96 protein-coding genes, 2 tRNA genes, 2 pseudogenes and 2 riboswitches are annotated in these 112,537 nt (G+C 68.1%); of the genes and pseudogenes, 51 read left to right on the top strand and 49 right to left on the bottom strand.

From position 1 onward, the window contains the following. From FCU40_RS01930 to FCU40_RS01920, 3 genes are all read left to right on the top strand, one after another. On the top strand, nt 1-922 hold a 922-nt coding region (locus tag FCU40_RS01930; protein ID WP_275052036.1), incomplete at its 5' end, for a proton-conducting transporter membrane subunit. After that, complete coding sequence (locus FCU40_RS01925) at nt 919-3,357, top strand: DUF2309 domain-containing protein (protein WP_168072522.1); 2,439 nt, start codon at nt 919-921, stop codon at nt 3,355-3,357. The genes FCU40_RS01930 and FCU40_RS01925, both read left to right, overlap by 4 nt. Then, nucleotides 3,345-3,560 (top strand): hypothetical protein, encoded by a 216-nt coding sequence (locus tag FCU40_RS01920; RefSeq protein WP_168072520.1) that lies wholly within the window; start codon nt 3,345-3,347, stop codon nt 3,558-3,560. Before FCU40_RS01925 ends, FCU40_RS01920 begins: the two co-directional genes overlap by 13 nt. Before the next feature lie 19 nt (nt 3,561-3,579). On the opposite strand, the gene FCU40_RS01915 is transcribed toward FCU40_RS01920, so the two are convergent. The 6 genes from FCU40_RS01915 to FCU40_RS01890 all read right to left on the bottom strand — a co-directional run bounded on the left by FCU40_RS01915 (nt 3,580) and on the right by FCU40_RS01890 (nt 13,573). Continuing rightward, on the bottom strand, nt 3,580-4,722 hold the full coding sequence (locus FCU40_RS01915) for a serine hydrolase domain-containing protein (RefSeq protein WP_168072518.1): 1,143 nt from the start codon (nt 4,720-4,722) through the stop codon (nt 3,580-3,582). A 10-nt stretch (nt 4,723-4,732) separates the two neighbouring features. Further along, the gene (locus FCU40_RS01910) at nt 4,733-5,581 is read right to left on the bottom strand and encodes a bifunctional hydroxymethylpyrimidine kinase/phosphomethylpyrimidine kinase (RefSeq protein WP_004621813.1); all 849 of its coding nucleotides are present in this window, start codon (nt 5,579-5,581) and stop codon (nt 4,733-4,735) included. Nucleotides 5,582-5,699: 118 nt separating this feature from the next. Continuing rightward, the gene (gene ahcY / locus FCU40_RS01905; RefSeq protein WP_004621815.1) at nt 5,700-7,091 is read right to left on the bottom strand and encodes an adenosylhomocysteinase; all 1,392 of its coding nucleotides are present in this window, start codon (nt 7,089-7,091) and stop codon (nt 5,700-5,702) included. Between the two features lie 151 nt (nt 7,092-7,242). Further along, the gene (locus FCU40_RS01900) at nt 7,243-9,183 is read right to left on the bottom strand and encodes a prolyl oligopeptidase family serine peptidase (RefSeq protein ID WP_175582052.1); all 1,941 of its coding nucleotides are present in this window, start codon (nt 9,181-9,183) and stop codon (nt 7,243-7,245) included. Between the two features lie 83 nt (nt 9,184-9,266). Next, nucleotides 9,267-11,969: a TonB-dependent receptor gene (locus FCU40_RS01895; RefSeq protein ID WP_168072516.1), complete on the bottom strand. Its 2,703-nt coding sequence runs from the start codon at nt 11,967-11,969 to the stop codon at nt 9,267-9,269. A gap of 122 nt (nt 11,970-12,091) precedes the next feature. Beyond that, a riboswitch (glycine riboswitch) is annotated at nt 12,092-12,183 on the bottom strand. A 3-nt stretch (nt 12,184-12,186) separates the two neighbouring features. Next, a riboswitch (glycine riboswitch) is annotated at nt 12,187-12,276 on the bottom strand. 265 nt (nt 12,277-12,541) lie between these two features. Then, complete coding sequence (locus FCU40_RS01890) at nt 12,542-13,573, bottom strand: extracellular solute-binding protein (protein WP_168072514.1); 1,032 nt, start codon at nt 13,571-13,573, stop codon at nt 12,542-12,544. 88 nt (nt 13,574-13,661) lie between these two features. Between FCU40_RS01890 and FCU40_RS01885 the strand changes: the two genes are divergently transcribed. Both FCU40_RS01885 and FCU40_RS01880 read left to right on the top strand, forming a co-directional pair. Continuing rightward, entirely contained in the window at nt 13,662-14,330 is a 669-nt protein-coding gene (locus tag FCU40_RS01885; protein ID WP_168072512.1) for a response regulator transcription factor, read from the top strand. Beyond that, nucleotides 14,327-15,718, top strand: coding sequence for a sensor histidine kinase (locus tag FCU40_RS01880; RefSeq protein ID WP_168072510.1), 1,392 nt, complete (start codon nt 14,327-14,329; stop codon nt 15,716-15,718). The genes FCU40_RS01885 and FCU40_RS01880 overlap by 4 nt, the downstream gene beginning before the upstream one ends. A 51-nt stretch (nt 15,719-15,769) precedes the next feature. Here FCU40_RS01880 and rarD read toward each other — a convergent pair whose 3' ends face one another. Next, the gene (gene rarD / locus FCU40_RS01875; protein WP_168072508.1) at nt 15,770-16,684 is read right to left on the bottom strand and encodes an EamA family transporter RarD; all 915 of its coding nucleotides are present in this window, start codon (nt 16,682-16,684) and stop codon (nt 15,770-15,772) included. A gap of 243 nt (nt 16,685-16,927) precedes the next feature. Then, on the bottom strand, nt 16,928-17,956 hold the full coding sequence (locus tag FCU40_RS01870; RefSeq protein WP_168072506.1) for an aspartate-semialdehyde dehydrogenase: 1,029 nt from the start codon (nt 17,954-17,956) through the stop codon (nt 16,928-16,930). A gap of 167 nt (nt 17,957-18,123) precedes the next feature. Between FCU40_RS01870 and polA the strand changes: the two genes are divergently transcribed. Further along, nucleotides 18,124-21,012: a DNA polymerase I gene (polA, locus tag FCU40_RS01865; RefSeq protein ID WP_175582051.1), complete on the top strand. Its 2,889-nt coding sequence runs from the start codon at nt 18,124-18,126 to the stop codon at nt 21,010-21,012. Nucleotides 21,013-21,186: 174 nt separating this feature from the next. Continuing rightward, the gene (locus tag FCU40_RS01860) at nt 21,187-23,100 is read left to right on the top strand and encodes a methyl-accepting chemotaxis protein (RefSeq protein WP_168072501.1); all 1,914 of its coding nucleotides are present in this window, start codon (nt 21,187-21,189) and stop codon (nt 23,098-23,100) included. 28 nt (nt 23,101-23,128) lie between these two features. Here FCU40_RS01860 and FCU40_RS01855 read toward each other — a convergent pair whose 3' ends face one another. Both FCU40_RS01855 and FCU40_RS01850 read right to left on the bottom strand, forming a co-directional pair. Continuing rightward, nucleotides 23,129-23,266, bottom strand: a complete 138-nt coding sequence (locus FCU40_RS01855; protein WP_168072499.1) for a hypothetical protein — start codon at nt 23,264-23,266, stop codon at nt 23,129-23,131. 306 nt (nt 23,267-23,572) lie between these two features. Then, nucleotides 23,573-24,760: an acetyl-CoA C-acyltransferase gene (locus FCU40_RS01850; RefSeq protein ID WP_168072498.1), complete on the bottom strand. Its 1,188-nt coding sequence runs from the start codon at nt 24,758-24,760 to the stop codon at nt 23,573-23,575. A 194-nt stretch (nt 24,761-24,954) separates the two neighbouring features. On the opposite strand from FCU40_RS01850, the gene FCU40_RS01845 reads away from it, so the two are divergent. Continuing rightward, the gene (locus FCU40_RS01845) at nt 24,955-26,700 is read left to right on the top strand and encodes an amidohydrolase family protein (RefSeq protein ID WP_168072496.1); all 1,746 of its coding nucleotides are present in this window, start codon (nt 24,955-24,957) and stop codon (nt 26,698-26,700) included. 3 nt (nt 26,701-26,703) lie between these two features. Here the strand turns inward: FCU40_RS01845 and FCU40_RS01840 are convergent, their stop codons facing one another. From FCU40_RS01840 to FCU40_RS01820, 5 genes are all read right to left on the bottom strand, one after another. After that, nucleotides 26,704-27,135, bottom strand: a complete 432-nt coding sequence (locus FCU40_RS01840) for a DUF1330 domain-containing protein (RefSeq protein WP_168072494.1) — start codon at nt 27,133-27,135, stop codon at nt 26,704-26,706. A 51-nt stretch (nt 27,136-27,186) separates the two neighbouring features. Next, nucleotides 27,187-27,885, bottom strand: a complete 699-nt coding sequence (locus FCU40_RS01835; protein WP_168072492.1) for a TPM domain-containing protein — start codon at nt 27,883-27,885, stop codon at nt 27,187-27,189. Nucleotide 27,886: 1 nt separating this feature from the next. Then, the gene (locus FCU40_RS01830; RefSeq protein WP_241693528.1) at nt 27,887-28,684 is read right to left on the bottom strand and encodes a YgcG family protein; all 798 of its coding nucleotides are present in this window, start codon (nt 28,682-28,684) and stop codon (nt 27,887-27,889) included. Nucleotides 28,685-28,742: 58 nt separating this feature from the next. Continuing rightward, entirely contained in the window at nt 28,743-29,378 is a 636-nt protein-coding gene (locus tag FCU40_RS01825; protein WP_004621845.1) for a LemA family protein, read from the bottom strand. Between the two features lie 132 nt (nt 29,379-29,510). Continuing rightward, nucleotides 29,511-30,818: an acyl-CoA dehydrogenase family protein gene (locus tag FCU40_RS01820; protein WP_168072490.1), complete on the bottom strand. Its 1,308-nt coding sequence runs from the start codon at nt 30,816-30,818 to the stop codon at nt 29,511-29,513. A 127-nt stretch (nt 30,819-30,945) separates the two neighbouring features. Here FCU40_RS01820 and FCU40_RS01815 point away from each other — a divergent pair, with 127 nt between their 5' ends. From FCU40_RS01815 to FCU40_RS01775, 9 genes are all read left to right on the top strand, one after another. Further along, nucleotides 30,946-31,383: a hypothetical protein gene (locus FCU40_RS01815; protein WP_168072489.1), complete on the top strand. Its 438-nt coding sequence runs from the start codon at nt 30,946-30,948 to the stop codon at nt 31,381-31,383. A gap of 306 nt (nt 31,384-31,689) precedes the next feature. Further along, nucleotides 31,690-32,028: a hypothetical protein gene (locus FCU40_RS01810; RefSeq protein WP_004621851.1), complete on the top strand. Its 339-nt coding sequence runs from the start codon at nt 31,690-31,692 to the stop codon at nt 32,026-32,028. Between the two features lie 147 nt (nt 32,029-32,175). Next, nucleotides 32,176-32,421, top strand: coding sequence for an acyl-CoA thioesterase domain-containing protein (locus FCU40_RS01805; protein ID WP_004621853.1), 246 nt, complete (start codon nt 32,176-32,178; stop codon nt 32,419-32,421). Nucleotides 32,422-32,602: 181 nt separating this feature from the next. Continuing rightward, nucleotides 32,603-33,157, top strand: coding sequence for a F0F1 ATP synthase subunit delta (locus FCU40_RS01800; protein WP_168072487.1), 555 nt, complete (start codon nt 32,603-32,605; stop codon nt 33,155-33,157). A 49-nt stretch (nt 33,158-33,206) separates the two neighbouring features. After that, nucleotides 33,207-34,739, top strand: a complete 1,533-nt coding sequence (gene atpA, locus FCU40_RS01795; protein WP_168072485.1) for a F0F1 ATP synthase subunit alpha — start codon at nt 33,207-33,209, stop codon at nt 34,737-34,739. Between the two features lie 33 nt (nt 34,740-34,772). Beyond that, a complete protein-coding gene (locus tag FCU40_RS01790) occupies nt 34,773-35,648 on the top strand; it encodes a F0F1 ATP synthase subunit gamma (RefSeq protein ID WP_004621859.1) in 876 nt (291 codons plus the stop codon). A gap of 47 nt (nt 35,649-35,695) precedes the next feature. Beyond that, nucleotides 35,696-37,306, top strand: coding sequence for a F0F1 ATP synthase subunit beta (atpD, locus tag FCU40_RS01785; RefSeq protein WP_168072484.1), 1,611 nt, complete (start codon nt 35,696-35,698; stop codon nt 37,304-37,306). Then, entirely contained in the window at nt 37,306-37,557 is a 252-nt protein-coding gene (locus FCU40_RS01780; protein WP_004621863.1) for a hypothetical protein, read from the top strand. The genes atpD and FCU40_RS01780 overlap by 1 nt, the downstream gene beginning before the upstream one ends. Further along, nucleotides 37,557-37,817: an ATP synthase F1 subunit epsilon gene (locus FCU40_RS01775; protein ID WP_004621865.1), complete on the top strand. Its 261-nt coding sequence runs from the start codon at nt 37,557-37,559 to the stop codon at nt 37,815-37,817. The genes FCU40_RS01780 and FCU40_RS01775 overlap by 1 nt, the downstream gene beginning before the upstream one ends. Nucleotides 37,818-37,886: 69 nt before the next feature. On the opposite strand, the gene FCU40_RS01770 is transcribed toward FCU40_RS01775, so the two are convergent. Beyond that, entirely contained in the window at nt 37,887-38,747 is an 861-nt protein-coding gene (locus FCU40_RS01770) for an NAD-dependent epimerase/dehydratase family protein (RefSeq protein WP_035017532.1), read from the bottom strand. Between the two features lie 29 nt (nt 38,748-38,776). Between FCU40_RS01770 and FCU40_RS01765 the strand changes: the two genes are divergently transcribed. From FCU40_RS01765 to FCU40_RS01745, 5 genes are all read left to right on the top strand, one after another. Next, complete coding sequence (locus FCU40_RS01765; RefSeq protein WP_168072482.1) at nt 38,777-39,136, top strand: MmcQ/YjbR family DNA-binding protein; 360 nt, start codon at nt 38,777-38,779, stop codon at nt 39,134-39,136. After that, nucleotides 39,133-39,789: a Pr6Pr family membrane protein gene (locus FCU40_RS01760; RefSeq protein ID WP_168072481.1), complete on the top strand. Its 657-nt coding sequence runs from the start codon at nt 39,133-39,135 to the stop codon at nt 39,787-39,789. The genes FCU40_RS01765 and FCU40_RS01760 overlap by 4 nt, the downstream gene beginning before the upstream one ends. A gap of 20 nt (nt 39,790-39,809) precedes the next feature. Then, nucleotides 39,810-40,649: an aldo/keto reductase gene (locus FCU40_RS01755; RefSeq protein WP_168072479.1), complete on the top strand. Its 840-nt coding sequence runs from the start codon at nt 39,810-39,812 to the stop codon at nt 40,647-40,649. A 408-nt stretch (nt 40,650-41,057) separates the two neighbouring features. After that, the gene (purH, locus tag FCU40_RS01750) at nt 41,058-42,647 is read left to right on the top strand and encodes a bifunctional phosphoribosylaminoimidazolecarboxamide formyltransferase/IMP cyclohydrolase (protein WP_168072478.1); all 1,590 of its coding nucleotides are present in this window, start codon (nt 41,058-41,060) and stop codon (nt 42,645-42,647) included. A gap of 15 nt (nt 42,648-42,662) precedes the next feature. Next, the gene (locus tag FCU40_RS01745) at nt 42,663-43,415 is read left to right on the top strand and encodes a prolyl oligopeptidase family serine peptidase (RefSeq protein WP_168072477.1); all 753 of its coding nucleotides are present in this window, start codon (nt 42,663-42,665) and stop codon (nt 43,413-43,415) included. Here FCU40_RS01745 and FCU40_RS01740 read toward each other — a convergent pair. The 5 genes from FCU40_RS01740 to FCU40_RS01720 all read right to left on the bottom strand — a co-directional run bounded on the left by FCU40_RS01740 (nt 43,412) and on the right by FCU40_RS01720 (nt 54,870). Beyond that, a complete protein-coding gene (locus tag FCU40_RS01740; RefSeq protein WP_168072476.1) occupies nt 43,412-44,617 on the bottom strand; it encodes a DUF418 domain-containing protein in 1,206 nt (401 codons plus the stop codon). The two genes, FCU40_RS01745 and FCU40_RS01740, sit on opposite strands and share 4 nt — an antisense overlap. Nucleotides 44,618-44,654: 37 nt before the next feature. Beyond that, nucleotides 44,655-45,977, bottom strand: a complete 1,323-nt coding sequence (locus FCU40_RS01735; protein WP_168072475.1) for an MFS transporter — start codon at nt 45,975-45,977, stop codon at nt 44,655-44,657. Nucleotides 45,978-46,034: 57 nt separating this feature from the next. Beyond that, on the bottom strand, nt 46,035-50,858 hold the full coding sequence (locus tag FCU40_RS01730; protein ID WP_168072474.1) for an NAD-glutamate dehydrogenase: 4,824 nt from the start codon (nt 50,856-50,858) through the stop codon (nt 46,035-46,037). 335 nt (nt 50,859-51,193) lie between these two features. After that, nucleotides 51,194-52,288, bottom strand: a complete 1,095-nt coding sequence (locus FCU40_RS01725; RefSeq protein ID WP_168072473.1) for an AI-2E family transporter — start codon at nt 52,286-52,288, stop codon at nt 51,194-51,196. 140 nt (nt 52,289-52,428) lie between these two features. After that, nucleotides 52,429-54,870, bottom strand: a complete 2,442-nt coding sequence (locus tag FCU40_RS01720; protein WP_168072472.1) for an EAL domain-containing protein — start codon at nt 54,868-54,870, stop codon at nt 52,429-52,431. Between the two features lie 186 nt (nt 54,871-55,056). On the opposite strand from FCU40_RS01720, the gene FCU40_RS01715 reads away from it, so the two are divergent. Together FCU40_RS01715 and FCU40_RS01710 are read left to right on the top strand one after the other, a co-directional pair. Next, the gene (locus FCU40_RS01715; protein ID WP_168072471.1) at nt 55,057-56,364 is read left to right on the top strand and encodes a UDP-glucose/GDP-mannose dehydrogenase family protein; all 1,308 of its coding nucleotides are present in this window, start codon (nt 55,057-55,059) and stop codon (nt 56,362-56,364) included. Nucleotides 56,365-56,368: 4 nt separating this feature from the next. Further along, nucleotides 56,369-57,358: an NAD-dependent epimerase/dehydratase family protein gene (locus FCU40_RS01710; protein ID WP_168072469.1), complete on the top strand. Its 990-nt coding sequence runs from the start codon at nt 56,369-56,371 to the stop codon at nt 57,356-57,358. Here the strand turns inward: FCU40_RS01710 and FCU40_RS01705 are convergent. The 5 genes from FCU40_RS01705 to FCU40_RS01685 form a co-directional block, all read right to left on the bottom strand. Further along, nucleotides 57,346-58,245 carry a DMT family transporter gene (locus FCU40_RS01705; protein ID WP_168072467.1) on the bottom strand — a complete coding sequence of 300 codons (900 nt, stop codon included), beginning with the start codon at nt 58,243-58,245 and terminating at the stop codon, nt 57,346-57,348. The genes FCU40_RS01710 and FCU40_RS01705 overlap by 13 nt on opposite strands. Continuing rightward, nucleotides 58,242-59,132, bottom strand: coding sequence for an SDR family oxidoreductase (locus FCU40_RS01700; protein ID WP_004617067.1), 891 nt, complete (start codon nt 59,130-59,132; stop codon nt 58,242-58,244). The genes FCU40_RS01705 and FCU40_RS01700 overlap by 4 nt, the downstream gene beginning before the upstream one ends. A 76-nt stretch (nt 59,133-59,208) precedes the next feature. After that, entirely contained in the window at nt 59,209-59,427 is a 219-nt protein-coding gene (locus tag FCU40_RS01695; RefSeq protein WP_004617069.1) for a hypothetical protein, read from the bottom strand. A gap of 70 nt (nt 59,428-59,497) precedes the next feature. Beyond that, nucleotides 59,498-60,436, bottom strand: a complete 939-nt coding sequence (locus tag FCU40_RS01690) for a WecB/TagA/CpsF family glycosyltransferase (RefSeq protein ID WP_004617071.1) — start codon at nt 60,434-60,436, stop codon at nt 59,498-59,500. A 105-nt stretch (nt 60,437-60,541) separates the two neighbouring features. After that, nucleotides 60,542-61,540: an NADPH:quinone oxidoreductase family protein gene (locus FCU40_RS01685; protein WP_004617073.1), complete on the bottom strand. Its 999-nt coding sequence runs from the start codon at nt 61,538-61,540 to the stop codon at nt 60,542-60,544. Nucleotides 61,541-61,610: 70 nt separating this feature from the next. Between FCU40_RS01685 and FCU40_RS01680 the strand changes: the two genes are divergently transcribed. The 5 genes from FCU40_RS01680 (at nt 61,611) to FCU40_RS01660 (ending at nt 67,466) form a co-directional block, all read left to right on the top strand. Beyond that, nucleotides 61,611-62,489 (top strand): isoaspartyl peptidase/L-asparaginase, encoded by an 879-nt coding sequence (locus FCU40_RS01680; protein WP_168072465.1) that lies wholly within the window; start codon nt 61,611-61,613, stop codon nt 62,487-62,489. A gap of 78 nt (nt 62,490-62,567) precedes the next feature. Beyond that, the gene (locus FCU40_RS01675; protein ID WP_168072463.1) at nt 62,568-63,512 is read left to right on the top strand and encodes a cation diffusion facilitator family transporter; all 945 of its coding nucleotides are present in this window, start codon (nt 62,568-62,570) and stop codon (nt 63,510-63,512) included. An 87-nt stretch (nt 63,513-63,599) separates the two neighbouring features. Beyond that, complete coding sequence (pgm, locus tag FCU40_RS01670; RefSeq protein ID WP_168072461.1) at nt 63,600-65,237, top strand: phosphoglucomutase (alpha-D-glucose-1,6-bisphosphate-dependent); 1,638 nt, start codon at nt 63,600-63,602, stop codon at nt 65,235-65,237. Between the two features lie 46 nt (nt 65,238-65,283). Next, on the top strand, nt 65,284-66,942 hold the full coding sequence (locus tag FCU40_RS01665; RefSeq protein WP_168072459.1) for a lysine--tRNA ligase: 1,659 nt from the start codon (nt 65,284-65,286) through the stop codon (nt 66,940-66,942). A gap of 314 nt (nt 66,943-67,256) precedes the next feature. Continuing rightward, entirely contained in the window at nt 67,257-67,466 is a 210-nt protein-coding gene (locus tag FCU40_RS01660; RefSeq protein ID WP_168072457.1) for a hypothetical protein, read from the top strand. An 18-nt stretch (nt 67,467-67,484) separates the two neighbouring features. On the opposite strand, the gene FCU40_RS01655 is transcribed toward FCU40_RS01660, so the two are convergent. Then, nucleotides 67,485-68,123: a helix-turn-helix transcriptional regulator gene (locus tag FCU40_RS01655; protein ID WP_168072455.1), complete on the bottom strand. Its 639-nt coding sequence runs from the start codon at nt 68,121-68,123 to the stop codon at nt 67,485-67,487. Nucleotides 68,124-68,318: 195 nt separating this feature from the next. Between FCU40_RS01655 and FCU40_RS01650 the strand changes: the two genes are divergently transcribed. The 7 genes from FCU40_RS01650 to FCU40_RS01620 all read left to right on the top strand — a co-directional run bounded on the left by FCU40_RS01650 (nt 68,319) and on the right by FCU40_RS01620 (nt 76,481). Continuing rightward, the gene (locus FCU40_RS01650; RefSeq protein ID WP_004617085.1) at nt 68,319-68,798 is read left to right on the top strand and encodes a MerR family DNA-binding transcriptional regulator; all 480 of its coding nucleotides are present in this window, start codon (nt 68,319-68,321) and stop codon (nt 68,796-68,798) included. Between the two features lie 90 nt (nt 68,799-68,888). Further along, nucleotides 68,889-70,682 (top strand): acyl-CoA dehydrogenase C-terminal domain-containing protein, encoded by a 1,794-nt coding sequence (locus FCU40_RS01645; RefSeq protein WP_168072453.1) that lies wholly within the window; start codon nt 68,889-68,891, stop codon nt 70,680-70,682. Between the two features lie 2 nt (nt 70,683-70,684). Continuing rightward, nucleotides 70,685-71,848: an acyl-CoA dehydrogenase family protein gene (locus FCU40_RS01640; protein WP_004617090.1), complete on the top strand. Its 1,164-nt coding sequence runs from the start codon at nt 70,685-70,687 to the stop codon at nt 71,846-71,848. Then, nucleotides 71,845-72,228 carry a hypothetical protein gene (locus FCU40_RS01635; protein ID WP_168072451.1) on the top strand — a complete coding sequence of 128 codons (384 nt, stop codon included), beginning with the start codon at nt 71,845-71,847 and terminating at the stop codon, nt 72,226-72,228. Before FCU40_RS01640 ends, FCU40_RS01635 begins: the two co-directional genes overlap by 4 nt. Before the next feature lie 73 nt (nt 72,229-72,301). Continuing rightward, a complete protein-coding gene (locus FCU40_RS01630) occupies nt 72,302-73,507 on the top strand; it encodes an acetyl-CoA C-acetyltransferase (protein ID WP_004617093.1) in 1,206 nt (401 codons plus the stop codon). An 18-nt stretch (nt 73,508-73,525) separates the two neighbouring features. After that, complete coding sequence (locus FCU40_RS01625; RefSeq protein ID WP_168072449.1) at nt 73,526-75,724, top strand: 3-hydroxyacyl-CoA dehydrogenase NAD-binding domain-containing protein; 2,199 nt, start codon at nt 73,526-73,528, stop codon at nt 75,722-75,724. Nucleotides 75,725-75,854: 130 nt separating this feature from the next. Further along, nucleotides 75,855-76,481: a hypothetical protein gene (locus tag FCU40_RS01620; RefSeq protein WP_168072447.1), complete on the top strand. Its 627-nt coding sequence runs from the start codon at nt 75,855-75,857 to the stop codon at nt 76,479-76,481. A gap of 32 nt (nt 76,482-76,513) precedes the next feature. On the opposite strand, the gene FCU40_RS01615 is transcribed toward FCU40_RS01620, so the two are convergent. Continuing rightward, nucleotides 76,514-76,987, bottom strand: coding sequence for an Lrp/AsnC family transcriptional regulator (locus FCU40_RS01615; RefSeq protein ID WP_004617097.1), 474 nt, complete (start codon nt 76,985-76,987; stop codon nt 76,514-76,516). A gap of 120 nt (nt 76,988-77,107) precedes the next feature. On the opposite strand from FCU40_RS01615, the gene ald reads away from it, so the two are divergent. Then, nucleotides 77,108-78,220: an alanine dehydrogenase gene (gene ald / locus FCU40_RS01610; RefSeq protein WP_168072445.1), complete on the top strand. Its 1,113-nt coding sequence runs from the start codon at nt 77,108-77,110 to the stop codon at nt 78,218-78,220. Nucleotides 78,221-78,307: 87 nt separating this feature from the next. Here the strand turns inward: ald and FCU40_RS01605 are convergent, their stop codons facing one another. Both FCU40_RS01605 and FCU40_RS01600 read right to left on the bottom strand, forming a co-directional pair. Continuing rightward, nucleotides 78,308-79,012 (bottom strand): NTP transferase domain-containing protein, encoded by a 705-nt coding sequence (locus tag FCU40_RS01605; protein WP_168072443.1) that lies wholly within the window; start codon nt 79,010-79,012, stop codon nt 78,308-78,310. 163 nt (nt 79,013-79,175) lie between these two features. Beyond that, nucleotides 79,176-80,054, bottom strand: a complete 879-nt coding sequence (locus tag FCU40_RS01600; RefSeq protein ID WP_168072442.1) for a bifunctional regulator KidO — start codon at nt 80,052-80,054, stop codon at nt 79,176-79,178. On the opposite strand from FCU40_RS01600, the pseudogene FCU40_RS01595 reads away from it, so the two are divergent. Next, nucleotides 80,047-81,104: pseudogene (locus FCU40_RS01595) on the top strand (XdhC family protein). The gene FCU40_RS01600 and the pseudogene FCU40_RS01595 sit on opposite strands and share 8 nt — an antisense overlap. Before the next feature lie 27 nt (nt 81,105-81,131). Here the strand turns inward: FCU40_RS01595 and FCU40_RS01590 are convergent. After that, nucleotides 81,132-81,887 (bottom strand): creatininase family protein, encoded by a 756-nt coding sequence (locus FCU40_RS01590; RefSeq protein WP_168072438.1) that lies wholly within the window; start codon nt 81,885-81,887, stop codon nt 81,132-81,134. A gap of 137 nt (nt 81,888-82,024) precedes the next feature. Between FCU40_RS01590 and FCU40_RS01585 the strand changes: the two genes are divergently transcribed. The 5 genes from FCU40_RS01585 (at nt 82,025) to FCU40_RS01565 (ending at nt 87,657) form a co-directional block, all read left to right on the top strand. Next, nucleotides 82,025-82,969 (top strand): GAF domain-containing protein, encoded by a 945-nt coding sequence (locus FCU40_RS01585; protein ID WP_168072436.1) that lies wholly within the window; start codon nt 82,025-82,027, stop codon nt 82,967-82,969. Between the two features lie 121 nt (nt 82,970-83,090). Beyond that, the gene (gene adh, locus FCU40_RS01580) at nt 83,091-84,611 is read left to right on the top strand and encodes an aldehyde dehydrogenase (RefSeq protein ID WP_168072434.1); all 1,521 of its coding nucleotides are present in this window, start codon (nt 83,091-83,093) and stop codon (nt 84,609-84,611) included. A 125-nt stretch (nt 84,612-84,736) separates the two neighbouring features. After that, complete coding sequence (gene acs / locus FCU40_RS01575; RefSeq protein WP_004617112.1) at nt 84,737-86,665, top strand: acetate--CoA ligase; 1,929 nt, start codon at nt 84,737-84,739, stop codon at nt 86,663-86,665. 33 nt (nt 86,666-86,698) lie between these two features. Beyond that, entirely contained in the window at nt 86,699-87,256 is a 558-nt protein-coding gene (locus tag FCU40_RS01570; protein ID WP_168072432.1) for an SRPBCC family protein, read from the top strand. Beyond that, on the top strand, nt 87,253-87,657 hold the full coding sequence (locus FCU40_RS01565) for a thiol-disulfide oxidoreductase DCC family protein (protein WP_168072431.1): 405 nt from the start codon (nt 87,253-87,255) through the stop codon (nt 87,655-87,657). Before FCU40_RS01570 ends, FCU40_RS01565 begins: the two co-directional genes overlap by 4 nt. Here FCU40_RS01565 and FCU40_RS01560 read toward each other — a convergent pair. Both FCU40_RS01560 and FCU40_RS01555 read right to left on the bottom strand, forming a co-directional pair. Then, entirely contained in the window at nt 87,654-90,170 is a 2,517-nt protein-coding gene (locus FCU40_RS01560; RefSeq protein ID WP_241693527.1) for an HWE histidine kinase domain-containing protein, read from the bottom strand. The genes FCU40_RS01565 and FCU40_RS01560 overlap by 4 nt on opposite strands. Next, nucleotides 90,157-90,747, bottom strand: coding sequence for a biliverdin-producing heme oxygenase (locus FCU40_RS01555; protein ID WP_168072429.1), 591 nt, complete (start codon nt 90,745-90,747; stop codon nt 90,157-90,159). Before FCU40_RS01555 ends, FCU40_RS01560 begins: the two co-directional genes overlap by 14 nt. Nucleotides 90,748-90,912: 165 nt before the next feature. On the opposite strand from FCU40_RS01555, the gene FCU40_RS01550 reads away from it, so the two are divergent. Then, complete coding sequence (locus FCU40_RS01550; RefSeq protein ID WP_168072428.1) at nt 90,913-93,789, top strand: pitrilysin family protein; 2,877 nt, start codon at nt 90,913-90,915, stop codon at nt 93,787-93,789. A gap of 167 nt (nt 93,790-93,956) precedes the next feature. Here the strand turns inward: FCU40_RS01550 and mscL are convergent, their stop codons facing one another. The 6 genes from mscL to aroA form a co-directional block, all read right to left on the bottom strand. Next, nucleotides 93,957-94,376, bottom strand: coding sequence for a large-conductance mechanosensitive channel protein MscL (gene mscL, locus FCU40_RS01545; protein WP_168072427.1), 420 nt, complete (start codon nt 94,374-94,376; stop codon nt 93,957-93,959). A gap of 82 nt (nt 94,377-94,458) precedes the next feature. Then, the gene (locus FCU40_RS01540) at nt 94,459-94,749 is read right to left on the bottom strand and encodes an integration host factor subunit beta (RefSeq protein WP_004617135.1); all 291 of its coding nucleotides are present in this window, start codon (nt 94,747-94,749) and stop codon (nt 94,459-94,461) included. 117 nt (nt 94,750-94,866) lie between these two features. Continuing rightward, complete coding sequence (locus FCU40_RS01535; RefSeq protein ID WP_168072426.1) at nt 94,867-96,828, bottom strand: DUF3857 domain-containing protein; 1,962 nt, start codon at nt 96,826-96,828, stop codon at nt 94,867-94,869. A gap of 147 nt (nt 96,829-96,975) precedes the next feature. Continuing rightward, a complete protein-coding gene (rpsA, locus tag FCU40_RS01530; RefSeq protein WP_004617138.1) occupies nt 96,976-98,685 on the bottom strand; it encodes a 30S ribosomal protein S1 in 1,710 nt (569 codons plus the stop codon). Nucleotides 98,686-98,831: 146 nt separating this feature from the next. After that, complete coding sequence (gene cmk, locus FCU40_RS01525) at nt 98,832-99,473, bottom strand: (d)CMP kinase (RefSeq protein ID WP_004617139.1); 642 nt, start codon at nt 99,471-99,473, stop codon at nt 98,832-98,834. 2 nt (nt 99,474-99,475) lie between these two features. Further along, nucleotides 99,476-100,816 carry a 3-phosphoshikimate 1-carboxyvinyltransferase gene (gene aroA / locus FCU40_RS01520; RefSeq protein ID WP_168072425.1) on the bottom strand — a complete coding sequence of 447 codons (1,341 nt, stop codon included), beginning with the start codon at nt 100,814-100,816 and terminating at the stop codon, nt 99,476-99,478. A 118-nt stretch (nt 100,817-100,934) separates the two neighbouring features. Here aroA and FCU40_RS01515 point away from each other — a divergent pair, with 118 nt between their 5' ends. From FCU40_RS01515 to FCU40_RS01500, 4 genes are all read left to right on the top strand, one after another. Then, entirely contained in the window at nt 100,935-101,402 is a 468-nt protein-coding gene (locus FCU40_RS01515; RefSeq protein WP_004617142.1) for a TIGR02300 family protein, read from the top strand. 213 nt (nt 101,403-101,615) lie between these two features. Then, nucleotides 101,616-101,691 (top strand) — tRNA-Ala (locus FCU40_RS01510). A gap of 180 nt (nt 101,692-101,871) precedes the next feature. After that, a complete protein-coding gene (locus tag FCU40_RS01505) occupies nt 101,872-102,297 on the top strand; it encodes an Hsp20 family protein (RefSeq protein WP_004617144.1) in 426 nt (141 codons plus the stop codon). 84 nt (nt 102,298-102,381) lie between these two features. Beyond that, nucleotides 102,382-102,654, top strand: a complete 273-nt coding sequence (locus tag FCU40_RS01500; protein ID WP_004617146.1) for a DUF1150 family protein — start codon at nt 102,382-102,384, stop codon at nt 102,652-102,654. A 45-nt stretch (nt 102,655-102,699) separates the two neighbouring features. Here the strand turns inward: FCU40_RS01500 and ptsN are convergent, their stop codons facing one another. The 9 genes and pseudogenes from ptsN to FCU40_RS01455 form a co-directional block, all read right to left on the bottom strand. Next, the gene (ptsN, locus tag FCU40_RS01495; protein WP_035017040.1) at nt 102,700-103,164 is read right to left on the bottom strand and encodes a PTS IIA-like nitrogen regulatory protein PtsN; all 465 of its coding nucleotides are present in this window, start codon (nt 103,162-103,164) and stop codon (nt 102,700-102,702) included. 87 nt (nt 103,165-103,251) lie between these two features. After that, complete coding sequence (gene raiA, locus FCU40_RS01490; RefSeq protein WP_004617157.1) at nt 103,252-103,884, bottom strand: ribosome-associated translation inhibitor RaiA; 633 nt, start codon at nt 103,882-103,884, stop codon at nt 103,252-103,254. 61 nt (nt 103,885-103,945) lie between these two features. Next, nucleotides 103,946-104,557, bottom strand: a complete 612-nt coding sequence (locus FCU40_RS01485) for an exopolysaccharide biosynthesis protein (RefSeq protein ID WP_004617158.1) — start codon at nt 104,555-104,557, stop codon at nt 103,946-103,948. Nucleotides 104,558-104,611: 54 nt separating this feature from the next. Continuing rightward, nucleotides 104,612-106,114 (bottom strand): RNA polymerase factor sigma-54, encoded by a 1,503-nt coding sequence (gene rpoN, locus FCU40_RS01480; RefSeq protein WP_168072424.1) that lies wholly within the window; start codon nt 106,112-106,114, stop codon nt 104,612-104,614. Nucleotides 106,115-106,315: 201 nt separating this feature from the next. Continuing rightward, a complete protein-coding gene (gene lptB / locus FCU40_RS01475; protein ID WP_004617160.1) occupies nt 106,316-107,074 on the bottom strand; it encodes an LPS export ABC transporter ATP-binding protein in 759 nt (252 codons plus the stop codon). 7 nt (nt 107,075-107,081) lie between these two features. Next, on the bottom strand, nt 107,082-107,651 hold the full coding sequence (locus FCU40_RS01470) for an LptA/OstA family protein (RefSeq protein WP_168072422.1): 570 nt from the start codon (nt 107,649-107,651) through the stop codon (nt 107,082-107,084). A gap of 61 nt (nt 107,652-107,712) precedes the next feature. Continuing rightward, a pseudogene (gene lptC, locus FCU40_RS01465) lies at nt 107,713-108,350 on the bottom strand (LPS export ABC transporter periplasmic protein LptC). Further along, nucleotides 108,347-108,964: a ribonuclease D gene (locus FCU40_RS01460; protein ID WP_168072420.1), complete on the bottom strand. Its 618-nt coding sequence runs from the start codon at nt 108,962-108,964 to the stop codon at nt 108,347-108,349. Before FCU40_RS01460 ends, lptC begins: the two are co-directional and overlap by 4 nt. A 146-nt stretch (nt 108,965-109,110) precedes the next feature. Further along, nucleotides 109,111-109,197, bottom strand: a tRNA-Leu gene (locus tag FCU40_RS01455). A gap of 168 nt (nt 109,198-109,365) precedes the next feature. On the opposite strand from FCU40_RS01455, the gene FCU40_RS01450 reads away from it, so the two are divergent. Continuing rightward, complete coding sequence (locus FCU40_RS01450) at nt 109,366-110,331, top strand: complex I NDUFA9 subunit family protein (protein ID WP_004617165.1); 966 nt, start codon at nt 109,366-109,368, stop codon at nt 110,329-110,331. 7 nt (nt 110,332-110,338) lie between these two features. Here the strand turns inward: FCU40_RS01450 and FCU40_RS01445 are convergent, their stop codons facing one another. After that, nucleotides 110,339-110,719, bottom strand: a complete 381-nt coding sequence (locus FCU40_RS01445; protein ID WP_004617167.1) for a DUF2237 family protein — start codon at nt 110,717-110,719, stop codon at nt 110,339-110,341. A 120-nt stretch (nt 110,720-110,839) separates the two neighbouring features. Here FCU40_RS01445 and FCU40_RS01440 point away from each other — a divergent pair, with 120 nt between their 5' ends. Both FCU40_RS01440 and FCU40_RS01435 read left to right on the top strand, forming a co-directional pair. Beyond that, a complete protein-coding gene (locus tag FCU40_RS01440; protein WP_168072418.1) occupies nt 110,840-111,718 on the top strand; it encodes a CoA ester lyase in 879 nt (292 codons plus the stop codon). A 200-nt stretch (nt 111,719-111,918) separates the two neighbouring features. Further along, nucleotides 111,919-112,537 (top strand): hypothetical protein (locus tag FCU40_RS01435; protein ID WP_168072416.1); only part of this gene is annotated, 619 nt, incomplete at its 3' end.

Genomic DNA, 112,537 nt, shown 5'->3' with positions numbered 1-112,537 from the left:
GGCGACCGCGGCGATCCTCAGCGCGGCGCAGATCCCGTTCCACGGCTGGATCCTCGAGGTGATGGAGACGCCCACGCCAGTCTCGGCCCTGCTGCACGCCGGCGTGGTCAACGCGGGCGGCTTCCTGGTGCTGCGGTTCGGCGGGCTCATCCTGGAGCATCCGGCCGCGCTGGGCCTGCTGGCGGCCGTCGGCGCGGCCAGCGCGGTGCTGGGATCGCTGATCATGCTGACCCAGACCTCGGTCAAGGTCACGCTGGCCTATTCGACGATCGCCCAGATGGGCTTCATGCTGCTGGAGTGCGGGCTGGGCGCCTATTCGGTGGCGCTGCTGCACATCGTCGCCCACGCGCTCTACAAGGCCCACGCCTTCCTTTCGGCGGGCGACGCCGCCTCGGGAGAGGCGCCCGCCCCGCCCCGCCCCGCCTCTCGTCTCGCCGCCCTGGCCGCCCCGGCCCTGGTCCTGATCCTGGCCGCGGGCATGACGGCGACGGGGGCTGGCCCCGGCCAGCGTCCCGGCGCCTTCCTGCTGGCCTCGGTGCTGCTGCTAGGCCTGTCGCGGGTCGTCCTCGGGCAGCGGCGGCCCGGCCCCGCCCTGGCGGGCCTTGTCGCGGCCAGCGCCGTGATGTTCGGCGCCCATCTGGGAGCCCAGGCCCTGTTCGCGCGGCTGCTGGGCGATCTCGCCGGACAGGCCCCGCCCCCAGGCGGCGGCTTCGTCGCCCTCGCGATCGGGGTCGTGGCGGCGATGACCGCGCTGGTCTGCCTGCAACTGCGCCTGCCCGCCGCCAGCCGCTCGCCGGCCTGGGCCCGGGCCTATGTCGTGGTCGCCCACGGCTTCTACCTGAACACGCTGGCCAATCGCTGGGTGCTGCGGCTCTGGCCCGCCCCGCCCTCACAATCCAAGACCACCGGAGCGACCGCATGAGCCTCGCCCTCGCCGAACCCGTCCTCGCCGCGCGGCCGCCGTCAGCGCCGCCCCCGCCCACGCCCAGGGACGCCCTGCTGCGGGCGGCGATCCAGACCGCCCGCGACCGCGTGGCCCCGCTCTGGCCGCTGTCCAGCTTCGTGGCCGTCAATCCGTTCCTGGGTTTCGCCACGACGCCCTTCGAGCGGGCGGCGCGCGAGCTGCATCGGCTGACGGGCGCGCCGCTGGTCATGCCCCGGGCCTTCTATCGCGCGGCCTTCCGCGAGGGCCGGATCTCCGAGGCCGATCTGGACGCGGTGCTGGCGGCTTCGCCGGCCCCGGCCCTGACTCGCGAGGATTGCCTGAAGGCCCTGACCGTGGACTCAGCCCCCCAACGGGGCGGGCGCGTGGCCACCGTCGCGGACGTTCTGGACGCCCTGTCCGACGGCGACCGCCAGGTCTCTCGCACCGCCTTCATGGTCGACGAGATCTCCAAGTGGTGCGCCGCCTATTTCGACGAGGGCCAGGCCGCCTGGCCCGCGCCATGGCGGGGCATGGGCCTGTTCGAGGCTTGGCGCTGGTCGGTCCGCTTCGATCACAACGCCCGGGTCATGGGGGTCAAGGGGCTGGCGGCGACGGTTTCCGCCCTGCCCGCCGATCCCATGGACGCCATCGCGGCGGTTCTGGACGGGCTCGAAATCCCTCAAGATCAGTGGACGGATTATCTCTACCGAGCGCTATTCGACGTGCGCGGCTGGGCCGCCTATGCGCGGCGGCTCGACTGGGAAGCCGGGCTGACCGGCCAGCCGGAAGGCCGCCTGACCGAGTTCCTCGCCATCAGGCTTGTGTGGGGCTACGCGCTGTTCCGCCAGCGGCGGGACGCGCCGTTCCTCGCGGCGTGGCGCCAGGCCCTGTCGAGCGCGCGGACCGGACCTCCCGCCAAGGATGACGACTTCGCGGTCGATCTGGTGCTGCAGCGCGCCTATGAGCGCCATTTCCAGCACGGCGTGATCGCGCGCCTGGCGCGGGGACAAGGCCGACCCGAGGTCCAGCGGCCCGATCTTCAGGCGGTGTTCTGCATCGATGTTCGCTCCGAGGTCTATCGGCGCGCGCTGGAGAGCGTTTGGCCGCGGGCCGAGACCCTGGGTTTCGCCGGCTTCTTCGGGATGCCGTTCGTCTATCACGAGCACGGCGGGGCGGGGCACGCGCACTGCCCCGTGTTGCTGACTCCGAGCTTCGAGGTGCGGGCCGAAAAGGCGCGCGGCGGCCCCCTCGCCCTGGCCAAGTCGTTGAAGCCGATCTGGACGGCCCTGAAGCAATCGGCGGTGTCGTGCTTTGGCTTTGTCGAGGCGTTTGGCCTGGCCTATGGCGTCAAGCTGGCCGCCTCCGCCTTAGGCGGCGGCGCGCCGAAGGCCGCGCCCGCCGGTCCGCCCCTCAGGCTGGACGGACTGGAGCAACGGGAGCGCGTCCGGCTGGCCGAGTCCGCCCTGCGCGGGATGTCGCTGCTCGACGGTCTGGCGCGTGTCGTCCTGCTGGTCGGACACGGCGCGACGAGCGTCAACAATCCGCACGCGGCGGGGCTGGATTGCGGGGCCTGCGGCGGTCATAGCGGCGCGCCCAACGCGCGGTTCGCGGCCGTGCTGCTCAACGATCCGGACGTCCGCCTCGGCCTGGCCGAAAAGGGCCTGCGGATCCCGGACGACACCGTGTTCGTCGCCGCGCTGCACGACACCACCACCGACGTCGTGACGATCCTGGACGAGGCGGCCGCGCCGGCCACCCACGCCGCCGACCTGGCCGAGGCCCGCCGCAAGCTCCAGCGGGCGTCGGAACTGGCGCGGGCCGAGCGGGCGCCGCTGCTGGGCCTCTCGCCCCTGGACGGCGAAAAAGTCTTCGCGCGGAGCCAGGACTGGTCGCAGATCCGGCCGGAATGGGGCCTGGCCCGCGCCGCGGCCTTCATCGCCGCGCCCCGCGCCCTGACGGCGGGCCGCGATCTCGAGGGCCGGGCCTTTCTGCACAGCTACGACCGGGCCGCCGATCCCGACCTCAAGGTGCTGGAGCTGATCCTGACCGCCCCCATGGTGGTCGCCAGCTGGATCAGCCTGCAGTACTACGGCTCGACCGTGGCGAACGCGGTCTTCGGCGCCGGCGACAAGACTTTGCACAATGTGTGCGGCCGCGTCGGCGTGCTCGAGGGCAACGGCGGCGACCTTCGGATCGGCCTGCCGCTGCAATCGATCCACGACGGCGGCGGCTTCGTGCACGAGCCGCTGCGGCTCAGCGTCTTTCTGGCGGCGGCGCCCGAAGACATCTCGGCGGTGCTGGCGCGTCAGCCCCAGGTCCGGGCGCTGCTCGACAATGGCTGGCTGCTGGCCTTCGCGATCGATGACACGGGGCGGGTCGCGCACCGGTACGCCGGCGACCTGCGTTGGGAGGCCCTCTGTTGGACCGAATGACGAGCAACTTCGCCGAACGCTACTGGGTGATCGGAGGCCGCTGGGTCGACGACGCCCGCCATCTGCCCTGGCCGCGCGTGCTCGGCCCCTATGGCGATTACCACGCCGCGCAAGCCAGCGCCGAAGACCTGAACGCCTCTGGCGAGCCTCAGGTGCGCTATCTCGTCGTGGCCGACGCGCCGGCACCGCCAGATCGTCCGTGAGCTGAACGAAGACAAAAATCTAGAGCGAGGCGTAAGCGGCCTGGATCAGGCGCACCGCGCGCGGGTCGCCGATCAGGGCGTTGCCTTGCTTGTTCATCACATAGGCGCCGGCGACACCGCGCGTCGGATCGGCGAAGGCGCAGGAGCCGCCCCAACCGGAGTGGCCGAACGCCTCGTCCGTCGGGCCGTAGAACAGGTTCGGCGCGTTGCGCATGAAGCCCGCGCCCCAGCTGATCTCGAAGGGCAGCACGAGATCCTGGCCGCGGATGCGCTCGGCCGTCGCGGCCCGGATGCCCGCTGGGGTCAGGATCGAACGCCCGTCCAGGGTCCCGCCGCTGGCCAAGGCGCCCATCAGGCGGGCCAGGGCGGCGGCCGTGGCGTGACCGTTGGCCGACGGAATCTCGACCCGCCGCCATTCGGCCGCCCCCTTTCCGCCCGGCGAGGACCAGGGTTTCAGGAAGGCGGCGGTCAGGGCGGGATTGATCTCGCCAAATCGCGGCAGGGCCGTCGGACGCATCAGGTCGGCGACGCGGCCGTGCTCGCTGTCGGGCAGGCCGATCCACAGGTCCAGGCCGCAGGGAACCGCGATGTCCTCGCGCAGCGCCGTTCCCATCGTCCGGCCGTCGACGCGACGGAAGATTTCGCCGGCGATGTAGCCGAAGGTCACCGGATGGTAGCCACTGGCCGAGCCGATCGGGAACAGCGGCGCCATGGCCGCCAGCTTGGCGCACGTGGCGTCCCAGTCGAACCACAGCGCCGGATCGGTCTCGTCCGGGAAGCCAGACAGGCCCGCCTGGTGCGACAGGGCCTGCTCGACGGTGACGTCCTGCTTGCCGTTCTGGGCGAACTCGGGCCAGACGTCGGCGACGCGCTGGTCGTAGGCCAGGCGCCCCTCGTCGACCAGGCGCGCCACCATCAGGGCCGCCACGGCCTTGGTCGTCGAGAACAGGGCCGTCAGCGTGTCGGGACCGAACTGAACCTCGCGCTTGCGGTCGGCGAAGCCCCCCATCAGGTCGACCACGATCTCGCCATCGATCGCCAGCGAGAAGCGCGCGCCCAGTTCTCCGGTCCCGCCGGCCGTCGTGTCGGCGAAGTTGGCCTCGAACGTCTCGCGGACGCGGGTGAAGCGGTCGGGGCAGAAGCCCGTGATCTCGACGGTCATGCCCAGGTCCTCAGGCCAGTCGCTCGATGCGGACCGTCGGCGAGGTCTGCTTGATCCGCGCGCCCATCATCACGATCGGCAGCTCGGGCGAGTTGTAGATATTGGCGGCGGTGACCGTCTCGGCCACGCCCCCGACGGCGCGGGCCAGACCGTAGGAGAAGGTCTGCCCCTCCAGGATCGAGGCCGCGTAGAGCGCGGTCAGCAGATCCCCGGTGCCGTTGGGCGAATGGTCGGACTTGGCGTGGGCGGCCAGCCAGGCCTCCTTGCGGTCGGCCAGGACCGCGCCGATCTCGGCGCCGCGATGCACCGACGAGACCAGCGTGGTCTTGCCCAGCAGGCGGGCCGCCTTCATCGCCGCGATCGGGTCGCGAGAATCCGCGCCGGTCAGCTTCTGCAGCTCCCAGGCGTTGCAGGCCACCACGTCGGCGCGGGGCACCAGGTCGGCGATGATCTCGTCGGCGGTCTCGGACGGGATGTACAGGCCCTTGCCCGCGTCGCCCATGGTGGGATCGACGACGATCACGGGCTTGCGGGTCGCCGCGCCCTGGCGAGGCGTCTCGCGCACGGCGTCGATGACCCGCGCGGCGGCGCGCACCTGGGCGGCGGAGGCGAAATAGCCGGTGATGACCAGGTCGACCTGACCGAACAGGCCATTGGCCTCGATGCCGTCCAGCATGCCCTCGAACACCTCGATCGGCACCGGCGCCCCGCCGGGGATGCCCCAGCCGGGATGACGGCCGTACAGGACCGTCGGGGTGACCATCGACTCGATGCGAAACTGCGCCAGCGCCGCGGCCTGGGCGGACGCGCCGACCTGGCTGCCGGCGACATGGCTGGAGATGATCAGGGCTAACGGCATGGAAAAAGCGATTAGCCGAGCAAGCGGGACTTGAACAGGGCGTGTTCAAGGCCCCGCGCAAAGAAAAGGCTCGCCGTCGCTGGCGAGCCTTTCCGAGAAATCGAAAATCGTCCGAAGACTAGTAGCGATAGTGATCCGGCTTGAACGGGCCCTTTTCAGGAACGCCGATGTAGTCGGCCTGATCCTTGCGCAGGGTGGTCAGCTTGGCGCCCAGCTTTTCCAGGTGCAGGAAGGCGACCTTCTCGTCCAGGTGCTTGGGCAGGGTGTAGACGTCGTTCTTGTAAGCGGCCTTGTTAGTCCACAGTTCGATCTGGGCCAGGGTCTGGTTGGTGAACGAGGCCGACATCACGAAGCTCGGGTGACCCGTGGCGTTGCCCAGGTTCACCAGGCGGCCTTCCGACAGCACGATCAGCTTCTTGCCGTCCGGGAATTCCACGTGGTGGACCTGCGGCTTGATCTCGTCCCACTTGTAGTTGCGCAGGGCGGCGATCTGAATTTCCGAGTCGAAGTGGCCGATGTTGCAGACGATGGCGTTGTTTTTCATCTTCCGCATGTCGTCCAGCGTGATGACGTCCTTGTTGCCGGTCGCCGTCACGAAGATGTCCGCCTTGTCGGCGACGTCATTGAGGGTCTGGACCTCGTAGCCTTCCATCGCCGCCTGCAGCGCGCAGATCGGGTCGACCTCGGTGACGATCACGCGGGCGCCGCCTTGGCGCAGCGAGGCGGCAGAGCCCTTGCCCACGTCGCCATAGCCGCAGACCACCGCGACCTTGCCCGACAGCATGACGTCGGTGCCGCGACGGATGGCGTCGACCAGGCTTTCACGGCAGCCATACAGGTTGTCGAACTTGCTCTTGGTGACGCTGTCATTGACGTTGATGGCCGGGAACGGAAGTTCGCCCTTCTGGGCCATCTGGTACAGACGGTGCACGCCCGTGGTGGTCTCTTCCGAGACGCCGCCGATAGCCGCGCGGATCGCCGAATAGAAGCCCGGCTTTTCGGCCAGGTACTTCTTCATCACGGCGTAGAGGGCTTCTTCCTCTTCGTTCTGCGGGTTGTCGAGGATCGAGGGATCCTTCTCGGCCTTCGGGCCCAGCACGCAGAGCAGGGTGGCGTCGCCGCCGTCGTCGAGGATCAGGTTCGGATAACCGCCGTCGCCCCACTCGAAGATCTTGTGGGCGTATTCCCAGTACTCGACCAGGTTCTCGCCCTTGAAGGCGAAGACCGGGATCCCTGCGGCGGCGATGGCGGCCGCGGCGTGGTCCTGGGTCGAGAAGATGTTGCACGAGGCCCAGCGAACCTCGGCGCCCAGGGCGACCAGGGTCTCGATCAGCACGGCGGTCTGGATGGTCATGTGCAGGCTGCCGGCGATGCGGGCGCCCTTCAGAACCTGCTTGGGGCCGTATTCGGCGCGCGTGGCCATCAGGCCCGGCATCTCGGTCTCGGCGATGGCGATTTCCTTGCGGCCGAAATCGGCGAGCGAGATGTCCTTGACGATGTAGTCGGCCACTTGGGGCTCCTGCGGTCGGATGGGATCTTGGCGCGCTTATACAGCGCCGACCCCTTCCGAGCAATTAACGCATAAAGATATCCTTATGTCCGGCGGCGCGAGACCCTTTAACGCGAAGGGCGCGGACCCGCCGGTCCGCGCCTCGCCAGGCCTATTGGCCCAATAGCGTCTTTCGCCAGAACATGATGCTGGTCCAGAAATAGTAGTCCTCGTTCTCCTTCTTGCGGAAGACGTGGCCCTCGTTCTTGGCCAGCACGTGCCAGACCGAGCCGCCGCGGGCGCGGACGGCCTTGATCATCTGCTCGGCTTCCGACGGCGGCACGCGGGGATCGGTTCCGCCGGTGGCCACCAGCAGCGGCGTGGTGATCTTGTCGACGCTGGTCAGCGGCGAGATCTTCATCAGCTGTTCGCGCTGCTTGGGGTCGCGCTCGTCGCCATACTCCACCCGGCGCAGGTCGCGGCGGTAGGCCTGGGTGTTCTCCAGGAAGGTGACGAAGTTCGAGATCGCGACGTAGCAGTTGGCGCCCTTCAGGCGCGGGCTGTAGTGCGTGGCCGAGGCGTAGCACATGTAGCCGCCATACGAGACGCCGTTGACCGCGAAGCGGCTGGCGTCAAGGGCCGGATTCTTTTCCAGCGTATCGAGGAAGACCCCGATGTCCTTGACCGAGTCCTCGCGCTTGAACGGACCGTTGTCGAGGTTGACGAACCGCGTCCCGTAGCCGGTCGAGCCGCGCACGTTCGGGAAGAACAGCGCGACGCCCATCTCGTTCAGCAGATAGTTGTTCCCGCCCAGGAAGTCCGGCCGCGTCTGCCCTTCCGGACCGCCGTGGATGTCGACGATCAGCGGGCGCTTGCCCGGGAACTTGGCCGGGTCGGGCTGGTAGAGGAAGCCCGAGATCTTCTCGCCGTCGAAGCTGGCGACTTCGACCAATTTCGGCTCGACATTGCGGCTGGGATCCAGACCGCCGGTCTCGCTGTGGGTCCACTGGGTGACGGCCAGGGTCTTCGGGTCGATCGAGAAGGCGTCGCCCGGCACCTTCGCCGAAGCCATGCTGAGGCCGATCTCGCCCCACGGCGCGATGCTGATGGCCGGACCGATGGCGTAGGGAATGACGCCCGCCGGCAGACCGTCCACGGTTCGAACCGCGCCGCTGGCCAAATCCAGGACCCGCACGCGCGACACGCCCGCCTCGTTGATCGCATAGACCGCGAAGGTCCCGTCCGGCGAGACGGCGAAGTCGCTGACGTCCCAGCGCGGCTCCTTCGACACCGGGATGAAGCCGCCCTTGCCGTCCAGCTTGCCCAGGCGCTGGAAGTCCGAGCCCTTGTCGGATGTCAGCCAGACCGAACCGTCCTGGGCGTATTTCGGATCGACATAGGAGGCCTTGGCCTTCGGATCGGTCAGCGCCTTCATCTTGCCGCTGGCCAGGTCGAGCTCATAGACCATGGCCTCGTTGACCGACATGCGATTCAAGACCAGGGCCTTGGCGCCGTCGGCCGAGAAATCGACGATGTTCCAGCCGCCGCCGGTTACCTGGGCGACCAGGCGGTCGATCTTGGGATCCTTGGGATCGACGACATAGAGGTCCATGTCGGCGCCGTTCCGGCGCGACGAGGCGTAGCCGACCAGCTTGCCGTCGCGCGACCAGGCGCCGAACCAGTTGCGGCTCTTGCCGTCGGTGATCAGGCGCGGGCGACCGGCCTCCAGGACGTAGAGCTGATAGAACTCGTCACCGCCCTTGTCCTTCTGGATCACCAGCGTATCGCCCTTGGGCGACAGGGCGGCGGTCAGGATCGGTTCGCTCTCGAAGCTGATCTGGCGACGGTCGCCGTCGGGCTTGGCCACGACGTGGATCTGGTTCGAGCCGCCGAACCGGGTCTTGATCAGCATCGAATGGTCGGCCGCGTTCCAGCCCAGGAAGTCGGCGTGGCGCGCCTGCAGATAGGGCGCCGTGGCCTCGACCAAGTCCCGGGGAATGGCGGGCGCGCCGTCGACGACGATGGCGGCGGGCGGCGCGACGGTCTGCGCCGCCAAGGGGGTCGCGACGGCGCCGGCCAACAGGGCCAACGCCAGGGCATGACGGGAAATCATCTGGGAATGCCTCGGGAAAGGGGGAGGCGCCGCCGGCCAGGACAGCGAGGGGAAGCAGGCCGGCGGCGCGATGTCGGGCGGGATTAGAAACGCATCCGCGCGCCGACGGTCACATAGCGGCCGATCACGTCGTAGTAGGGCGAGTACAGCGAGCTCACCGGCGGGTCCTTGTCGAACAGGTTGGTCGCGTTGGCGTAGAGCTCGATCTGGTGTCCCGCCAGGGGCGGCAGCTTGGCCTGAACGCCCAGGTCGACATAGGTGTAGGCCTTGATATGGCCATTCACGAGATCGACGGTGTTGTTGTAGTTGCCCGGCGAGATGTAGCGCGCCCGCAGATTGGCGCTGAACACCTTGCCCGACCAGTCCAGGCTGCCGGTCATCCGGCTCTTGGGCGTGCCCAGGCCGAACGAATAGCCCTGCGACTTCACGTACTCGATCTTGCTGACCCCGTCATTGGTCGTCAGGCTGTTGACCCAGGTCATCAGCCAGCGGGCGCGGATGCGACCCGGCGCGTTCGCGATCAGACGGTCGAGATCGGTCGCGTAGGAGATCTCGGCGTCGACGCCATCGGTCTTGTAGTTGGCTAGGTTCACATAGGTCGACACGATGCGCGTGATCGTGCCGCTGGCGTCGCGGGTCACCCGAGAGCACATGTCGGCGTTGCCGTTCGCGCAGCGGGTGACGATGTCCTGCGCGGCGACCGTGGTGATCACGTTATCGATGTTGATATTGAAGTAATCGACCGAGACATTGAGGCCCGGCAGGGCCGGCGGCGAATAGACGAAGCCGGTCGTGAAGGTCTTGGCCGTCTCGGGCGTCAGGTTCGGATTGCCGCCGCCGTTGGTCAGCACATAGACACTGGAGTTGGTCTTCGGATCGACGATCGTGTTGTAGCCGGTCGTGCTGGTCGTGAAGAGCTCGGTCAGGTTAGCCGAGCGGATGTCGCGCGACTCGGTGATCCGGCCGCGGAAGCCGGGGAAGAACTCGTTGGTGGCGCCCAGCTTCCACGACCAGATCGAGCCGGTGGTGTTGTAGTCGGAGACGCGGGCGGCGGCGTTGACTTCCAGCTTGTTGAAGACCGGGACGTCGCGGATGACCGGGACCAGCACCTCGGCGAAGGCTTCCTTGACATTGTAGCTGCCGGTCATGGCCGAGAAGCTGAAGGTGGTGAAGGCCTTGGCCGCGTCGAGCGCGCCGACCGTGCGGTTGATCGACTCCTTGCGGGCCTCGGCGCCGACGGCGATCGAGACCGGACCGGCGGGCAGGCTGAAGGGCTCGCCGCGCAGGCTGAAGCCGCCGACGTCCAGCTTGCTGGTCTCGCGCTGGCTGGGCGTGCCGGTCACATAGGCCAGCGCCGCCTTGGAAGGCGCGCCCTGGCCGAACAGGTTGATCGGCACGCAGTTGGTCGAGGCGTTGGTCAGGGCGACGCGGCAAATCGGCTGACCGGTCGTCGGGCTGATCACCGAGTCGACCGCGTTGGCGTAGTTCTGGGTCAGGAAGAACCCGGGCGTGTCGATATTGTTCTCGTTCTCGCCATGGCTGTAGTAGGCGCTCCAGCGCCAGCTGTCGCCGAACGAGCCGTCGAAGGCGATCGTGCCCTGGGTCGAGACACGCTCGAAGTCGATGGTCGGATAGGCCTCGGTATTGAAGCGGCCCATCGTGAAGCTTGTCTGGCCGGCCGCCGCCATCGCCGACTTCACCGCCGCCGGCAGGAAGGCGTTGTCCGACTTGATCGTCAGGTTGCCGCGATTGTGGTCGCCAAACCAGATGTAGTCGTTCCACATCCGCGAGCGACGCAGCTCGGCGGTCATCTTGACCTTGTCGGTCAGGTCATAGGTCAGGCTGGCCATGGCCGCGTAGTGCTTCTGCGGCGTGACCAGCGGCGAGAGGTCATCGTTCGAGGGCCCTTCGCCGCCGACCGTGTTGGTCCCGACCACCGTGCCGTAGTTGAAGTCGCGCAAGGTGCCGTCAGGATTGAAGGTCTTGCCCTTCAGAACGCCAGAAAGAATCAGGCCGCCGGGCGCGGCGTTGGCGAAGCCGACATTCGGCGCCAGGATGAAGCGGCCAGCGCCATTCGAGACCGTGGCCCAGCGACCGACATTGGGGCGGCTGTCTTTCGGGATCACGCCGTCGTTGTCGATATATTCGCCGCCGATCACGAAGTGGCCGCGGCCGTCGGCGAAGCTCTTGCCCGCCGCCGCCTCCAGACGGATCTGCTTGGCGTCATTGTACGAGGACTCGCCGCGCTCGACGCCCATCTTCAGGCCGGTGAAAGCGCGGTCGATGCTGATATTGACCACGCCGGCCACGGCGCCGGAGCCCCAGGCCGCCGAGGCGCCGCCGGTCACCACGTCGACGCCCTTGGTCAGGACGCTGGGGATCAGGTTCAGGTCGTTGTCGCCGGCGAAGCGGCGGCCGTCCAGCAGCACCAGGGTGCGGCTGATGCCCAGGCCGCGCAGGTCGACGGGCGCGTTACCGGCGCCGGTGTTGGTGCCGGTGGTCTGAGCCGAGGTCGTGGCGCGAAACTGCGGCAGGTCGTTCAGGGCCGCGGCGATGTTGGGCCGCGCGCCGACGCTCAGATCCTGGGCGGTGACGCGCACGGTCGGGGTCGGCGCCTGGAAGTCGGCGCGGTCGATGCGCGAGGCCGTGACGACGATTTCGCCGACGCTGTTGTCCTCGGGCTTGGCGACCTCCTGGGCCAGAGCGGCGCCTTGGAGAGCCAGGATGGCGGGAACCAGGCTGCAGCCCAGCAGCAGGCCCCGGCGGGTTTGGCGTGAAAGAGTCAAAGCAAGATCCCCTCTGTTTCAACGATCGACAGCCGCCTCCCCGCGCGACCGTCTATTCGGTCGCGTTCGGTCGCGTCGCGCGGGCCTCATCCCGCGTTTCCGCCAGGCGATTCCTCTGCCCCCGCTGTCCCTTGGCCTGAGAGATTCAGGCGCGGTCGCGCCCTTGCTCCTTCGGCGAGGCCGCCCGCTATCGGGGCGATCCTGCTTTCCAGCGTCCTCTTGCTCCGCGGTCCCTGTTGCCTGAGCGTTTCCGGGGCGGTTGCGCCTTCGGCGTCGGGTCGAACCCGATCTCTTCCGCGAGAGCCGAGCCAATACGAACGTTTCGACATCCGGCGTCAAAGTGCGGAAATGAGGCATGAAATACCGGGAAGCGCGACACGCGGAGAAAAGGCCACCCCGTGATCAACCAACGATGGCCGCGCCCGTTCTTCCGCTTTCGCCAGAGGCGTCGCGATGACAGGTCGGTGACAGCTTCGCGGCGTTCCACGCCGGCCGCCGAAATGCCGCCAAGTTTCTGATATTCGCCAATATTGCCTAAAATTTAATCGAAATTGCCCGCATATTATGCAATCCTATTGCTTGAGAGCCGCCCTCCAGGTGTCGAGCAGCTCGGCCCGACGGCCCTGGTCGAAATTGGCCAGCAAGGCGGGGCCGATCCGGATCGGCCTTGCCCCTAGGCCAAGGGCGGTCGCGCCGCCGACGGACCGGATGGGCGGAAGTCCACTTTGGGCCAGCCGCCGCTGCCCCTCGTCGGACATCAGATAGTCCAGGAACAGCCGCGCGGCCTTCGGATGCGGCGCCGAGCGGGTGATGAAAGCCACCCGCGAGATCAGAAGCTGATAGTCGTTGGGCACGACATAGCCGAGATCGGGATTGCGTCTGCGCGCCCACCATTCGGCAAAGGTTTGGGTCAGGCCGAAGACCATCACATGCTGATCCGTCAGACTGTTCAGCATCGCGGAGCCCACCACGAACAGACCAGGCTCCGACCCCGCCAGCGCATCGTACATCGCCTGGGCGTCCGGATAGACCTGCAGGTCGCCGGACATGTACATGAAGCCCAGCCCGCTCCTTTCCGGATCGTACATCGCGATCTTGCCGCGCCAGCGATCGGGGTCGGCGCGCAGGGCCGCCAGCAACGCCGCGTGGCTGCGCGGGACCTCCGCCTCGTTCAACAGCTTCTTGTTATAGGCAAAGACGATGGGCTCGGCGGTGACGCCGAAGCCCTGGTCGCGCCATACCGCCCAGGTCGGCAGGCCCTTGGCCTCCGGGCTGCGATAGGTCTGGGCGTAGCCGTCGTTGATCAGCTTGACCTGGATGTCCATCGTCGAACTCCAGGCGACGTCGGCGACCGGCTTGCCCGCCTGGGTTTCGGCGATCAGTCGCTCGCGGATCTTGACGGACGTCAGCGTCACCAGGCGCACCTTGATCTTCGGAAAGCGCCGCTGGAACCCGTCGGTGACGTCCTCGTGGCCGTCGCTGTTCATATAGATGACCAGTTCGCCCTCCCGCTGGGCGGCGTTCACGTCCCAGGCGCTGGTCGCCTGTCCGGCGGGCTTGGGCGCGCAGCCCACCAGCGTCGCCGCCAGGACCAGCGCGGCCATGACCCGACGCGTTCCGCGTCCCTTGACCTTATCTGGCAATCGGCGTCGGATGGCCCGTCCCCTTTCGTCTTCGGTCCCTACATCCCCGATGAAGATACTGGTTGTCGAGGATGATCCGCCCCTGCGTCGCTCGCTGATCGCGACGCTGGAGAGCGAGGGCAACGTGGCCGTCTGCGCCGAGACCGGGGCAGCCGCCCTGGCCATGGCCTCGGCGCATGGCGCCGGCTTCGACGCCATCGTGCTGGATATCGGCCTGCCCGACATCGACGGGTTCGAGATCCTGGGCCGGCTGCGGCGCAAGGGCGTCTCCACGCCGATCGTCATCCTGACCGCTCGCGACGCCGTCCGCGACCGCATCGCGGGCCTCGACATGGGCGCCGACGACTATGTGCCAAAGCCCTTCGACCCGTTCGAGCTGGTGGCCCGCGTGCGGGCCGTGGCGCGGCGCAAGGCCGGCTATGCCGCGCGGACCGTGCATGTCGGCGCCCTGGCCTGCGATTGGGACGCGGGCTGCGCCTGGGTCGGCGACCGGCGCCTGGACCTGCGCCCCAGGGAGTGGGCGGCGCTGAAGGCCCTGGCCGGGCGCGCTGGCCGCGTCGTCGAACGCGATCACCTGGCCGCCGAGGTATTTCCCGACGAGGAAACGCCGTCGCCCAACGCCCTGGATGTCCATGTCGGCCGGCTGCGGCGCAAGCTGGCGCCGGACGGGCCGCGCCTGAGTACGCTGCGCGGCCTTGGCTATCGGCTCGACCCGTGAGACGCGAAGCCTGGGGACGGGGTCGCTCCAGCCTGGTCGGCCGCCTGCTGCTGGCCCAGATCGCGCCGCTGGCCCTGCTGGCCGCCGCCCTGGCCCTGGCCGGCGCCCTGGCCGCCCAGGCAGTGGTCGAGAAGGACTCCGACCGCCTGCTGGCTGGGTCCGTCGCCTCGATCGTCGCCCAGATCGGGGTGAGGAACGGCGAGGCCAAGGTCGCTCTGCCGCCCTGGTCCCTGGGCCTGCTGGACAGCCCCGAACGCGACGCGGTGTTCTACGCGGTGCGTCAGGGCCCTCGCCTGATCACCGGCTACGAGGACCTGCCGCGCCCCCCCGCGCCGGCGCCCAACGAGACCAACTTCGCCTACGCCACCATGCGCGGCTATCCGGTGCGCATCGCGCAATCGACCGTGATGGCGCCGGGGATGGCCGAACCGGTCGTGGTCGCCGTGGCCCAGAGCCTGGACTCCCGCCAGGCCAGCGTGCGCGAACTGCTGTTCAACCTGATCGGCCTGCCGGTGCTGCTGGTCGCTGTCGCCGCCGCCCTGGTCATCCCAGCCCTCGGGTGGGGCCTGGCGCCGCTGCGCCGGCTGACCGCCGACCTGACCGCCCGCGCCCAGGCCTCGCGTCCGGACCTGACCCCGGTCAGCGCCGCCGACGCGCCCGCCGAACTGGCCCCGGTGGTCGGCGCCTTCAATCGCATGATGGATAGCCTGGACCGCTTCACGCGCGCCCTGGAACGCTTCTCGGCCGACGCCTCGCATCAGTTGCGGACCCCCCTCTCGGTGATCGTCGCCAATCTGGCGCTGCTGGAGCGCTCGGCGACGGCGCCACGCGACCAGGCGCTGTTGCGCGACTCGCGCGACGCCGCCGCCAACCTGCGCCAGCTGCTGTCGCAATTCCTGGCCCTGGCCCGCTCTGAGGCCGCCGCGGCCGAGGGCGAGGCCGACCTCGCCACCCTGCTGACCACGATCCAGGTCGAGGCCGCGCGCGGCTTTCCGGAGGTCGAGGTGCTGTCGCGCATTCGCCGCGACCTGCCTCCCGTCCGGGGCAATCCCCTTCTGATCGGCGAGGCGCTGCGCAACCTCGTTTTCAACGCCTGCGCCTATGGAGGCGGCAAGGTCCGCATCCTGGCGGGCGAGGAGGCCGGCGCGACGACGGTCGTGATCTGGGACCACGGTCCAGGCGCCGACCCGGCCGAGCTGGACCGCCTCCTCAAGCCCTTCGCGCGCGGCGCCGCCGGGCAGGCGCACGCCGGCGCGGGCCTGGGCCTGGCCATCGTGCGCTCGATCACCGGCCGCCTGAACATAAGATTGACGCTCCGCGCCCGTCGCCCGCGCCCCGGCCTGGTGGCGATCTGCGATTTTCCGCCGCCGCAGCCGAACCGACTCTAGCTTCGAGCGTGGTCGAGCGGCTCAACCGCCCACACCCAAGCCTGACACGTTCTAAGCCGGCGCCAGGACCCGCGCCTTCTTCCAGGCTCCGTAGGCGAACACGGCCACGCCCAGCCAGATGAACAGGAAGGACAGGGCGCGCAACGCCGTGAACGGCTCGCCGAACGCCACCCCCAGCAGGAACTGGATCGTCGGCGCGATGAACTGCAGGAAACCGACGGCGCTCAGCGGCAGGCGGCGCGCCGACCAGGCGAACAGGGCCAGCGGCGCGACCGTCGCCGGACCGGCCAGAGCCAGAAGCGCGGTCACCGGGCCGCCCTGACCAAAATGCCCGTGACCGCTGGCCGCGAGATGCAGCACGTAGGCCAGGCCCGGCAGGGCCAGATAGGCGCATTCGATGAACAGCCCGGTCTGGGCCTCGGCCTTCACCTGCTTGCGCAGGATGGCGTAGGCGCAGAAGGTCAGGGCCAGGCCCAGCGACACGATCGGCAGATGACCCAGCGCGATCGTCTGGATCGCCACGCCGACGGCCGCGAAACCGATGGCGACCTTGCCCTCGCCGCTCATCCGCTCGCGGAACAGCAGCGCGCCGGCGGCCATGTTCATCAGCGGGTTGATGTAATAGCCGAGGCTGGCCTCGATCACGTGGCCGGCGTTCACCGCGAAGACATAGATCGTCCAGTTGCCGAAGATCGCCAGGGTGGACAGGGCCAGCATTCCCAACGTGCGCGGCTGGCGCAGCACCTGGACCACCTGGCCGCCCTGCCTGGCGATCAGCACCAGCCCGCCCGCCCACAGCACCGACCACAGCGTCCGGTGGGCGATCATCTCCCACGAGCCGACGCCCAGGCTGGACAGCAGGTGGAAATAGAGCGGCAGGAAGCCCCAAAGGACATAGCAGCCGATGCCGGCGGCATAGGCGGGGCGATTGTCGAGTTCGGAAACGGCGTTGGCGCTCGGCGACATGTTGCGCACCCCTCGTAAAGCGCCTCGCACATGGGAAGCCCGCCGTCCGCCCGCATCTTGCGGCTCCGTCGGAAATTCTCGAACCGGCTCAGGAAATCCTGATCCACCGACCTTCCCGGCGAATGCCGGGATCCAGATCTCAGGACGATGGGGCGTGGGAAAGGCGCTGAATCCTTAGAAGCGATTCAGCGCCTTTCCATCTGGGCCCCGGCATTCGCCGGGGATATCGGTTGTCTCTAAACCTTAAGCCGGCGTCTTCGACTTGATCAGGCCCTTGTCGTGCAGCAGCTGGGCGATCTGAACGGCGTTCAGGGCCGCGCCCTTTCGCAGGTTGTCGGCGACGCACCAGAAGGCGAGGCCGTTCTCGACCGTCGGATCCTTGCGGATGCGCGAGACATAGACCGGGAACTCGCCCTGGGCTTCCTTCGGCGTGATGTAGCCGCCGTCCTCGCGCTTATCGACCACGACGATCCCTTCGGCGTCGCGCAGGATCTCGCGGGCCTCGTCCTCGTCCAGCGGGCTCTCGAACTCGACGTTCACGGCTTCGGAGTGGCCGACCATGACCGGCACGCGCACGCAGGTGGCGACCAGCTGGATGTTCGGATCCAGGATCTTCTGGGTCTCGGCGGTCATCTTCCACTCTTCCTTGGTGAAGCCGTCGTCCATGAAGACGTCGATGTGGGGGATGACGTTGAAGGCGATCTGCTTGGTGAACTTTTTGGGCGGCGGCGCGCCCAGGACATAGATGCCCTTGGTCTGGTCCCAGAGCTCGTCCATGCCTTCCTTGCCCGCGCCCGAGACCGACTGGTAGGTCGAGACGACCACCCGCTTGATCTTGGCCTCGTCGTGCAGCGGCTTCAGCGCCACGACCAGCTGCGCCGTCGAGCAGTTGGGGTTGGCGATGATGTTCTTCGGGATGCTGTTGACCGCCTCGGGGTTCACTTCCGGCACGACCAGCGGCACGTCCGGGTCCATCCGGAAGTGGCTGGAATTGTCGATGACGATCGGACCGGCCGCGCCGATCTTCTCGCCCCAGGCCTTGGAGATCGACCCACCAGCGCTCATCAGCACGATGTCGACCTTCGAGAAGTCGAACTGCTCGAGGTCCTCGCAGCGCAGAATCTCGTTGCCGAACGAGACCTCGACCCCGATGGATTTGCGGCTGGCGATGGCGTGCATCTTGTCCACGGGGAATTTGACTTCCTCGAGGATGTTGAACATCTCGCGGCCCACATTGCCCGTGGCGCCGACCACGGCGACCCGGTAACCCATCGCGCTCTCCTGAAGACTGTCCGTCCGCGTACCGCGCGGAGCGGCGTTCCGTTACGCCTCATGCCCCGCGGGCGCAAGGCGAGGGTTTCTGGCGCGGCGATGAGGGTAGGTGAACCCGGCCGTTCAGAGGGTTTCCGACGCACGTCCGCCCGCCTATGTTCGCCGCCATGACCGACGTCGTCTCCGAAGCCCCGCCCGCCACGCACCTCACCCAGGACGGTCCCGCCGTCCGGCTGTTTCTGGTCGACGGCTCGGCCTATCTGTTCCGCGCCTATCACGCCCTGCCGCCGCTGACCCGCAAGAGCGACGGCCTGCCCGTGGGCGCGGTCCAAGGCTTCTGCAACATGTTGTGGAAGCTGCTGCGCGACATGCAGGGCGATACGCCGACCCACCTGGCGGTGATCTGGGACCACTCGGAGAAGACGTTCCGCAACACCCTGTACGACCAGTACAAGGCCCACCGCCCGCCGCCGCCGGAAGACCTGATCCCGCAGTTCCCGCTGGTGCGCGAGGCGACGCGGGCGTTCGGGGTGCCAGCCATCGAGCTGCCCGGCTACGAGGCCGACGACCTCATCGCCGCCTATGCCTGCAAGGCCCGCGAGGTCGGCGGTGAGGCGATCATCGTCTCGTCCGACAAGGACCTGATGCAGCTCGTCGGCGACGGTGTGTCGATGTACGACCCGATGAAGGGCGTCCGCATCGACCGCGAGCAGGTGTTCGAGAAATTCGGCGTCTATCCGGAAAAGGTGGTCGACGTTCAGGCCCTGTGCGGCGACAGCGTCGACAATGTGCCGGGCGCGCCGGGGATCGGGATCAAGACCGCCGCCCAACTGATCACGGAATACGGCGACCTCGACACGCTGCTGGAACGGGCCGGCGAGATCAAGCAGCCCAAGCGCCGCGAGACTCTGATCAATTTCGCCGACCAGATCCGCCTGTCGCGAGCGCTGGTGAAGCTGGATTGCGACACGCCCCTGCCCGAGCCGCTGGACGATCTGAAGGTGCGCGAGCCCGACAAGGTGGCGCTGGCCGCGTTCCTGGACCAGATGGAGTTTCGCACCCTGGCCCGGCGGGTCGGCGACGGCTCGGCCGCCGCCGCGCCCGGCACGCTGGACCGCCCGTCGGCCCCGCCGAAGGCGCCGGTCACCTCGGTCTCCTACATGGGCGCCGCCGCCCGCGCGGCCGCCCAGCCCGTCGCCGAGCCGATCACCATCGACCATGCGACCTATGTCTGCGTCCGCGATCTGGAGACGCTGAAGGCCTGGGTCGCCAAGGCGACGGCCAAGGGCGTCGTGGCCTTCGACACCGAGACCGACGCCCTGGGTTCGGCGACGGCCGGCCTGTGCGGAATCTCCCTGGCCGTGGCGGCCGGCGAGGCCTGCTACATTCCCGTCGGCCATTGCGAAAAGGAAGGCCTGGCGCTGGAAGCCGCCGCCGACCTCGTGCAGATCCCGCTGGCCGACGTGATCGCGACGCTGAAGCCGCTGCTGGAGGATCCGGCGGTGCTGAAGGTGGCGCAGAACGCCAAGTACGACATCGCGGTGCTGTCGCGCCACGGGATCCAGGTCTCGCCGATCGACGACACCATGCTGATCTCCTACGTGCTGGAGGCGGGCTTGCACGGCCACGGCATGGACGAGCTGTCGGAGCTGTGGCTGGGCCACAAGCCGATCCCGTTCAAGCAGGTGGCCGGGACCGGCAAGGCCCAGATCAGCTTCAAGCACGTGGCCCTGTCCGAGGCGACCGCCTACGCCGCCGAGGACGCCGACGTCACCCTTCGCCTGTGGGAGCGGCTGAAGCCGCGCCTGGCGCGCGAGGGTCTGTCGACCGTCTACGAGACGCTGGAACGCCCCTTGCCCGCCGTGCTGGCGATGATGGAGAACGACGGCGTCAAGGTCGATCCCGAGGCGCTGCGCCTGCTGTCCAACGAGTTCTCCCTGCGCATGGCCCAGTACGAGGCGCGCGCCCAGGAGATCGTCGGCCGGCCGTTCAACCTGGGCAGCCCCAAGCAGATCGGCGACGTGCTGTTTGGCGAGATGAACATGAAGGGCGGCAAGAAGACCGCCACCGGCCAGTGGTCGACCGACAGCGACGTCCTCGAAAGCCTGGCCCTCGAGCACGAGCTGCCGCGCGTACTGCTGGACTGGCGTCAGCTCTCGAAGCTGAAGGGCACCTATACCGAGAACCTGATCGCGGCGATCGCCGAGCGCACGGGCCGGGTGCACACCTCCTACGCCCTGGCCGCGACGACGACGGGACGCCTGTCCTCGTCCGATCCGAACCTGCAGAATATCCCGGTCCGCACCGAGGAAGGCCGGAAGATCCGCAAGGCCTTTATCGCGCCGCCCGGCAAGGTGTTGATCAGCGCCGACTACAGCCAGATCGAGCTGCGCCTGCTGGCCCATATCGGCGACATCCCCCAGCTGAAGCGGGCCTTCCAGGAAGGCCTCGACATCCACGCCATGACGGCCTCGGAGATGTTCGACACGCCGATCGAGGGCATGGACCCGATGATCCGGCGGCGAGCCAAGGCGATCAACTTCGGCATCGTCTACGGCATCAGCGCGTTCGGTCTCGCCAACCAGCTGGGCATCGGCCAGGGCGAGGCGGGGGCCTATATCAAGACCTATTTCGAGCGCTTCCCGGGCATCCAGGCCTATATGGACGCAACCAAGGCCTTCGTGCGCGAGCACGGCCATGTCACCACCATCTTCGGCCGCAAGATCAATATTCCCGAAATTCAGTCGAAGTCCGTCGGCCAGCGACAATTCGCCGAACGGGCGGCGATCAACGCCCCGATCCAGGGCGCGGCCGCCGATGTGATGCGCCGGGCCATGATCCGGATGCCGGCCGCCCTGGAGGCCGCCGGCCTGGAAGCGCGCATGTTGCTGCAGGTGCACGACGAACTGGTCTTCGAGGCGCCGGAGGCCGAGGCCGAGCGGGCTTGCGCGGTGATCCGGGGCGTGATGGAGACGGCGGCAGAACCGGCCGTGGCGCTGACCGTGCCGCTGACGGTGGAGGCTCGGGCGGCCCCGAACTGGGACGAAGCCCACTGATCGGCGGAGACCCATCGCTCGCGCCGCGACATTCCGCCACATCACGGTTAATCGCTCGGCAATCGTTCTGGACGACTCCTGCCGGTTGACGATCGCGATCCGTGGCCCGGCCTCAAGTAGCTGTGTTCTCTGAAATTTTCGCGGCCGCCATCGTTCAGATGAGGAGCCCGCTCGGTGTCTTTTAGCGACCTGAAAATTTCGGCGAAGCTGGGCTTGGCGTTCTGCGCGCTGATCCTGACCTCGGCCATCGCCTCGTCGATCGTGTTCGTCAGCCTCCAGCGCATCGACGAGGCAACCGTGGCGAGCGAGCGCAGCCTGGCCCTGGCCGCGACGGCCGAAGAGGCCCTGACTCTGATCCTGGAACAGCAGAACGCGCTGCGCGGCTACGTGTTGATGGGCGACAAGAAGTTCGCCAAGACCTACGAGGAAAGCTCGGCCAAGTTCGACCAGACGCTGGACGGCTTCGCGACCAAGACCACGATCCCCGAGCAGAAGGCGCGCATCCAGCGCCTGCGCGAAGCCATGGCGACCTGGCGCCATGACATCGGCGCCCCGGTCATGAGCCTGATGAACGATCCGGCCGCGGGCCGCGACCAGGCCATCCAGCTGACCGGGAAGAAAAGCCTGACCGCGCTGCGAGCGATCCAGAAGGAGCTGCTGACCGCGGCCAACGAGCGGGTGGCGATCCGGACGGCCGAAGCCAAGGCGGCCATGACCACCGCGGTGCTGTCTCTCCTGATCGGCGGCGGCGTGGCCCTAATCATCGCCGGCCTGATGGGCTGTTGGCTGTGGAACGCCATCGCCCGTCCCGTCGCCGCCATGACGGGCGCCATGCGTCGTCTGGCCTCGGGCGACAATAGCGTCGCCGTGCCCGCCCAGGGTCGCAAGGACGAGATCGGCGACATGGCCGCCGCCGTGGCCCATTTCAAGGACGCCGCCGTCGAGAAGATCCGTGTCGAGCGCGCCGCCGCCGAGCATCGCGAGGCCGCCGACAGCGAACGCGCCGCCAACGAGGCCGAGAAAGCCGCCATCGCTCGCGACGACGCCATCGCCGTCGCCGCGCTGAACGAAGCCCTCGACCATCTGGCGAGCGGCGATTTGACCCATCGGATCACCGTTCCGTTCGCGCCCAAGACCGAGAGCCTGCGGACCAATTTCAACGCCGCCGCCGAGCGGATGCAGGACGCCATCCAGGCGATCGGCGCGGCCACCGACGGGGTCAATAGCGGCTCCGACGAGATCGCACAGGCCTCGGACAACCTCTCGCGCCGCACCGAACAGCAGGCCGCCAGCCTGGAACAGACGGCCGCGGCGCTGGATCAGATCACCGCCACGGTGCGAAAGACCGCCTCCGGCGCGCAGGAGGTCTCACGCGTGGTGGCCGCGGCCCGCGCCGACGCCCAGCGTTCGGGTCAGATCGTCGGTCAGGCGGTCTCGGCCATGACCGAGATCGAGACCTCTTCCGACCAGGTCAGCCAGATCATCGGCGTCATCGACGAGATCGCCTTCCAGACCAATCTTCTGGCCCTGAACGCGGGCGTCGAAGCCGCTCGCGCCGGCGAGGCCGGTCGCGGGTTCGCGGTCGTGGCCCAGGAAGTCCGCGCCCTGGCCCAGCGCTCGGCCGACGCGGCCAAGGAGATCAAGACCCTGATCTCGACCTCGACAGCGCAGGTCGAGGCGGGCGTGGACCTCGTCGGGCAGACCGGGGCGGCCCTGAACCGCATCGTCGAACAGGTCGCCGCCATCGACACCCTGGTCACCGAGATCTCGGCCTCGGCCAGCGAGCAGTCCACCGGGCTGAACGAGGTCAATACCGCCGTCAATCAGATGGATCAGGTCGTCCAGCAGAACGCGGCCATGGTCGAGGAAGCCACCGCCGCCAGCCATTCGCTGAAAAACGAGGCCAAGGCCCTGGCCGAGATGGTTTCAAGGTTCCGCACGGCGCGGTCGGCGGTTCAGTCGGTGCCCGCGCCAACCAGCGCGCGTCCGGTCTCCCGGCCGGTTTCGCGCCCAGCGGCCATCGTCCGCCCGTCGCGCGGCGCCGCCGCCGCCGTGGCGGTCAAGGAAGATAGCTGGGAAGAGTTCTAAGGACGCGGCGAAGACCGCGCGTTCGCCATCAGCCCTTGTTGAGGGCGATCGTCTCGAACGACGACTTGGCCGGATGCGCCGCGTGGCTGGCGCCCGGGGTGGGCAGGACCAGGCCGATGGCGGCGGCCAGGATCAGGGCGGCGGCGAAGAAGGCCTTGGTGGCCATGGGTGTCTCTCGGGTCTGGCGTGTCTAAAGCGATGATCGCGACGCCGACGCAGGCCTAGATGGCCCCGCCCGCGCCGGGTTCAAGACAGCGCCGCGCCAGAGCTTCTGAAACGGCTTGCAGGCGTCCTGATCCGATAGAAAAGGCCGGAAACCGCCTCGACGGTTCCCGGCCTTTTTTGTCCCCGTGTTATCCGGCCTGGTCGAAATCAGAAGATTTCGAACAGGCCGGCGGCGCCGCGCCGAGATCGCGCGCAGCGATCTCGGGCCCCTCTTGATGATGGGCGCCGTTATCCGGCCTGGTCGAAATCAGAAGATTTCGAACAGGCCGGCGGCGCCCATGCCCCCGCCGATGCACATGGTCACCACGCCCAGCTTGGCCTTACGGCGCTTGCCTTCCAGCAAGAGGTGGCCGGCGCAGCGCGCGCCGGTCATGCCGAACGGGTGGCCGATGGCGATCGAGCCGCCATTGACGTTGTACTTCTCCGGATCGATGCCCAGGCGGTCGCGGCTGTAGAGGCACTGCGACGCGAAGGCTTCGTTCAGCTCCCAGATGTCGATGTCGTCGACCTTGAGACCGTGACGTTCCAAGAGGCGCGGCACGGCGAAGACCGGGCCGATGCCCATCTCGTCGGGCTCGCAGCCGGCGATCGCGAAGCCCTTGAACAGGCCCAGCGGCTCCAGGCCGCGCTTGGCCGCTTCCTTGGCTTCCATCACCACGACGGCGGCGGCGCCGTCCGACAGTTGCGACGCGTTGCCGGCGGTGACGAAGTTGCCCGGCCCCTTGACCGGCTCCAGCTTGGCCAGGCCTTCCAGCGTGGTGTCCGGGCGGTTGCACTCGTCCTTGGTGACCACGTAGTCGACCAGGCTCTCTTCCTTGGTCTCCTTGTTGACCACCTTCATCTTGGTGGCCATCGGGACGATCTCGTCGTCGAACAGGCCGGCGGCCTGGGCGGCGGCGATGCGCTGCTGGCTGCGCAGCGAGTATTCGTCCTGGTACTCGCGGCTGATGTTGTAGCGCTTGGCCACGATGTCGGCGGTGTCGATCATCGCCATCCACAGCGCCGGCTTTTCCTTCATCAGCTTGTCTTCGGTGATGTGGAAGCGGTTCATGTGGCCGCCGCCCTGGACCAGCGAGATCGACTCCACGCCGCCGCCGATGGCGACGTCGGCGCCGTCGTTGCGGACATAGTTGGCCGCCGTGGCGATGGCTTGCAGACCCGACGAGCAGAACCGGTTGACGGTCTGGCCCGAGGTGGTGACCGGCAGGCCAGCCCAGATGGCGGCGTTGCGGGCCACGTTCATGCCGGTGGCGCCTTCGGGACCGCCGCAGCCCAGGACGACGTCCTCGACCTCGGGGCCTTCCAGCTTGGCGCGCGCGACGGCGTGCTGGATGGCGTGGCCAGCCATGGCCGCGCCATGGGTGTTGTTGAAGCCGCCCCGGTTGGACTTGGCCAGGCCCGTGCGGGCGTAAGAGACGATGACCGCTTCGCGCATAAGGGCGCACTCCCTATTAAACGTTAGTTTGAATTGGCGGCTACCCTAGACCGGCCCTCCGCGCCCCGTAAAGATCACGCGCACGTCAACGTAAACTCAAGTCGACATCCTGGCCTCGATTCTCGCCTTCCGCTTGACGCCCCTCGGGCGCGGGCACACGCTCATGATCAACGATAAGACGAGGGAGGACGGCCATGGCTGACCACGCCTACGATCTCGTGCTGCGCGGCGGGACGGTGTTCGACGGGACGGGCTCGCCGGGCGTCCTCGCCGATGTCGGGATCAAGGACGGCCTGATCGCCGCGATCGGACCGCGCCTGGCCGCCGCCGGCGACGAGATCGACGCGCGCGGCCGGATCGTCACCCCCGGCTTCGTCGACATCCACACCCATTATGACGGCCAGGCGACCTGGGGCAGCCAGATGAGCCCCAGCTCCGGCCATGGCGTGACAACGGTGGTGATGGGCAATTGCGGCGTCGGCTTCGCCCCGTGCCGACCCCAGGACCACGATCGACTGATCCGGCTGATGGAGGGCGTCGAGGACATCCCGTTCCCGGTGCTGACCGAGGGCCTGCCCTGGGCCTGGGAGAGCTTTCCCGACTATCTCGACTTCCTGGCCGGCCGGTCGTTCGACGTCGATGTCGCCGCCCAGCTGCCGCACGCGGCGCTGCGGGTCTATGTGATGGGCGAGCGCGGGGCCAATCGCGAGCCGGCGACGCCGGCCGACATCGCCGACATGGCCGCGATCGCACGGCAGGCGGTCGAGGCCGGGGCCCTGGGCTTTTCGACCTCGCGCACCCTCAACCACCGCACCAGCGACGGCCAGCCCACCCCGACCCTAACCGCCGGCGAGGACGAGCTGACGGGCATCGCCCTGGGCCTGGCCGCCGCCGGCAAGGGCGTGCTGCAACTGGTCTCGGACTTCTTCCCCGACGGCGCGGCCGAGCTGGCCATGGTCCGCCGCATCGTCGAGCGCTCCGGCCGGCCGCTGTCGTTCTCCCTGGTGCAGAGTCCCAAGTCGCCGGGCGGCTGGAAGGCGATGCTGGCCGGACTGTCGGCCGCCGTCGACGCCGGCCTGCCGATGAAGGCCCAGGTCTGCGGCCGGCCGGTGGGCGTATTGTTCGGGCTGGAGCTGACGCTCAATCCGTTCAGCCAGAACCCGGTCTTCGCGGAGATCAAGGACAAGGCCTTGCGAGACAAAGTCGCCGCCCTGTCGGCCCCCGACTTCCGCGCCCGCCTTCTCGCGCATGACCTGGACGCCACAGGGCCCTTCGCGGGCAGCGCCTTGCGGGCCTGGGACAACCTTTTCCCTATGGGCGCCGACCCCGACTACGAGCCGACGGCCGACGCCACCGTCGCGGCCATCGCCGCCGCGACCGGACGCCCGCCGGGCGAGGTCGCGCTCGACGCCATGCTGGAAAACGACGGGCGCGGGATGCTGTATCACCCGTTCCTGAACTATGCCGACGGCTCGCTGGACCCCAGTTTCCGGATGCTGACCCACCGCGACACCGTGCCGGGCCTGTCGGACGGCGGCGCGCATGTCGGCATGATCTGCGACGGCAGCTTTCCGACCAGCAACCTGACCCACTGGACCCGCGACCGCGCGCGGGGGCCGCGCATCCCGCTGGAGACGATGATCGCCCGCCAGACCCGCGACACCGCCGCCGCGGTCGGCCTGCTGGATCGCGGCCTGATCGCGCCGGGCTATCGCGCGGACCTCAATGTCATCGACTACGAGGGCCTGCGCCTGGAAGCGCCCCGCGTCGCCTACGACCTGCCGGCGGGCGGGCGGCGGCTGACGCAGAAAGCCCATGGCTATGTCGCGACCCTCGTCGCCGGTGTCGTCACCCAGCGCGACGGCGAGCCAACCGGCGCCCTGCCTGGACGCCTGGTGCGCGGGGCGCGCTCGGCCCCTCTCGCCCTGGCGGCGGCGTAGCCGCTACTCGCCGAAGCCCTCGCCCGGCGTCAGCGGCGCCAGCCGGATCAGCCGCGAATCCTCGACCGCCGCCGTGCGATGCTGGACGAAGCCGCGATAGTCCGGGTTGGTGACCATGGCCAGGAACGCGCCGGCGTTGGGATATTCGGCGATGAAGGCTAGGTCCCAGCGCTCGTCCGCCGGCCCGGTGACCACGCCCTCGGGCCGTCCGGCCCACACTTGGCGACCGCCCAGGCTCTGGAACAGCGCCGCCGTGGTCCGGCCGTATTCGCGATAGGCCTCCAGCCCGCTCATCCCCCTGCCGTGGTTCGGATGGCCCTCGGGATAGTCCGCCAGCGCCTTCAGCCGAACGAGGTTCAGCATCTGGATCGGCGTATCGCGCGGCAAGGCCTTGAACGCGTCGAACTGCGCGCGACTCGGGTCGATACTGTTCATGGGGTTCCTCCTCCTGGCGCCGGTCCTTTGCCGTCACGCCTTAGCCTTGCATCACCGCCCCGGAAGGATGGTCAGCCCGTCGGATAGTTCGTTGCGGTCGTCGGGGCGCGGCGGGACGTGGGCGGCCAGGATGTGGCCGGCGCGGGCGACGGCGGCGATGAAGCCGTCGGCGATGGCGTCGCGCTTCAGGCCGGCGACCAGATCGGCGACGACCTCGTCCCAGACGGTGTTCGGCGCGGCCTGATAGACGCCCTCGTCCGCGATCACCTCGACCCGACGTTCGGCCAGGGCCGCGAAGATCAGGACTCCGGTGCGGCCTCTGGTCAGGTGCAGGCCGCGCGCCAGGAACTGCTCCATGGCCGCGCGGCGCACGCGGGCGGCCTTCAGCGCGCCGGGCGTCAGGGCGCGGCGGACGGGCGGGATCGACACGACTAGGGCCGCCAGCACGAAGACCACGGCCTGGACCGCGATATAGGTCGACAGCGCCGACAGGATCGCCGCGTCGAGGGCCGCGTGGTGGCCGATGGTCCATCCGCCGAACAGGCGGGCCGGCAGCTCGGGCCGCAAGCCGGCGAACAGCGCGCCGGCCGGCAGCACCAGGGCCGCGATCGCCGCCCAGGCCAGCGGGGTCTCGCGATAGTCCGAGACCTCCGGCGCCAGCACGCAGACGATCTCGCCGGCGGTGGTCTTCTCGGCCGAGGCCACGGCCTCCGCGATGCGGTCGAGGTCGGACGGCGTCATGGTCTTCATCCTACCAGCTCCCCGAACTGCCGCCGCCGCCGAACGATCCGCCGCCGCCGGAGAAGCCTCCGCCACCGCCGCCACCGCCCCAGCCATCGTCGCGTCCGCCCCGACCGCCGCTGCTCAGCGCGCTCAGGATGATCCACGGCAAGGCCGAGCCGAAGCCGCCGCCGCGCCCGCCCCGGAACAGGCTGGACAGCACGAAGACGATGACCAGGAAAACCAGAAAGCCGGCGATCGGCGAGCCGCGCGCCTTGTGTTGCTCGGGCTGGGCGGCCTGCTGGACGCGGGCCTTGGCCTGGTCCTCGGGCAAGCTCAGCTGCTCGACCAGCGCGTTGGTCCCGTCGACGACGCCGCCCGAGAGGTCTCCGTCGCGGAACTTCGGCAGGATCTGGCTCTGGATGATCACGCTGGACAGCGCGTCGGTCAGGATCGGCTCCAGGCCGTAGCCGACCTCGATCCGCACCTTCCGCTCGGTCGGCGCCACCAGCAGGATGACGCCGTCGTTCTTGCCCTTCTGGCCGATACCCCAGGTCCGGCCCAGCTGATAGCCGTAGTCCTCGATCGGGTAGCCCTGCAGGCTGGACACGGTGGCCACCACCAGCTGACGGCCGGTCGAGGCCTCCAGCGTCTCCAGCTTGTCGGTCAGCTGCCGCTGGACCTGCGGCGACAGCACGTGGGCGTCATCGACCACCCGGCCCGTCAGCGGCGGGAAGGTCGGGGCGGCCAGGGCCGGCAAGGCGACGAAGAGGGCGACGAGCGCCAACAGCCAGGCTCGCGCCCGCGATGCGAAGGGGCGCCCCTCCACCGCCGTTCGGCGGTCCCCCTCCCCCGTGAGGGGGAGGAGAGCACGACTGAACCTCACGCTACTGAACCTTCGGCGGGGTCGCCGTCGGCGGGCTGGAGAAGTCCACGGTCGGCGCGCTCTGCGCCGCGGCGGTAGCCTGGAACAGCTGGGCGGGCTTTTGGCCGCTATAGAGCGTCTTGGCCCACAGCACGCTGGGGAAGGTGCGCAGGGTGGTGTTGTAGGTCTGGGCGGTCAGGTTGTAGTCGCGGCGCGCGATGGCGATGCGGTTCTCGGTGCCTTCCAGCTGGCTCTGCAGGGCCAGGAAGTTCTGGTTCGACTTCAGTTCCGGATAGCGCTCCTGCGCGACCATCAGCCGGCTCAGCGTGCCGCCGAGCTTGTCCTGCGCGGCCGCGAACTTCTGGAACTGGGCCGGGTCGGTGATCGTCGAGGCGTCGACCTTGATGGAGGTGGCGCTGGCGCGCGCCTCGGTGACGGCGGTCAGCACCTCTTTTTCCTGCGCCGCGTAGCCCTTCACCGTCGCCACCAGGTTGGGGATCAGGTCGTTACGACGCTGGTACTGGTTCTGCACCTCGGCCCAGGCGGTCTTGGTCGCCTCGTCCTGGGTCGGAATGGTGTTGATCCCGCAACCGGCCAGCGTCGCCGGGACGGCGACGATCAGGGCGACACGCGCGGCGTTACGGACGAGACGGTTCATGAGCCCTCCAAGGAGCCCGCCCCGCTCCGGACGGAACGGACCAGCGGGCTCGTCAACCTAGATCGCGAACATGTATGCTCGCGTATCGCCGTTAGATAGCGCGTCCCTTGATACACGTCAGAGGGGGGCGGATTAAACCTTGTCCATCTCGGCGAAGGCCTTTTTTCGCGGCCCCATATAGCCGAACAGCCAGGCGGCCACCTTGCGCATCTGGATCTCCTCCGATCCCTCGGTGATCCGGTAACGGCGGTGATGGCGGTAGATGTGCTCGAACGGCTTGTGGCGGGAATAGCCGATGCCGCCGTGGATCTGCATGGCCCGGTCGGCGGCCTCGCAGCACAGGCGGTTGGCCCAGTAGTTACACATCGAGACCTTATCGGAGAGCCGCTTCTCGACCTCCGGCTTGGTCATCTGGTCCATCTCCCAGGCGGTCTTGCGGATCAGCAGGCGCAGCATCTCGGCCTGGGTCGACAGCTCGACGATCGGGAACTGGATGGCCTGGTTCTCGGCCAGGGCCTTGCCGAACGGCTTGCGCGCGCGGGCGTACTTGATGGACTCCTCGATGCAGTAGACCGCCGCGCCCAGGCTGGAGGCCGCCTGGCGGATGCGGTTTTCGTGCACGAAATGCTGGGCCAGGGCCAGGCCGCCGCCTTCTGGGCCGAACATCGCCGACTCCGGAACCCAGACGTCGGTGAAGCTGACCCGGGGGTGGTCGGTCGGCATGTTGAAGGTCCAGAGATACTCCTCGATCTTGACGCCGGGCGCGTGGGCCGGAACCAGGAAGGCGGTGATCCCCCGGGCGTCGCCGTCCTCGCCGGAGGTCCGAGCGAACAGGCAACAGTGCGTGGCCGCGTGCATACCCGTGGTCCACATCTTCTCGCCGTTGATCCGCCAGCCGGCCTCGCCGTGGTGTTCCTCGCGGACGGCGCGGGTCTCCATGTGGGTGGCGTCCGAGCCGTGATCGGGCTCGGTCAGGCCGAAGGTCGGTCGAAAGGCGCCCCGGTCCAGCATGTCGCCGATTAGATGCTGCTGGTCGGGCCGGCCGAAGTCGCGGATCATCAGCACGAACGGGTTGTTGCCGACGATCGAGTGCTCGTTCTGCAGATCGTTGAACAGGCCCAGGCCCTTGCTGGCCAAATGCTCGCGGATCACCGCCATGCCGAGGTTCGTGCCGCCCTGGCCGCCATAGTCCTTGGGCAGGGCGTAGCGATAATGGCCCGCCTGATCGGCCAGCTTGCGGGCCTTGCCCAGCAATTCCTCCCATTCATGGCGAGGCAGGCCGCCCATGTCCCAGTCGGTCCTCGCCCATTCGCGGCGGTGGTCGAAGAAGCGGTCGTTGTCGTCGCGCGCCTGCAGGGGCGCGATCTCCCTCTCGATGAAGGCGTCGAGCTCGGCCAGATAGGCCGAAAGCTCCGGCGGCAGGTGGAAGTCCATGGTCAAGCCTCCCTAACGCTCATCTTTATGTCTCTGGGGGCAGTAAAACGCGGCGAAAGGACGCGGCCAATCGTGCCCCTTGGGAACACGGCGCGGACCTTGACCTTAACCCCTCCTTGACGCCCGGGGGTCTATGGTTCTCGTCATGATCACCATGGCGGCCTTCGCGATCATTGGCGCCGCGCTCGGATTGCTCGTCCGGCCGCGCGCCATGGGCGTGCTCTGGCCCGTCCTGCTGGCCATCGCCGTGGAAGGCGCGGTCCAGTGGGCTATCGGCGTCATGACCCACCAGCCCAACCGTGAGGTGCTGGTGCTGCGCCTGCGCCAGATCTTCGGCGACGATATCATCGGCATGATCGGCCCCGTCGCCGCGGCGACGATCGGCGCCGTGGTCGCGGCCATGCTGGGCGCGCTCACCGACCCCAAGAAGGCCGAGATGATGCTGACCGCCGACGGCATCCAGCGCCGCGTCGGCAAGAATGGGCGCTATGTCCGGGCCGAGGGCATGGTCGAGGAACGCGCCATCCACGCCAAGGCCGAGAGCCGGATCGACCAGATCCTGGGGCTTTAGACGGAGCGCCCGTCGCGCTCGCCAGCCGAAACGCTCGCCATTTCCGCGCGAACCTCGTCGCGCCTGGCGCGCGAACTCCGTTTCCCGAAAAAACGATGCGCATGCGAAATTGAGCTTGCGCAATTTCTGATCACTGATATCTAAGCGATGCTTAGTTCGGATCCGAAGCACCGGTGGGGATACCGGGGCCGACCGTCCAGATGGGATGCTCCCGATGGGTTGTCGAGGTCCGGGCGGCCAGTACCGCGTTTCACCGATCAACGATCTGACCGCAACTTCCCCAACCCAACGCTGGAGGGCTTTAAGATGAAGCTCCGTTCCCTGGCGGCCGTCGCCGCCCTGTCCACCGCGCTGTTCGCCGGCGCCGCCCTGGCCGATGGCCGTATCGCCGCCGCCCTGGACCAACCCCTCGCCGCCAAGACCAAGGTCGTCGCCGGCGGCGCCGTTTTCGTCTGCGAGGGCGCCGAGTGCGTCTCGACCCAAGCCCCCTCGCGGGCTCTCACCGCGGTCGCCTGCAAGGCGCTCGCCAAGGAAGTGGGCCACATCTCGGCCTTCGGCGGCGAAACCAAGTCGCTCGACGCCGACGATCTGACCCGCTGCAACGCCTCGGCCAAGGGCGCCTCCGCCGTGGCCTCGGCTAAGTAGGAACACGTATCGCTTTACCTGAGTTACCAGACGCGTTTGGGATCGCCGCTTTCGGGGTCCCGTCTGGCTGTTTCCTCGAGCATTCGCCTCAACGGGGCGGCGGATTCGTCCGTCGCCCCTTTTCTTTTCCGCGTCAGGGACTAGGTCATGGCCATGGACTCAAGCCTTTCCGCCCAATTGGAATCCGTGCTGCGCAAGGCCGCGGGCGACGGAACGGCCCTGGCGTCGATGACAATCGACTATGCCGGCGAGGCCGAAAGCCAGACGCTTTCGTCCAAGGCGTGGGTCGAGCGGGCCACCCGAAGCCTCGTCTTCGCCCAGGGCGAGCTGCGCCGCGCGGACGGCGCGCTGGCCGCTTCGGCCTCCGCGGTGTTCCGTCGGTCCGGAGACTGAACACGGTCCGCTTGGTTGCGACCGCGAAAGGCCCGTGTTATCAGGCGCGCGGCTTCGGACGGGGCGGCGCTGTCGCGCCCGCCGTCCATGTGCTTTTTCCAAGCGCGCTCAAGCCTTTAAGCCGCGATGAGGGTTAAACTTCTTGTTCGCGGCGATTTGCAACGCACCGGGCGGATACCAAGTGGCGGACGAAACCAAGGCGACGGATGCGGGTCAGCGCTATGCGCAGTCCCTCTTCGAACTGACGATCGAGAACGGCAATCTGGCCAAGGTCGAGGCCGACCTTAAGAGCCTGAAGGCGATGATCGCCGACAGCGCCGACCTGCGCCGCCTGATCGACTCGCCGGCTTTCTCCGCCGAGGACAAGGGCAAGGGCCTGGTCGCGGTGGCCGTGAAGGCCGGCTTCGACATGCTGACCACCAAGTTCCTGGGCCTCGTCGCCGCCAACGGCCGCACGGCCGACCTGCTGGGCGCGATCTCGGCCTTCGTCGAGCTCTCGGCCAAGCACCGCGGCGTCGTGACGGCCGAGGTCGTCTCGGCCGCCCCGCTGTCGTCCGTCCAGCTTAAGGGCGTGCAAGCCGCCCTGGCCCAGGCCCTGGGCAAGACCCCGGAAGTTTCCACGCGCGTCGATCCGTCCCTTCTGGGCGGCCTGAAGGTGCGCGTCGGTTCGCGTCTCTTCGACGCTTCGCTCCGTTCGAAGCTCGATTCCCTGAAATTCGCCCTGAAGCGCGCCTGAGCGTATAAGCGCGCCTTAAAAAATTAGATCGCAGAGAGCCCAGACAACCATGGACATCCGCGCCGCCGAAATTTCGGCCATCCTCAAGTCGCAGATCGCCAACTTCGGCGAAGAGGCCGCCGTCTCGGACGTCGGCCAGGTGCTGTCCGTCGGTGACGGCATCGCCCGCATCTACGGCCTGGACAACGTCCAAGCCGGCGAAATGCTGGAGTTCCCGAAGGCCGGCGTGAAGGGCATGGCCCTGAACCTCGAGCGCGACAACGTCGGCGCCGTGATCTTCGGCCAGGACCAGGAAATCAAGGAAGGCGACGAAGTCCGTCGCCTCGGCGAGATCGTGGACGTGCCGGTCGGCCGCGGCCTGCTGGGCCGCGTCGTCAACCCGCTGGGCGAGCCGATCGACGGCAAGGGCCCGATCCAATACACCGAGCGTCGCCGCGTCGACGTGAAGGCTCCGGGCATCATTCCGCGGAAGTCGGTGCACGAGCCTGTGCAAACCGGCCTGAAGTCGATCGACACCCTGATCCCGGTCGGCCGCGGCCAGCGCGAGCTGATCATCGGTGACCGTCAGACCGGCAAGACCGCCGTCGCCATCGACACCATCCTGAACCAGAAGGCCGTGAACGCCGGCAAGGACGAGAGCGCCAAGCTCTACTGCGTCTACGTCGCCATCGGCCAGAAGCGCTCGACCGTCGCCCAGATCGTCAAGACCCTGGAAGAGCACGGCGCCCTGGAATACACGACCGTCGTCGTGGCCTCGGCCTCGGAGCCGGCCCCGCTGCAATACCTGGCCCCGTTCTCGGGCTGCGCCATGGGCGAGTGGTTCCGCGACAACGGCCTGCACGGCCTGATCATCTATGACGATCTGTCGAAGCAAGCCGTCGCCTACCGTCAAATGTCGCTGCTGCTGCGCCGCCCGCCGGGCCGCGAAGCCTATCCGGGCGACGTGTTCTACCTGCACTCGCGTCTGCTGGAACGCGCCGCGAAGCTGAACGAGGACAACGGTTCGGGCTCGCTGACGGCTCTGCCGATCATCGAAACCCAGGCCAACGACGTGTCGGCCTACATCCCGACCAACGTGATCTCGATCACCGACGGCCAGATCTTCCTGGAAACCGACCTGTTCTACCAAGGCATCCGCCCGGCCGTGAACGTCGGCATCTCGGTGTCGCGCGTCGGCTCGTCGGCCCAGATCAAGGCCATGAAGCAGGTCGCCGGCCCGATTAAGGGCGAGCTGGCCCAGTATCGTGAAATGGCCGCCTTCGCGAAGTTCGGCTCGGACCTGGACGCCTCGACCCAGAAGATGCTGGCCCGCGGCGAACGCCTGACCGAGCTCCTGAAGCAACCGCAATACGCGCCGCAGTCGGTCGAAGAGCAGGTCTGCGTGATCTACGCCGGCACCCGCGGCTATCTGGACAAGATCCCGACCTCGGCGGTGCGCCGCTTCGAGAGCGAGTTCCTGGCCCGCCTGCACAGCCAGCACGCCGACCTGCTGGAAGGCATCCGCACCAAGAAGGCCCTCGACAAGGACCTGGAGAACACGCTGAAGAGCGCGCTCGACAGCTTCTCGTCGACCTTCGCCTAAGCCCTCGGAACCGCTCGGAGAGAGTAGCGCCGAATGGCCAGCTTGAAGGAAATGCGCAATCGGATCTCGAGCGTCAAAGCGACGCAAAAGATCACGAAAGCGATGCAGATGGTGGCGGCGGCCAAGCTGCGCCGGAGCCAGGACGCGGCGGAAGCCGCTCGTCCCTACGCTCGGCGTCTGGCCAGCGTCATCGCCAATCTCGCCGCCGGCGTGTCCGGCGACGGCGCCCCGAAGCTTCTGGCCGGCACCGGCCGCGACGACCGCCACCTGGTGGTGGTCGCCGCGGCCGATCGCGGCCTGGCGGGCGGCTTCACCTCGTCGATCGTCCGCGCCGCGCGCCAGCACATCGACGGGCTGATCGCTCAGGGCAAGCAGGTGCAGGTGATCTGCGTCGGCAAGAAGGTGACGGCGCAGCTCGCCCGTCCCTACGCCGGCAAGATCGTCGAGACCTTCGACCTGTCGGCCAACCGCCAGCTGACGCTGTCGGTGGCCCAGCCGATCGCCGACGTCGTCACCCGCATCTACGAGGCGGGCGAAGCCGACATCGTCACCCTGTTCTACAGCCGCTTCAAGTCGGTGGTCTCGCAGGTCCCCACGGCCCTGCAGCTGATCCCGGCGACCGTGGACGGCGTCGAAGCCGCTTCGGGCCCGACGGCGGTCTATGAGTACGAGCCCTCGGAAGAGGCCATTCTCGAGACCCTGCTGCCGCGCAACCTGACGGTTCAGATCCTGTCGGCCCTGCTGGACAACATGGCCGGCTTCTACGCCAGCCAGATGACCGCCATGGACAACGCCACGCGCAACGCCGGCGACATGATCAAGCGCTACACCCTCGAGTACAATCGTTCCCGCCAGGCCCAGATCACCAAGGAGCTGATCGAGATCATCTCCGGCGCCGAAGCCGTCTGATCTAGCCTAACGACACAAGCACGCAGAGACCGAAAGACCGCAACCCCATGGCCAAGACCCCCGCTGAGAAGCCGGCGACCGCCGCCGCCAAGAAGCCGGCCGCTCCGAAGGCCGCCGCCGCCCCCAAGGCCGCCGCGACCAAGGCGCCCGCCGCCCGGAAGCCGGCCGCCCCGAAGGCCGCCGCCGCTTCGGCTCCGGCCAATGGCGCCGTGAACCTGGACGGCGCCACCGGCCGCCTCGTCCAGATCATCGGCGCCGTCGTCGACATCGAGTTCGACGGCGCTCTGCCGGCGATCCTGAACGCCGTCGAGACCATCAACACCGCCACCGGCCAGCGCCTGGTGTTCGAAGTCGCCCAGCACCTGGGCCAGAACACCGTCCGCGCCATCGCCATGGACGCCACCGAAGGCCTCGTTCGCGGCCAGGCCGTGCGCGACACCGGCGAACCGATCCGCGTTCCGGTCGGTCCGGGCACCCTGGGCCGCATCATGAACGTCATCGGCGAGCCGATCGACGAGCAGGGCCCGATCCAGTCGACCCTGTCGCGCCCGATCCACCGCGACGCCCCGACCTTCGCCGAGCAGACCAACACGGCCGAAGTCCTGGTCACCGGCATCAAGGTCATCGACCTGATGTGCCCCTACACCAAGGGCGGCAAGATCGGCCTGTTCGGCGGCGCCGGCGTCGGCAAGACCGTGACGATGCAGGAACTGATCAACAACATCGCCAAGGCTTACGGCGGTTACTCGGTTCTGGCCGGCGTGGGTGAGCGCACCCGCGAAGGCAACGACCTCTATCACGAGATGATCGAGTCGAACGTCAACGTCGACCCGAAGGCCAACAACGGCTCGACCGAAGGTTCGCGCTGCGCCCTGGTCTACGGCCAGATGAACGAACCGCCGGGCGCCCGCGCCCGCGTCGCCCTGACGGGCCTCTCGATCGCGGAATACTTCCGCGACGAGGAAGGCAAGGACGTGCTGCTGTTCGTCGACAACATCTTCCGCTTCACCCAAGCCGGCGCCGAAGTGTCGGCTCTGCTGGGCCGCATCCCCTCGGCCGTGGGCTATCAGCCCACCCTGGCCACCGAGATGGGCAACCTGCAGGAGCGCATCACCTCGACGAACAAGGGCTCGATCACCTCGGTGCAGGCTATCTACGTGCCCGCCGACGACTTGACCGACCCGGCCCCGGCCACTTCGTTCGCCCACTTGGACGCCACCACCGTTCTGTCGCGCGACATCGCGGCCCAGGCCATCTTCCCGGCCGTGGACCCGCTGGACTCGACCTCGCGGATCATGGACCCGCTGGTCATCGGCGAAGAGCACTACACGGTCGCCCGCCGCGTCCAGGAAGTCCTGCAGCAGTACAAGGCCCTGAAGGACATCATCGCCATCCTGGGCATGGACGAGCTGTCGGAAGAGGACAAGCTGATCGTGGCCCGCGCGCGTAAGATCTCGCGCTTCCTGAGCCAGCCGTTCCACGTCGCCGAGCAGTTCACCAACACCCCGGGCGCCTTCGTCCAGCTGAAGGACACCATCCGCTCGTTCAAGGGCATCGTCGACGGCGAATACGACCACCTGCCGGAAGGCGCCTTCTACATGGTCGGCGCCATCGAGGAAGCCGTGGCCAAGGCCGAAAAGATGGCGGCCGAAGCCTGATGACCGAAGACACGGACCTGGCCAATTTCTGCTGCGAAGAGCTGGCGGAAGCGGTGTCTCCGGACGCCAACGCCGGCCTCATCGAGCACGATAGCGGCCTGATCCTGCTGAACCTCGGCGAACGCGAGGAAGAGGGCGAAACGGGCGTGGTGCTGGCCACCATCCGATTCTGCCCCTTCTGCGGAACCGAGATCCAGACCGACGAGGATATCGAGGCCGCCCTGGGCGGCGTCGAGGAGACTTTCAACTGATGGCCAAGCTGCACTTCTCCCTGGTCGCGCCCGAACGGGAACTGTTCTCCGGCGACGTGGACCTGGTCCAGGCCCCCGGCTCGGAAGGCGATTTCGGCGTCCTGGCCGGCCACGCCCCGTTCATGACCACCCTGCGCGAAGGCAAGGTGACCGTGAAGGACGGCGCGACGACCAAGGTGTTCGACATCCAGGGCGGCTTCGCGGACGTCGGTCCCGACGGCCTGACCATCCTGGCCGAGCACGCCGTCGAAGCGGCCTGATCCCAGACTTCTTCCCGTGACTTCGAAGCGCCCTCGATCCTCCCGGATCGGGGGCGTTTTCGTATCCGCTCAAAAGCGCGGGTGGAACGCCCTCGGCGCCCAGCCGAAATCCCGCGCGGCCGCCGACGAATCGAACGTCAGATCCTGGCCCATCCGCGTCCCCATGGCCGTGGTCGCGCCTGGATAGAAGGGCCTGGCCAGCCGCATCACCAGGGCGAAAAGCCAGGTCGGCATGGGCAGGCTGCGCGGTCGCTGGCCGAGGCCCTCGAAGATCCGGTCGACCATCACGCGATAGGTCACCGTTTCCCCGCCGACCAGGTCGTAGGCCCGGTTTCGCGTCGCCGGCGCGTGGGCCGCGGCCAGGGCGCCGGCGGCCAGGTCCTCGGCGTGGACCGGCTGGCGCAGGCCCTCGCCCGCCCCCGACAACGGCATCACGTGAAAGCGCCGCGCCAGGCGGGCGATGCGACTGACGTTCCCGTCGCGTCCCTCGTCATAGATCAGGGTCGGCCGCAGGATGGTCCAGGCCACGTCATGGGCCGCGCACCAGGCCTCCACGGCGGCTTCGGCCCGCGCCAGGTCCGCCGCCACCGCCCGCTCGCCGGCGTCGGGCGAGTCGGTCTTGGTGAAACGGCTGGTCGAGGAAAAGGCGATCAGCCGGCTCAGGCCTCGCGCCTTCAAGGCCGGCAGGGCCGACGGCAGAAGCCAGATCGGCGACAACGAGAACACCGTGGCCGCCGCCGGCAGGCGATCGGCCAGGTCTGGATCCTTGAGGTCGCCATCCAGCCAGCAGGCGTCGTTCGACGGCGGCCGGCGGCTGATCGCGACCGGGTCCAGCCCCTCGCTCTTCAGCCGCGCCAGCAGATGGCCGCCGATCAGACTGGTCGCGCCCAGCACCAGCACCGGCGTCTTCAGGGTGTTCTCGAAATCCATTCCCCTCATATAGTCAGGCTATCCGGAGCTTGCCCATGACCTATGAAGACGTCCGCGCCTTCGCCTTGCGCCTGCCTGGGGTCGAGGACTCAACGGCGTATGGTCGTCCGTGCTTGAAGGCGCACGGCAAGATCCTGGTTCGGCCTCACGAGGACGGCGAGAGTCTGGTCTGTCTCGGCGTGCCGTTCGACGAGCGTGACATGCTGGTTGAGGCCGAGCCCAACATCTTCCATTTCACCGACCACTATCGGAACTATCCGATCGTGCTGGTTCGGCTTGCGGCGGCCCATCCGGGCACGGTACGGCGTCTGGTCCTGCGCCAATGGCGCGCCACCGCGCCCAAAAAGGTGCTTAAGGCCTGGGACGAGGCGCACGGGGAGCAAGCATGAAGGTTTGGCGTATCGCGATCGCCGTTGTCGCCTGTCTGGGGCCGGCGCTGCAATACTGGCTGATGACGCATGATCAGACCCTGGCCACGGGCGCGATCAAGACCGTGCGCTATTTCAGCTACTTCACGAACCTGTCGAACCTGCTGGCCGCCGCCGCTCTGGTCGCGCCTTTGATCGCTTCGGGCGACACATCCTTGGGGCGCTTCGCCGCCTGGGCCGAACGCGCCGGCCCGCGCGTCGCGATCGCCACCTATCTGACGATCACGGCCCTGGTCTACCACCTGATCCTGGCCAGCGAGTGGAGTCCCAAGGGCCTGGACCTTGTCGCCGACACCATCCTGCACACCGTCACGCCCCTGGCCTATCTGATCGATTTGGCCGCGCGCGGCGGCGAGGGCGAGGCGCGCTGGATCGCGGCGGCGAAGGCGCTTCCCTTCCCGGCGCTATTCGCCGCCTGGACCGAGCTGCACGGCGCGCTATCGGGCTGGTATCCGTACCCGTTCATGAACGCCGCCAAGCACGGCTATCCGGCGGTGATGCTGAACATCCTGGCGATGAGCGCGGCCTTCGCCGGCGTCGCCCTGATCCTTACCGCCCTCTCGCGCGTTCGGGCCAGGCTGGCGCTGGTCCGTCCCGCGCCTATATCGGCCTGACCGTCCTTCTGGAGCCCTCCATGTCCAAGCTTGTTCCCGCCATCCGCTCGGGCGACGTCCTGATGCCCGCCCTCGGCTTCGGCACCTGGCAGCTCGAGAACGGAACCGCCGTTCCGCTGGTCGAGAAGGCCCTGGAGGTCGGCTATCGCCACATCGACACCGCCCAGATCTATGGCAACGAACGCGACGTCGGCGCGGCCATCAAGGCCAGCGGCGTCAAGCGCGACGAGATCTTCCTGACCACCAAGGTCTGGATCGACAAGTTCGCCGACGGCGACCTGCAGCGTTCGGCCGAGAAGAGTCTGGAGCGGCTGGGCGTCGACCATGTCGACCTGCTGCTGCTGCACTGGCCCAAGCCCGAGGTCCCGCTGGCCGAAACCCTCAAGGCCCTGAACGAGGTCCGTTCGCGCGGCTGGACCCGCGCCATCGGCCTGTCCAACTTCCCCTCGGCGCTGCTGGCGGAAGCCGCCAGCCTGTCGGAGGCCCCGATCGCCACCGATCAGGTCGAGTATCACCCCTATCTGTCGCTGAAGGCCCTTAAGGCCAAGGCCGACGAACTGGGAACCTCGATCACCGCCTGGTCGCCGCTGGCCCAGGGCAAGGTCGCCCAGGATCCGGTGCTGATCGAGATCGGCCGCGCCCACGGCAAGACGCCGGGCCAGGTCACCCTGCGCTGGATCATCCAGCAAGGCGTCATCGCCATCCCCCGCACCAGCAACCTCAAGCGCATTGAGGAGAACTTCGACGTGCTGGACTTCGAGCTGACCGAGGACGAGATGACCCGCATCCATGGTCTGGCCCGACCGGATGGTCGGCTGGGCGACTGGCTGGACAAGGCCTACCGCTGGGACGCGGAATAGGGTCGCCGCCCACATCGCGTCCGGGCGCCGCCGGGCTGTTGAAGGTAGCGCGTGAAGATGGACCATAACGTGCTGCTCAGCGGCTTGGCCGTGAGGGCGTTGGGATCCTGGAAGGGCGCAACGCCGCCAAGATGCTCCCCGCAACGCGGGGGAGCTTCTTGGCGGCCGCATTGACTCCCCCGCCCGTCGCCGTATTTTCCGCCGCGTTCGCGTGACTGGCGTTGAAGGTGGGAAACCACCGGGGAGCGTGGACCGCGCGCCTTTCAGGCGGGACGTCGTTCCGCCGCCCGGAAAGGCGCGTTGCTTGAGAGCTTGCGAGCAGACGCAAAACCGGCGTCCACTTTCAGGGCTCGCAAGCCGCCGCGCGCCTGGGCTCCGCTTTTTCGACCACGAAACCAGGAGCCCGCCGTGCCCGCCGCCCCCGACTATCCGTCCGCCCCCGATCTCGTCGCCCCCAAGCGCGCCCTGCTGTCGGTCTCCGACAAGACCGGCCTGGTGGAGGCCGCCAAGACCCTGCACGAGGCCGGGGTCGAGCTGGTCTCGACCGGCGGCACCAAGGCCGCGATCGCCGCGGCCGGCATCCCGGTCAAGGACGTCTCGGACCTGACGGGCTTCCCCGAGATGATGGACGGCCGGGTCAAGACCCTGCACCCGGTGGTGCACGGCGGGCTTCTCGGCGTGCGCGACGCGGCCGATCACGCCAAGGCCATGGCCGACCACGGCATCGGCGGCATCGATATCCTCTATGTGAACCTCTATCCGTTCGAGGCGACCGTCGCGAAGGGGGGGGCCTACGCCGAATGTGTCGAGAACATCGACATCGGCGGCCCGGCCATGATCCGCTCGGCGGCCAAGAACCACGGCTATGTCGCCGTCTGCACCGATCCGGCCGATCTCGCCGAGGTGCTGGAAGCCCTGAAGGCCGGCGGAACGACCCTGGCCCTGCGCCAGACCCTGGCGGCCCGCGCCTACGCCCGCACGGCGGCCTATGACGCGGCGATCTCGGCCTGGTTCGCGAAGGCGCTCGGCCAGGACTTCCCGGCCCGCAAGTCGATCGCCGGCGAGTTGCGCCAAACCATGCGCTATGGCGAAAATCCGCACCAGAAGGCGGCCTTCTATGCGTTCCCGAACCCGCGCCCGGGCGTGGCCACGGCCAAGCAGCTGCAGGGCAAGGAGCTCAGCTACAACAACATCAACGACACCGACGCGGCCTTCGAGCTGATCGCCGAGTTCGATCCGGCGGCCGGCCCGGCCGTGGCGATCATCAAGCACGCCAACCCGTGCGGCGTGGCCGTGGGCGCGACCCAGCGCGAGGCCTATGAGCGGGCGCTCGCCTGCGACCCGACCTCGGCCTTCGGCGGCATCGTGGCGGTGAACTCGCGCCTGACCCGCGAGGCGGCCGAAGCCATGGTCGAGATCTTCACCGAGGTGGTGATCGCCCCCGAGGCCGACGAGGACGCCGTGGCCGTGTTCGCGGCCAAGAAGAACCTGCGCCTGCTGGTGACCGGCGGTCTGCCGGACCCGCTGTCGACCGGCGACACGTTCAAGAGCGTGGCCGGCGGCTTCCTGGTCCAGTCCCGCGACGACGCGCGGATCAAGGCGACCGATCTGAAGATCGTCACCAAGCGCCAGCCGACCGACGAAGAGGTGCGCGACATGCTGTTCGCCTTTACCGTCGGCAAGCACGTGAAGTCGAACGCCATCGTCTATGCCCGCGCCGGCCAGACCCTGGGGGTCGGCGCCGGCCAGATGAACCGCAAGGACTCGGCCCGGATCGCGGCCCTGCGCGCCGCCGACTTCGGCCTCGACCTGAAGGGCTGCGCCTGCGCCTCGGAAGCCTTCTTCCCGTTCGCGGACGGCCTGATCCAGGCGGCCGAGGCCGGGGCGACGGCGATCATCCAGCCGGGCGGCTCGATGCGCGACGCCGAGGTGATCGAGGCGGCCGACAAGCTGGGTCTGGCCATGGCCTTCACCGGCGTTAGGGTGTTCAGGCACTAGGAGTCTCGAGCCTTCATGGACAGCGCCGCCTGGGGCGACCAGCTCGCCCAACATTCACGGGTGTTCAAGCCGGTCGGGCCGGGCCCTTTCCCGGTGGCGCTGATCCTTCACGGCTGCGGCGGCAAGACGCCGTTCCTCGAGGACTACGCCCGGGTCGCGGTCAAGGCGGGGTGGGCGGCCGTGGTGGTCGACTCGTTCAAGCCGCGCGGCGTCACGCCACTGCAAGCCAAGCTGACGGTCTGCACCGGTCTCGCGGTGCGCGGCCACAAGCGAGCCGGCGACGTCTTCGCCATGCTGGCCTGGCTGGAGGGGCAGGATTGGGCGGACGCCGACCGCGTCTTCCTGGCCGGCTGGAGCCATGGCGGCTGGACGATCATGGACGCCTACGCCCTGGGCGAGCGCGCGGCGACCTTGACGGGGATCACGGACGCCGAGCCGACGCGGCTGCGGCGTTCGGTGAGAGGGACCCTGCTGGTCTATCCCTATGCCGGCTATCCGGCCCTGACGACGCGGCAAGGCTGGGGCGCCGAACCGCCGCCGGTCTGGTCGGTGATCGCCGGCAAGGATCAGGTGGTCGGCTGGAAGCTGCCCAAGGCCGCCCTCGACCGCCTGTCGCGCGACGGCCTGACGGTCGACGAGCTCTTCCTTCCCGACGCCACCCACGCCTTCGACGACGACCACGCCAACGATCCCCGGGCGCGTTACAGGCCCGACCTCTTCCAAGAGGTTCAGGCCTATTTCACCCGGGCGCTAGAGGCCTGCTTTTAGGCTGGAACAGGCGACAGGCGCGGGCGACGCAGGCGGGTCGGGCCTCGATAGAGGCGCCGCCAGACCCACTCCAGCGGTCCCATCTCGAAGCGGTCCATCCACCAGCGCGACCACAGGATCTGCAGGACCCAGATCGCCACGGTGATCGCCGCCAGTCCGGGCCGGTCGACCTTGCCGTGCAGATCCAGGCCGCGCCCGCCGTAGAAGACGGCGGTCATGATCAACGACTGGGTCAGATAGTTGGAGAAGGCCATCTGTCCCACCGGCGCCAAGGCCTTCGGGATCGCCGCCCAGACGCCTCGCGACCGCGACGCCAGGACTATCAGGCTGACATAGGCCAGGGTGGTCAGCGGCGCGGTGACCATCTGAACCGCCCCCGCCATCGCGGCCAGCGGACGCGGCAGGCCCAGCAACGGCAGGGCGATGAACATCGCGCCGACCACCGCCAAGGCCAGCAGGCCGACCGCGATCAGGATCCGATAGGTCCGCGCGCTGGCCTCCCCGGTGAACAGACCGGCCTTGAAGCAGCCCAGGCCGATCAGCATCAGGCTGGCGGTCATGGCGAAGATGAAGGGCTCGTTCGGCAGAATGGCCGCGCGATCCCTGGCGTTCTGAATCAAGGACTGCGCGAAGCCGCCGCCGTACCGCGCCTCGGCCGCCTTGGCCTTGGCCAGTTCCTTGGCGACCTCCAACCCTTCCCGCGCGGCGTCATGGCCGAAAATCAAGGCCGCGACGGTCCCGGTGATCAGCATCAGGGAGAAGGCCGACCAGATCGTGATCCCGACCCGCAGCAGACGTCGGGGTTCCCAGGATCGGGCCAGCATCACGGCGAACCCCGCCAGGGCGTAGCTCAGCAGTACGTCGCCGTACCAGATGGCGAAGCCGTGCAGCAGGCCGAAGACGACCATCCAGCCCAGACGCCGCCGCAGGATCGCGCCCCGCTCCAGGTCGGACCGCTCGCCGCCGACCAGGAAGATCGACACGCCGAACAGCATGGAGAACAGGGTCACGAACTTGCGCTGGAACAGCCATTGGGTCACGACCCAGACCGCGAGCGTGGCGGGGCTGGTCCCGAACGGCCAATGCTTGACCGACTCGGCGACGTTCGGGGCGACGGCGAAGTCAGGGGCGTTGCACAACAAAATCCCCAGAACCCCCAGGCCGCGCAGGGCGTCCAGCAGAACGATGCGATCCTTGGTCATGGCGTCCGTCCCTCCCCGGGCGGAGACCCTGCCCCTTTCAGTCTCGTTCGGCAACCGGCGCTATGCGAGGCGCGGTGGCCAGGACCAGGGCGCCGGCGGCCAGGAACCCGGCGGAGACGACGACGGCGATCCGCTGCTCGGCGAAGACCCGAGTGCCGATGGCGATGATCAGCGGCGCCATGAACGCCGTGGCCTTGCCCGAAAGGGCGTAGAGCCCGAACCAGCGTCCGGTCTCGCCGGCCGGCGCCAACTGGGCCATCCAGGCGCGCAAGGACGCCTGGGCCGGGCCGAACGTCAGGCCGACGAACAGGCTGAAGAACAGGAACACCCGCTCGGGCGTGCTGGCGAACAGGGCCCCGCTCTTGGCCGGAGCGACGTGGATCATAAAGAACACCGTATCCTTGCCGACCATGCCGACCCCGACGGCGCCGAACAGCACGATGGCCGTGGCCAGCAGCACCGTCCGCTTGGAGCCGATCTTCTGGTCGACGCGACCGCCGACGAACGTGCCAAGGCCCGCCATGGTCGACAGGGCGATCGCGTAGATCCCGAGCTGCGAGGTCGTCCAGCCGAACAGCCCCGCCGCCAGCACGCCGCCGAACGCGATGAAGCTGGAAATGCCGTCGCCCAGCAGCATCCGGCCGACGAGAAAGCGCAACATGTGCGGGCGACGGGGCAGGCTCCGGATCGTCTCCCAGAGCTCGGCCAGGGGCCGGGTTCCGCTGGCGGCCGGCGGCTTGGGCGCGGCCAGCATCAGCGGCCACGAGAACAGCAGGAACCAGACCGCCACCAGCGGTCCGACGACGCGATCGGGCTCGTGCAGCGCCTTGGACAGCCCCAGCAGGGGAACCTTGGGCAGCGAGAAGCAGAAGAGCACGATGAACAGCGAGACCAGCGACCCGACATAGGCCAAGGCCCAGGCCGTGCCCGACAGCCGCCCGATCTGCCCAGGCTTGGCGACGACCGGCAGCAAGGCGTTCATCACCGACCCGCCCAGCTCCGTCACGACGCCGGCGACGACCAGAAAGCCCAGGATCAGCGGAATCCGCGCGGTCTGGCCTGGAACCGCCCACCACAGTCCGACGCTGGCGACGACGAAGGGAAACGCCAGACCCACCAGCCAGACACGAGGATTGCGCCGCGTGTCGACGTCCGCTCCGACCAGCGGCGACAGGATCGCGATCAACAGACCCGAGACCGCGCCGGCATAGCCCAGCAGGCTCTGGCCGCGCGTCGCGTCGCCGACGAAACCCGCCGCGAAATAGGGAACGAAGATAAAGGTCGCGATCAGCGCCCAATAGGGCTGTTGGGCCCACTCATAGAGCGCCCAAGCCAAACGCTGGCGATCACCCCGGTCCATGCTGACGCTCCCTGCCGCCCCTCCCCTCGTAAGGGAGAGGCGGCGAAGGAGCTAGCCTTAAGCGGCGGCCGACAGCTCTCGCAGGGCCGCGTTGGCGATGGTCAGCTTGGCGAAGGTCCAGCCGCCGCCCGCCTGTTCGATATCCTCGATCGTGCGCTTGACCGCCTTGGGGCGGTCACCGCGCAGGGCCGACCAAGACGCGATCGCCGCCTTGGCCGAGCCTTCGTCCTCGCCGGCCTGGGCGTTGGCGGCGAACTTCAGCACCTGTTGGGTGATCGAGGTCTGCTCGCTCAGCATGTCCTCGATCAGGCGGCGGACCGCCAGGCGCTCGAAGCTGTCGCCGCCGACGAACGAACCGGCCGCGCCCCGCAACCGGTCGAAGCCGAACGCCGCCCCGACCTGGTGATAGAGGCGGGCGACGTTCTCGACGCTCCAGCTGGAGACATTGGCCAGATCGACCAGATCGGCCGCCGTGGTCAGCGGCTGCAAGGCCGCGACGGCCTGGGCCAGGGCTTCGGGGGCGCCATCGGCCACGTAGGCCTTCGCGCGCTTCGACACCGCCTTCTGCTCGAAGGGCGACAGGTTGGCCGGCGTATGGGCCTTCAGCGCCGCGACCGACGGGCCATAGGCCTCGACCAGTTGCTGGACGCTGGAGCTGTCCCGAACAGCGCGACGGGCGAGCCAGAAGGCGAGGCTGCGCAGGGCGTAGGCTAGGGCCTTGTAGAGCGCGGTTTGACCGGCCGCCGAGGCTTGATTATCCAGCGTGTTGACCTGATCCCAGAGGGCGTCGACGCCGAGGATCTCACGCGCGGCGGTAAAGCCGACGACCACCGCCCTGACGTCCGCCCCGGCCGCCGCCTTCAGACGGCTGGCGAAGGTCGGTCCGCACATGTTGACCATCTGATTGCCGACCACCGTGGCGATGATCTCGCGCTTCAGGCGGTGCTTCTGCATCGCGTCGGCGTACTTGCCGAGCGCCTTGGGGAAGTAGCCCTCCAGCGTGGCTTCGAACCACGCATCATCCGGCGCCGAGCTGGCGACGATCTCGTCGAACAGGTCCAGCTTGCCATAGGCCAGCAGCACGGCCAGTTCGGGCCGCGTCAGGCCCTTGCTCGCCGCCTTGCGCTCCAGCAGCACGGTGTTGGTCGGCAGGCCCTCCACCTTGCGATCCAGGCGGCCGCGCTGCTCCAGATCGACCATGTAGCGGATCTGGGCGTCGATCTCGCTGACCGCGTCGCTTTCCAGAAGCGTCAGGGCCAGGGTCTGATCGTAGTTGTGCTCCAGGACATGGTGTCCGACATCATTGGTCATCGAGGCCAGCAAGGTGTTGCGGTCGGGTCGCGAGAGCTCGCCCGAACGCTCCAGAATGCCGGTCAGGATCTTGATGTTGACCTCGTGGTCGGAGCTGTCGACGCCGGCCGAGTTGTCGATCGCGTCGGTGTTGATATGGCCGCCAGCCTGGGCGAACTCGATCCGGCCGGCCTGGGTCAGGCCGAGGTTCGCGCCTTCGCCCACCACCTTGACCCGCAGGTCCGACCCGTTGACCCGGATGGCGTCGTTGGCCTTGTCGCCTGCGTCGGCGTGGCTCTCGCCCTTGGCCTTCACATAGGTGCCGATGCCGCCGAGATAGAGCAGTTCGGCCTTGGACTTCAGGATCGCGGTCATCAGCTCGGCCGGCGACACGGCCTCGGCCTTGATCTCGAAGAGATCGCGGACCTCCTTCGACAGCGGAATGCTCTTGAGGCTACGGGCGAAGACGCCGCCGCCGGGAGAGATCTTCGACTTGTCGTAATCGTCCCACGACGAGCGCGGCAGCTTGAACATCCGGTCGCGCTCGGCCCACGAGACCGCCGGATCCGGGTTCGGATCGAGGAAGATGTGGCGGTGATCGAAGGCGGCCAGCAGTTTGGTCTGCTTCGACAGCAGCATCCCGTTGCCGAACACGTCGCCCGACATGTCGCCGACGCCCACGGCGGTGAAGGTCTGGGTCTGGATGTCCTTGCCCAGTTCGCGGAAGTGGCGCTTGACGGCCTCCCAGGCGCCGCGGGCCGTGATGCCCATGACCTTGTGGTCGTAGCCGACCGAGCCGCCCGACGCGAAGGCGTCGCCGAGCCAGAAGCCGTAGTCCTCCGCGACGCCGTTGGCGATGTCGGAGAAGGTGGCCGTGCCCTTGTCGGCGGCGACGACCAGATAGGGGTCGTGGCCGTCATAAACGACGACCGAGGTCGGCGGCACGACCTGGTTGTCGGCGTCGATATTGTCCGTCAGGTCCAGTAGGCCCGACAGGAACGTCTTGTAGGCGCGGATCGCCTCGGCCTGGATGGCGTCGCGATCGCCGCCGCGCGGCAGTTGCTTCGGATAGAAGCCGCCCTTGGAGCCGACCGGCACGATGACGGCGTTCTTGACCTGCTGAGCCTTCACCAGGCCCAGCACCTCGGTGCGGAAATCGTCGCGGCGATCGGACCAGCGCAGGCCACCCCGCGCGACCGGACCGAAACGCAGATGCACGCCCTCGACATGCGGCGCCGAGACATAGATCTCGCGGAACGGCTTGGGGGCCGGCAGGTCTTCCAGTTCGCGCGAGGCGATCTTGAAGCTGATATAGGGCTTGGGTCCGCCGTCGGCGGCCGGCTGATAGAAGTTCGTGCGCTGAATCGCGCCGACCAGGGCGGCCAGGCGACGCAGGACGCGGTCGGCGTCGAGGCTCTCAACGGCCTGCAGCGCCTCGACGATCTTTTCCTGGACGGCCTTGGCCTGCTGCTCGCGCGTGGCGAGATCGGCGCGGATGGCCGGATCGAAGCGCACCTGGAAGAGATCCAGGATCAGACGGGTGACCGCCGGATGATCCCGGAGGGCGGCTTCCTGCACCAGTTGGCTGGGGTCGAGCCCGGATTGCTGGCGATAGCGGGCCAGAGCGCGCACCAGGGCGGCCTCGCGCCACGTCACCGCCAGCTCCAGCACGATCCGATTAAAGCCGTCGTTTTCGGTCCGGCGAGTCCAGATGGCGACGAAGGCTTCTTCAAAAACCTCGCGGATGTCGTCGAACACCAGATGCTGGCCGGCGGGATCGTCGAGCACGAACTCGTGGACCCAGATCGGATGCGGCCCGTCGGCCTCCTGCACGCTCAGCCGAAAGCCGTCCTCGATCAGCGCCTTTAGGCCCATACGCTCCAAGATGGGCAGGACATCGGCCAGAGGGGCGGCCGCGCCGCGCAGATACAGCTTGAAACGGAAGGTGCGCGGGCCGTCCTCGGAGCGGCGGAAGGCCCTGACGCGCGGCGGCGCGTCGGCGCGTAGGCCTTCGACCATGTCGATATCGGCCAGCGCCTCGATCGCGTCGTACTGATCGCGATAGCCTGGCGGGAAGGCGCGGCCATATTTGGCCAGCAGGGCGCGAACCCCGCCGGCCGGGGCGCCGCCCGCCCGGACGACGGCCTCGAAGCGGTCCTCCCAGGTCAGCGCGGTGTCGGCGATGCGCGCCTCGACCAGACCGAGGTCGGGATCGGGGTGGTCGCCCGGCGTGACCTCCACGATGAAGTGCGCCCGCGCCAGGGGCGCGTCGGAAATCTCGGGATAGTATTCGAGCACCCTGCCGTCATAGGCGTCGGCCAGGATCGCGCCGGCGCGCTCGCACACCTCGGTGTCGAAGCGTTCGCGCGGGATATAGACCAGCACCGAGGCGAAGCGGTCGAACGGGTCCATCCGCGAGAACAGCCGAACCCGAGGCCGGTCGATCAGATGCAACACCCCCAGCGCCATCGACAGAAGGGTCTCCTCGCTGGTCTGGAACAGCTCGTCGCGCGGCCAGGTCTCGAGGATGTTGCGCAGGCGTTTTTCGTTGTGGCTGCCGGGCGCCTTGGCGGCGCGGCGCATAATGCGGGTGACCCGGTGACGGATCAGCGGCACCTCGTTGGCTGGGGTCTCGTAGGCCTCGGCGGTGAACAGGCCCACGAAGCGGAACTCGCCGCATGGACGACCGTCGGAGCCGTAACGACGGATGCCGACATAGTCCATGAAGCCGCGCCGATGGACCCGCGACCGCAGATTGGACTTGGCCACCGCGACCGGAGCGCCTGTCTCGAGCTGGCGACGCAGCTGGGCCGACAGCACCGCCGGCTCGTGGGCGCGGCGCAGCACCGCGCGCGAGGAATCGCGCAAGACCCCAAGGCTCGCCTCGGGCTCGTAAAGCGGTTCCTCGGCCGCGTAGTCGCCATCCGCCGCGCGCGGATATTCATAGACCCGCGCCCCCAGGAACACGAAGTTGTCGTCCTCGAGCCAACGCAGGAACGCGATATCTTCCTGCTGCCCCTCCTCGCTGGTGACCCCGGGCGTCGCCGCCAGTTCAGAGATAGCGCGATGCATCAGCTCACGCATCGCCTTGAAGTCGCCGACGGCGCGGCGGACGTCGAACAGAGTCTCGCGCACCTGTTCCAGCAGGAACTCGACGCGATCCTCGCCAACGGGATCGAGGTGCACCTGGATCAGCGAGCGGGGCAGGCCGTCGATCTCGACGACGGGATGGAACATGGCCCGAACGCGAAAGCCGCCCTCGGTGATCTCGCCCATCACGCTATCGACCAGGAAGGGGCGGTCCGGCTGCACGATCTCCAGCAGGTCGCGGCCCGCGCCGGCTTCGCCAGCCGAGCGAAGGCGGACAACGGGCTGGTCGCCCTTCACGCCGACGGCGTAGTCCCAGAACTCCGCGAGCGACGCGGCGGCGGCGGTGGCCGACAGCACTGGCGCGTCCTCGACCGCCCAATCAGCGTCGACCTGCGCCAGAAAATCCCGCTCCTCGAGCGACAGGGCCTGGACAGTCTTCTGCCGCTTCAACGCATAGGCGGCCGCCAGACTGTCGGTGGGGTTGATCTTGGCGCCGCTCATCTCGCTTCCTCGAAAATTTTACCGACTTACCTAGCGGAGAACGATAAAAACTCAACGTTTCGCGCCAGAAAGAGCGATCTTTGCGCCGTCTTCCGCCGGAACACGCGGCGCGGATCGCCAACAGCTTAGCCTCGGCGGAAAGGCATGTCGTTAATAGGCGAAAACGGAAGCGCCGTCGGCTGGGGGAGGCCGACGGCGCGGGCCCGCTTGGGGGAAGGCGGGCGTCTTCCGGGGAGCGACGGCGGCCTTGCCTGCCGTGGTCCGCGGTGTGTCCGGGTGGGGGGAGCCGGACAGGACATAGATAGGGACGTGGGAGGGCATTTTAAGGGCCTTCCTCATTTCTTTCGCGGCGTCGAAGGCGTGGCCGCCGTCGCCGCCCGCTCACCCTGCGGATCGCCGTCTTCGGAAAGAAGGATGGCGATCCAGCGCGAGCCGTCGAACTGGGCCAGGATCACCATGGCGGCCACGGTCAGAGGCGTGGACAGGAACATGCCCGGCACGCCCCACAGCGCGCCCCAAAGCGCCAAGGACAGCAGCACCACCGTCGGATCCATGTTCAGGCTTTCGCCCTGCATACGCGGATAGATGACGTTGCCGACCACGAAGAAGATGGTCTGCAGGGCGGCGAACAGGATGATCGCGGGCCAAAAGCTCTGCGGAAACTGCACCAGCGCGAACAGCGGCGGCAAGAAGCAGCCGATCGCGCCCCCCAGGATCGGGATATAGGCCGCCAGGAAGATCAGGAAGGCCCAGAAGAAGGCGTTGTCCAGCCGCAGCAGCATCATCACCACGAAGGCCGAGGCGGCGATCATCAGGCCGGTCACCGTCTGTATCCAGAGATACTGCTCGACCCCGTCGCGGATGCGCTGGAACATCTTCAAGTTCCGCTCGCGCTCGGCGTGCTGGGGAAACAGGGCGACGATCTTGCGGCCGAAGCCTTTGCGCGAGGCGATGATGAATCCGAGATAGATCAGGACCAAAACCGCGCTGGACGCGAAATTGCCGAACGAGGCCGCCGCCTGGCCTATGAAGCGCTGCGGATTCAGCTCGTTCACCAGGCCGCCGATCGTCGGGGCCACCTTGATCCCGGCGATGTGCGCGACCCGGGCGATGATCTCGTTCAGGCGCGGCGTGTAGTCCTTGAGTTGGTCGAAGAAGCCTCGGCCGTTGGCGATCACCACCCAGAAGGCCACTCCGAAGAGCAGGACCGACAGCACCATGGCCGTTGGCATGGCGGCGCGAGTGGGAAAGCCGGGAACACGGGTCGTCAGCACCCGGGCGAAGCTGTCGATCATCACGGCCAGGAAGAGCGCCAGGGCCAGCGGGGTCAGGATGCCCTGCATCCAGTAGAGCGTCGCCCCGCCGGCCAGGACGGCCAGGAACACCACCGCGTTGCGAGTGGTCACGGAGGGCGTGGCGGGGGCGGGCATGAACGAACTCTCCGGCGGCGCGACGACATTGCCCGCGCCGATCGGTCACGCGCAAGGCCCCGTTCGGGGGCGGCCGAATCCTAACGCGGGTTTTGACAATGGCGCCGCGGAAGAGCGAAGAGCGTGGTCGGAACGCCGGCTCAGGCCGAGCGCTTGACCTTGCGCGCCGACCCGACGTCCGGCTCGGCGATCGTCGACGCCACAGCCACGGTCCAGGCCGTCAGGGCGTCCACCGGCGCCGGACGGCCGATGGCGTAGCCCTGCAGCTCGGCGCATTGCTCTCCGCGGAGGAAGAGGATCTGCTCTTCCGTCTCGACGCCCTCGGCGACGACCGGAATTTCAAGGCTGCGGCCCAAGCCGAGAACGGCGCGCACGATCACGGTGGCCCGGTCGTGCCGGTGGATATTCTCGACGAAGCTCTTGTCGATCTTGATCTTGTCGAACGGGAACGATTGCAGCGTCGAAAGCGAGGAGAAGCCGGTGCCGAAATCGTCCATGGCGATCCGCACCCCGAGCGCCTTCAGGCGACGCAGATTGTCCAGCGCCCGCTGGTAGTCCTTGAACAGGGCGCTCTCGGTGATCTCCAGTTCCAGGCGAGACGGCGAGAGGCCCGAGGTGATGAGAACCTCGTGCACCAGGCTGGGCAGGTCCGGATCGTGCAGCTGGATCGGCGAGAGATTCACCGCGATGCGCAGCGGCTTCTCCCACGCGGCGGCGTCGGCGCAGGCGCGGCGCAGGACCCAGTCGCCCAGCGCGCCGATCAGGCCGTTCTCCTCGGCCACGGTGATAAAATCCAGCGGTGGGATCATGCCCCGCGTCGGGTGCTTCCAGCGGACCAGGGCCTCGAAGCCGCAGACCTCGCCGTCGGCCGCCCGGGCCAGGGGCTGGTAGTGGACCACGAGTTCGCCATCGGCGATGCCCTGCCGCAGGTCGCGGGCCAGGTTGCGGCGCTCGCGGATGCTGTCATCCATCTCGCGCTTGAAGAAGCGATAGACGCCGCGGCCGCTTTCCTTGGCGCGGTTGAGCGCCATGTCGGCATTGGCCATCAGGGTCTCGGCCGCGCGGCCGTCTTCCGGATAGAGGCTGACGCCCAGGCTGGCGGCGAGGCTCAGGTCCTGCCCCTCGAACACCATGGGCGCCGACAGCATCTCGAGCAGGCGGCCCGACAGTTCGGCGGCCGCCGCCGGCTGATCGCCGCCGGCGACCTGCGCGACGATGAACTCGTCGCCGCCCAGGCGCGCGACGAAGGACGGGGACTGCACCGCCGACTGCAGTCGGCGGGCCGTCTCCACCAGGATGGCGTCGCCGGCCTGGTGTCCGTGCTGATCGTTGGCGTCCTTGAAATGATCGAGGTCGATGCAGAACACCGACAGGCTCTCGCCCGAGGCCTCGACGCGCTCGATGGCGGCCGCCAGGCGGGCTTGCAGCGAATTGCGATTGGGCAGACCGGTCAGGCCGTCATGCTCGGCGAGATAGCGGATCTTCTCCTCGGCCGCGCGACGTTCGCGCAGGTCACGGATGGCCAGGACCGTCAGACCCGAGGTCTCGATGCGCGCGCCATCGTCCATCAGACGCGAGAACACCTCGACCGGAATCTCGCGACCGCCGCCGACCGGCTGCAGCCGCCCCTCGCGGCGCACGCCTTCATGGCCGGAACCGCTGTCCTCGATGGTCAGCATGGCCCCGATCAGCGGACGCCCGATCAGCTCCGACAGCGGCGCGCCGGCCAGTTCGCAGAAAGCGGCGTTGGCGTCGTTGATCTTGCCGGACTGGACGACGACCAGACCCTCGTAGGCGGCGTTGGCCAGGCGGCGGATACGCTCCAGGGCCGAGCGCGAGGTCTGGGACTCGATAGCGACGGCGCCCAGCCCGCCCAGGATGATCATCGCGGTGATCGAGCCGACCGCCAGGGTCAGCATCGCGCCCGACAGCAACTGGTCGGGCACCTCGATCGAGGTGTCCGGAATGATGGTGATGGCCGACATGCCGGTGAAGTGGAGCGCGATGATGCCCAGGGACAGCAGGCCGCCGCCCAGGGCCTGTCGCTTGGTCGTGCGGGCGCTGCCGGCCGCCGCGAGGGCCGCGACCGCGCCGCTCACGCCCAGAATGGCGGAAAGGCCGACCGTCGCGTGCTCCCAGACCAGACGTCCTTGGGTCACGAACGCCGACATGCCGGTGTAGTGCATGGCCGCGACGCCAAGCCCGAGCAGAAGCCCCCCGGTAAGGTCGTTGGTGGTGCTGCGCTGGGCCGAGGCCACGGCGAAGCCGCTGGCCATGAACAGGGCCGCGATCATCAGCGACAGCAGGGTGCCCGTCGGGCTGTAGCCCGTCTTCAGGCCCGGCGTGAAGGCGACCATGGCGATGAAGTGCGTGGCCCAGACGCTCGACCCCGCGACCAGACCGGTGAGCAGCAGCCAGGCGGCGCGAACGACGCCCCGCGCCCCGCGCATCCGCGAGTAGAGGCGGAAGGTCGTGAAACATCCCGCCATGCAAACCAGAACTGCGACAACCAGCAGGCGCAGATCATGCTGCGTCGTCAGGCAGGTCAGAAACTTAAGCACGCACGCCCCCACTAGGGTCATAAGACCTTATGGCTACAGCTTAAGTTGCGAATAAACCGTTTCTGATCGGACGACGCCGACGGGACGCATCGAGCCCTCCTCATTCCGGAAACACCAGGCTTCGGCTTGGCCCGACTTGCCTCGGCGAGCCGATTGCTGGATTAGGCGCAATAGCGCCGCGTGGCGGCGAGGATCGGGAATACATCGATGCGCGTAGCGATGATTGGCACGGGGTATGTGGGGCTGGTGTCGGGGGCGTGTTTCGCCGACTTCGGTCACGAGGTGACGTGCATCGACAAGGATCCGGGCAAGATCGCGCGGCTGGAGAAGGGGGAGATCCCGATCTTCGAGCCTGGTCTGGACGACCTGGTGGCGCGCAATGTCCGCGAGGGGCGGCTGTTCTTCACGCTGGACGGGGCGCGGGCGATCCGCGGCGCCGACGCGGTGTTCATCGCGGTGGGCACGCCGACCCGTCGGGGCGACGGCCACGCCGACCTTAGCTATGTCTACGCGGCGGCCGAGGAGATCGCCGGGCTGATCGACGGCTTCACGGTGGTGGTGACCAAGTCGACCGTGCCGGTCGGCACCGGCGACGAGGTCGAGGCGATCATCCGCAAGGCCAATCCGAACGCCCAGTTCGCGGTGGTCTCCAACCCGGAGTTCCTGCGCGAGGGCGCGGCGATCGAGGACTTCAAGCGTCCCGACCGCGTGGTGGTGGGCACCGACGACGAGCGGGCCCAGGCGGTGATGCGCGACCTCTACCGGCCGCTGTTCCTGAACGAGACCCCGATCGTCTTCACCGGCCGGCGGACCAGCGAGCTGATCAAGTACGCGGCCAACGCCTTCCTGGCGATGAAGATCACCTTCATCAACGAGATGGCCGACCTCTGCGAGAAGGTGGGGGCCGACGTCCAGCAGGTGGCCAAGGGCATCGGCCTGGACAAGCGGATCGGGGGCAAGTTCCTCAACGCCGGCCCGGGCTATGGCGGATCGTGCTTCCCCAAGGACACCCTGGCCCTGGTCAAGACCGCCCAGGACTACGGCGCGCCGACGCGGCTGATCGAGACCACGGTCGAGGTCAATGACGCGCGCAAGAAGGCCATGGCCGGCAAGGTGGCCGCCGCGATCGGGGCCCAGGACCTGACCGGCAAGACGATCGGGGTGCTGGGCCTGACCTTCAAGCCCAACACCGACGACATGCGCGACGCGCCCAGCCTCGACATCGTCCCGGCCCTGCAAGCCCTGGGCGCCAAGGTCCAGGCCTTCGACCCCGAGGGCCGCCACGAGGCCGAGAAGCTGCTGGCGGGCGTCGACTTCAAGGCCGGCGCCTATGACGCGGCCGAGGGCGCCGACGCCCTGGTGATCCTCACCGAATGGGACCAGTTCCGGGCCCTGGATCTCGACCGCCTCAAACTGCTCCTCAAGTCCCCCACCGTCGTCGACCTGCGCAACGTCTACAAGCCCGCCGAAATGGTCCGACACGGCTTCACCTACGCCTCCATCGGGCGGAACTAACGGGATGGACCAGACCCCGGTCATCGTCCCGCCCGTGATCGTGACAGGCGCCGCCGGCTTCGTGGGCTGTCACGTGGCCGAGCGCCTTCTCGAGCGCGGCGAGACGGTGATCGGGGTCGACGTGTTCAACGCCTATTACGACCCAGCCCTGAAGGAGGCCCGAGCCGCGCGGCTTGAATCCCGGCGGGGCTACAAGACGGTCCGCATGGATATCGCCGACCACGCGGCCTTCGCCGATCTGGTGAAGACGTCCGGGGCCCGACGGGTGATCCACCTGGCCGCCCAGGCCGGCGTTCGCTATTCGATCGACAACCCGTTCGCCTATGAGCGCTCGAACCTGGCCGGCCATCTCTCGGTGCTGGAAGCCTGCCGGCACGCCGGCGTGGAGCACCTCGTCTACGCCTCGTCGTCCAGCGTCTATGGCGAGCGGCCGCTCAACGGCGACGGCTTTCGCGAAACCGATCCGGCCGACCATCCGGTCTCGCTGTACGCGGCCACCAAGCGGTCCTGCGAGCTTCTGAGCCAGAGCTACGCCAAGCTCTACGGCTTCCCGCAATCGGGCCTGCGGTTCTTCACGGTCTATGGCCCGTGGGGCCGGCCCGACATGGCCTATTACGGTTTCACCGAGAAGATGCTGAAGGGCCAGCCGATCGAGGTCTATGGCGAGGGCAGGATGGCCCGCGACTTCACCTATATCGACGACATCGTCGACGGCGTGCTCGGCGTGCTGGACCACCCTCCGGCGGCGGGGGGCCACGAACTCTACAACATCGGCGACAACGATCCGGTCGGGCTGATGGAGATGATCTCGACCCTGGAGGCGGCGCTGGGCGTCGAGGCGACCAAGATCTTCCTGCCGATGCAGCCGGGCGACGTGCCCGCCACCTTCGCCAATATCGACAAGCTGCGGGCCCTGTGCGGCTACAAGCCCAAGGTCAAGCTGGCCGACGGTCTGGCCCGCTTCGTGGCCTGGCGCCGGGCCTATGCCGGCTGAGGCGCAATCGCCGCGCGCCGGGCCAACTGGTGCTCCCGCCACGAGATGAACAGCGTCGAGGCGATCACGATCGCCGCTCCGACGATCACCGCCGCGCGCGGAACCTCGTGGAACAACAGCAAACCCGCCGCCACGGCGAAGACCAGCCGCGTATAGTCGATCGGCGCCATGACCGCGGCCTCGCCGGCCTCCATGCCCTTGATATAGGCGCCTTGGGTGAAGGTGCCGATGACGCCCATGGCCGACAGTAGCGCCAGGTCGCGCAAGCTTGGCCACTTCCAGACGAACAGCGCCGGCGGGATCGCGAAGACCACGCCCAGCACCGCCGCGTAGACCAGCAGCACGAATGGGCTGTGGTCGCGGGTCATCACCTTCATGCCGGTGATGGTCAGGGCGAACAGGAACGCCGAAGCCAGGGCGCAGGCCTGCGGCCAGCCCAGCCAGTGCGACGCGCCGCCCGCGCCCGGTCGCAGCATGATCAAGACGCCGACAAAGCCGACCACCGCCGCCCCGATCCGCAAGGGCCCTATCGGCTCGCGCAGAACCAGCCCGGCCAGCGGGACCAACCACAGCGTCCGGGTGAACGACAGGGCGTTGGCGTCGGCCAGGGGCAGCTTCTGATAGGCGTAGAAGCCCATGATCAGCGCCAGCACGCCGGCGCTGGAGCGAAAGATCAGGATGCCCGGTCGCGTCGTGCGGAACGCCGCCCGCCAGTCGCGGGCGATCAGAGGCAGGAGCACGACGACGCCGGCCAGCTGGCGATAGAAGGTCTGCAGCGCGGCCGGATAGCCCGGCCCCAGATACTTGATCAAGGTGGTCATCGCCGTGAAGCCGAGGGCGGAGGCCAGCATCCACAGCGCGCCGCGCAGGTTCGGCGTCAGGGTCACCCGGCCGCGCCGGCGGCGAGCAGCTGGGCGCGCATCGCCTCAGCCTGCTCGGGCGAGATGCCCATCGCGGCGAGGATCGGCGACGGGGTGTCCTTGTCCCAGGCGCTGCGCGGACCGACGGTGATGCCCCCGTCGACGACGATGTGGGTCCCGGTGACGAAGCGCGAATCGTCGCTGGCCAGGTACAGCGCCGCGGCGGCGATGTCCTCGGGCAAGCCCGACTTGGGCATCGGCTGGATCTTCGGCCCGATCGAGGCGATCTGGGCGGCCATCTGGTCGGCGACCTCGCGGGGCAGACCCATCGAGGCGCCGAAGATCGACGTGGCGATCAGGCCCGGGCAGATGGCGTTGACCCGGATCTTCAGCGGCGACAGCTCGGCCGCCGCGCAGCGGCTCATATGGATCACCGCCGACTTGGCGGCCGAATAGGCCAGGGGTCCAAAGCCCGCCTGCAGGCCGGCGATCGAGGCGGTGTTGATGATCGAACCGCCGCCGCGCTTCAGCATCAGGGGCGTCGCGTGCTTCATGCCGATAGCCGGACCGCGCACCAGGAGGGCGAAGGTCTTGTCCCAACCGTCGACGGTCAGTTCCTGAACGCCGGCGGGCGTACCGCCGTGGCCGGCGTTGTTGAACAGGATATCGAGACCGCCGAACGCGCTCTCGGCCAGGGCCATGGTCTTGGCCAGCTCGTCCTCGACGGTGACGTCGCAGCGCGAGAAGCGCACCCGGTCGGGAAAGCGCCGCTCCAGCATCTCGCCCTTTTCAGCCTGCAGGTCGGCGGCGATGACGCTGGCGCCCTCGGCCACGAACAGTTCGACCGCGCCCAGGCCGATACCCGAGCAGCCACCGGTAACGACGGCGACCTTGCCGTCCAGACGTCCGACCATGCTGAATTCCTCCGCTCGCCCGACCTCTCTCGGGTCGGTGATCAATGATCATATGAGCGGAGGCAGGGGCGGTTGGCTAGGGGTTTTCCGCGCGCAAGCGGCGATCAGGCGCGCGGCGGACCAGCGGCTCGATCGTTCGCCCCAGATGACTGACGGCCAGCCACAACAGGCAGGGCGCCAGCAGCGCGACCCAGGCCAGACCCAGGCCGGCGAGGCCCACGCCCGCCACGGCCCGATGCGCGAAGCCGGAGCGCTCGTTGGCCTCCAGCGTCATGACGCGAATATCCAGGCTCATTATCCCCCAAGCCTTTCCTTGCTGCCGACAAGCGTGACGACCGCGCCGTTTCCGGCTCCCACGGCGATCATCATGCTTCACGCGGCGTTTCATTGCGAGCGCGCATCTTCTCCCAGCGCGCCGCCTCGGCGGTCTTCACGTCGCCCTCGATCAGGCGAAGGGTGACGGCGCGACCCACGTCGCGCATGGCCGGACCGATCAACGACCAGGGCTCCACGCAGTAGCGCGAGAACAGGCGCTGGGGATCGGCCATCAGGCGGAACAGCCATTCCATGCCCATCGGCCCCATCCAGCGCGGCGCGGGCTTCTGCACGCCGGCCTCATAGTCGAAGGCGCCGCCGACCGTGAAGGTCGCCGCCGGTCCGTAGGCCTTATGGTTTTGCAGCGTCCAGATTTCCTGGCGCGGCATTCCCATGCCGACCAGCACGATGTCGGGTGAAAACGCCCGGATCGCGGCCAGCACCGCCTCGTTCTCGGGCGAGCCCGGCGTGACGTCGAAATAGCCGTGATGGGTGGCGATCCTGGCGTCGGGCCAATCCTGGCGGATGCGCTCGGCGCCCTTTTCGGCCACGCCCGGCGCGCCGCCCAGGAAGAAGACCTTCCAGTTCTTCTCGCTGGCCAGTCGCCAGAAGTCGTCGCGCCAGTCCAGATAGGTGCAGCGGTGGAAGCGCCGGCTGGCCCGGCCCACCAGACGCGCCCAGAAGATCAGCGGCACGCTGTCGACCTCGATCAAGTCGGCGATCTTGTAAAATTCGCCGATCTGGTGATCGCGGCCGATCAGATAGAGGCTGTGGAGATTGTGGTTGGCGACGAGGGCGCTCTGCCCCGCCTCCAGCTTTCCCGTCACGAAGTGAAACACCTCTTCGGGACGCACCAAGTCCATGGCGCCGCCCAGCACGCGCACGCGCTCGTCCGGACGCCGGGTCAGGCGGTAAGGGCGCCGGGGCGCGACTGGAGGCGCGGCCGTGGCCGCGTCCCTCGCGCCGTTTTGCTCCCGTTGGACGAACATCGCCGCGGAGTCTCCCAATTACGGAGCGCACCATGCGGCCATGTCCTGTTTCTTTCGCTAAAAAGCATACTTAGCGAGATTTAACCACGATCCCCGCTAACCTTTTCATTCAACCGTGATCACCACCTTGCCCATGGCCTTGCGGCTGGAGAGGTGCGCGATCGCGTCGCCGGCGCGGGCCAGGGGGAAGCGCTCTGAGACATAGGGCCGGATCTTGCCCTCGGCGTAGAGCGCCATCAGTTCCTTGAGGTTCTGGGCGTGGCCCTTGGGGTCGCGCGCCACCGCCGCGCCCCAGAAGACGCCGACGATGTCGCACGACTTCAGCAGCGTCAGATTCAGCGGGATTTTCGGAATGCCCGACGGGAAACCGATGACCAGGAAGCGACCGTTCCAGCCGGCGGCGCGGATCGTCGCCTCGGAATAGTCGCCGCCGACCGCGTCATAGGCGACGTCCCAACCGTTCGGTCCGCAGGCGTCCTTGATCAGGTTGGCCAGCGCCTTCTGGCCATCCTTGTCGAACGGTCCGCGCGGATAGACCACCCCGCTTTCCGCGCCGTGCTTGACGGCCAGGTCGACCTTTTCCTGGCTGGAGGCCGCGGCGATAACGCGCGCGCCCATGGCCTTGCCCAGTTCGACCGCGGCCAGGCCCACGCCCCCGGCGGCGCCCAGGACCAGCAGTGTTTCGCCCGCCTTGATGTGACCGCGATCCTTCAAGGCATAGTAGGAGGTGCCGTAGGTCAGGACGAAGGCGGCGGCCTCGTCGAAGGGCATGTCGTCGGGAATGGGCGTGCAGCGCTGCTCTTCCAGCGCCAGCTTCTCGGCGAAGCCGCCCCAGCCGGTCGAGGCCAGCACGCGATCACCGACCTTGAAGCGGCTGACGCCCTCGCCCACCGCCGAGATCACGCCGGACACCTCGCCGCCGGGCGCGAACGGGCGCGTCGGCTTGAACTGGTACTTGTCCTCGATGATCAGGACGTCGGGATAGTTGACGCCGCAAGCCTTGACGTCGATCAGCACCTGGCCGGGCCCGGCGACGGGATCGGGCAGTTCCTCGAGCACCAGGGTCTCGGGGCCGCCGACTTCCTTGCTGAGCACCGCCTTCATATCGCCTCTCCCGGATTTCTTGATTAAGAGGTCCGGACGCTAGCGCGGGACGCCGGGCCAAGGAAGCAGAATGTCAAACAAACGTTTTAGCCTCGCACTGCACGGCGGCGCGGGCGCGAAGCCTGGCCACGACTACGCGGTCGAGATCGCGCATATGCGTAGCTTGGTCGAGGCCGCCCGTGATCGCCTGGCCGCCGGGGCCAGCGCGCTGGACGTCGCGGTCGAGACCGTGGTCGCCCTCGAGGCCAGCGGCCTCTATATCGCCGGCAAGGGCGCCTCGCCCAACGCCGACGGCGAATACGAACTGGACGCCAGCCTGATGGACGGCGCCACGCTGAAGGCCGGCTCGGTGGCCGCCTTGAGAGGCTTCAAGAGCCCGATCCTGACCGCCCGCGCGGTGATGGAGGCTACGCCGCACGTGATGCTGGCCGGTCAGGGCGCGATCGACTTCGCCGCCGAGCAGGGCCTGGAGCCCGTGGAAGACCCGGAGGCCTGGTTCACCCGCGCGGGGGCGTTCGAGGACAATCACCCACCGGACGCCCTGCCTGTCGGCACGGTCGGCTGCGTGGTCCGCGACACGGACGGGCGTCTGGCCGCCGCCACCTCGACGGCCGGCGTGTTCGGCAAGCGGCCCGGCCGAGTCGGCGACTCCCCGGTGATCGGCGCCGGCGCCTGGGCTGACGGCCACGCCGCGGTGTCCTGCACAGGCCAAGGCGAATATTTCATCCGCGCCGCCGTCGCGGTCCAGGTCGCCCATCGCGTCCGCTTCGGGGGCCAAGACCTGGAAGAGGCCGCGCGCCAGGCGATCGCCAGCGTGGCGGACCTGGGCGGCCATGGCGGTCTGGTCTCGGTCGATCGGGACGGAAATGTCGCCATGCCCTTCGCCTCGAGCGGCCTCAAGCGCGCGGCGCTGCTGAAGGACGGAACCATCGTCAGCGCGGCCTTCTGACGCCGCCGCCAAGACCCTGACGCGGATAGCGCGGCGACGCGGGGGAACACGGCCGGTCGCCCCCGCGTTTGCCGCCCCATGGCGTCTGCCCCCAAGACCAGCGGTTCGCAAAAGGTGGTGTTCGCGGCCCTGGCCGGGAACCTGGCCATCGCCGTGACCAAGTTCGCTGCCGCTTTGCTGACCGGCTCGTCGGCCATGCTGACCGAGGCGATCCATTCCAGCGTCGACACCGGCAACCAAGGCCTGTTGTTGCTGGGCCTCGCCCGCGCCAATCGACCGCCCAGCCAGAGCCATCCGTTCGGCTACGGCATGGAGCTCTATTTCTGGTCCTTCGTCGTGGCTTTGATGATCTTCGCTCTGGGCGGAGCGGTCTCGGTCTATCAGGGCGTCCACAAGATCCTGCGGCCCGAACCGATCGACCGAGCGTGGATCAATTTCGCGGTCATCGGCTTCTCGGCCCTGTTCGAGGGCGGATCGTTCGTCGTGGCCTGGCGCGAGTTCAAGACGCTGCGCGGCGAGGTTCCGTTCTTCCGCGCCCTCAAGGGCAGCAAGGACCCGTCGATCTTCGCGGTGCTTCTGGAGGACGGGGCGGCGCTGCTGGGCCTGTGCCTGGCGGCGTTGGGCGTCGCGGGCTCGATCGCGGGCCTGGCCTGGGCGGACGGCGCGGCCTCGGTGGCGATCGGCGTGCTGCTGGTCCTCATCGCCGCCTTCCTGGCCAACGAAACCCGCAGCCTGCTGACTGGCGAGGCCGCCGCCCCGCGCATCGTCGAGGCCGTGCGCGAAGCTTTGGCCCGGGACGCCCGCGTCGAGAACGTGGCCGAGGTGCTGAGCATGCATCTGGGGCCCCACGAGATTCTGCTGGGCGTGACGCTGGACTTCCAGGACCAATTGACGGCCGGCGAGATCGAGGACGCCGCCGACGACTTCGCCGCCCTGATCCGAGGCGTCGATCCTCGCATCACCCGGGTCTTCGTCCGTTCGGGCCGGGCGCGCGCCGCCTATGCCCGAGCCGCGCCGCCATGACCCCTGCTCGCGTGCGCGATATTTTAGTGAAATCGTCTTCTACCCCGCTTACGGGATCAACCCGTCGCTATCCAAAAGGGTGTCCCGATGCATGACCGCGCCGGCCTTCGCGCTCTTCCCGAAGACCTGATCGACCTTGACGCCCTGGTCCGCGCCTATTTCGACATCGCGCCCGACGTCGCCAATCCGGCCCAGAAGGTGACCTTCGGCACCTCGGGTCATCGCGGCTCCAGCCTGGATGGCGGCTTCAACGAGCGCCACATCCTGGCCATCGCCCAGGCCGTCGCCGACTACCGCGCCGCCGAGGGAGTCGCCGGTCCGCTGTTCATCGGCCGCGACACCCACGCCCTGTCCGAGCCGGCCTGGCGCACGGTGATCGAGGTGCTGGCCGCCAACGCCGTCGAGATCCTGGTCGACAGCCGCGACGGCTTCACCCCGACCCCGGCGGTGTCGCACGCCATCCTGACCCATAACCGCCAAGGCGGAGCGCGAGCCGACGGCCTGCTGCTCACCCCCTCGCACAACCCACCGCGCGACGGCGGCATCAAGTACAATCCGCCGTCCGGCGGTCCGGCGGGCTCGGACGCCACCTCGGCCATCGCCGCCCGCGCCAACGCCTTGCTGGCCGAGGGGCTCGCCGGCGTGAGGCGCCTGCCGTTCGAGCGAGCGATCAAGGCCGCCGGCCGCTACGATTTCCTGGGCCGTTATGTCGAAGACCTGCCGGCGGTGATCGACGTCGAGGCCATCCGCGCGGCCGGGGTGCGGATCGGGGCCGATCCGCTGGGCGGCGCGGCGGTCGCCTATTGGGGCGCGATCGCCGAGCGTCATGGGCTAAACCTGACGGTGGTCAACGACGCGGTCGACCCCCGCTGGGCGTTCATGCCGCTCGACACCGACGGCAAGATCCGCATGGACTGCTCGTCCGCCTCGGCCATGGCCAACCTGATCGGCATCATGAAGGGCGGGGCGGCCTATGACGTCGCCACGGGCAACGACGCCGACGCCGATCGCCACGGCATCGTCACGCCCGATGGCGGGCTGATGAACCCCAACCACTACCTGGCCGCGGCCATCTCGTACCTGTTCAGCCACCGTCCCGGCTGGGGCGCGGACACGGCGGTGGGCAAGACCTTGGTGTCGTCCTCGATGATCGATCGGGTGGTGACAGGCCTGGGTCGCCGCCTGCTCGAGGTGCCGGTCGGCTTCAAGTACTTCGTGCCCGGCCTGCTGGACGGTTCGGTCGGCTTCGGCGGCGAGGAGTCGGCCGGCGCGGCCTTCCTGCGCCACGACGGCGGGGTGTGGACCACCGACAAGGACGGCATCCAGCTGGCCCTGCTGGCGGCCGAGATCCAGGCGGTGACGGGCCAGAGCGCCAGCCAGCTCTATAACGGTCTGACGGAAAAGTATGGCGCGCCGGCCTATGCCCGCGTCGACGCCGCGGCCAGCCGCGAGGACAAGGCGCGCCTCGCCAAGCTCAGCCCCAGCGACGTCTCCGCCAAGACCCTGGCCGGCGAGCCGATCACCGACATCCTCACCAACGCCCCCGGCAATGGCGAGGCGATCGGCGGCCTGAAGGTGTGCACGAAGAACGCCTGGTTCGCCGCCCGGCCATCGGGCACCGAGGACGTCTACAAGGTCTATGCGGAGTCGTTCCTGGGCCCCGATCACCTCAAGCAAGTGCAGACCGAGGCGCGCGAAGTGGTGGCGGGCGCGTTGAAGGGCTGAGGGTCCGCCCTAGCCCTTTGGCGTCGCAGCGTTTATACGCCGCGCCATGTTTGAAGGCCTCTCCCCCCTCGCCCGCGATGCTCGCTCCTGGCCGTTCGAGCAGGCGCGCGCCACCATCGCCCGCGTCCTGCGCGTGCGCCTCCCCGACCGCGCCGACCAGGACGCCGCCAAGGCCCTGATCGACGCCGGCAAGACCGACGAGGCGGTGAAAGCCTATCCGGCCCTCTCCAAGGCCGTGATCTTCGAGACCGGCTACGGGCCGTCGGGCCTGCCGCACCTGGGCACCTTCGGCGAGGTGGCGCGCACGACCATGGTGCGCCAGGCCTTCCGCGCGCTCACCGACGATCATATGCCCACCCGCCTGATCGCCTTCAGCGACGACATGGACGGTCTGCGCAAGGTTCCCGACAACATCGAGAACAAGCAGCCGCTGATCGAGGATCTGGGCAAGCCGCTGACCGTGGTCCGCGACCCGTTCGGCACCCACGACAGCTTCGGCGCCCACAACAACGCCCGCCTGCGCGCGTTCCTGGACGGCTTCGGCTTCGAGTACGAGTTCGTCAGCTCGACCGACTGCTACAAGGGCGGCCTGTTCGACGCGACCCTGCTGATCGCGCTCGAGCGCTTCGACGCCATCCAGAAGGTCATGCTGCCGACCCTGGGCGAGGAGCGCCGCGCCACCTATTCGCCGTTCCTGCCGATCAGCCCGACCACCGGCAAGGTGCTGCAGGTCCCGACCCTGGAGCGGAATGTCGACAAGGGCACGATCGTCTTCGAGGACGAGGACGGTTCCAAGGTCGAGGTCCCGGTCACCGGCGGCCACGTCAAGATGCAGTGGAAGCCCGACTGGGCCATGCGCTGGACCGCCTTGGGCGTCGACTACGAGATGTCGGGCAAGGACCTGATCGACTCGGTCAAGGCCTCGGGCGCCATCTGCAAGGCGCTGGGCGGGACTCCGCCGGAGGGTTTCAACTACGAGCTCTTCCTGGACGAGAACAACCAGAAGATCTCCAAGTCCAAGGGCAACGGCCTCTCCATGGAGGACTGGCTGCGGTACGGCGCACCGGAGAGCCTGTCGTACTACATGTTCCAGAGCCCCAAGTCGGCCAAGAAGCTCTATTTCGACGTCATTCCCAAGGCGACCGACGAGTACCTGCAGCAGCTGGACGCGTTCGGTCGCCAGGAGCCGGCCAAGCAGCTCGACAACCCGGTCTGGCACATCCACTCGGGCAAGCCGCCCGAGCAGGGCTCGCCGGTGTCGTTCAGCCTGATGCTGAATCTCGTTTCGGCCGCCGACGCCTCGACCAAGGAAATCCTCTGGGGCTTCCTGTCGCGTTACATCCCGGGCGCGACGCCGGAAAGCCAGCCGCTGCTGGATCGCCTGGCCGGCTACGCGATCAACTATTACGAGGACTTCGTGAAGCCCTCGAAGACCTTCCGCGCTCCGACCGACCAGGAACGCGCGGCGATGCTGGACCTGCTGGCCAAGCTGAAAGCCATGCCGGCCGGAACCCAGGACGCCGAGCTGATCCAGAACGAGGTGTTCGAGGTCGGCAAGACCCACGGCTTCGACCCGCTGCGCGCCTGGTTCCAGGCGCTGTACGAAGTGCTGCTGGGCCAGAGCCAGGGCCCGCGCTTCGGCTCCTTCGCCGCGATCTTCGGGATCGATCGGACGGTGGCGCTGATCGAGGAAAAGTTGGGCTAGAACCTGTCCGCTTCAAATGGAATCATTTGAAGCGGATAAACAGGCTCTAAATTCAAACATTTAGAGCGCGTTCGAGCGGTTTAACCGCTCACACTTAAACCTACGCGCTCTAGCCGCGTAACCCCTCTGCCGCCGCGGAGGGGGCCCCGACATACGCGGTCGAGCGAAGACGCGCACACGGCGAATCCATCCGCCCCGCGACATCATGTCCTTGAAAATGAACGGAACCTGAAAACGCGATTAAGGGTTTATGCGCCCTTCGGAGTCTAGGCTTTGACGATCAGACATCGGAAGAGTCACCAAGGTTAAGTCCCATGGCTTCGTTCACCCTCCGCCCCACCGACCGTCAGGAGTTCGACTCGCTGCTCGGCGGCATCGTCCAACAATTCCCCGAGGCCCAGGTCGAGGCCGCCCACAACGACACCTGGGCGTCCTACCGCGTGGACGTGTCCTGCGCCGACCCGGCGGCCGGTCCGCTGATCGCCTGGCTGCTGGACACCCACGCCGGCTGCCCGCGCACCTGAGCCTCTTCGGCGTCGGCCTTACTGGCTGACCCAGACGATCCGCGCGATCCAGGCGACCTCGTCCCGCGACAGCAGGCGGTCGCCGCTTCGTCCTAGGCCCACGAGCTCGATCGCGCGGGCCGTGACCCGGCCCAGCTCGCGCACCAGGACCTCGCCCGCGTGGGTCCGCGCCGCCACCCGGTCGCCCCGACGCGGCTCGACGGTCGGCGAGACCAGCAGGCGGTCGCCGTCACGGTAGACGGGCGCCAGGCTGTCCCCCGTCACCTCCAGCGCGAACAGCCCCTGCCCCAAATCCGGCGCGGGGATCTCGTCCCAGCCCGAGCCAACCGGCCTGCCGGCCTCGTCGAACAGACCCTCGCGCCCGGCCTCGGACAGGCCGATCAGCGGCGCGCCCTTGGGACGACCGGCGGGCGGCGCGTGTTCGGTGAGCGCCGCGAATTCCGAGAAATTCACCCCCGTCGCTTCCAGCAGCTTGGCCAGGCTCTCGGTCGACGGCCACCGCGCGTGGCCGCCGCCCTCGGGTGAACCACGCTTGGAGCGGTTGAAGCTGGTGGGATCCAGGCCCGCCATCCGAGCCATCGCCGAAGGCGTCATGTCGAAGCGCGCGGCCAAGGCGTCGATCGCGCGCCAGATTTCGCCGTGAGACAGGGTCGCCATCGGCGTCCTCCTCCTGCAGTCGGCCTTCACCCAGAAAATAGGCCGCGCGGCCTAGGAAAGTAAACCTATCACCGACCCACAAGTTGACGTTTACGTAAGCGTTGACGATCACCCGAGATCGGGTTTACGGTGATCGTCGATAACTAAGCGGCCCGGCCGCGGTAGCCAGGCCCTCTTTTCGGGAGGTTTTAACCCATGGCCGACCTGCGACGCCCCGAGCGGACCTTCACGATCCGCCAGCTCTGCAACGAATTCAAGGCGACCCCGCGCGCGCTGCGCTTCTACGAAGACAAGGGTCTGCTGAACCCGGCCCGCGAGGGCCTCAACCGGGTCTATTCCCACAAGGACCGCGTGCGCCTGCAACTGATCCTGCGCGGCAAGCGCGTGGGTCTGTCGCTGACCGAGATCCGCGAACTGCTGGACCTCTATGACGAGAACGACGAGGGCGCGGCCCAGATGGCCCGCTCGCTGAAGAAGTTCCGCGAGCGCGCCAACGCGCTGGAACAACAGCGTGACGACATCGACAACGCGCTGGTCGAGCTGCGCGAGGCCTGCAACCGCCTCGAAAAGCGGCTCGCGGAAATCCGTCCCGACCTGCTGCCGCGCGCGGCCGACTACGAGCAGGTGCTGCGCGCCCGCCTGGATGGTCACAGCGAAGCGATGCTCGGCAAGTAAGACACATCGCGACGCCGGCTTCGGACAAGACAGCGCCCAGGCCGGCGTCGCCTAACCTTTCCTCCTCCCGATCCTAGCCAGGACCGTTTCATGACCTACCAGCCGCCCGTTCGCGATCACGCCTTCATCCTGCGCGACGTGCTCAATATCGATCAGCATGGCGACCTGCCCGGCTTCTCCGACGCCCCGTTCGACGTGGTCGAGCAGATCCTGGACGCGGCGGCTCAATTCACCGGCGAGGTCCTGGCGCCGCTGAACGTCGTGGGCGACAAGAACGGCTGCAAGCTGGATCCGGCGACCAACACCGTCACCACCCCGCCGGGCTTCAAGGACGCCTACAAGCAGCTGTGCGAAGGCGGCTGGACGGGCCTTGGTTCCGACCCCGCCTATGGCGGCCAGGGCCTGCCCTATGTGGTCAACCTGGCGTTCAGCGAGATGTCGAGCTCGGCCAACATGGCCTTCTCGATGTATCCGGGCCTGGCCCACGGCGCCTATTCGGCCATCCACTTCGGCGGCACCGACGAGCAGAAGCAGACCTACCTGCCCAAGATGGTCACCGGCGAATGGACCGGCACCATGAACCTGACCGAGCCGCACTGCGGCACGGACCTGGGCTTGCTGCGCACGAAGGCGGTTCCGCAGGCCGACGGCAGCTACAAGATCACGGGCCAGAAGATCTGGATCTCGGCCGGCGAGCACGACATGTCGGACAACATCGTCCACCTGGTGCTGGCCCGCATCGAGGGCGCTCCGGCCGGCGTGAAGGGGATCTCTCTGTTCATCGTGCCGAAGTTCTTCCCCAAGGAAGACGGCTCGGTCGGCGAGCGCAACCAGGGCGTCAAGTGCGTTGGCCTGGAAGAGAAGATGGGCATCCACGGCAACGCCACCTGCGTCATGCAGTATGACGACGCCGTCGGCTATCTGATCGGCGAGGAGAACGCCGGCCTGAAGATCATGTTCGTCATGATGAACGAGGCTCGCCTCGGCGTCGGGATGCAGGGGGTCGCCCAGGGCGAGGCCGCCTACCAAGCCGCCGTCGCCTTCGCCAAGGACCGCCTGCAAGGCCGCTCGCTCACGGGCCCCAAGAACGCCGACGGTCCGGCAGACCCGATCATCGTTCACCCGGACGTCCGCCGGATGCTGCTGGAAAGCAAGGCCCTGATCGAGGGCGGCCGAGCCTTCCTGTTCTGGACCGCACTGCACGGCGACCTCTCGCACCTGCATCCGGACGAGAAGGTCCGCGAGAAGGCCAGCGACTACATGGGCCTGATGACGCCGGTGCTTAAGGGTTATCTGACCGACAAGGGCTTCCAGGTCTGCTCAAACGCGGTGCAGGTGCACGGCGGCAGCGGCTTCACCGAGCACTTCCCGGTCAGCCAGTTCATGCGCGACTGCCGCATCGCCCTGATCTACGAAGGCACCAACGGCGTGCAGGCCCTGGACCTTGTCGGCCGCAAGCTGGCGGCCAAGGGCGGCCGCGCGGTCATGACCTTCTTCCAGGAAATCGACCAGTTCATCGGCGAGAACGACAGCGACGCGGCCCTGAAGCCGTTCATCGAGGCGTTGTCCGGCGTGAAGGCCCAGCTGCAGGACGGCACCATGTGGCTGATGCAGAACGGCCTGCAGAACCCCGACAACGCCGGCGCGGCGTCGACCGACTACATGCACCTCTTCGGCCTGACCGGCCTGGCGTACATGTGGGCTCTGATGGCCAAGGCCGCCAACGCCAAGATCGCCGCCGGCTCGTCCGATCCCTTCTACACGACCAAGCTGACGACCGGTCGCTATTTCATCGAACGCATCTTGCCTGACGCAGCGTCGCATCTGTCCAAGCTGAAGACCGGTTCAGCGACCCTGATGGCGCTGCCAGCGGAGGCCTTCTAATCATGAGCGTGCTCAACGTCGAAAAACCCGCCTTCATGGCCGAGGAAGACATCGCGATCTTCGAGGACGCGGTGGGCAAGTTCTTCGATGAGCACGCGCCCGAGGCGACGGTCGCGAAATGGCGCAAGAACCACTGCGTCGATCGCGACATGTGGACCAAGGCGGGGGAGGCCGGACTGCTGGGCCTCTCCACGCCCGAGCAATATGGCGGCGCCGGCGGCGACTACCGGCACGAGGTCGTGCTGATGGAGCAGCTGGGCCTGAAGGGCGTCGACGGCTTCGGCGCCAGCCTGCACAACGCCATCGTCATGCCGTACATCTTCCACTACGGCACCGAGGAACAGAAGCAGCGCTGGCTGCCGCGCATGGCGACCGGCGAGCTGGTCGGCGCCATCGCCATGACCGAACCGGGCGCCGGCTCCGACCTCCAGGGGATCAAGACCACCGCCAAGAAGGTCGGCAATCAGTACGTCATCAACGGCTCCAAGACCTTCATCACCAACGGCCAGACCGCCAACCTGATCTGCGTGGTGGTCAAGACCGACCCGACCGCCGGCGCGCGCGGCACCTCGCTGATCTTCGTGGAGACGGACGGAGCGGAAGGCTTCGAGCGCGGCCGCAACCTCGACAAGCTGGGTCAGGAAGCGCAGGACACCTCGGAGCTGTTCTTCAACGACGTCAAGGTTCCGACCGAGAACCTGCTGGGCGTCGACGAGGGGCAGGGCTTCTTCCAGCTGATGGGCCAGCTGCCGCAAGAGCGGCTGAACATCGCCGTCCAGGGCATGGCGACGATCGAGCGGGCGCTGGAGCTGACCATCGCCTACGTCAAGGACCGCAAGGCGTTCGGCAAGGCGGTCATCGACTTCCAGAACACCCAGTTCGTCCTGGCCGAATGCAAGACCGAGGCGACCGTGGCCCGCGTGTTCGTCAACCACTGCATCGGCCAGCATCTGGAGGGCAAGCTGGACGCGGCCACCGCCTCGATGGCCAAGTACTGGGTCAGCGACCTGGAGAACAAGATTGTCGACCGCTGCCTGCAACTGTTCGGCGGCTACGGCTTCATGAACGAGTATCCGATCGCGCGCATGTACAAGGACAGCCGCATCCAGCGCATCTACGGCGGCACCAACGAGATCATGAAACTGCTGATCGCGAGGACGCTGTGATCGTACTGCCCCTCATCGGCTTGCTGGCGGGTCCGGCGGCGGCGTCGGCTGCCCAGGCCGACGCCCGCGCCGCCGTGGTCTGCGTGCGCGCCGCGCCCGGTCCGCGACCGCTCAACTTCTCCGGCGAGCTGGTCGGAAAGCGCCCGCAGCCCGGCGCCTTCAAGCTGCCGCTGACCCCGCCGGGCAAGGATATCTGCAACACCTTGCTGCGCTCCAAGGTCGCCGAGTGGAAGCTGGAGGTGACGACCTCGGGCTTCACCGCCTGCGAGCTGCCGCCGCCCGAGTTCGGATCGCGCCTCTATTACCGCGCCAAGGCCGCCGCCAGCGGCCTGAAGTGCGAGCCCATCGGCAAGTATCCGATTGGAAACTGGAAACCCTAGCGTCGCGCGGGGGACCGCCCCCCGGGCGCGCTGTCAACGATACGAACACCGCTTCGCAGGAAGGAGCCATTCCATGGCTGACGCTTACATCTTCGACGCCGTGCGCACCCCGCGCGGCAAGGGCAAGAAGGACGGGTCTCTGCACGAGACCACCGCCCTGTCCCTGGCCACCCAGGTCCTGGAAGCCCTTCGCGACCGCAATGGCCTCGACACCAGCAAGGTCGACGACGTGGTTCTGGGCTGCGTCTCGCCGGTGGGCGAGCAGGGCAGCGACGTGGCCCGCACCGCCGTGCTGACCGCCGACTACGCCGAGAGCGTCGCCGGCGTGCAGATCAACCGCTTCTGCGCCTCGGGCCTGGAAGCCGTGAACATGGCCGCGGCCAAGGTCGCTTCGGGCGAAGCCCAGCTGGCGATCGGTGGCGGCGTCGAGAGCATGAGCCGCGTGCCGATGGGCAGCGACGGCGGCGCCTGGCCGACCGATCCGTCCTCGGCCTTCAAGACCTATTTCGCCCCGCAGGGCGTGTCGGCCGACCTGATCGCCACCCTGTATGGCTTCAGCCGCGATGACGTCGACGCCTACGCCGTCGAGAGCCAGAAGCGCGCCGCCGCCTCGTGGGCCGACGGCCGCTTCAAGAAGTCGGTCATCCCGGTGAAGGACCAGTTGGGCCTGACCCTGCTGGACCACGACGAGACCGTGCGCGGCTCGACGACCATGCAGACCCTGGCCGCGCTGAACCCGTCGTTCACCGGCATGGGCGAAATGGCCTTCGACGCGGTCGTGCAGCAACGCTACCCGCAGGTCGAGAAGGTCAACCACGTCCATCACGCCGGCAACAGCTCGGGCATCGTCGACGGGGCCGCCGGCGTGCTGATCGGCTCCAAGGAGATGGGCGAGGCGCTGGGCCTCAAGGCGCGCGCGCGCATCAAGGGCGCGGCCTCGATCGGTTCGGAGCCCTCGATCATGCTGACCGGCCCGGCCCTGGTCACCGAAAAGCTGCTCAAGAAGCTGGGCATGGAGGTCAAGGACATCGACCTCTACGAACTGAACGAAGCCTTCGCCTCGGTCGTGCTGCGCATGATGCAGGCGCTGGATATCCCGCACGACAAGATGAACGTGAACGGCGGCGCCATCGCCATGGGCCACCCGCTGGGCGCCACCGGCGCGATGATCCTGGGCACGGTCCTCGACGAGCTGGAGCGCTCGGACAAGGAAACCGCCCTGATCACCCTGTGCGTCGGCGCCGGCATGGGCACCGCCACCGTCATCGAACGCGTCTAAGGCCGAGGAGCTAACACCATGGAAAACTTCAAGATCGAGGTCGATTCCGACGGCGTGGCCCTCGTCACCTTCGACGTGCCCGGCCGCTCGATGAACACCCTGACCGCTTCGGTCATCAAGGAAATCGGCGAGGTGGTCGAGACCATCAAGTCGGACGCGGCCATCAAGGGCGCGGTCATCACCTCGGGCAAGACGATCGGCTTCTGCGCCGGCGCGGACCTGGGCGAGCTGGGCGGCGGCGGTCTGGCGGGCGGTTCGGCGGGCGGCGAAGCGGCTCTGAAGGCGGCGTTCGACGCCGGCTTCGCGCTGAACAAGGCCTTCCGCGCGCTGGAAACCTGCGGCAAGCCGGTCGCGGCCGCCATCAACGGCCTGGCCATGGGCGGCGGTCTCGAGATCTGCCTGGCCTGCCACTATCGCGTGGTCGCCGACAATCCGAAGATCCAGCTGGCCCTGCCGGAAGCCAAGGTCGGCCTGCTGCCCGGCGCCGGCGGCACCCAGCGCCTGCCGCGCCTGATGGGCGTGATGGCGGCCGCGCCGTACCTGCTGGAAGGCAAGTCGATGAAGCCGGCCGAGGCCCTGGCCAACAAGGTCGTGCACGAGGTCGTCCCGGCCGACCAGGTCGTGGAAGCCGCCAAGACCTGGGTCAAGACCAAGGGCGATCCCGTCGCGCCGTGGGACAAGAAGGACTTCAAGCTGCCCGGCGGCGGCCCCTACACCCCGACCGGCAGCCAGGTCTTCGTGATGGGCAACGCCATGCTGCGCAAGCAGACCTATGGCAACTATCCGGCCCAGTTGAACATCCTGAAGGCCGTTTATGAAGGCACTCAGGTGCCGTTCGACGCGGCCATCCGCATCGAGACCCGCTACTTCATCAAGACGATGATGACGCCCCAGGCCAAGGGCATGATCCGCACGCTGTTCCTCAGCTTGCAGGAACTGGGCAAGGGTTCGGGCCGGCCGGCCAACGTCCCGCCGTCGGAAGCCAAGAAGGTCGCGGTGCTGGGCGCCGGCATGATGGGCGCGGGCATCGCCTATGTCCAAGCCATGGCCGGTATCGAGACCGTGCTGATCGACCAATCGCAGGAAGCCGCCGAAAAGGGCAAGGCCTACGCCGAGTCCCTGCTGAAGAAGGCGGTCTCGCGCGGGAAGATGACCCAGGACAAGGCCGACGCGGTCCTGGCCCTGATCACCCCGACCACCGACTATGATCACGTCAAGGGCAGCGACCTCGTCATCGAGGCGGTGTTCGAGAACCGCGAGATCAAGGCCGAAGTGACCAAGAAGGCCGAGGCCCAGCTGGCCGAGACCGCCATCTTCGGCTCCAACACCTCGACCCTGCCGATCACCGGCCTGGCCAAGGCTTCGGTGCGACCCAAGAACTTCATCGGCATCCACTTCTTCTCGCCAGTCGACAAGATGGGCCTGGTCGAGATCATCATGGGCGAAGAGACCAGCCAGGAAGCCCTGGCCAAGTCGATCGACTACGTCCTGAAGATCAAGAAGACCCCGATCGTCGTGAACGACTCTCGTGGCTTCTACACCTCGCGCTGCTTCGGCACCTTCGTGCAGGAAGGCCTGGAAATGCTGGCCGACGGCATCGCCCCGGCCATCATCGACAACGTCGGCCGCGCCACGGGCATGCCGCGCGGTCCGCTGGAGATGAACGACGACGTCGCCCTGGACCTTGGCTACAAGGTCACCCAGCAGACCAAGAAGGACCTTGGCGACAAGTTCGAGGATCGTCCGTTCGCCCCGATCATCGAGAAGATGGTGGTCGAGCTGCAGCGCTTCGGCCGCAAGAACGGCAAGGGCTTCTACGACTATCCGGAGAATGGCCCCAAGACCCTGTGGAAGGGTCTGTCGGACCTCGCCCCGGTGAAGATCGCCGACGCCGATCCGGCGCTGATCCAGGAGATCCGCACCCGGCTGCTGTATCGCCAGGCCGTCGAAGCCGCCCGCTGCTTCGAGGAAGGCGTCATCACGGACCCGCGCGAGGCCGATGTCGGCGCGATCCTGGGCTGGGGCTTCGCGCCCTGGACCGGCGGTCCGATCAGCCTGATCGACAGTGTCGGCGCCAAGGCCTTCGTCGAGACCTGCGACGGCCTCGCCCAGAAGTACGGCAAGCGGTTCGCCCCGCCAGCCCTGCTGCGCGAGATGGCCGAGAAGGGCGAGACCTTCTACGGCCGCTTCGGAGGCAAGGCCAAGGCCGCCGCCTAAACAGGTCCATGAAATCGACAGGAAAGGCCCGGCGGCGACGCCGGGCCTTTTTCTTGTCCGCCATGGCCCCGCTTGCGCCGCACGGGCCGCGTACCGACCTTTGACGCGAGCGCGGGGCGCTGGAGGTTCGATGAGCGTGGCGATCGCCGGAACGACGAGGCGGCGGCCCACCCGGCGGGACTTGGCGATCCTGGCCCTCGCGGCCTTGGCCCATGTCGGCGTTCTGACCGCGCTGGTGCTGGACGCCCGCTGGACTCCCGAGATGATCGAGCCGCCGATCATCCAGGCCGAACTGATCCGGCCCGAGATCGCCCAAGCGCCCTCCAGGACCAGCCCCGAGCAAAAAGGACCACTTCGGCGGACGGATCGCCCGTCGCCGTCGCCCATCCCGGCGGTCCCGTCCGGTTCGGCCGCTCCCCCCGCGCCGACCGGGGTCGTCGCTCCGCCCGGCTTCACCGCCCGCAAGCTGTCCGAGGAAAGCGATCAGGCCCGGGAAAGCCTGCGTCGTGGCCTTGGATGCCGGCACGAGAAAGTCGTCGGGTTCAATCGCGACCAGAAAAACGCCTGCGCCGAAGCCGACGGCCAGCGTTCGCGGACCGCGCCGATGTACGCGGCCGTCGATCCCGACAAGAAGGCCGCCTTCGACGGCGACTGCGCCAAGGATGACGACTGGTGCCTCTATCGGGTCGGCAAGGGGCCCTATCCAGGCCTCTTCGCCCTGGGCAAAAAGAAGAAGCGCAAGGGCTGGGACGATTAGAACGGGTCAGGTTTCCGTCCGAAGGCGCGGGCTTAAAGCGGCAACTCGGCGCGCTTGACCACCGTGCGCATGGCGATGCTGGACGACACCCGCACGACGCCCGGAATGCGGGTCAGTTCCTGGGCGTGGACGCGCTCCAGGTCGTCGACGTCCCGCACCACCAGCCGCAGCAGGTAGTCCGACCCGCCGGTCATCAGATAGCACTCGGCCACCTCGCGGACCGTGGCGATGGCCTTCTCGAACGCGCTGAGCGCCGCCTCGGCCTGGGACGACAGGGTGACCGTCACGAAGACGCTGAGCGGCAGGCCCACGGCCCGTTCGTCGATCACGGCCGCGTAGCGGCCGATGACGCCCGCCTCCTCCAGAGCCCTCACCCGCCGCAGGCACGCGGACTCGGAAAGATTCACCGCCTCGCCCATTTCAACATAGCTGGCGCGACCGCGTCGCTGCAGCAGGCGGAGAAGCTTCCGATCGAAGCTGTCGAGGTCGACGGACGCTTTCTTCACTAGAACGGGCCTTTTTCGCGGGATTCCTGCATAACACGGTTTGTGTCGCACGAAAAACCCAAGGAACCTGCGAGGTTGGAGGCGTAAACCGGGTTCAAAGCGCTTTTGGAGGAAAGCATCATGCGCGTTGGCGTCCCTTCCGAGATCAAGCCGGGCGAGCACCGGGTCGGCCTGACTCCCACGGCCGTTCGTGAATATGTCGGCCACGGCCACACCGTCCTCGTCCAATCGGGCGCGGGCCTGGGCGCCGGCTATGCCGACGACGTCTATGTCAAGGCGGGCGCGACCATCGCCCCCGACGCCGCCGCGGTCTTCGCCGGCTCGGACATGATCGTGAAGGTCAAAGAACCGCAGAAGGTCGAGTGGGAAAAGCTCGAACCTCGCCACATCCTGTTCACCTACCTCCACCTGGCGCCCGATCCGGCCCAGACCGAAGGCCTGCTGAAGAGCGGCGCGGCCGCCATCGCCTACGAGACCGTCACCGACGCCAAGGGCGGCCTGCCGCTGCTGGCCCCGATGTCGGAAGTGGCCGGCCGGATCGCCGTCTTCTCGGCGGCCGAGACGCTGCTGAAGCACAATGGCGGCATGGGCCTCTTGCTCTGCGGCGTGCCCGGCGTGCCGCCGGCCCGCGTCGCCGTGCTGGGCGGCGGGGTGGTCGGCTCGAACGCCGCCCGCATGGCCGCCGGTCTCGGCGCCGAGGTCGTGGTTCTGGAGCGCTCGATCCCCCGGATGCGCGAACTGGACGACCTCTATCAAGGCCGCATCCTGACCCGCTATTCGACCTTCGCCGCCGTCGAGGAAGAGATCCTCAAGGCCGACGTCGTGATCGGCGCGGTGCTGACCGCCGGCGCCGCCGCCCCCAAGCTGGTGCGCCGCGAGCACCTGAAGCAGATGAAGCCCGGCTCGGTGCTGGTCGACGTCTCGATCGACCAGGGCGGCTGCTTCGAGACCAGCAAGCCGACCACCCACGCCGAGCCGACCTATACGGTCGACGGCGTCGTCCACTACTGCGTGGCCAACATGCCGGGCGCCGCGCCGCGCACCTCGTCGGAAGCCCTCGGCAACGCCACCCTGCCGTTCGGCCTGGCCCTGGCCGACAAGGGTCTGGACGCGCTGAAGACCAATGTCCACCTGGCGCGCGGCCTCAACGTCCTGGCCGGCGAACTGACCCACCCGGCCGTGGCCGAGGCCCTGGGCAAAACCTCGATCGACCCCTACGGCGCCTGGAAGTAGAACTTCGGGCCCAGCCAGACAAAAGAAGGGCGCCGCGCGGGTCTCGCGCAGCGCCCTTTTAGGTTTTGGGAGAGATCGAACGAAAATTCAGGCCGCGAAGCGGGCGATGTCCTGGCGGCTCTCGACCAAGTCCAGGACGTCGCCCATGCGGAAATCCGGGTCGACCGGATGCAAGGCGTCGTAGACCGACCGGGCGAAGGCCAGGTCGGCGGCGGTCTTGACCCGCCAGTCGAGCCGCGACCAGTCCCGAGGCGCCATCAGGTGCGCCTGGCTCCAGCGCTGGGGCCGCTCGCGGATCGCGGCCGTCGGCGAGATGCGGGCCATCGGGTCGCGGGCCTCGGCGGCGGCCTCGCGCAGGGCGCCGACCTTGATCACCTCGACATCGAGACCGGCAGGGAAGCTGCGTTGGACCCGGTTGGAGGTGTAGTCGGCGCCGCTGGCCAGGGCCATCCGGACGGCGTCGTCGATCACGCCGGGGTCCATGAAGGGCGCGTCCCCCTTCAGGCGCACCACATGGCTGACCGCGCTGATCGCCTCGGCGCAGCGCGCGATGCGGGCCAGAATGTCGGCGCCCGCGCCGCGATGGACGGTGTGGCCGCGCGAGACCAGAAAGCCGGCCAGGGCGTCGTCGACCCGGTCGGCGCTGGTGGCGACAATGATCTTGGACAGGGTTCGCGCGCCGCGCAGGCGCTCCAGCTGGCGCACGATCATCGGTTCGCCCCGCAGCGTGGCCATCGACTTGCCCGGCAAGCGGGTCGACCCCATGCGGGCCTGCAGGACGGCGAGGATCATGACGCGTCTCCCTAGTTTGGGAACAGCCTAGGCGAACTTCTTGAAACTCAAGTGAATCAAAAGCTTACAGGAGATGAATCGACTTGCGCCGCCGGCGGGGCAGGCGCGCGGACGCGCGGACGCGCTGGCGACGCACACTGTCGCGTTCGATTCTAGCGGTTGGTCAGGCGACCCAACGTCGCGGGTCGAGCGCGACGGGATCGTCGATCGCCATCTCGTCCCAGTCCAGGTCCGGCGGCGGGCTGGACGCGGCGGCGACCACGGCCGACAGTTCGGCGGCCGAGTTGACGCCGACGATCACGGCCGAGCCCTCGGGTCGCGACAGGGCGAAGCCCAGGGCGGCCTGCAGCGGGTCCGAACGGCCCTCGGCGATCATCCGGCGCACCCGCGAAAGACGTCCCGAAGCGCCCTTCAACTGGGCAGGGACGCGATCGGGCGGCAGGAAGAGCAGGCCGTTCAGGAAGATCGAGCGCAGGTGCACCTCGACGCCCATGCCGGCGATGCGTTGCAGCGAGCCGTCGGCCAGCAGACGCTGGTCGAGCAGGCTGGCCGGGGCCTGAAGAATGTCGGGCTTGAAGCGCCGGGCGACGCCGATGGGATCGTCGGTGGCGTGGGCGGAGACGCCGATCTTGGCGAACAGGCCCTGGTCCTTCAGCCGATGCAGCCGGTCCCAGAGCGCCGGACCATGGGGACCGCAGAGCTCCGCCGGCGAGTGGACGATGATGGCGTCGGCGCGTTCGACGCCCAGGCGGCGCAAGGTCGCGCGGGCCTCAGTCTCGACGAAGTCGGCGCCGCGATCGGCGCGGGCGGCGGCCAGGCAAACGCGGAACGGCGTCGGACGCGGAATCAGGTCGCCCACCAGCGTCTCGGCGCGGGCGAACAGGCCGGAGGCGTCGAGCACCGACAGGCGCGCGCGGGCGGCGATGTTCAGGATGTCGCGCGCCTCGGCTTCGGGCGAGCGACCGCGCGGCGCCGACGAACTTCCGCCGTCGAGGCCGAACTGGGCCGCGGCCAGACCGAGTTTTGAGACCGAAATGGACATCGCCATCCGTGCGCGAACACAACAACAGATCGCGACGTTACGCGCCAAGGTTTGAACATCCGGTTTCTGGAAACTTGCCGAGGCGTTAATGTCGCCCCGATGACTTCAAACCGCACCGACGGCGCCTGGCCGATGCATGGAATGGCCGACGACGCCCGTCCCGCCTTGGCGGAGGCCCTTTCGCGCGGCCCCGCCGCCTTGGCCACCATCGTCGCCTTGGGCGACGGCGGGCCTCGCCCGGTCGGGACCCAGATGGTCTTCGGCGACGAAATTGTTTCCGGCTTCTTGTCCGGCGGCTGCATCGAGGCCGATGTCGAGCGCCATGCCCGAGCCTGTCTGGCCGACGGCCAGCCCCGCCGCCTCGTCTATGGCGAGGGCAGTCCGTGGCCCGATATTCGCCTGCTGTGCGGCGCGCGGATCGAGATCCTGGTTGAGAGGATCGCGCCCGACGACCCGGCCGTCCGAGTCCTGCTGGACCTGGCCACGTGCCGGGCGCCCGCCTTCTGGGTGACGGATGGCGCGCGCCGGCTGTGCGCCGAGACGCCGCAAGTCGTCTGGCCCGGCGCGTTCGAGCGCGCCTACGATCCCGCCCCCCGGCTGATCGTGCTGGGCGGCGATCCGACGGCGCTGGCGGTGGCGAGCCTTGGCGCGCAATCGGGTTTCGAGACGGTGCTGGTCCGCCCCAAGGGACCGGTCGATCCGCCGCCGCTGCCTGGCGTCGCCTATCGACGCGAAGACGCGGCGACGGCGCTGGCAGCGATCGGGCTCGACGCCTGGACCGCCGTCGCCGTCTGCGGACATGACCTGGAGCTGGACCACGCGGCCCTGATGACGGCCCTGCCCTCGCCCGCGCCCTATGTCGGGTTGCTGGGCGCGCGACGGCGGCTGCCCGAGCGGCTGGCGCGGCTGAAAGCGGCGGGGCTGACGGACCGCCACCTGGCCAAGCTCCGCGCCCCGATCGGCCTGGACCTGGGCGGCAAGGCCCCGTTCGAGGTGGCGGTCTCGGTCATCGGCGAGATCATGGCCGCCCGGCACACGGCAAAACCCTAGCGGGCGGCATGTTTGGAGCTGGAAGTGTTAGGCAGGCGCCGTCTCCGCTGAGAAGGCGGCCAGGTCCTCGAGCAGGGACTTGACCGCGAGATCAACCAGCTCGCCGCCCTTCTCGGGCGTCGCCTGCGCGGGGTCGGAGCCCATACGGCCGTCGGCGTAGCGGGCGCGGAAATCCAGGGCTTCGCGGATCGGGCCGGTCGGGGCGATCTGGGGCGAATAGGCCGCCGTCTTGATCCTCTCGGGATAGGCCCACTGGGTCACGGCGATCTCCGACGGCGTGGCGTGGCTGCCATGACCGGTCGGAAACTGGCGGTTGGCCAGAGCGTTGACGCCGGCCAGGTCCCACCAGTTCTTCAACTTCAGGGCGAACGGCGCGCGCTGCTGGCGGAAGCTGTAGTCGGCGTAGATCTCCGAAAACGCGGCCTCGATCGAGGCAACATTGCCGCCGTGGCCGTTCAGGAAATAGATGCGCGTGAAGCCGTGGGCGCTCAGCGACCGCACCCAGTCGCCGATCGCGGCGATGAAGGTCGAGGGGCGCAGGAAGATCGTGCCCGGAAAGGCCAGGTGATGCTGGGCCATGCCGATATTGAAGGTCGGCGCGACCAGGATCTTGTCCGCCGCCCGCTTGCTGGCCTCGTGGGCGATGATCTCCGGGCAAAGCCAGTCGGTGCCCAGCAGGCCGGTCGGGCCGTGCTGCTCGTTCGAACCGATCGGGACCACCACGCTGGTGCTGGTCTTCAGGCGCTCTTCGATCTCGGGCCAGGCGGACAGGGCCAACAGCATGGGACGCTCCTTGGAAAGTCCGGACCCTTTACGCCCAAACCCAAAGCGAGCCGACCCCAAAATGTCACACTTGCGTCCGACGCCGTCGCGGCGTCATGTTGCGGCATAAGCCGGTTCGCCGGTCGAGGAGGAAAGCAATGGCCGATCCTGGCCATGCCGAGAAGGTCCTGTCGGTGCTGCGCGACGGCGCGGCCACGCCGCTGGCCGCCTCGTGGCGTCGCAGCCTGACCCAGCACCACCTTGACCCGGAAAACCGCAAGCCGCCCGAAATTCTCTCCGAGGCCGAGTTGCGCGCGGCCCAGGACCAGATGGGATCACTGCTGGCCGCGGCCCAGGACAATCTCGACGCCCTTTTCCAGGCGGTCGGCGACGGGGGCTGCTGCGTGCTGCTGACCAATGCCGAGGGCGTTCCGGTCGATCGCCGAGGCGTAGCCGCCGACGATCCGGTGTTTCGCCGCTGGGGCCTTTGGAATGGCGCCATGTGGAGCGAAGCGCGCGAGGGCACCAACGGCATTGGCACCTGCATCGCCGAGCAGCGCGTGCTGACCATCCATCGCGACCAACATTTCCACACGCGCAATATCGGCCTGTCCTGCACGGTCGCGCCGCTGTTCGACGCCGCGGGCCGGCTGGCCGGGGCGCTGGACGTCTCCTCCTGCCGCCCGGGCCTCGAGGGACTCACGGGCCTGATCGAGCGGGCGGTCACCGACGCCGCCCGCCGCATCGAGGCGCGCGCCTTTCGCGAAGCCTTCCCGAAGGCGCGGATCGTGCTCCTGCCCGACGCGAGCGCCGACCGGGCCTCGACGCCGATGCTGGCGGTGGACGGCGACGACCTGGTCATCGGCGCCAGCCGCGCGGCGCGCATCGCCCTGAAGCTGACCGACGAGACCCTGCGCAAGGGTCTTCCGTCGCCCGACCGCACCGCCGACCTCAACGAAGCCGAGCGCGCCGCCGTCCGCCGAGCCCTGACACAGACCGGCGGCAACGTGTCGGCCGCGGCGGCGGTCCTGGGCCTGTCCCGCGCCACGCTGAATCGCAAGCTCAAACGCCTGGACCTGGCGCGCGGGCGGGAATTCCACTGAACCTGTCTCGAATGTGAGACAGTTCGGAGAGGCGCGGGCTTCGACCCCGGCGCCGACCTTCGACCGACGACGCCAAACTCGCTTCCAACAGACGCCGATCATTGGCGCCCGGAGGAAGCCCATGACCAAGCCCGAATTCATCGAGTCCCTGTCGCGTCCGCCGTTCAAGGCCCGCTACGACAACTTCATCGGCGGCCAGTGGGTCGCGCCGACCGATGGCCGCTATTTCGACAACAGCTCGCCGATCCACGGCCGAAAGATCTGCGAGATCGCACGGTCGCAGGACGTCGACATCGAGCGCGCCCTGGACGCCGCCCACGCCGCCAAGGCCGCCTGGGCCAAGACCAGCGCCACCGACCGCTCGCGCATCCTGCTGCGCATCGCCGACCGCATGGAAGAGAATCTCGAGGTCCTGGCCACCGCCGAGACCTGGGACAACGGCAAGCCCATTCGCGAGACCATGGCCGCCGACATCCCGCTGGCCATCGACCACTTCCGCTACTTCGCCGGCTGCCTGCGCTCGCAGGAAGGCTCGATCTCGGAGATCGACCACGACACCATCGCCTATCACTTCCACGAGCCGCTGGGCGTGGTCGGCCAGATCATTCCGTGGAACTTCCCGCTGCTGATGGCTTGCTGGAAGCTTGCGCCGGCCCTGGCGGCCGGCAACTGCGTGGTGCTGAAGCCCGCCGAACAGACCCCGGCCTCGATCATGGTCTGGGCGGAGCTGATCGGCGATCTGCTGCCGGCCGGGGTGCTGAACATCGTCAACGGCTTCGGGGTCGAGGCCGGCAAGCCGCTGGCGTCCAGCCCGCGCATCGCCAAGATCGCCTTCACCGGCGAGACCTCGACCGGCCGGCTGATCATGCAGTACGCCAGCCAGAACCTGATCCCGGTGACCCTGGAACTGGGCGGCAAATCGCCGAACATCTTCTTCGAAGACGTGGCGCGCGAGGACGACGACTATCTGGACAAGGCGCTGGAGGGCTTCACGATGTTCGCCCTGAACCAGGGCGAGGTCTGCACCTGCCCTAGCCGGGCGCTGGTCCAGGAGTCGATCTACCAGAAATTCATGGAAAGGGCGCTCAAGCGCGTCCAGGCCGTGGTTCAGGGCAGCCCGCTGGATCCCGCCACCATGATCGGCGCACAGGCCTCCGAGGAGCAGCTGAATAAGATCCTCAGCTATATGGACATCGGCCGTAATGAAGGCGCCAAGCTGCTGACTGGCGGCAAGCGCACGATCCTGCCGGGCCAACTGGCCGACGGCTACTATGTCGAGCCGACCGTGTTCGAGGGCCACAATAAGATGCGGATCTTCCAGGAGGAGATCTTCGGCCCGGTCCTGGCCGTCACGACCTTCAAGACCGAGGAAGAAGCCCTGGCGATCGCCAACGACACCGCCTTCGGCCTCGGCGCCGGCGTATGGAGCCGCGACGCCAACCGCTGCTACCGCTTCGGGCGGGGAATCGAGGCCGGCCGCGTGTGGACCAACTGCTATCACGCCTATCCCGCCCACGCGGCCTTCGGCGGGTACAAGCAGTCGGGCGTGGGCCGCGAGACCCACAAGATGATGCTGGACCACTATCAGCAGACCAAGAACATGCTGGTCAGCTACAGCGCCAAGGCCCTCGGCTTCTTCTGATCCCGCGCGAAACCCGACGCCGGCCGTTCGACGCGAGAAACCTTATTGGTCTTCTTGCGTCGGGCGGTTGGCTTCGCCTAATTCCGCGCCAATAATAAAAGGGAGTAGCGCAGGTGAGCGACGGTATGCTGTTTCCGGTTCCTAAGGCCTGGGCGGAGCGCGCCCATGTGAACGCCGAGGCCCTGGCGGCCGCGCGCCGTCGCGCCGACGAAGATCCGCATGGCTATTGGAAGGATCTGGCCGGGCGTCTGGACTGGATCACCCCGCCCACCAAGATCAAGGACGTCTCTCTCCGGACCGAGGATTTCCGCATCCGCTGGTACGAGGACGGGGTCCTCAACGTCTCGGCCAACTGCATCGACCGCCACCTGCGCCACCGCGCCAACGATGTGGCGTTGATCTGGGAAGGCGACGACCCGGCCGCCTCGCGCAAGATCACCTATGCCGAGCTGCACGAGCAGGTCTGCCGGATGGCCAACGTGTTCAAGGCCCAAGGCGTGACCAAGGGCGACCGGGTGACGATCTATCTGCCGATGATCCCCGAGGCCGCCTACGCCATGCTGGCCTGCGCGCGGATCGGGGCCGTCCATTCGGTGGTGTTCGCCGGCTTCTCCCCCGACAGCCTGTCAGGCCGCATCAACGACTGCGACTCCAAGCTGGTCATCACCGCCGACGAGGGCGTGCGCGGCGGCAAGCGGATTCCTTTGAAAGCCAATGTGGACGCCGCCCTGGCCCATTGTCCGGGCGTTGAAAAGGTGCTGGTCGTCACCCGCACGGGCGCTCATGTGCCCCTGACCGCCGGCCGCGACATCATCTACGAACACGCCGCCGCCAAGGCCTCGATCCATTGCGCGCCCGAGCCGATGAACGCCGAGGACCCGCTGTTCATCCTCTACACGTCGGGCTCGACGGGCAAACCCAAGGGCGTGCTGCACACGACCGGCGGCTATCTGGTCTGGGCCAGCTGGACCCATGAAGCGGTGTTCGACTACCGGCCCGGCGAGGTCTACTGGTGCACGGCCGACATCGGCTGGGTCACCGGCCACACCTACATCGTCTATGGCCCGCTCGCGAACGGCGCGACCAGCGTGATGTTCGAGGGCGTGCCGAACTATCCCTGCAACAGCCGGTTCTGGCAGGTGATCGACAAGCACAAGGTCGAGATCTTCTACACCGCCCCGACGGCCCTGCGCGCTTTGATGCGCGAAGGCGAGGCGCCGGTCGAGCGGACCTCGCGCGCCTCGCTGCGCCTGCTGGGCAGCGTGGGCGAGCCGATCAATCCCGAGGCCTGGCTCTGGTATCACCGCGTGGTCGGCGAGAGCCGCTGCCCCATCGTCGACACCTGGTGGCAGACCGAGACGGGTGGAACACTGATGACCCCGCTGCCCGGCGCCGACGCGCTGAAGCCCGGTTCGGCCTGCGGTCCGATGCCGGGCGTCAAGCCCGAGCTGGTCGACGCCGAGGGGGTCGTGCTGGAAGGCGCGACCGAGGGCAACCTCGTCCTGACCGATAGCTGGCCGGGCCAGATGCGCACGGTCTATGGCGACCATCAGCGGTTCATCGAGACCTATTTCACGACCTACCCCGGCAAGTACTTCACCGGCGACGGCTGCCGGCGGGACGCCGACGGCTACTACTGGATCACCGGCCGCGTCGACGACGTGCTCAACGTCTCCGGCCACCGCCTGGGCACGGCCGAGGTCGAGAGCGCCCTGGTCGCGCACCCCCGGGTCGCCGAGGCCGCGGTCGTCGGCTATCCGCACCCGATCAAGGGCCAGGGCATCTATTGCTACGTCACCCTCAACGCGGGCGTCGAGGCGTCGGAAAGCCTGCGCAAGGAGCTGATCGATTGGGTCCGCCGCGAGATCGGACCGATCGCCACGCCGGACGTCATCCAGTGGGCGCCGGGCCTGCCCAAGACCCGCTCGGGCAAGATCATGCGCCGCATCCTGCGCAAGATCGCCGAAAACGAGCTGGAGAACCTGGGCGACACCTCGACCCTGGCCGATCCGTCGGTGGTCGACGACCTGGTGAAAAACCGCGCGGGCGCCTGACGAAAGCCACACCGGCGCGTTAGCCTCCAGGTAATGCGCCGGTTGGTCTCCCTTCTCGTCCTGCTCGTCCTCGCCCAACCCGCGGAGGCGGCCACCGAATTCGCGGTGAAGGACGACGGCGTCGCGGTCGAGGCCCATGCCGACGACCAGGGCCGTGGCGTGGTCCACGCCAGCATCGATATCGCCGCCCCGCCGGCGGTCGTGTTCCGCATCATCCTCGACTGCGATCGGGCCGCCCGGATGAGTCCGGGCGTCAAACACTGCCGCGTCGTCTCGCGCGCGCCGGACGGGACCGAGATCCGCGAGCACGCGGTCAAGTGGACCTTCTTCATGCCCACCCTACGCTCGACCTCGCGCGTGACGCTGGAGCCCGACCGGCGGGTCGGATTCACCTGCATCGGCGGCGACATCCGCGCTTGCGAGGGAAGCTGGACGCTGGAGCCCCTGGACGGCGGCGCGCGCACCCGGGTCACCTACGATCTGTGGGCCACCGCCCCCTTCGCGGTTCCCGCCCGCCTGATCAGCGGCATGATGCGCCGCGACGTCCCCGCCTCGCTGAAGGCCCTGCGGCGCGAGTGTGAGGCCGGATGAGCCCCGACGGCCTTATGCTGTTCGATGGCGTCTGCCACCTGTGCGACGGCGCGGTGCGGACCGTGCTGCGGCTGGACCGCGCGGGCGTCATCCGCTTCACGCCGATCGAGTCACCCTACGGCCGGCAGCTCGCCTTGACCCACGGCCTGGACCCCGACGCGCCCGAGAGCTTCCTGTTCTTCGATCGCGGCCGCCCGCTGACCAAGACCGCCGCCGTCGCCGCGCTGTTGCGCAGACTGCCCGCGCCGTGGCGTTGGCTGGCCGTCGTCGACCGCCTGCCGCGCGGTCCCGCCGACGCCGCCTATGACTGGATCGCGGCCAACCGCTATCGGCTTCTGGGGAAGAGGGATCGCTGCCGGATCCCGACGGACGAGCAGCGAGCGCGGTTCATCCTCGACTAGAACAGCCCGGCCAAGGCCTCGGCGCTGTAGGGTTTCTGCAGCACGGGCGCGTCCTTGAAGCGGTCGGGAAACGCCGCGCTGTCGCCAAAGCCCGTGCCGAAGGCGAACGGCACGCCGGCGTCTTGCAGGGCCTTCGCGATCGGGAAGCTGGTCTCGTGGCCCAGATTGACGTCCAGGATGGCGAAGGGCGGCATGTCCTCGGCCAGGGCGTCCAGGGCCTGGGCCACGCTGGAGGCCAGGGTGATGGACTTGACCCCCAGCCGAGTCAGCATGTCTTCGAGATCCAGCGCGATGATCATGTTGTCCTCGACCACCAGCATCCGATCGGGCGCTCGCACCGGCGTCTCGGCGCGCCGCGCCGGCTTCACGGTCGCGACCACGCCCTCGCTGGTGACATAGCGGCCCGGGATGCGGATTCGGGCCTGGAAGCCCTCGGGCCGGTAGTCGAGGCTGACCTCGCCATTCAAGTCATGGGGGATCGAGTGCTCGATGATGGTCGAGCCGAAGCCCCTCCGGGTCGGCGGTTTGACGGGCGGGCCGTCCCGCTCGCGCCAATCGATGATCAGGTCGCCCTTGGCGTCGCGGGTCCAGTCGATTCCGACCTGGCCGCGCTGGTCGCAAAGGGCGCCGTACTTCGCCGAGTTGGTCATCAGTTCGTGGATGACCAGCGACAAGATCGAAAACGCGTCCGGCGCCAGGGCGATCGGCGCGCCGGTCAGCGTTACGCGCTCGGCCTTGTTCGACAGATAGGCCTCGGCCTCGGCGGTGATCAGATCGCTGAGCGCCCCCGGCCCCCATTGATGACGGGTGATCTGATCATGGGCGCGGGCCAGGGCCTGGACCCGCCCGCCGACCACCTCGGCGAACTCCTCGACGCTAGCGACGCCGGAGCGGGTCTGGCTGATCAGACCACGGATCAAACCCAGGATGTTGCGCACCCGGTGGTTCAGTTCGGCGATCAGCAGTTCCTGACGCTGGTTGGCGCGCTGGCGCTCCTCGTCGGCCAGATCGGTCAGCCGGAAGACGATCTCCAGAAGGCTGGCGCGCATACTCTCGGCCAGAGATCTCTCGACCACGGTCCACGGCCGGCTCTGGCCGCGCGTGGTCTCTTCCCACGCCTCGAAGCTCTTGCGCGGCGTCAGGCGGTCGCCAAGCGGTCCGACCTGAACCAGCTTGGCCGGCTTGCCCGCCCAAACCACCGTTTGAGCCTCTTCCTTGCGAAAGAAGATCATGTAGTCGCGGGGCGCGCGCGACAGGGGCACGGCCATCATGCCGGCGGCCTTCGCGGCCCAGGCCGCCGCCGAGGGCATCAGAGCGCTGATCTCGCTGGTCGCGAAGACCGCGTGGGTGTCCTTCTCCCTCAGCAGACGGATCAGGCTATGGACGTCGCTGGCGTCGGGGGTGGAATCGCGCAGGGTCAGCCGCCCCTCCAGCCACAGGGCCAGACCGTCGCAGTGCACCAGGCGGCACAGATCGTCGAGATAGGGACTAAGGCTGTCGGCGCCCTGGTTGGCCTTGACCACCGCGTTCATCATGCGGTCGTGCAGATTGCGGGCCTCGGCCAGGCGCCGGGTCTCGACCTCGCGTTCGCGGCTTTCCAGGGTCAGGGAAAACAGCTGGCCGAACAGTTCGGCGGCCGTGCGGCGCTCATAGCTGATGTGCTTGGGCGCGTAGTGGTGGCAGGCGAACAGACCCCACAGCTTGCCGTCGCGCAGGATCGAGATCGACAGCGAAGCCGCCACCCCCATGTAGCGCAGATACTCGATGTGGATCGGCGAGACGGCGCGCAACATGCTCATGGACAGGTCAACCGGTTCGCCCGAGACGCTGACCTCGGGGACGATCGGCGAGACCTCGGCGTCGACATCGGCGATGATGCGCAGCCAGTTGCGTTCGTAGAGAGCGCGGGCCTGGACCGGAATGTCCGACGCCGGATAGCGCTGCCCGAGGAAGGAGCCGATGCCGGGCCGAACCGACTCGGCGATCACCTCTCCGGCCCCGTCGTGGCCGAAGCGATAGATCATCACCCGGTCGAACTCGGTCAGGGCCCGGACCTGACGGGCGGCCTCGTGGCAGAAGCCCTCGAAGTCGGGCCGCGCGACGATGCGCGCGGTCATGGAACGCACGGCCGAGGCGGCCTCGATCAGGGCGTCGGCAAAGCTGGGCTCGCCCTCGATGATCAGCAGGCGACCGGAATAGTGCAGGGCAAGATCGAAGTCCTCGCCGCCGTCGGTCAGCGGCACCCCGAACATCCGCTCGACCGCGTCGGCGCCGCGCAACACCTGCAAGCGCCCCCGGATCGCGTGGATGGCGTGGCCGCTCATGACCTGGCTCAACGGCTTGTCCAGCACGTCGGCAGGCGCCAAGCCCAGATAGCGCAGGGTCGAGGTCGAGGCGTGAACGATCACCCAGTCGGAATTGACGGCCAGCAGGAAGCCGAACGGCTGCACCGATCCGAGAATATGGATCGGTTCGCGATCGCAGTTCGTCAGGTCGACCTCAAACCCGGTCATGGACGACGGCTCGGACATTCAGGCCCTGGGGCGAGGGGACAATCTCGAACGCATCCGAGAAACGGTTAAAGCCATATCGCGCGCCGGCCTGGATGGCGTCTGTCCGCGACCCGACTTTGGGTATGCTCTCCAGCCATGTAAGGAAATCGCGCCAGAGCGGCCGACCCTGGCCGTGGGTCAGGTAGGCCAGCGGGGGATCATCCATGGCGCCGCGCGCCTGCCGCGCCAGGACGCGAGCGCCCAGACGCGAACCTTCCAGGGTGTAGAGCAGCCCGGCGCCGAAGTCCGGCGAGGGCACGAAGGCCGGCTCGAAGGCGGGGACCTCCACGCCGAGAACGGCGAGATCGGCCGCCAGGGCGTCCCGCCGCGCGCGAACCGGCCAGTCCGGCAGCCAAGTCTGGACGCCGGCCCGCTCCAGAGCCAGCTCCAGCGGCGTCAGGGCGATCGCGGAGGCGAGCAGGAAAGCGGCGTAGCCGGCGGGCGTTTCAATCCGCCAGTCCGCGACCCTGGCGTCGAGGATCGCGTGATCTTGCGCGGTGGCCTCGCGCAGTCGGTCTCTCAGAGACGATTCGGACACTTTCCCCCCGGGCGTATCGGACCCTGCGGGGATGCTGGGGCGAGACAACTGTTCCTAATGCGGATGGCGCCGTTCGGTTCCGCCCAAGCATGACGGTTCGGTAAGGTTTACCCGAAAGTCGCAGGTGCTAGGGTCTCGGTTCCCTTTTTGGAGGCTATCGCGCCCATGCTTCGCACCGCCAAGTTCGCCCTCGCGGCGGCCGCTCTTTCAACGACGGCGCTGTCGCCGCTGGTCATGGCGGCGCCAGCCAAGGTCAAGCCGAAGCTCGCGAGCGTGGCGGCGTCCAAGGCCCTGGTCGCCGCGCCGATCGTCGCGCCCCCGATCGTCTACCAGCGGCGGGTCCTGCCCAATGGCCTGAAAGTCATCACCTCGCGCGACACGACCACGCCCAACGTCTCGGTGCAGATGTGGTACGGCGTCGGCTCCAAGGACGACCCCAACGGCCGCTCGGGCTTCGCCCATCTCTTCGAACATCTGATGTTCAAGGCGACCCGCAACATGCCCAGCGAGACGCTGGACCGCCTGACCGAGGACGTCGGCGGCTTCAACAACGCCTCCACCTGGGACGACTTCACCAACTATTACGAGGTCGCCCCCGCCAATCATCTGGAACGGCTCCTGTGGGCCGAGAGCGACCGCCTGAAGGCCCTGGTCATCGACCAGCCCGTGTTCGCTTCCGAACGCGACGTCGTGAAGGAAGAGCTGCGGCAGCGCGTTCTGGCCGATCCCTACGGCCGTTTCTTCTCGCTGGCGATCCCGCAACAGTCCTACGCCGCCCACCCCTACAAGCGCCCAGGCATCGGTTCGATCGAGGAGCTGGACGCGGCCACGGTCGACGACGTCCGCGCCTTTCACCAGACCTACTACCGGCCCGACAACGCCACCCTGATCGTCGTCGGCAATTTCGATCAGGCCCGACTGGACGCGATGATCGACCAGTACTTCGCGCCGATCGAGAAGCCCTCGACGCCGATCCCCCAGGTCACGGCGGTCGAGCCCGCCCGATCCGGCCCGCGCACCGTCAACACCTACGGCCCGAATGTGCCGCTGCCGGCCCTGGCGATCACCTGGCTGGCGCCGTCGGCCCGCGACAAGGACGCCGCGGCCCTGACCGTTCTCGACGCGGTGTTGTCGGCCGGAAAGTCATCGCGGCTCTATGACACCCTGGTCTACGAGCAGAAGATCGCCCAGTCGGTGTTCTCCAACGCGCCGAACAACGCCCAGCCGGGCATCTTCTATGTCGGCGCCGTGATGGCCGGCGGCAAGACGGTGGCCCAGGGCGAGGCCGCCCTGCGCGCCCAGGTCGCCCGGGTCCGAGACCAGCGCGTCAGCCCCGCCGAACTGGCCGAGGCCAAGGCCGGCCTGCTGGCCGACGCCGTGCGCAAGCGCGAGGAGATCGACGGCCGAGGCTTCGCCCTGGGTTTCGCCCAGGAAGTCGAGGGTGACGCGGCGCGGGCCAATACGGACCTGGCCGCCCTGCAGGCGGTGACCGCCGCCGATGTCCAGCGCGTGGCCCAGAAGTATCTGGCCGACGACCGCCGCACCGTGATCCGCTATCTGCCGGAGAAGGACCGACCGGCCGGCGAAAAGGACGCCACGCCGCCGATCCCCAAGGTCGCCTCGGTCAAGTACGACGGCCCAATTGTCACCCTCGCCCCCGAGTCCGAGCGCCAGAAGCCGCCGCCGGTCGGCGCGCCCGTCGCCGCCGTCCTGCCCACACCGGCCGAGAAGACCCTCGCCAACGGCCTGCGGGTCATCGTCGCCAAGTCCAGCGACCTGCCCCTGATCACCGCCGACCTGACCGTAAAGGGCGGCGCCAGCTCGGATCCGAAAGGCCTGGCCGGGACCTCCAGCCTGACGGCCGAACTGCTGACCGAGGGCACCACCACCCGCTCGGCCACCGATGTCGCCCGCCAGATCGAGGCGCTAGGCGCCAATCTCGAAGCCGGTTCGGGCTGGGAGGCCGCCTCCCTGACCCTGAGCGTCACGGCCAGCAACGCCACGCCCGCCATGGCGATCATGGCCGACGTCGCCGAGCATCCGGCCTTCTCGCCCCAGGAGCTTGCGCGGGTGCGCGCCGAGACCCTCGACGGTCTTTCGGTCTCGTTCCAGCGTCCCGGAAGCCTCGCCGGCTTCGCCACGGCGCCCTTGCTCTACGCCGGCTCGGCCTATGGCCACGTGGCCGGCGGCACGCCGGGCTCGCTGCCTCGGATCAAGCCGGCCGACCTGGTCAAGACCCACGCCGCCTACTGGCGGCCCGACAACGCGGTGCTGGTGCTGACCGGCGACCTGACGCCCGAGGCCGGCTTCGCCCTGGCCGAAAAAGCGTTCGGGTCGTGGAAGAAACCCGCCGCCGCTCCGCCGACGCCGCCCGCCGCGCCGACCGCCTACGCGCCCCGCAACCTGGTCATCGACCTTCCAGGTACGGGCCAAGCGGCCGTGGTGCTGGCCAAGCCGGCGATCACCCGCGCCGACCCGCGCTATTACCAAGGCGTCGTCGCCAACACGGTGCTGGGCGTCGGGTTCTCCTCGCGCCTGAACCAGGAAATCCGCATCAAGCGCGGCCTGTCCTATGGCGCCGGCTCAAGCCTCACGCCGCAAGGCCGCATCGGCGGCTTCTCGGCCCGGGTGCAGACCAAGAACGAGTCGGCCGGCGAGGTCATCGGCCTAACCCGCGCCGAGATCACCCGCCTGGCCGCCGAACCGGCCGCCGCGAACGAGCTCTCGGCCCGCAAGTCGGTGCTGGTCGGCAGCTATGGCCGCGAATTGGGCACATCGGAGGGGCTGGCCAACATCCTCGGCAACCTCGCCATCTACGGCGTGCCGCTGACCGAGATCCAAGCCTATGCCGCCAAGGTCGAGGCCGTGACGCCGGAAGAGGTGCAGGCCTTCGCCAAGGACAAGCTGGACCCGGCCCAGATGAGCGTGATCGTCGCCGGCGACGCCAAGGTCATGGGCGATGCGCTGCTCAAGGCCGCGCCGAACGCCACGGTCATTCCGGCCGCCAAGCTGGACCTGGACAGCCCGTCCTTGACCCGCTGATGGAGGCGGCGTCCAGGATCACGGTCCTGGACGCCAAGCCTAGAGCGTGATAGCCGAAAGTGTCAGCGGTTTCGGCGGTTATCACGCTCTAAATGTTTGATTTAGAGCCTTATTTTCCGCTCGAATGATTCCATTCGAGCGGAAAATAAGGCTCTAGCGCGCCCTTTCTAAGACTTGGTCGCCAGCAGGTCGCGGATTTCGGTCAGCAGCTTTTCTTCCGGCGTCGGGGCCGGCGGCGCGGCGGGCGCGGGCTCCTCGGCGTCCTTGCGGCGGATCTCGTTGACCAGCTTGACCAGCAAGAACACCACCACCGCGACGATGAAGAACTGGATTACGGTGTTGATGAAGGCGCCGTATTGGATCGACACCTTCTCGATTTTCTCGGTCGCGGGATTGTCGGGCCGCAGCACCCATTCCAGCTTGGCGAAATCAAGGCCGCCGGTCAGCAGGCCGATCGGCGGCATGATCACCTGGTCGACCAGGCTCTTGACGATGCTGTTGAACGCCGCGCCGATGATCACGCCGACGGCTAGATCGATCACGTTGCCGCGGGCGATGAACTCACGGAATTCCTTGACGACGCTCATGGCGAACCCCTCTCTGCCTCGAAACAGCTTCGGAGGCTGACGGCGTTCGCGACCCGGGGTCAACCCCTGGAATTGTTTGCCGTTATTCGTCGCCGTCCGCGTTCAGGCGGGCGCGCAGCTCCTTGCCGCTCTTGAAGAACGGCACGTGCTTGGCCCGGACCTCGACCGCCTCGCCGGTGCGCGGATTGCGGCCGGTGCGCGCGGGGCGCGATCGGACCGACAGGGCGCCGAAGCCGCGCAGCTCGACGCGACCGCCGTCCTCCAGAGCGCCGATCATGCGTTCCAGGATGACGCCGACTACCCGTTCGACGTCCTTCTGCGTCAGGTGCGGATTTTCATTCGCGAGCCTGGCGATGAGTTCGGACTTGATCATCGATATCCCCGGAACGCCCCTGGGAGAGAAAGGCGCGAGCGGACCTTTGCCCAACGACGGCTGAGTCTTCAAGGGGTTGCATAAGATTCTCGAACGAGGTTCGGTTAATTCGAGCCCTTAAGAACCCTTCGGCGCGCGGATGATCTCCCCCTCGGCGGCCAGCCGTCGCGCGGTCTTGTTGGCTTCCTCGACCTCGCTGAACGGCAGTTCGCGGCCGATGGAGCGATTGCTTTGGGTGAAGCGCGCGACCCCGTTGGTGAGGGTGGCCGTTCGGACGATCTCGCTATTGGCCAGACGCCCCGACCAGTTCAGGCCCTTGATCGAGAAGCCCTCGCCCTTGTTGGGCAGCACGATTTCGACCACCGCGCTGCTGTAGGTCGGGAACGGCGTCGCATAGGGCGCGTCGTCATTGGGGCCGGGCTCGCGGCGCGGGAAGGTCGCGGCGGCGCCCGATCCCGACCCGGGGAACTTGTATTCCCGGGCGCCGATATCGTCGTTCATCCGCCAGTCCATATCGGCCGAGCCGGCGATCATCACCTTGGCGACCCCATCGGGAGCGAAGTCGAAATCGATGGTCTGGATCGTGAGCCAGCTGCTGCTGGACGAGAGCTGCTGCTTGAGGCCGCGCTCGACATCGGCGCGCGGGGTGGTGCGCAGAGCGCGCGCCAGGGCCAGGCCGGCATCGCCTCGGAAGGTCATGGTCATGGTGCTCGGCGCGGGCTTGTCGAGGCCGCCCGAGGCGTCGATGTGGATCTTGCCCTCGGTTTCGGGCCTGGAGAGCGGCGCCTGCACGATCTCCTCCAGCGTGGCGCCGGCCTCGCGCACCGGCAGCCCCCAGCGGAAGGGCGGCGGACGCTGGCCGTCGATGCCGCCGATATCGCCCGAACGGGTTCCATCCAGCCAGTAGCTCTTGCCGTTGATGCGGGCGCGAACGAGCACGTGGTTGAACAACGACGCGGAGGGCGCGCGTTCGTCCAGACCATCGGCGCCGGCGGTCTGCACCAGCACCGGTTCAGCCGCGACGCCCAGTTCGCGCAGCAGAGCCAGCAGCAACACCGTCTTGGCCTTGCAGTCGCCGAACTTGCGCGCCCAGGTCTCGTCCGCCGAGGCGGGCTTGTAACCGCCGTCGCCCATGCCCAGGAACAGGTAGCGGGTCTTGTCCTCGACCAGCTGCAGCGCCTTGAAGGCCCGGACCTTGGGGTCGGGGCTGGAGGCGGCGATCGCGGCGACCTCGGCCCGCAGCGGCGAGTCGGCCGAGAGCTCGGACGCCTTGCCATAGAGCGGCGCCATGCGGCGAGAGATATCGTCCCAGCCGGAATAGGTCGTCGCCTCCAGCATGCCGAGGCGCTGGAAGCGCGCCGGCGCGCCGACAGGGGCCTTGGGGGGTTTGGCGTCGTTGATGTCGACCACCAGTTCGTTCACGCCGCCGGACTTGTCGACCTTGGGCGTGGGGAAGGCCGCCGTGGCGCGCCAGGTCAGGGGCGTCCCGTCCGGCCATAGCAGGCGAGCGCGATAGCGGCCCGCGACGCCGGTCCAGCCCATCCGTTCGAAGTCGTTCGTGCGGCCGCCCAGCAGCGGTTCGCGGTGCTCGAGCGTGTAGGCGAAGTCGACCTCGTCGCCGACCCGCAGGTCCTTGATCTGCACCGACGCGGTCATGCGGCCGTCCAGCATGGCGCGTTCCAGGTTCCTTTCGCGGCGCAGGACCAGTACGTCCTCGCCCTGCTTCAGAAGGTCGATGCGCTGGCCGTCCCGCACGATGGCCAGGGTGTGGAGCGTCACCGTTTCGCGCACCGGATCCCAGGTGACAGAGCGCGAGCCGCCCTGCAGTCCCTCGGACCTCAGGACCTTGACGACGCGGCGGGTGTAGAAGGTCGAACCGGTTCCGTCATGCCAGGACTGGCTGTCGTCCAGCAGGACCTGGGTCGAGGGGGCCTGGTCATCCTTGGGCGGCGGTGGAATGTCGGCCACCCGCACCCACTTGGCCGGGGGGCCATAAAGGGGCTTGTCGTCGGCCAACGCCGCCCCCGCCAAAAGCGAACCCGACACCGCGGCGATCGCCGCCCACTTGAGACCCCGCACGCGCGCCCCTCGACACAACTTTAACTTGAATAGTTTGCCAGGGTTTTCGGCGAAAGGAAACGCCCGCGCGGAAGGCGGCGCGAAAAAAGAAAACGGCGGCTGGATCGCTCCAGCCGCCGTCAGCTTCACCTCACAAGGAGGAGAGGCCTATTCCTTGGAAGCGCGCTCACGCAGAGCGGCGCCCAGGATGTCGCCCAGCGAAGCGCCGGAGTCCGACGAGCCGAACTGCTCGATGGCTTCCTTCTCTTCGGCCATTTCCAGCGACTTGATCGACAGCGAGACGCGGCGCGCGGCCTTGTCCACGTTGGTGATCTGGGCGTCGACGCGGTCACCCACGGCGAAGCGCTCCGGACGCTGCTCCTGACGATCGCGCGACAGGTCCGACTTGCGGATGAAGGCGGTCATCGGGGCGTCGTCCTCGCCGAAGCGGACTTCGATGCCGCCCGAGGTGACTTCCGTGACGGTGACGGTCACGGTCTGGTTCTTGCGGAAGGTGTCGCCCGACATCGGGTCGCCGGCCAGCTGCTTGATGCCCAGCGAGATGCGTTCCTTCTCGACGTCGACGTCGAGAACCTTCGCCTTGACCATGTCGCCCTTCTTGTAGCGGGCCATGGCTTCTTCGCCCGGAACGCTCCAGTCGATGTCCGACAGGTGGACCATGCCGTCGATGTCGTTGTCGAGGCCGATGAACAGACCGAATTCGGTCGCGTTCTTGACTTCGCCTTCGACGGCCGAGCCGACCGGGTGCGCTTCCAGGAAGGCTTCCCACGGGTTGGCCAGGGCCTGCTTCAGGCCCAGCGAGACGCGACGCTTGGACGGATCGACGTCCAGCACGACCACGTCGACTTCCTGCGAGGTCGAGACGATCTTGCCGGGGTGGACGTTCTTCTTGGTCCAGGACATTTCCGAGACGTGCACCAGGCCTTCGACACCGGCTTCCAGCTCCACGAAGGCGCCGTAGTCGGTGATGTTGGTGATGCGGCCCGTGAACTTGGCGCCGACCGGGTACTTGGCTTCCACGCCGTCCCACGGATCCGACTGCAGCTGCTTCATGCCGAGGCTGATGCGCTGGGTGTCCGGATTGATCTTGACGATCTGGACCTTCACGGTGTCGCCCACGGCGAGCACCTGGCTCGGGTGGTTGACGCGCTTCCAGCTCATGTCGGTGACGTGCAGCAGGCCATCGATGCCGCCCAGGTCGACGAACGCGCCGTAGTCGGTGATGTTCTTGACGACGCCTTCGCGGATCTCACCCTCTTGCAGCTGCGACACCAGCTCGGTGCGCTGCTCGGCGCGGGCTTCTTCCAGGATGGCGCGACGCGAGACGACGATGTTGCCGCGCGGACGGTCCATCTTCAGGATGGCGAAGGGCTGTTCCTTGCCCATCAGCGGGCCGACGTCGCGGACCGGACGGATGTCGACTTGCGAGCCCGGCAGGAAGGCCGAGGCGCCGCCCAGGTCGACGGTGAAGCCGCCCTTCACGCGACCGACGATCGCGCCCATGACGGGTTCGTTGCGGGCGTAGACGCCTTCCAGACGGGTCCAGGCTTCTTCGCGCTTGGCCTTTTCGCGGCTGATGACCGCTTCGCCCATGGCGTTTTCGAGGCGTTCCAGGAAGACTTCGACGGTGTCGCCGGCCTTGACCGTGGCCTTGCCGTTTTCGTCGACGCCGAATTCCTTCAGCTGGACGCGGCCTTCGGTCTTCAGACCGACGTCGATGATCGCGAAGTCCTTTTCGACGCCGACGACCTTGCCCTTCACGACGCTGCCTTCCGCGAAGTCGCGGCCGCCCATCGAGTCGTTGAGGAGCGCTTCGAAGTCGTCGCGCGTCGGATTGAAGCTCATATCGTCAGCCATGCTGATCTTTGGTCTCTAGGGTTGGGGAACGCCATGAAAGGGCCCGTGACGAACACGGTTCCCGAGCGTTCGGTTGAATCATGTTTAGAAGGACGGCCCGCGATGTTCTTGATCGCGGCGAGGCCGGCGGTGGATTTGCCCTCCGGCTAGAGCCGGTGATGGGCGCGCGCGTCCTCGACGATACGGCGGGCCGCATCGAAGGCCTGCTCTATAGTCATTTCCGAGGTGTCGAGCAAGACCGCGTCGGACGCCCGCGTCATCGGCGCGTCCTTGCGGCCGCCGTCCCGCGCGTCGCGCTTGTGGATATCGGCCAGGATGTCCTCGAAGGTCACGTCCTCGCCCTGCCCGACCAGCTGTTTCCAGCGGCGCTCCGCGCGCACCTCCGGGCGGGCGGTGACATAGAGCTTGGCCGGGGCGTGGGGCGCGATCACCGTGCCGATGTCGCGGCCGTCGATGACCGAGCCGGGCTGGCGGGCGGCGAAGGCTTGCTGCAGATCCAGCAGGGCGGCGCGGACCCCGGGGTGGACGGCGCAGCGGCTGGCGGCCTCGCCGGCCGCGCGGGTGCGCACCTCGGTTCGGTCCAGCGCCGACAGGTCGAGCGCGCGCGCCACGGCCTCGGCCGCGATCGGATCGTCCAGGTCCCCGCCGCCGTCGAGAATCGCGACCCCGACCGCGCGATACAGCAGGCCGGTGTCCAGCAGTGGATAGTCGTACAGGGCCGCCAGGCGTCCGGCGATGGTGCCCTTCCCCGAAGCGGCCGGGCCGTCGACCGCGATGACGAAGGCCATGCTCAGGCCTCCGCCAGGGTCGCCCCGAGGCCGCGCATCAGCTCGGCGAAGCCCGGGAAACTGGTGGCGATCATGCCCGGCTCGTCGACGGCCACGGACTCCTGGGCGGCCATGCCCAGGATCAGGTGGCTCATGGCGATGCGGTGATCGCCGTGCGTATGGACAAGGCCGCCGCCGCGAACGGGATGGTCGCCGCCGCGGGTTCCGACCACGGTCATGCCTTCGGGCTCCTCCTCGACGGTGACGCCGCAGGCCCGCAGACCCGCCGCGGTGAGGGCGATGCGATCGCTTTCCTTGACCCGCATCTCGCCGATGCCGCGCATGACGGTCGGACCATCGGCGAAGGCGGCCGCGACGGCCAGGATCGGATACTCGTCGATCATCGCCGGCGCCCGCTCCGGCGGAACGACCACGCCCTTCAGCGCGGAATGCCGGGCCGTGATGTCGCCGACCTCCTCGCCGCTGGCCATGCGACGGTTCGAGATGACCAGATCCGCGCCCATCTCCCGCAAGGTCGTGAAGAGTCCGGTGCGCAGCTCATTGAGCATGACGCCCTCGACCGTCACCTCGGAGTCCGGAACGATCAGGCCGGCCACCAGCGGGAAGGCCGCCGAGGACGGATCGCCGGGAACGGCCACATGCGTCCCGGTCAGCGTCTGGCCCTCCGGCAGGCGGATGTGACGAATGGCCTTGTCGCCCGCGACGCGGTCCTCGACGATCACCTCGGCTCCGAAGGCGCGCAACATCCGCTCGGTGTGGTCGCGGGTGGCTTCCGGCTCGATCACCTCGACGCCGCCCTCGGCGTGCAGGCCGGCCAGCAGCACGGCCGACTTCACCTGGGCCGAGGCCATGGGAAGGGTGTAGGTCAGGCCGCGAAGGTTCCCGCCCTTCAGGGTCAGCGGCAGGCGGCCCTTGTCGCGCCCCAGCCAGGTCGCGCCCATACGGGCCAGCGGATCCAGGACACGCCCCATCGGCCGGCCCCGCAGGGAGCTGTCGCCGGTGAAGGTGGCGCACATCGCAAAGCCCGCCGCCGCGCCCATGATCAGGCGCACGCCGGTGCCGGCGTTGCCGCAGTCGATCACGTCGGAAGGTTCGGCGAACCCGCCCTGACCCTCGACGCGCCAGCGCCCGACGCCTTCCCGCTCCACGCGCGCGCCGAACGCCTGCATGGCCCGCGCGGTGGCGAGCACGTCGTCGCCTTCCAGAAGCCCCTCGACCGTCGTCGTCCCGGTCGCCAGCGCGCCCAGGATCATCGAACGGTGGGAAATGGACTTGTCTCCCGGAGCGCGCACGATCCCTCGCAGAGCGCTTCCGGGGGCGCTCTTCAATCCAGCCGACGACATGCCGAAACCGGCTCCTTAGTACTTGGTGGTTTTCGCGAAGGGGTTTGCTTTTGACAGCGGGCTCTCGTCATGGCAAGTGACCCGCCGCTTTTCCCATCCGGATCAAAGGGTCGCCAACTTGGCCAATCCCGACTTGGGCGCAAAACAAATCTGCCCCAACTGCCAATCGAAGTTCTACGACCTCAACCGTCGTCCCGCCGTCTGCCCCAAGTGCGGCGAGCAGTTCGACCCGGAAGAGGCTCTGAAGTCGCGCCGCGTCCGCGCCCGCGCCATCACGCCGGACTATGACGCCGACGATGAAAAGGAAGCCGTCGCGCCCAAGGAGGTCGATGGCTACGAGGACGAGGTCGACGAAACGCCGGAAATCGACGAGGCCGCCGAGGCGGACGTCATCGAGACCGACGACGAGGACGCCGAACCCGGCGCCGCGCCCGCCGGCGGCGACGACCTTGGCGTCGACTTCGCCGAGGACGAAGACCTCGCCGAGGACGAGGCCGACGACGTTCCGTTCCTGGAGGACGAGGACGACGACGACAATCTCGACGACGAGATCGAAGGCCTCCCCGGCGAGGGCGACGACGACTAACACCGCTGGATAGCGGGTTTCGAACCGTCGAAACCCGCTATCCACAGGGGTTTTCAGGGGCGCGACATTTTTCTCGAAAAAAGTTCGAGAAGAGACTTGATCCCAAAAAAATCCCGGACTAGGTTCCGCGCCTCTTCGGGGAGCGACACCAGTCGAAACGCCGAAGAGACCAAGTATTTCCGAGAGTTACCGCAAGGTGTTCCAGGAAAATTTGGGGCTATAGCTCAGCTGGTAGAGCGCTTGAATGGCATTCAAGAGGTCAGCGGTTCGACTCCGCTTAGCTCCACCATCAAGGCCCGGACGGAAACGTCCGGGCCTTGTCCGTTTCTGGGCCCCAGGCGCGGTCTGCCCCTTCTTGCCTCTTGAACCCTCCGTCCACGGCCTCCACATCTAGGGCCGTGTCGTGGGGATCGGCGCCGATCCTCGGGTTTGTCTCCGCGAACGAAGTCGCTTGAGCGAGGACTTCGCGATGACCAGAACCCTTCTGTTCGACAGCCCCTTCCTGCTGGGCTTCGAGCATACGCGAGACCTGATCGAACGCGCCGCCAAGGCCGCGGCCGAGAGCTACCCGCCTTACAATGTCGAGCAGGCCGAGAATGGCGGCGTGCGCATCACCCTGGCCGTGGCCGGCTTCGGGCCCGACCAGCTGCACGTGACCGTCGAGGCCGGGCAACTGGTCGTGGCCGGCAAGCGCGACGCCGATGGCCGCGCCGACGCCGAGCGGGCCTTCCTGCATCGAGGCATCGCCGCCCGGGGCTTCGTGCGCACCTTCGTCCTCGCCGAGGGCATGGAGGTGACCGCGGCGACCCTGGAGCACGGCCTCTTGCATATCGACCTGGCCCGTCCCGAACCCGAGCGACTGGTCAAGCGCATCCCTATCCGCAGCGCGGGCTGAAAGGCCGCGCGGAACACGTCCCTTCGGCGCGGCGCTGAACCGGCCGGAGAAAGGCGCGTTCCCTCAATGAAGGAGGTGGTCATCATGACGCCCAACACCCACCACAGCAGCCCGCTCCTCACGAGCGAAGCGTTCGCGGCCCTTGGCGCGCCCGACCTCGTCTATGTCCGGCCGATCAAGGCCGCCGAGATTCTCGCCGATGTCCCGGAGGGCGTCGAAGACTTCAACCTGTCGCCCGAGCAGACCCTCTACGCCGTGTGCCGCGCCGATGGCGCGCGCCTGGCCGTGATGATCGACCGCGACACGGCGATCGCCGCCGCCCTGGCCCACGAACTGGCCCCGGTTTCGGTTCACTAGAAACAAGGAGGAGCGGTCCCCTCGTGGGGCCGCTCGGCGCTGGTATCAAGCCGCCGCGCCGGTCGTCTCGTGCGTTAGAAGCACGTGGATCGCGTCGGTCGAGCGGGCTTGGCGCAGGGCCGCGCGGAGTTCGGGCTGGCGCATCAGGCGCGCGACCCGGGCCAGGGCGCGCAGGTGCTGCGCGTTGGCCTCCGGCGGCGCGAACAGCGCCACCAGCAGGTCCACGGGCTTGTCATCAAGCGCGTCGAAGGCGACGGGCGTATCCAGGCGCACCACGACGGCGCGGACCCGATCCAGACCGTCCAGCCGCGCGTGCGGCAGGGCGACGCCTTCGCCGACCCCGGTGGAGCCGGCGGCTTCCCGCTCGACCAGACCGGCCAGAGCTTGATCGGCCTCCACGCCCAGCACGCGGGCGGCGAGGTCGGCGACCATCGAAAGGGCTTGGCGCTTGCCGGGGGCGCTGGCGCGCAGCGCCACCGCTCCGGGGTCCAGAAGATCGCCGATGGTCATGGACTTCCAACGCTCGCTCATTGTCGACCGCCTTGGCGCCGTCGCCGCGAATCCGCCGACGGCGCCGCCGACCATGCCGTGGTCGGGTTAGCTGGCGGTGGACCCGTGCCCGTTCAGCGACTTCGTGCGTTCGGGGTCGATCCAGCCGATATTCCCGTCTGGACGTCGATAGACCACGGAGAGGCCCCCGTGGGCGGCGTTCCTAAACACGATTGCCGGGTATCCGGTCAAGTCCAGTTCCATGACAGCCATGGAAACAGTCATCGTCTTCAGCGCGGCCTGGGTTTCCGCGATGACCATGGCCGCAGGCGCGCCCGTCGGGTGGTCGACATCCACATCCCAGTCTTGCTCTTCGCTTTCGTCGTCGGCCGGCGCGCGAAGCACGAACATCGCCGCGTTCTCGACCTGCTTGGCCGTGGCCGCCGCCGAATGGCTTTTCAGGCGTCGCTTGTACCGCCTGATCCGCGTGTCGATCTTGGCCAGGGCCGAGTCGAACGCCGCGTGGGCGTCGCCTCCGGAACCGTGGCTGATCAGCTGCTGACCCGAAGCCAGCTTTACCGAGCAATCGACACGGAAGGCGAAGCCATCCTTGCTGACCACGACCTCGGCGGCGCCGCCGCGATCGAAGTATTTGCCAATGCTCAGGGCGATTTCGTCTGAGACTCGCGCTCGCAGAGCCTCGCCGACGTCGACATGCTTGCCGGAAACTTGGACTTGCATGCTGATACAACGCGCTTGTCGCCAACAGGTGTCAAGCGAGCTTTGGACCTTAAGGGCGGCGTCATAAGAGCCCGGAAAAGACGGCCATGAGCTTGCGCGCGGCCAGGACCACGACGTGGGCGCTGAGCAACAACAGAGCGCCGCTGGCCGCCGTCATCAGATACCCCAGCAGCGCCAGCACGCCGTCCCGCTGCAGCAGCGCCAGGGCCAGGACGGCGACCGTCGCGCCCGGCGCCAGATTGCCCAAGGGGATCGGCAGAACGAGCACGATGGCCAGCAAGGTGCAGACCACGCCGATCAGTCGCTCGCCGGCGGGTGCGAACATTGGCCGCAGGCGCGGACGAGTGATCAGTTCCATCTGGCGGACGATCGGAACCAACCGTCGGAAGAGCCCCCGCAGGTCGTCGCGCTTCAAGGGTTTGTGCGCGAGCCGGCGCGGCAGCCACGGCGTATCGGCGCCCAGGGCGATCTGCGGCGCGATGAACAGGATCGGCAGGGACAGGATCGTCGAGGAGCCCGGCGGCAGGGGCAGGCAGTTCAACGCCCCGAACACCATCAGCACCGCCCCGAAGGCGCGGCTGTCGAAGGCCTCCAGCATCTGGCCGACCGTCAGCGTGGGGCTGGCGTCCTCGCTGAACCCCTCGATCACTTCCGCCAGGCTCTTTTCGTGCATTCCTACCCTTCCCATCACCGATGGGAACGCATGGAAGGGCCTTGGAGACGCCTTCTAAGCGGTTTCCTTCATCTGGCGGCGGCGCTCGACCGACGAGGGGATCCGCATCGCCTCGCGGTACTTGGCCACGGTCCGGCGCGCGATGTCGACCCCGGCGGCCTTGAGAATCTCGACGATGCGATCGTCGGAATGGACGTCGCCTTCCGTCTTCTCGCTGTCGACCAGCGCCCGGATCTTGTGGCGAACGCTGGCGGCCGAGTGGGCCTCGCCGCCTTCCGAGGACTGGATGGCCGAGGTGAAGAAGAACTTCAGCTCGAACACGCCGCGCGGCGTGGAGATATACTTGTTGGACGTGACGCGGCTGACCGTGCTCTCGTGCATTCCGATCGCGTCGGCGACGGTCTTCAGGTTCAGCGGCCGCAAGTGCTCGACGCCATAGGCCAGGAAGCCATCCTGCTGGCGCACGATCTCGCTGGAGACCTTCAGGATGGTCTTGGCGCGTTGATCCAGGCTTTTCACCAGCCAGTTGGCGCTGGCCATGCAGTCGGCGACGAAGGTCTTTTCCTGATCGCTGCGCGCGCCCTTGGAAACGCGGGCATGGTAGCGCTGGTCGACCAGCACGCGCGGCAGGGTGTCGGTGTTCAGCTCCACATGCCAGAGGCCGCCGAGCCCCTCGCGCACCATCACGTCCGGCACCAGGGTCTCGGCCGGCTCGCTGTGATAGGCCGCGCCCGGACGCGGGGTCAGGGCGCGGATCTCGGCGATCATCTCGCGCAGGTCCTCGTCGTCGACGCCGCAGAGCCGACGCAGGGCCGCCAGGTCGCGCTTGGCCAGCAGCTCGAGATTATCCAGCATCGCGGCCATGGCCGGATCGTGGCGGTTCCGGTCCTTCAGCTGCAGCGCCAGGCACTCGCGGACATCGCGGGCGAAGACGCCGACCGGCTCGAAGCCCTGCAGGGTGGTCAGCACCGCCTCGACCAGGGTCAGAGGGCAGCCCAGTCGCTCGGCCAGTTCCGCCACGTCCAGGCGCAGGTAGCCGCCGTCGTCGACGGCGTCGATCAGGATCTCGGCGATGGCGTTGCGCGCGGGGTCGAGGCCGGCCTGGACCAGTTGAGCGCGCAGATGCGCGGCCAGGGTCGGAACCTCGGTCAGAGCGCTCTCATAGCCGTCGTCGCCGTCAAAGCCGCCGCCGCCCGCCCGCGACCAGTCGATCTGGCCGCCCGCCTGCTCGGCCGCGGACTCGGACTCCGCGCCGTCGCCGGTGGCGCGCTCGCCGGGTGAAACATCCTCCGGCGGAGCGTCCATCTCGCGGCCGGCCGTCGTATCGGCCACGGCGTCGACGTGGGTCAGGCTGGCGTCGCGAGCAGGTTCGACATCACCCGACGGCTCGTGATCGCCCTCATCGCGTTGCAGGAGCGGATTGCGCTCCAGCTCGGCCTCGACGAAGGCGTCGAGCTCGATGTTGGACAGCTGCAGCAGCTTGATGGCCTGCTGCAGTTGCGGGGTGATGACAAGGCCCTGACCCTGACGGATCTCGAGGCGGTGGCTGAGCGCCAATGCGCCCTCCTGACGAACGAAAACTTCGACCGTCATTGAAGGGGCGTTTTGGTTAACGGGTCGCCAACGCCTGCAATAATCGGGCCGGTGCGACCTTCCGTCCCGAAGGGGATCGGCCCGAGCGCCTTAAGCCTTTATCATCAAGGACTTAGTCAATCGCGAGACGGGCTGGGCGTGTCTCGCCGCCCGCCCTCTGGCGGATTAATCCCCAAGCCGGGGTTCGGAGAAGCTGTCGCCCAGATAGACGCGCTTCACTTCCGGGTTCTCGACGATTTCCTTGGGCGAACCCTCGAACAGCACCTCGCCCGCGTGGATGATCGAGGCGCGGTCGATGATGTCCAGCGTCTCGCGCACGTTGTGGTCGGTGATCAGGATCCCGATGCCGCGCCCCTTCAGATAGGTGATGACGTCGCGGATGTCGGCGATGGCCAGCGGGTCGATGCCGGCGAACGGCTCGTCCAGCAGCATGAACGACGGCTCGCTGGCCAGGGCTCGGGCGATTTCCACGCGTCGACGTTCGCCACCCGACAGGGCGACGGCCGGCGACTTGCGGATATGGGTGATGCGCAGCTCTTCCAGGATGCCGGTGACCTGCTCGCGCGCCTTGCGCTGATCCTTCTGACGCATCTCGACCACGGCCATGACATTCTGCTCGACCGTCATGCCCCGGAAGATCGACGCCTCCTGCGGCAGATAGCCGACGCCGAGGCGGGCGCGCTGGAACATCGGCTGGGCGGTGATGTTTTCGCCGTCCAGATAGATCGCGCCATAGTCGGCGGCGATCAGGCCGGTGACCATGTAGAAGCAGGTGGTCTTGCCCGCGCCGTTGGGGCCGAGCAGGCCGGCGACCTCGCCGCGCTTCAGGCGCAGGGACACGTTCTTGACGACCGGGCGGTCGCCGAACGACTTGCCGACGGAATCGACGAACAGGCCGTCCGCGTCGCTGGGAGACAGGGTCATGCGGGTCCTACTGGCGCGGGGCGGGCGGCGTCTGGGCCGGGGCCGACGCGTCGTTCTTGTTGTCTTCCTGATAGAACACCGCGCGGACGCGGCGCGGGGCGGCGCGGCCAGGCGTGTTGGACTCCAGACGAGCGTCGTTGGTCTTGGTGTTGACGGTCAGCTTGTCGCCACGCGCCACATCCTTGCCCTTCACGACCACCACGTCGCCGGTCAGGACCGCGATATTGTTGTCAAAGGTGTAGACCGCGTGCTCGCCACGCGCCTGTTGCAGCTCGTTGACCAGATAGACCGGTCCTTCGGCTTCCATGCGCTGGGCGTTGCCGCAAGCGTTCTCCGCCCCGGGCTTCTTGGCGCTGTAGACCGTGACCAGCGAGGCGCGCATCCGGGAGCGGTTCTGCAGAATTTCCACGTTACCGCGGAAAATCGTGATGCACCGGCTGTTGATCGTTTCCTGCTGATCGGCGGCCACATCGATCGGCGTGCTGGAATCGCCCTTCTGAGCATAGGCCGCGCCGCTGGCCCCAATCCCACACAGGATCAACGCGGTCGTCGCCGCCGCGGCCGTCCATCGCTTCATCAGAACCATGTCCTCATCCGTCGCGATCCGCCTTCCGAAGCGAACCGGCGCTATTTCTTCTTTACTGCCGTTCGAACCGCGCGCGAACCCCGCCGCGGAAGACGATGCGATCGCCCTTGTCATATACGGAGTAGGCGCTGGATTGCACCTGTCCGGTGGGACCTTCGCCGTTCATCGTGGTCTCGCCCGTGACATTTCCGGTCTTGGTGTCGACCAGGGACGCCTCGGACGCGAACCGATAGCCCGCCCCGTCGTCCAGCCGGACGTCGCCCTTCAGGTCCAGGCTGAAGTCGTCCTGGCGGTAGACGCCGTGCTTGGCGGTCATGCGCGTGGGGGTCGGCGAGCCCAGCCCCAGGGTCAGGGCCGGCTCGTCCAGAAAGATGCGGCGCGGGTCGGCGTCGTCGCGAACGGCCGAGCGCGCGGTGATCTTGAAGCTGCGCCCGTCGCTGGACTGGCCGTAGAATCGCGGCGTGATCAGGCGGATCTCGGTCTTGGCTTCGACCAGCGGGTGGGTCGCGGCCATGTAGGAGCGCCAACCGACCTGAACGCCGATCATGGCCACCATGAAGGCGATCCCGGCGGGCAGGACCACGCGGGCCAGCTTGACGCGGCGCGAACGACGACGCCAGCGCGCCAGGTCGGCGCTCATCGATCGTCCGGTCATGGCCGCGGCCGTGGTCATTCGCGTCCCGTCGTCAGCTGTGGGCGAAGATATCAACGTCCTCCCAGCCCGCCAGGTCCAGGGACGCGCGGTGAGGAAGGTAGTCGAAGGCCGCCCGCGCCAGGCCCATGCGGCCCTCGCGCTCAAGCATGACATTGAGCTTTTCACGCAGGGCGTGCAGGTGCAGCACGTCCGAGGCCGCGTAGGCCACCTGGTCGGCGCTGAGCGTCGGCGCGCCCCAGTCCGAAGACTGCTGAGCCTTGGACAGTTCCACGCCCAGCAACTCGCGCGTCACGTCCTTCAGGCCGTGGCGGTCGGTATAGGTGCGGGCCAGCTTCGAGGCGATCTTGGTGCAGTAGACGGGCGCGGTCACGACTCCCAGATGGAGTTCGAACATGGCGATATCAAAGCGGCCGAAGTGAAAAAGCTTCAGTATGGCCGGATCGGTCAGCAGCGCCTTCAGGTTGGGGCAGTCGTAGCCGGGGCGCTTGAGACGGACGACATGGGCGTCGCCGTCGCCGGACGACAGCTGGACCACGCACAACGGATCGCGGCCCAGGCGCAGACCCATGGTCTCCGAATCGATCGCGATGATGGAAGCGCCGGCGAACACGCCGTCGGGAAGGTCGCCTTCGTGAACAAAATTGGCCAAGTCTCAGAATTCTCCGCTGGACTTCGTCGCGTCGAACGGTCGCGCCGGATCTCACGCCCAATATAGGCGCGCGACACTTATACTCACGATGAACGGGATATCTAGTTTGGCGCCACCCCGGCTTCCGAAGAAGCTTGGTAAAGGGGTGGTGCCCAGGAGAGGACTCGAACCTCCACGGCCGTTAAGCCACTGGTACCTGAAACCAGCGCGTCTACCAATTCCGCCACCTGGGCCCGCTGTCGCAACCGCTTAGGTCGCCGCGAGGCCGGGACGTTTAGGGAAAGCTTCAGACCGCGTCAACAGACAAAAAACGACAAATCGTGATTTCTTGCGGACAAGCGCCGCGTCGTCTAATCCCCCCATTATCGCGGTGGAGTCATCGCTTGCGACGAGGGACGAAGATGCAAGGTCTGGTCACGGTGTTCGGCGGCACGGGTTTCGTGGGCGGCCAGGTCGTGCGGGCGCTCGCCAAGGCGGGCCATCGGGTGCGGGTGGCGGTGCGCCAGCCGAACCTGGCCTATCGCATGCGGATGCTCGGCGATGTCGGCCAGATCGAGGTCGTGCAGGCCAATGTCCGCAACCCGGCCTCGGTGGCCCGCGCGCTGGCGGGCGCCGAGGCCTGCGTGAACCTGGTCGGCGTGCTCTGGGAGAGCGGCCGCCAGAAGTTCCAGTCGATCCACATGATGGGCGCGCGCAACGTCGCCAAGGCCGCGGCCGACGCCGGCGTCAAGCATCTGGTCCACGTCAGCGCGATCGGCGCCGACGTGGACGCCGTCGCCAAATATGCCCGCACGAAGGGCGAAGGCGAGGTCGCGGTGCGCGAGGCGTTCCCGGGCGCGACGATCGTCCGGCCCTCGATCGTGTTCGGTCCCGAGGATGACTTCTTCAACCGCTTCGCCCAGATGGCCGCCCTGGCGCCGGTGCTGCCGCTGGTCGGCGGCGACACCCGGTTCCAGCCGGTGTTCGTCGGCGACGTGGCCGCCGTGATCGCCAAGGCGGTCTCCGACCCAGCCGCCGTCGGCGTGACCTATGAGCTGGGCGGCCCGACCGTCTATACGATGCGCGAGATTCTCGAGCTGATCCTGACCGAGACCGGCCGCAAGCGTCCGCTGGCGCCCGTTCCGTGGCCGGTGGCGTCGCTGATCGGTTCGCTGGGCGACATCCAGGCCTCGATCCTGCCGCTCGCCCCCCCGCTGACCACCGACCAGGTCGAGATGCTGAAGAGCGACAACGTCGCCGAGGCCGGCCTGCCGGGCCTGGCCGAGGCGGGGGTCACGCCGACCGCCGTCGAGGCCGTCATCCCGTCGTACCTCTACCGCTACCGCAAGGGCGGCCAGTACGCTCCGACCCCCGCTGGCGCATTCTAGATTCGGGTCAAGCGGCGGCGTGGTCCTTGAGCACGCCCAGCGGCACGACGGCCAGCATCTCCTCGTGCGTGGCCTCCAGCACGACCTGGGGCGCCATGCCGGCCTCCAGGGCCTCCGTCCAGCGGCCGGCGCACAGGCACCAGCGGTCGCCGGCCTTCAGCCCCGGAAAGGCCAGGTCCGGCCGAGGCGTCGACAGGTCGTTGCCGCGCGCCTTGGAGAAGGCCAGGAAGTCATCGGTCATCACCGCGCAGACGGTGTGCAGGCCCAGGTCGTGCGGACCGGTCTCGCAGCAGCCGTTGCGGTAGAAGCCCGTCAGCGGATCCATCGAGCACGGGGCCAGCTCGCCCCCCAGCACGTTGCGCGCGCTCTTGTCATACCGCGTGGTCATGGCGCGATCCTACGCGCGCGCCCGGCGGCGCCAAGCCGGTTCGCGCGATTCTCGCACGGGAAAGCTTTTGCCGCGTCGCGGCGCTGGTAAGGTCCGCCGGACAGGACGCAGGGGAATTTCATGACCGACGCCGCCATCCGCCCGCGCCGCAGCGCGCTCTACATGCCGGCCTCGAACGCCAAGGCGGTCGAGAAGGCCCGGACGCTGCCCGCCGACGTGATCATCCTGGATCTGGAGGACGCCGTCGCCCCCGAGACCAAGCCTGCGGCCCGCGAGGCGGCTGTCGCTGCGGTCAAGGCCGGCGGCTTCGGCGCGCGCGAGGTCGTGATCCGCGTCAACGGTCTCGACACCCCCTGGGGCGCCGAGGACCTTCGCGCCGCCGCCGAGGCCGGTCCAGACGCGGTTCTGGTTCCCAAGGTCGATGACGCCGCCGACGTGCGCCTCTACGACCAGCATCTGAACGCCGCCCCGCCGCACACCCGGCTCTGGACTATGATCGAAACGGCCAAGGCCGCCTTCCACCTGTGGGAAATCGCCGGCGCGGTCCATGGCACGCGGCTGTCGACCTGGGTCATGGGCGTCAACGACTTCGCCAAGGAAATGCGGGCGCGCCAGACGCCCGATCGCGCGCCGTTCCTGCCCCTGTTGACCCTGTCGGTTGCCGCCGCTCGCGCCCATGGCCTGACCATTCTGGACGGCGTGCACAACGACATCGAAGACCTGGCGGCCCTGGAAGCCGTCTGCGTGCAGGGCGTCGATTTCGGCTTCGACGGCAAGACCCTGATCCATCCCAAGCACCTGGAGATCTGCAACAAGGTCTTCTCCCCGTCGCCCGAGGAGATCGCCTGGAGCCAGGCGGTGATCACGGCCTTCAACGCGCCCGAAAATGCTGGCAAAGGAGCCTTGCGGGTCGACGGCAAGATGGCCGAACGCTTGCATCTGGCTCAGGCCGAGCGTCTTGTCGCCGTCGCGGCGGCGATCGCGGGCCAGGGGGACTAAGAAGGGTTCGTATGCGGGCTATTGTTCTATCCGTCGTCTTGGTCGCTAGCCCGGCACTGGCCCAGCAAGCTCCGACCGCGACGCCCGCTCCCGCCCCTTCGAGCGCCGTTCAGTCCCCGGCGCCGACGCCGGCTCAACCCGCCCCGCGAAACCCCGCCACGCCGGACGATTCCTCGCGGATTCCCCAGGCCCTCGACCCGATGGCCGACCTGATCGCCCAGCAGAACGGTCAGGCCCAGACCACGGACGAGGAGGAGGTCGAGGCCGCCGGCAAGCCCGCGCCCCGCCACAAGGCCACGATCCTGCCGATCCCGGCGCCGGAACCGGCGACGCCCGCCGTCCCCGGCGGGGCCCTGACCACCGCCCAGATCTACGAGCTGCGCGTCAAGGGCTCGATCGCCGCCGCCCAAACCCTGCAAGGCCCGCTGGACGGCGGCTGGCGCGTGACGGGCCCCGACGGCGCCCAACTCTACGCCCTGCAAATTGTCGACAAGGCCGGCGGCTACGCCCCGCTGGAAGGCGCCTGGCGCGACCCGCGTCGTCCCGGGACCGTCGGCTCGACCGGTCTGATCGACGATCTGGGCCGCAACGGCGCCGACCTCGTGGTCCGTTTCAGCCCCAAGGGCGGTCAGTCCTCGATCCTGACGCTGAGGCCTCGGGACGACACCCATTGGGTGGGCGAACTGGTCGAGGACGGGCGGACCCAGACGGTTGTGGCCGAACACCTGCTGCCCCAGGCGCCGGCCGGCTTCGTCGCGCAGGGACGCGGCCCCTATGTCTGGCCGCCGCGCGTGGCCGCCGTCAGCCGTTCGGCCGAGG

The organism is Caulobacter sp. SSI4214 (genome assembly GCF_012184455.1).
Classification (GTDB): Bacteria; Pseudomonadota; Alphaproteobacteria; order Caulobacterales; family Caulobacteraceae; genus Caulobacter; species Caulobacter vibrioides_E.
Note: the sequence above shows the minus strand (reverse complement) of the source record. Positions and strands in the feature narration are given on the sequence as shown.

Bases quoted from the DNA above. Each gene is read 5' to 3' on its own strand.
- FCU40_RS01805 (WP_004621853.1), top strand. From the start codon at position 32,176: ATGGCCATGGACTCAAGCCTTTCCGCCCAATTGGAATCCGTGCTGCGC.
- rarD (WP_168072508.1), bottom strand. From the start codon at position 16,684: ATGTCGCCGAGCGCCAACGCCGTTTCCGAACTCGACAATCGCCCCGCC.
- FCU40_RS01835 (WP_168072492.1), bottom strand. From the start codon at position 27,885: ATGAAGACCATGACGCCGTCCGACCTCGACCGCATCGCGGAGGCCGTG.
- FCU40_RS01770 (WP_035017532.1), bottom strand. From the start codon at position 38,747: ATGGATTTCGAGAACACCCTGAAGACGCCGGTGCTGGTGCTGGGCGCG.
- FCU40_RS01760 (WP_168072481.1), top strand. From the start codon at position 39,133: ATGAAGGTTTGGCGTATCGCGATCGCCGTTGTCGCCTGTCTGGGGCCG.
- FCU40_RS01690 (WP_004617071.1), bottom strand. From the start codon at position 60,436: ATGTTCGTCCAACGGGAGCAAAACGGCGCGAGGGACGCGGCCACGGCC.
- FCU40_RS01850 (WP_168072498.1), bottom strand. From the start codon at position 24,760: ATGCGCGAAGCGGTCATCGTCTCTTACGCCCGCACGGGCCTGGCCAAG.
- FCU40_RS01870 (WP_168072506.1), bottom strand. From the start codon at position 17,956: ATGGGTTACCGGGTCGCCGTGGTCGGCGCCACGGGCAATGTGGGCCGC.
- aroA (WP_168072425.1), bottom strand. From the start codon at position 100,816: ATGTCGTCGGCTGGATTGAAGAGCGCCCCCGGAAGCGCTCTGCGAGGG.
- FCU40_RS01775 (WP_004621865.1), top strand. From the start codon at position 37,557: ATGGCCAAGCTGCACTTCTCCCTGGTCGCGCCCGAACGGGAACTGTTC.
- FCU40_RS01445 (WP_004617167.1), bottom strand. From the start codon at position 110,719: ATGACCACGCGGTATGACAAGAGCGCGCGCAACGTGCTGGGGGGCGAG.
- FCU40_RS01780 (WP_004621863.1), top strand. From the start codon at position 37,306: ATGACCGAAGACACGGACCTGGCCAATTTCTGCTGCGAAGAGCTGGCG.
- FCU40_RS01505 (WP_004617144.1), top strand. From the start codon at position 101,872: ATGACCAGAACCCTTCTGTTCGACAGCCCCTTCCTGCTGGGCTTCGAG.
- FCU40_RS01810 (WP_004621851.1), top strand. From the start codon at position 31,690: ATGAAGCTCCGTTCCCTGGCGGCCGTCGCCGCCCTGTCCACCGCGCTG.
- atpD (WP_168072484.1), top strand. From the start codon at position 35,696: ATGGCCAAGACCCCCGCTGAGAAGCCGGCGACCGCCGCCGCCAAGAAG.
- ald (WP_168072445.1), top strand. From the start codon at position 77,108: ATGCGCGTTGGCGTCCCTTCCGAGATCAAGCCGGGCGAGCACCGGGTC.
- FCU40_RS01550 (WP_168072428.1), top strand. From the start codon at position 90,913: ATGCTTCGCACCGCCAAGTTCGCCCTCGCGGCGGCCGCTCTTTCAACG.
- FCU40_RS01740 (WP_168072476.1), bottom strand. From the start codon at position 44,617: ATGACCAAGGATCGCATCGTTCTGCTGGACGCCCTGCGCGGCCTGGGG.
- FCU40_RS01855 (WP_168072499.1), bottom strand. From the start codon at position 23,266: ATGGCCACCAAGGCCTTCTTCGCCGCCGCCCTGATCCTGGCCGCCGCC.
- FCU40_RS01845 (WP_168072496.1), top strand. From the start codon at position 24,955: ATGGCTGACCACGCCTACGATCTCGTGCTGCGCGGCGGGACGGTGTTC.
- FCU40_RS01890 (WP_168072514.1), bottom strand. From the start codon at position 13,573: ATGGCCGCGCTGGTCCTGGCGGCGACGCTGGTGGGCTGCGCGCCCAAG.
- FCU40_RS01910 (WP_004621813.1), bottom strand. From the start codon at position 5,581: ATGCCGTTAGCCCTGATCATCTCCAGCCATGTCGCCGGCAGCCAGGTC.
- ptsN (WP_035017040.1), bottom strand. From the start codon at position 103,164: ATGACCATCGGCGATCTTCTGGACCCCGGAGCGGTGGCGCTGCGCGCC.
- FCU40_RS01900 (WP_175582052.1), bottom strand. From the start codon at position 9,183: ATGATTTCCCGTCATGCCCTGGCGTTGGCCCTGTTGGCCGGCGCCGTC.
- FCU40_RS01725 (WP_168072473.1), bottom strand. From the start codon at position 52,288: ATGCCCGCCCCCGCCACGCCCTCCGTGACCACTCGCAACGCGGTGGTG.
- FCU40_RS01915 (WP_168072518.1), bottom strand. From the start codon at position 4,722: ATGACCGTCGAGATCACGGGCTTCTGCCCCGACCGCTTCACCCGCGTC.
- atpA (WP_168072485.1), top strand. From the start codon at position 33,207: ATGGACATCCGCGCCGCCGAAATTTCGGCCATCCTCAAGTCGCAGATC.
- FCU40_RS01605 (WP_168072443.1), bottom strand. From the start codon at position 79,012: ATGATCCTCGCCGTCCTGCAGGCCCGCATGGGGTCGACCCGCTTGCCG.
- FCU40_RS01660 (WP_168072457.1), top strand. From the start codon at position 67,257: ATGGCTTCGTTCACCCTCCGCCCCACCGACCGTCAGGAGTTCGACTCG.
- FCU40_RS01585 (WP_168072436.1), top strand. From the start codon at position 82,025: ATGGCCGATCCTGGCCATGCCGAGAAGGTCCTGTCGGTGCTGCGCGAC.
- rpsA (WP_004617138.1), bottom strand. From the start codon at position 98,685: ATGGCTGACGATATGAGCTTCAATCCGACGCGCGACGACTTCGAAGCG.
- FCU40_RS01570 (WP_168072432.1), top strand. From the start codon at position 86,699: ATGCGCCGGTTGGTCTCCCTTCTCGTCCTGCTCGTCCTCGCCCAACCC.
- FCU40_RS01450 (WP_004617165.1), top strand. From the start codon at position 109,366: ATGCAAGGTCTGGTCACGGTGTTCGGCGGCACGGGTTTCGTGGGCGGC.
- FCU40_RS01840 (WP_168072494.1), bottom strand. From the start codon at position 27,135: ATGAACAGTATCGACCCGAGTCGCGCGCAGTTCGACGCGTTCAAGGCC.
- adh (WP_168072434.1), top strand. From the start codon at position 83,091: ATGACCAAGCCCGAATTCATCGAGTCCCTGTCGCGTCCGCCGTTCAAG.
- FCU40_RS01640 (WP_004617090.1), top strand. From the start codon at position 70,685: ATGAGCGTGCTCAACGTCGAAAAACCCGCCTTCATGGCCGAGGAAGAC.
- FCU40_RS01925 (WP_168072522.1), top strand. From the start codon at position 919: ATGAGCCTCGCCCTCGCCGAACCCGTCCTCGCCGCGCGGCCGCCGTCA.
- FCU40_RS01650 (WP_004617085.1), top strand. From the start codon at position 68,319: ATGGCCGACCTGCGACGCCCCGAGCGGACCTTCACGATCCGCCAGCTC.
- FCU40_RS01630 (WP_004617093.1), top strand. From the start codon at position 72,302: ATGGCTGACGCTTACATCTTCGACGCCGTGCGCACCCCGCGCGGCAAG.
- FCU40_RS01735 (WP_168072475.1), bottom strand. From the start codon at position 45,977: ATGGACCGGGGTGATCGCCAGCGTTTGGCTTGGGCGCTCTATGAGTGG.
- FCU40_RS01720 (WP_168072472.1), bottom strand. From the start codon at position 54,870: ATGACCCTAGTGGGGGCGTGCGTGCTTAAGTTTCTGACCTGCCTGACG.
- FCU40_RS01680 (WP_168072465.1), top strand. From the start codon at position 61,611: ATGTCAAACAAACGTTTTAGCCTCGCACTGCACGGCGGCGCGGGCGCG.
- FCU40_RS01655 (WP_168072455.1), bottom strand. From the start codon at position 68,123: ATGGCGACCCTGTCTCACGGCGAAATCTGGCGCGCGATCGACGCCTTG.
- FCU40_RS01730 (WP_168072474.1), bottom strand. From the start codon at position 50,858: ATGAGCGGCGCCAAGATCAACCCCACCGACAGTCTGGCGGCCGCCTAT.
- FCU40_RS01665 (WP_168072459.1), top strand. From the start codon at position 65,284: ATGTTTGAAGGCCTCTCCCCCCTCGCCCGCGATGCTCGCTCCTGGCCG.
- FCU40_RS01565 (WP_168072431.1), top strand. From the start codon at position 87,253: ATGAGCCCCGACGGCCTTATGCTGTTCGATGGCGTCTGCCACCTGTGC.
- FCU40_RS01620 (WP_168072447.1), top strand. From the start codon at position 75,855: ATGAGCGTGGCGATCGCCGGAACGACGAGGCGGCGGCCCACCCGGCGG.
- FCU40_RS01600 (WP_168072442.1), bottom strand. From the start codon at position 80,054: ATGTCCATTTCGGTCTCAAAACTCGGTCTGGCCGCGGCCCAGTTCGGC.
- FCU40_RS01560 (WP_241693527.1), bottom strand. From the start codon at position 90,170: ATGACCGGGTTTGAGGTCGACCTGACGAACTGCGATCGCGAACCGATC.
- FCU40_RS01715 (WP_168072471.1), top strand. From the start codon at position 55,057: ATGCGCGTAGCGATGATTGGCACGGGGTATGTGGGGCTGGTGTCGGGG.
- FCU40_RS01885 (WP_168072512.1), top strand. From the start codon at position 13,662: ATGAAGATACTGGTTGTCGAGGATGATCCGCCCCTGCGTCGCTCGCTG.
- FCU40_RS01695 (WP_004617069.1), bottom strand. From the start codon at position 59,427: ATGAGCCTGGATATTCGCGTCATGACGCTGGAGGCCAACGAGCGCTCC.
- FCU40_RS01645 (WP_168072453.1), top strand. From the start codon at position 68,889: ATGACCTACCAGCCGCCCGTTCGCGATCACGCCTTCATCCTGCGCGAC.
- FCU40_RS01755 (WP_168072479.1), top strand. From the start codon at position 39,810: ATGTCCAAGCTTGTTCCCGCCATCCGCTCGGGCGACGTCCTGATGCCC.
- FCU40_RS01825 (WP_004621845.1), bottom strand. From the start codon at position 29,378: ATGAACCGTCTCGTCCGTAACGCCGCGCGTGTCGCCCTGATCGTCGCC.
- FCU40_RS01815 (WP_168072489.1), top strand. From the start codon at position 30,946: ATGGTTCTCGTCATGATCACCATGGCGGCCTTCGCGATCATTGGCGCC.
- FCU40_RS01625 (WP_168072449.1), top strand. From the start codon at position 73,526: ATGGAAAACTTCAAGATCGAGGTCGATTCCGACGGCGTGGCCCTCGTC.
- FCU40_RS01700 (WP_004617067.1), bottom strand. From the start codon at position 59,132: ATGGTCGGACGTCTGGACGGCAAGGTCGCCGTCGTTACCGGTGGCTGC.
- cmk (WP_004617139.1), bottom strand. From the start codon at position 99,473: ATGGCCTTCGTCATCGCGGTCGACGGCCCGGCCGCTTCGGGGAAGGGC.
- acs (WP_004617112.1), top strand. From the start codon at position 84,737: ATGCTGTTTCCGGTTCCTAAGGCCTGGGCGGAGCGCGCCCATGTGAAC.
- FCU40_RS01500 (WP_004617146.1), top strand. From the start codon at position 102,382: ATGACGCCCAACACCCACCACAGCAGCCCGCTCCTCACGAGCGAAGCG.
- FCU40_RS01470 (WP_168072422.1), bottom strand. From the start codon at position 107,651: ATGAAGCGATGGACGGCCGCGGCGGCGACGACCGCGTTGATCCTGTGT.
- FCU40_RS01440 (WP_168072418.1), top strand. From the start codon at position 110,840: ATGACCGACGCCGCCATCCGCCCGCGCCGCAGCGCGCTCTACATGCCG.
- FCU40_RS01675 (WP_168072463.1), top strand. From the start codon at position 62,568: ATGGCGTCTGCCCCCAAGACCAGCGGTTCGCAAAAGGTGGTGTTCGCG.
- FCU40_RS01790 (WP_004621859.1), top strand. From the start codon at position 34,773: ATGGCCAGCTTGAAGGAAATGCGCAATCGGATCTCGAGCGTCAAAGCG.
- FCU40_RS01745 (WP_168072477.1), top strand. From the start codon at position 42,663: ATGGACAGCGCCGCCTGGGGCGACCAGCTCGCCCAACATTCACGGGTG.
- FCU40_RS01540 (WP_004617135.1), bottom strand. From the start codon at position 94,749: ATGATCAAGTCCGAACTCATCGCCAGGCTCGCGAATGAAAATCCGCAC.
- polA (WP_175582051.1), top strand. From the start codon at position 18,124: ATGACCGACGTCGTCTCCGAAGCCCCGCCCGCCACGCACCTCACCCAG.
- FCU40_RS01685 (WP_004617073.1), bottom strand. From the start codon at position 61,540: ATGAAGGCGGTGCTCAGCAAGGAAGTCGGCGGCCCCGAGACCCTGGTG.
- FCU40_RS01485 (WP_004617158.1), bottom strand. From the start codon at position 104,557: ATGCACGAAAAGAGCCTGGCGGAAGTGATCGAGGGGTTCAGCGAGGAC.
- lptB (WP_004617160.1), bottom strand. From the start codon at position 107,074: ATGACCCTGTCTCCCAGCGACGCGGACGGCCTGTTCGTCGATTCCGTC.
- raiA (WP_004617157.1), bottom strand. From the start codon at position 103,884: ATGCAAGTCCAAGTTTCCGGCAAGCATGTCGACGTCGGCGAGGCTCTG.
- FCU40_RS01590 (WP_168072438.1), bottom strand. From the start codon at position 81,887: ATGCTGTTGGCCCTGTCCGCCTGGCCCGAGATCGAAGAGCGCCTGAAG.
- mscL (WP_168072427.1), bottom strand. From the start codon at position 94,376: ATGAGCGTCGTCAAGGAATTCCGTGAGTTCATCGCCCGCGGCAACGTG.
- FCU40_RS01710 (WP_168072469.1), top strand. From the start codon at position 56,369: ATGGACCAGACCCCGGTCATCGTCCCGCCCGTGATCGTGACAGGCGCC.
- pgm (WP_168072461.1), top strand. From the start codon at position 63,600: ATGCATGACCGCGCCGGCCTTCGCGCTCTTCCCGAAGACCTGATCGAC.